This window comes from Rhizobium changzhiense (genome assembly GCF_013087625.1).
GTDB lineage: Bacteria > Pseudomonadota > Alphaproteobacteria > Rhizobiales > Rhizobiaceae > Rhizobium > Rhizobium sophorae.
Map to the genome: position 1 here is coordinate 1,728,675 of NZ_JABFCQ010000001.1, position 113,328 is coordinate 1,842,002.

Below are 113,328 nucleotides of genomic sequence, written 5' to 3' on the forward strand. Positions count from 1 at the left end.
CAGTTCCAGCACGCGCTCGCGCGCCGGCTGGCCGGTAAGGCCCTGGTGCAGAGCCAGGATCTCGGCGATCTGCTTCTCGATCGTATGAAGCGGATTGAGCGAGGTCATCGGCTCCTGGAAGATCATGGTGATGTCGTTGCCGCGCACTTCCCGCAGTGCCCGCTCCGACGCCTTCAGAAGGTCCTTGCCCTTGAACAGGATTTCGCCGGAGGGATGGCTTGCGGAGGGATAAGGCAAAAGCCGCAGGATCGAGTTGGCCGAGACCGACTTGCCGGAGCCGGATTCGCCGACGAGCGCCACGACCTCGCCTTTGGCGATATCGAATGAGATGTGATCGACGGCGAGCGAGGTTTCGCCGCCCTGATGAAAGGCAACCGAGAGATCGCGGACGGAAAGCAGCGGTTCTGTCATGTCACTCATTGAAACGTCTTCCTCGGATCGAAGGCATCGCGCACGGCTTCGCCGATGAAGATCAGCAGGGAGAGCATGATCGACATGGCGAAGAAGGCCGTCAGCCCGAGCCACGGCGCCTGCAGATTGGTCTTGCCCTGGGCAATCATCTCACCGAGCGAGGGGGAACCCGGCGGCATGCCGAAGCCGAGGAAATCGAGCGAGGTCAGCGTGGTGATCGAGCCGGACAGGATGAAAGGCAGGAAGGTCAGCGTCGCGACCATGGCGTTCGGCAGCATGTGCCGCCACATGATGGTGCGGTTGTTGACGCCGAGCGCGCGGGCGGCGCGGACATATTCGAAATTGCGGGCGCGCAGGAATTCGGCGCGCACGATGCCGACGAAACCGACCCAGGAAAAGAGCAGCATGATGCCGAGCAGCACGAAGAAGCCTGGCGGCAGGATGGCGGCGATGATCAGCAGGATGTAAAGCACCGGCATAGACGACCAGATTTCGATGAAACGCTGCAGCAAGAGGTCGGTCCAGCCGCCGAAATAGCCCTGCACCGCACCTGCCGTGACGCCGATGATCGCCGAGCAGATGGTGAGCGCCAGGCCGAAGAGCACCGATATGCGGAATCCATAGATGACGCGGGCGAGCACGTCTCGGGCCTGGTCGTCGGTGCCGAGCCAGTTGAGATTGCCGAGAGTGCAGGCGGGATCGTTCATTCCTTGCGGATAGCCGGAGCAACGCTCCTCTTTCGTCATCAGCCAGAACGGGGCGGTCGGCGCCGAATGCGGAATGTTCGAATTGACCGAGCGGTAGGAATAACGGATCGGCGGCCAGATCATCCAGCCATTGGCGTTGATCTCGTCGGCAATGACGGAGGAGCGGTAGTCGGTTTCTGCCAGGAAGCCGCCGAACTTCTCCTCGGGATAGTCGATCAGCACGGGAAAGAGGATTTCGCCCTTGTAGGAGGCGATGACCGGCCGGTCGTTGGCAAGGAATTCTGCAAACAGGCTGAGCCCGAACAGCAGCAGGAAAAGCCACAGCGACCAGTAGCCACGGCCGTTCGCCCGGAAATTCTTCCAGCGACGGATGTTCGTTGGCGATAGCAGCCCCTTGCGCGGCGGCTTGACGGGGGTTGCAGTGACAGGATTTGCGGCGGCGTCCATCAGACATCCCTCCGCTCGAAATCGATGCGCGGATCGATCCAGGTGTAGATCAAGTCGGAAATCAAGCTGACGAACAGACCGAGCAGCGAGAAGATGTAGAGCGTGGCGAAGACGATAGGATAATCCCGGTTGACTACCGAGAGATAACCGAGACGGCCGAGGCCATCGAGCGAGAAGATATTTTCGATCAGCAGCGATCCGGTGAAGAAGGCGGAAATGAAAGCGCCGGGGAAGCCGGCGATGATGATCAGCATGGCATTGCGGAAAACATGGCCGTAAAGGACCTGCCGCTCATTCAGACCCTTGGCGCGGGCGGTGACGACATACTGCTTCTTGATTTCCTCGATGAAGGAATTCTTGGTCAGCAGGGTCGTCGTCGCGAAGGCTGCAAGCGAAAGCGAGATCAGTGGCAGGGTGAGGTGCCAAAAATAATCGAGCGGCTTCTGCCACCAGGCGAGCTGATCGAAATTGTCGGAGACCAGGCCGCGCAACGGAAACCAGTCGTAGAAGGAGCCGCCGGCGAAAAGCACGATCAGCAGAATGCCGAAGAGGAAGCTCGGGACAGCGTAGCCGACGACGATGACGCCCGACGTCCAGACGTCGAAGGTCGATCCGTCCTTGACCGCCTTGCGGATGCCGAGCGGGATGGAAATGGCATAGGAGAAGATCAGGATCCAGATGCCGAGCGAGATCGATACCGGAAGCTTCTCCTTGATGAGTTCGAGCACGGAGGTGTTGCGGAAGAAACTCTCGCCGAAATCGAAGCGGATGTAATTCCACATCATCTCGCCGAAACGCGTCAGCGGCGGCTTGTCGAAGCCGAACTGTTTTTCGAGTTTGGCGATCAGTTCCGGATCGAGCCCTTGGGCGCCGCGGTATCTGGAGCCTTCGTCCCCTCCTCCGTCACCCATCAGGTCACCGCCACCGGACAGGCGCTGATCGGCGCCATCGGCCTGGCCGGTCAATTGGGCGATCACTTGCTCGACCGGGCCACCCGGTGCGAATTGAATGACGATGAAGGAAATCGCCATGATGCCGATGATGGTCGGTATCATCAGAAGCAGGCGGCGAATGACATAGGCGCCCATCAGCCTTCAGACTCCGGAAATCTTCTTCTTGTCTGCCTGCCGTCCAGTCCGATGCTGCTCAATCCGCCAGCCTTCCCTTGCCGGCCGTACCGGCTTGTCGTGATTCGCTTGCGCCATTTGGAGCCGAGGCCGCCTTCAATGCAAGCCCGCTCATTTCGCCGAGGTCGACCACCAGGCATCCGGGAAGCCCAGGCTATAGGCCGGGAATTCGGCGGGATGGGTGATCGTGTTCCAATAGACGATGTTCTGGGTACCGCGGTAGAACAGCGGGATGACGTAATGGTTTGCAAGCAGTACCCTGTCCATCGCCTTGATCGCCGCGACCTGTTCATCGCGGTTCGGCGCGAAGATGATCATGCGGATGAGTTCATCGACGGCCGGATTGGCGATGCCCGCGTAATTATGAGACCCCTGCTGATTGACCGAACCAGATCCCCAATAGTCGGCCTGTTCGTTGCCGGGGTTCATCGTCTGCGCCCAGACATTCCAGATCATGTCGAAGTCGAAACTGCGTTCGCGGTTGACGTTTTGCGAGGCATCGACCGTCCGCACGCGCGCATCTATGCCGATTTTCCTGAGATTGCTGGCATAGGGCACCGCCCAGCGCTCCAGTATGGGGCTCGACAACAGGATCTCGAAACTCATCTGCTGGCCAGTCTTGGTATTGACCATGCGATTGCCCTTGATCTCCCAGCCGGCTTCTTTCAGAAGCGCAATCGCCTTGCGTAGATTGTCGCGGCTCTTCTGCGGATCGCCTCCGACAGGATTGGCATAGGGCGTCGTGAAGACTTCAGGCGGAACCTTATCCTTCATGCCCTGCAGAATTTCCAGTTCTCTACCTTGTGGAAGGCCGGAGGAGGCGAGTTCGGTATTCCAGAAATAACTGTCGATGCGCTTGTAGCTGTTGAAGGCAACGGTGCGGTTCAGCTCCTCAAAATCCAGTCCATAGTTCAGCGCCTCGCGGACCCTGATGTCCTTGAAGAGGTCACGTCGCATGTTGGGCACGAGAGCCTGCATGATGCCGGTGGCGCGCAGCGGGTTTGCAACCTCCTCTTTCTTGACACGTCCTTCCTTCACCGCGGGGAAATCATATCCCGTCGCCCAGCGGGCCGCCGTGGTTTCCTGCCAGTAGTCGCTATTGCCGGCGCGAAAGGCTTCGAACTCGACGTCCCGATCACCAAAATAGGTGTAGATGACGTTGCGGAAATTGTTCTGGCCGACATTCACATTGAGGTCTTTGCCCCAATAGTCATCGCGCAATTCGTAGCGGATCGTCGCGCCGGGGGAGAAGGAAGCAATCTTGTAAGGTCCCGAACCCATCACGGGCTCGAGCGTCGTCTTTGAGATATCGCGTGGCTTGCCGTCCGGTCCCTGCCCCTCCCACCAATGTTTCGGCACGACCACCAACTGACCGAGAATATTCGGGAGCTCCCGGTTGTTCTTCTCGTCGAAGGTGAAGGTGACGTCGCGATCGCCGGTCTTTTCAGCTTTCATCACGTGGCGGTAATAGTTCGCCGTGAGGGGATTTAGTTCCTTGGCCTTATCAAGACTGAAGATGACATCCTCGGGCGTTACCGGCTGACCATCCGCCCATTTCGCTTCCTTGCGCAGGCGGAAGGTCGTGCTCGAGACGTCGGCGGGAAAAGACAGCCCTTCGGCAAGCAGACCGTAGGAGACGAGCAGCTCGTCGTCGGCGGGCTTCATCAGCGTGTCGTAAACGAGCGTCAAGCCCACTGCCGCCTGGCCTTTAGCGAGCAGCGGGTTGAAGGTGTCGAAGGCGCCGCTTGCGGAGAGGCGCAGATCTCCGCCTTTCGGAGCATCGGGATTGACGTAGTCGAAGTGCGCAAAGCCCGGCCTGTACTTCATCTCGCTGATGACCGAGCTTCCGATCAGAAACGGCTGGTCCTGAGCCGTTGCCGTCATTGGCGCCAGGGCCCCCGCAAGCGACAGAAACAAACCGATCTTCGACCACAGAGTCGTCATTCACGCTTCCCCTGAATATTGATGGATACGACAATACGAGAAATAGGGGCGAAAAACAGGAGAGAGTCTGGTTTTTGCCGGGCTCGCGAAATTTTGAGCCGCCAGCTCCTGTCAAAGGTCAGCTCCTGTCAATGCCTGAGGCGCTGCGGTCTTCCGTCACCGGCCCTTCCTGCGGCCGTCCGGCAAATCATCGATTCACCAAAATCGCTTTTCAGGATAGATTCGAGTGCAAATCACTTCGACATCGAATTAAGGGAACAGCATGGCTTTCGGCTTCGCCCAGGCTTTCAGGACATTAGGCACACTGGCGCTTGCCGGCGCGATCGGCGCAGGCCTTGCCGCTGGCGACGTCGGCGCTGAGCAGAAGACGCCAAGCCCAGGCAGCGCCAAGGCGCTGTTCGGCGGCGCCGGCCTGCCGACGCGGGGGCCAGCGCAGCCGATCGGCTTCTATGCTAAGGGCTGCATGACGGGTGCGGTGGCGCTGCCGACCGATGGCCCGACCTGGCAGGCGATGCGGCTTTCGCGCAACCGTCGCTGGGGCAATCCGGCGATGATCGCGCTCTTGGAGCGGTTTTCGCAGGATGCGGTCAAATATGCCGGCTGGCCCGGCATCCTTGTCGGCGATATCGCGCAACCACGCGGCGGGCCGATGCTCAACGGCCATTCCTCGCACCAGATCGGCCTCGATGCCGATATCTGGTTTAGCCCGATGCCGGCGCGCCGCATGACGGCCCAGGAACGCGAGGACCTGCCCTTCACCAGCATGCTGCAGAAGGACAAGTTCCTCACCGTCAACCCCAAAGTGTGGACGGAATCACGCGCGCGGCTTTTGATGCTGGCGGCGAGCTATCCCGAAGTGGAGCGCATTTTCGTCAATCCGGCGATCAAGAAGAAGATGTGCGACACCTGGGGCGGCGACCGCACCAACCTTGGTAAGCTCCGGCCAATATACGGCCATGACTCGCATTTCCACATCCGCATCAAATGCCCGCCGGGCGCTGCCGGATGCACGCCGCAAGCTCCAGTGCCCGCTGGCGACGGCTGCGACAAGTCGCTCGCCTATTGGTTCACGCCGGCGCCTTGGGCGCCGCCGAAACCGCCCAAGCCCGGTGCAAAGCCGCCGAAACCACCGCGTGAGATGATGGTCACCGATCTGCCCAACGCTTGCGCCGCCGTGCTCAACGCCGCTTCCGTTGCTTCGATGCAGGCCGCCACCTATGGTGGACCCTCCGCCGCAAGCGCGCTCGCCGCCGCTCCGCCAGCCGCGTCGGCTGATGACACTGATGAGGCGTTACCGGATGTCGGCCCGGTTCCGAACGACAAGCCGGCGATCCAATGAAGGGGCGGATGCACTGTCTTTCAAATCGCAAGCTGTTGGTATACAGCGGTCAAATCGATTGAATTGTTGGGGCGGAGATTCACTTCATGGCCGGCGGCAAATGCCTTGCGCTGATCGCGCATGACCAGAAGAAGGACGACATGGCAGCGTTCGCCCGCGCCAACCGGGACATTCTCTCGCGCTGGAAGATCGTCGCGACGGGCACGACCGGCGGGCGGGTGCTCGACGCCGCTCCCGATCTTAACGTCGTCAGGTTGAAAAGCGGCCCACTCGGCGGCGACCAGCAGATCGGCGCGCTGATTTCGACCGGCGAGGTCGACGCCCTGATCTTCTTCGTCGACCCCTTGACCCCCATGCCGCACGATGTCGACGTGAAGGCGCTGATGCGGCTGGCGATCGTCTACGATATTCCGATGGCGCTCAACCACGCGACCGCTATAAAACTTCTTCCCACACTCGAAGCCTGATCAGCACGGAACCGGCCATGCCAAAACCGAACAACAGCACCGCTCCGCTGCCTTTCCCGATCCTGATCGGCGATATCGGCGGCACCAATGCCCGCTTCTCCATCCTCACCGATGCCTATGCCGAGCCGAAGCAGTTTCCGAACGTGCGCACGGCGGATTTCGCCACGATCGACGAAGCAATCCAGCAAGGCGTGCTCGACAAGATCGCCGTGCAGCCGCGCTCGGCGATCCTCGCCGTCGCCGGCCCGATCAACGACGACGAAATCCCGCTGACCAATTGCGACTGGGTGGTGCGGCCAAAGACGATGATCGAGGGCCTCGGCATGGAGGATGTGCTCGTCGTCAACGATTTCGAGGCGCAGGCGCTGGCAATTGCCGCGCTTTCGGATGAAAACCGCGAACGCATCGGCGACGCCACCGGCGACATGATCGCCTCGCGCGTCGTGCTCGGACCGGGCACCGGCCTCGGCGTCGGCGGACTCGTGCATGCCCAGCATAGCTGGATCCCGGTTCCCGGCGAAGGCGGCCATGTCGATCTCGGGCCGCGCAGCAAGCGCGATTATGAAATCTTCCCGCATATCGAGACGATCGAAGGCCGCGTTTCGGCCGAACAGATTCTCTGCGGGCGCGGCCTCGTCAACCTCTATCATGCCATCTGCATGGTCGACGGCATCGAGCCGACGATGAAGGATCCGGCCGACATCACCTCGCACGCGCTTGCCGGCAGCGACGAGGCGGCGGTAGAGACCGTCTCGCTGTTTGCCACCTATCTCGGCCGCGTGGCGGGAGACATGGCGATGGTGTTCATGGCGCGCGGCGGCGTCTATCTCTCCGGCGGCATCTCGCAGAAGATCCTCCCGGCGCTGAAGAGACCGGAATTCCGCATCGCCTTCGAGGACAAGGCGCCGCATACGGCGCTACTTCGCACCATCCCGACCTATGTGGTGACGCACCCGCTGGCAGCGCTCGCCGGACTTTCCTCCTATGCGCGCATGCCGGCGAATTTCGGCCTCTCGACCGAGGGCCGCCGCTGGCGGCGCTGAGTCCGGCGCAGAACAATAGAGCGTCATTGGCACATCCTATGCGGAGGCGCGGCGCTCTAGCCAAACCAATCCCAACTCTTTATAGACCCCGGCAAAAGTGCGTGTCGCCCTCACGAGGCGCTTGGCCCGAGACAGGAAACCCTATTTGGAAGCGGCGGAAAGCAGAACGCAGAGCGTCAGCAGCGATACCGTAACCGGCATCCTGAAGCGCATCATCGCTGAAAACGGCCGCGATCATCTTTGGGGCTATGTCTTTGCGATTGCCTGCCTCATCGTGGTGGCGCTTTCGACGGCATTCACCGCCTGGATCATGCGGGCGATCATCGACGAGGCCTTCGCCAATCGCCGCGCCGACGTCGTCTGGATCATCTGTCTTTCGATCTTCATCGCCTTCGTGCTGCGCGGTTTTGCGAGCTATGGCCAGGCGGTGGCGCTTTCCAGGGTCGGCAACGATATCGTCGCCCGCTACCAGCGCCGGCTCTATGCGCATCTGATGACGCTTTCGGTCGGCTTCTTCAGCGAGGCGCGCTCGGCCCATATCGCCGCGCAGGTAAGCCAGAATGTCAGCGGCATCCGCGACGTGCTCAACCTGACGATCACCTCGACGGTGCGCGACCTTCTGACCTTCGTGTCACTGCTCGCCGTGATGATCATCCAGGATCCGCTGCTCAGCCTTGCCGTGTTCATCATGGCTCCGCCGCTGCTTTATGCACTGCGCTATGTTTCCAAGCGGCTGCGCTCGGCCACCCGCGAGGCCGTGCATCTGAACAGCCACGTTCTCGGCGCCATGCAGGAGACGATCCAGGGCATCGCCATCGTGAAAGCCTTCACGATGGAAGAAGAACTGGAGCGCAAGGTCAACAAACTGATCAAAGGCGCCGAAAGCCGGGCGAACCGGATTGCAAGGCTTTCCGAACGCACGTCTCCGCTGACGGAAAGCTTCGCAGGTTTTGCCGTCGCCAGCGTACTTGCCTATGCCGCCTACCGCTCGATCTACTACAATGTACCCCCGGGTGCCTTCTTCTCCTTCGTCACGGCGCTGCTGCTTGCCTATGACCCGGCCCGCCGACTTGCCCGCCTGCAGGTGCAGATGGAGCGCGCCGTCGTCAATGCGCGGATGATCTATGAACTGCTCGACATGGAACCGCGCCAGCGCGACCTGCCGGATGCCCGGCCGCTGACGGTGACGCAGGCGAGGATCGAATTCCGCAATGTGTCTTTCGCCTACGGCAATGAGAGCGTGCTCAGCGGCGTCAGTTTCATCGCCGAGGGCGGCGCGACCACAGCGCTGGTCGGCCCCTCCGGCGCCGGCAAATCCACCGTCATCAGCCTCATTCCGCGCTTCTACGATCCGCGCGAGGGCGAAATCCTGATCGACGGACAGGACATCGCCCACATCACCAAGAAGTCGCTGCGCCAGCAGCTCGCCTATGTTTCGCAGCAGCCCTATCTGTTCGAGGGCACGATCCGCGACAATATCCGCTATGGCCGGCCGGAAGCGACCGATGCCGAGGTGGAAGAGGCCGCCCGGCTTGCCTATGCGCATGACTTCATCTCGGCACAGCCGCAGGGTTACGAGACGCCGGTCGGCGAAAACGGCGTGACGCTTTCTGGCGGCCAACGCCAGCGACTATCGATCGCGCGCGCTTTGGTGCGCAATGCGCCGATCCTGCTTCTTGACGAGGCGACCTCGGCCCTCGACACCGAATCCGAAGCGGCCGTGCAGAAGGCGCTCGACGAGGCGATGAGCGGACGCACCGTCGTTGTCATCGCCCACCGGCTTTCGACCGTGGTGCGGGCCGACAAGATCATCGTGATGCAGCAGGGTCGCGTCGTCGAGGAAGGCAATCACGAGACGCTTGCGAAGGTCAGCGACGGTCTTTACGCTCGCCTCAACAACCTGCAGAGGCCTTCGGCCTCCGATTCAAACTGATCTGGCGAGACTGACATGAGCGATGCTGCGATGAAACTGGTGGTGGTTGGCGCAGCAGGACGCATGGGGCAGACGTTGGTCCGGCTCATCCATTCCATCGAGGGCGTCAAGCTGCATGCTGCGGTCGAGCGCGCCGGCTCGCCCTTCGTCGGCAAGGATGCCGGCGAAATCGCCGGTCTCGGCCCGACCGGCGTCGTCATCGGCGACGACCCGCTCCAGGCCTTCCTGCATGCCGAAGGCGTGCTCGACTTCACCTCGCCTGCCGCAACGGTGGAATTCTCAGGCCTCGCCGCGCAAGCCCGCATCGTCCATGTGATCGGCACGACCGGCTGTTCGGACGACGACAATGCCAGGATCGCCGCGGCGGCCCGGCATGCGCGCGTCGTCAAATCGGGCAATATGAGCCTCGGGGTCAACCTGCTTGGCGTGCTCGCAGAGCAGGCAGCGCGTGCGCTCGATTCTGTCGACTGGGACATCGAGATCCTGGAAATGCACCACAAGCACAAGGTGGATGCGCCCTCCGGCACTGCCCTTCTCCTCGGCGAGGCCGCGGCAAAAGGGCGCGGCATCGATCTTGCTTCGAAGTCGGTCCGGGTGCGCGACGGCCATACCGGGGCCCGCGAGGCGGGTACGATCGGCTTTGCGACGCTGCGCGGCGGCTCCGTCATCGGCGAGCATTCCGTGCTTTTTGCCGGCGAAGGTGAAATCGTCACCCTTTCGCACAGTGCGGCCGACCGCTCGATCTTTGCGCGCGGCGCCATCAAGGCGGCCCTCTGGGCGCGTGACAAGAAGCCGGGTCTCTATTCCATGCTCGACGTGCTCGGGCTCTCTTCCTCATAACGATACTACGGAGGCATATTCATGAGCGGTACCCTCGTCCTCGTTCGCCACGGTCAGAGTGACTGGAACCTGAAGAATCTCTTCACCGGCTGGAAAGATCCCGATCTGACTGAGCTCGGCATCCAGGAAGCCAATGCAGGCGGCGCGGCGCTCGCCGAATACGGTATCAAATTCGACGTCGCCTATACCTCGGTGCTGGTGCGTGCGCAGCACACGCTGAAGCTCATTCTCGACAAGGTCGGCCAGCCCGATCTCCTGACGATCCGCGACCAGGCGCTGAACGAGCGCGACTACGGCGATCTCTCCGGCCTCAACAAGGACGATGCACGCGCCAAATGGGGCGAGGAACAGGTGCATATCTGGCGCCGTTCCTATGACGTGCCGCCTCCCGGCGGTGAAAGTCTGCGCGACACCGGCGCCCGCGTCTGGCCCTACTACCTCACCGAAATCCTGCCGCGCGTGCTCAGAGGCGAGAAGGTGCTGGTCGCCGCACACGGCAATTCGCTGCGTTCACTTGTCATGGTGCTCGACAAGCTGAGCAAAGAAGGTGTGCTCGCCCTCAACCTCGCGACCGGCGTGCCGATGGTCTACACGCTGAAGGCGGATTCTACCGTCGCTTCCAAAGAAGTGCTCGGCGACATGTCGGGCGCACATTGATCTCAGCTGATCTTTCCCCGCTACGGCGGGGAAAGGCGCTCAGTTCTCGATCGTGAACTGCACCCGGTCGGCCGCAAAGCGGCTGATCGAATATTGCACCGGCACGCCGTCGAGATCGGTATTCATCGCCTTGGCGATCAGCAGGATCGCGCCGGGGGTGAGTTCGAGATCGGCCATATCGGCTGCATCGGCATGGGCGGCCGTCACCTCGGTGGTCGCCCTGATATAGTCCGCCAGACCGAGCTCCGCGAAGGCCTTGGTGATCGATTCCCGCTTGCGATAGGCCTCGCCGATACCGGCAAAGCGCTTGGCGGGAAACCAGCTCGTCGCCCTTGAAACCGGCCGCTTGTCTGCCTGGCGCAATGTTTCCAGGCGGATCACCTGTTCTCCCGGCTTCAGGCCCAGCCAGCGGGCAATCTCGGTACTCGCCTCCTCCTTCGCCTCATCGAGCAGAAGGCCGCGCATTTCACGCGCCTGATCGCCGATGCCGGCGGTAAAACGCGTGCGGCGGGTGATCGGGAAGTTCAGCCGCTCCTTGCGTTCGATCAGCGTGCCGCGACCTTGCACCGCACGCACGATCCCCTCCTGCGCCAATGCCGCCAAAGCGCTGCGCACGGTATGCCGGTTGACACCGAATTGCAGGGCCAGGACCGTTTCCGGCGGCACCATTCCCGTTTCGTCATAGGCTCCGGTGCTGATCGCCTCACGAATCCGATCGGCGATCTGACGCCAGAGCGCCACGCCGGTTTGCCTTTGCACCTGCTTCAATCCCGCCATTCCGCCCCTGCCCGTCCATTTAACTCTCGATGTCATACGCTTGTCACGACATCGATTTAGAGCTAAATGTATCTTGTATGGTTGTCTATATCAATAGACATTTTAAGGGAAGCGGCGATGATATCAGCGGACAGGACAGACGCTGCGTCACAGACGGCATCCGGGCGCAAACGCGCCGCCGATCTGCTGGCGCGCGCGGAGCGCAGCGAACTCCAGGCGGTCTGGGACGCATTGCCGCAAAAGCCCGCGGCGCATCCGGTGCGCGGGCCGGAGACCGGGCTGGTGATGGTGCGTGGGCGCATCGGCGGCGGCGGCGCGCCCTTCAATCTTGGCGAAGTGACGGTGACGCGGGCCACGGTCCGGCTCGACTCCGGCTCGGTCGGCCATGCACAGGCGCTCGGCACCGACCGTGAGAAGGCCCGGCTTGCGGCGATCTTCGATGCGCTCTGGCAGGAGGAGGCGACGCAGGGTTTCGTCGAACAGGCACTGCTTTTACCGGTTGCCGAGCGGATCGCCGATGCCGAACGCCGCAAGGCGGACGAGACGGCGGCAACCCGCGTCGATTTCTTCACCATGGTGCGGGGAGATAACTGATGGGCCTGAACACAGAAGCTCTGACCGGCGGCTTTGCCGAGCCGGTCTTCCATGCCCAGAGCGTCTTCAAGATGCTGATGGACGGCATGGCCCGCCCCGGCACGATCCAGACGGTTCAGCCCGACGTCGCTCCGCCGGCACCGCTCGGCATCGCCGCCGGCACCATCGCGCTGACGCTTTGCGACCACGACACGCCCGTCTGGCTTTCCCAGGGACTGGCGAAATCCGCCGTGCCGGAGTGGCTCGGCTTCCATACCGGCGCGCCGTTGACCGGCGAAAAAGCCGAAGCGCGTTTTGCCTTCACCGAGGCCGGCATCGCCCTTTCCTCCTTCGGCCTCTTTGCATCAGGTACGCAGGAATATCCCGATCGCTCGACCACCCTCATCATCGAACTCGCCGAACTCGAGGGCGGCCGCAGGCTGGCGCTGATGGGTCCGGGCATCCAGAGCGTGACGGAGATCGCGCCTACCGGCCTGCCGGAGACCTTCCTGCGGCTCTGGACCGAGAACCGTGCGCTCTTTCCGCGCGGCGTCGACATCGTGCTGACGGCGGGCAAGCGTTTCCTCTGCCTGCCGCGCACTACCAAGATCACAGCAACGGAGATCTGAGCTCATGTATGTTGCCGTCAAGGGTGGCGAGACCGCCATCGCCAATGCCCACCGCCTGCTGGCCGACCGCCGCCGCGGCGACCGTTCGCTGCCGGCGATCGGCATCGACCAGATCGTGGCGCAGCTCGCGCTCGCCGTCGACCGCGTCATGGCCGAGGCCTCGCTTTTCGACCGCACGCTCGCCGCACTTGCCGTCCGCCAATCGCGGGGCGACATGATCGAGGCGATCTTCCTGCTGCGCGCCTACCGCACGACACTGCCGCGTTTCGGCTATTCCAAGCCGCTCGACACAGCTGAGATGACGATCGAACGCCGCATTTCGGCGACCTACAAGGATCTGCCGGGCGGCCAGCTTCTTGGGCCCACCTTCGACTATACCCACCGCCTGCTCGATCCCTCGCTGCTTTCGGACGAGGCGGTCGAGACGCCCGCTCAGCGCGCCGCCGAGACCGGCCGTGTCATGCGTGTCTCCGAGATTCTCGGCGAAGAGGGCCTGATCGAGGCCGACGGCGACATGCCGGAAGATCACGAAATCGGCGACCTGACCCGCGAGCCGATGGAATTCCCGATGACCCGGGATCTGCGCCTGCAGGCGCTTGCCCGCGGCGACGAGGGTTTTCTACTGGCGCTCGGTTATTCCACCCAGCGCGGCTATGGCCGCAACCACCCCTTCACCGGCGAAATCCGCATCGGCGAGGTCGAGGTGGAATTCGATGTGCCGGAACTCGGTTTCGCCGTCTCGCTCGGCACGATCCAGATCACCGAATGCCAGATGGTCAACCAGTTCAAGGGTTCGGCCAAGGCGCCGCCGCAATTCACCCGCGGCTACGGCCTGGTCTTCGGCCAGAGCGAGCGCAAGGCGATGGCGATGTCGCTCGTCGACCGGGCTCTTCGAGCCGAAGAGCTCGGCGAGGATATCACCGCACCGGCACAGGACGAGGAATTCGTTATCTCGCACTCCGACAACGTCCAGGCGACGGGCTTCGTCGAGCATCTGAAACTTCCGCATTATGTGGACTTCCAGGCCGAACTCGATCTCGTCCGCCGCATGCGCCGCGAATTCGAAGCCGCCCGCAACGGTGGCGAAGACATGAAGGAAGCCGCCGAATGACCGATCTGGCCAGCTACAACTTCGCCTATCTCGACGAACAGACCAAGCGGATGATCCGCCGCGCCATCCTGAAGGCGATCGCCATACCCGGCTACCAGGTGCCGTTCGCCTCGCGCGAAATGCCGATGCCCTATGGCTGGGGCACCGGCGGTGTGCAGGTGACGGCCTCGATCATCGGACCGGGCGACGTGCTCAAAGTCATCGATCAGGGTGCCGACGATACGACCAACGCCGTTTCCATCCGCGCCTTCTTCCAGAAGGTCGCCAATGTCGCGGTGACGACGCATACCAAGGATGCAACGATCATCCAGACGCGCCACCGCATTCCCGAAGAAAAGCTCGGACCCGGCCAAGTGCTCGTCTACCAGGTGCCGATCCCCGAGCCGCTGCGTTTTCTCGAGCCGCGCGAGACCGAGACGCGCAAGATGCACGCGCTCGAAGAATACGGCCTGATGCATGTGAAGCTCTACGAGGACATCGCCCATAACGGCCGCATCTCGCGGACTTACGCCTATCCGGTGAAGGTCCATGGCCGATATGTCATGGACCCGTCGCCGACGCCGAAATTCGACAATCCGAAGATGCATATGTCGGACGCGCTGCAGCTCTTCGGCGCCGGACGCGAGAAGCGCATCTATGCGGTTCCACCCTATACCGACGTCGTCAGCCTGGATTTCGAGGATTATCCCTTCGATATCCAGCGCTTCGATAAACCCTGCGCCCTTTGCGGCGCCGAGGAGGTCTATCTCGACGAAGTGGTTCTCGACGATAAGGGCGGGCGCATGTTCGTCTGCTCCGACACCGATCATTGCGAAGACCGCCGCGCGCACGGCCATGCCGGCGAGATGCTGGCCCGGGAGGCTGCAGAATGAGCGATACTCCGCTTCTCAAAGTCCGCGACGTTTCGAAATTCTACGGCAACCGCATCGGCTGCCGCGACGTCTCCTTCGAGCTCTGGCCCGGCGAAGTGCTCGCCATCGTCGGCGAGTCCGGCTCCGGCAAGACGACGCTGCTCAACTGCCTCTCCACCCGGCTGCTGCCGAGCACCGGCAGCGTCGAATATCACATGCGCGACGGCAGCTACCGCGACCTCTATCGTATGAACGAGGCCGAGCGGCGTTTCCTGATGCGCACCGACTGGGGCTTCGTTCACCAGAACCCGGCCGACGGCCTGCGCATGACCGTCTCTGCCGGGGCCAATGTCGGCGAACGGCTGATGGCGATCGGCGACCGGCACTACGGCAAGATCCGCGCTTCGGCGATCGACTGGCTCGAACGTGTCGAGATCGACGCCGACCGCATCGACGACCAGCCGCGCGCCTTTTCCGGCGGCATGCGCCAGCGACTGCAGATCGCCCGCAACTTGGTCACCGGCCCACGCCTCGTCTTCATGGACGAGCCGACCGGCGGCCTCGACGTCTCGGTGCAGGCGCGCCTGCTCGATCTCGTGCGTGGCCTCGTCAACGATCTCGGTCTCTCGGCCATCATCGTCACCCATGATCTCGCCGTCGCCCGCCTGTTGTCACACCGGATGATGGTGATGAAGGACGGCTACGTCATCGAGCACGGGCTCACCGACCGCGTGCTCGACGACCCGCGCGAACCCTATACGCAGCTGCTCGTCTCCTCGATCCTGCAGGTCTGAGCAATTCGAAATGGCACAGCGTCCTTTGCGCGTCTCGCGCGGCGCTGTGGGTCCGAAACCAAGGAAGAAGAAATCATGGCAACGCCCCTCGTCGTTTCCGAAGTCTCGAAGAGCTTCACCATGCATCTGCGCGACGGCATCAAGCTACCCGTCGTTTCCGACGTCGCCTTCTCGGTTGCGTCAGGCGAATGCGTCGTGCTCGGTGGCCCATCGGGCATTGGAAAGAGTTCGCTGCTCAAGATGATCTACGGCAACTATGCCGTCGACACCGGCCAGATCCTCATTCGCCACGACGGACGCATCGTCGATCTCGCTTCCACTGATCCGCGCACCGTTCTCAACGTCCGCCGCAATACGCTCGGTTATGTCAGCCAGTTCCTGCGCACCGTGCCGCGCGTCGCGGCGATCGACGTGGTTGCCGAACCGCTGGTGGCACGCGGCGAGGACGCCGTCACGGCACGGGAAAAGGCGGGCGCCCTGCTTGCCAGGCTCAATCTGCCGGAAACGCTCTGGCAGCTTCCGCCCGCCACCTTCTCCGGCGGCGAGCAGCAACGCGTCAACATCGCGCGCGGCTTCATCACCGAGCACACGATCCTGCTTCTCGACGAGCCCACAGCCTCGCTCGATGCCAGGAACCGTGCCGTCGTCGTCGGCATGATCGCGGAAAAGAAGAAGGCGGGTGTGGCCCTTCTCGGCATCTTCCACGACGAAGAAGTGCGCGAAGCCGTCGCCGACCGTATCCTCGACGTCCAGCAATTCTCACCCAGAAAGATCGCTGCATGAGCCGCAAGCTGGGCATCGAGCCCTACTTTCATGAAACGGCCTCCGTCAGCGAATCCACTTTCGGGCGCTATACGGAGGTCTCTGAACGCTGCCGCATCAGCGAGGCCACCTTCGGCGACTACTCTTACATCATGCAGGACGGCTCGGTCTGGTGTGCGACGATCGGCAAGTTCGTCAATATCGCCGCCGCCGTGCGCATCAACGCCACCAACCATCCGACCTGGCGCGCAACACTGCACCATTTCACCTATCGCGCCGCCGACTACTGGCCGGACGGCGACATGGAAACGGACTTTTTCGCCTGGCGGCGCGCAAACCGCGTGACGATCGGCAACGACGTCTGGATCGGTCACGGCGCGACCATCCTGCCCGGCGTCAACGTCGGCAACGGCGCGGTGATCGGGGCCGGCGCCGTCGTCTCAAAGGACGTCGCGCCCTATGCGATCGTCGGCGGCGTACCGGCCAAACTCATCCGCGAGCGCTTTCCAAGAGAGGTCGGAGAACGGATGGACAGGCTTTCGTGGTGGGACTGGGAGCACGACCGGCTGCGCCAGGCGCTCGAGGATTTTCGCAACCTGGACGCGGAAGATTTCCTGTCCCGCTACGGCGGTTAAAACCCCCGATATAGGGGCGAAGAATTGTGACAGGACTTACACAAATATGACATGCGAGGTTCATCAAGCGGGACTAATGCGATGCTGATCAAGGCCTGGATCGCAAGGGAAGAGCATGATGTTCGAGCTGAAGAATGTCACACGTCGTTTCGGAAAAAAGCTCGCTGTCGATTCCGTTACGCTCGCCATTCCCCAGGGCCAGATGGTCGGCATCATCGGCCGCTCCGGCGCCGGCAAGTCGACGCTCTTACGCATGATCAACCGCCTTCAGGAGCCGAGCTCCGGCTCCGTTCATTTCGCCGGCGTCGAGGTCTCCGGGCTTCGCGGCCAGGCATTGCGCAACTGGCAGCGCGACTGCGCGATGATCTTCCAGCAGTTCAATCTGGTGCCGCGCCTCGACGTTCTCACCAATGTCATGCTCGGCCGCCTCAATCATCGCTCGACACTTCTGAGCCTGCTCAACATCTTCACCCGCGAGGAACGCGTCCATGCCATCGCGGCACTCGAACGCCTCGGCATCGAGCAGACGGCGCTGCAGGCAGCCGGCACGCTTTCCGGCGGCCAGCAGCAGCGCGTGGCGATCGCCCGCGCGCTGATGCAGAACCCGAAGATGCTTCTCGCCGACGAGCCGATCGCCTCTCTCGATCCGCTGAACGCCAAGATCGTCATGGATGCGCTGCGCGACATCAACGAGCGCGAAGGCATCACCGTCATCACCAACCTCCACACGCTCGATACCGCCCGCAACTATTGTGAGCGCATCGTCGGCATGGCCGGCGGCCGCGTCGTCTTCGACGGCCAGCCCTCGGAGCTGACGGCCGTAGCGGTGAAGGAAATCTACGGGACGGACAAGGACGGCGCCGGCATCGACGAAACGATGACCTCGACCAGCCTCGAATCCAAGCGCCGCGCCGAGGACGTCTCATCCGGCATGGTGGCCAAAGCCGCCGCCGTGCACTGACCCGTTTCCGGCCGACGGGACAACGGTCGGAAAACTAACTGACAAACAAACCACGTCACAAAAGGAGACTTCCATGTCTGCATTCCGCAAGATCCTGATGGCAACCATCGCCGTCGCCGCCCTCGCCAGCAATGCCGCTGCCCAGGACGTCAAGGTCCTCCGCATCGGTCTCGATGGCGGTGAAAACGAAGCCGACCAGGTTCGCCGCACCGAGTGCGTCAAGCCGGGCCTGATCGCCGCCACCGGCGTCTCCGAAGTCCAGCTCTTCCCGTCGCCGAACTACAACGGCGTCATTCAGGGTCTCCTCGGCGGCACGATCGACCTCGCCGTCATGGGCGCCGCCTCTTACGCCGCGGTCTATATCAAGGATCCGAACGCCGTCACTCCGGTTCTGACCACCAAGCAGGCCGACGGTTCGACCGGCTACTACTCGATTATGGTTGCCCGCAAGGATTCCGGCATCAAGACGCTCGCCGACGCCAAGGGCAAGAAGCTCGGCTTCGCCGATCCGGACTCTACCTCCGGCTACCTTGTTCCGAACGTTGCCCTTCCGAAGGACACCGGTGCTCCAGTCAAGCAGTACTTCTCTGAAACCGGCTTTGGCGGCGGCCACGAGAACCTCGTTCTCGGCGTTCTCGATAAGAAGTTCGACGTCGGTACCACCTTCGGTTCCGGCCAAGGCGACTGGGCGCAGGGCTACACCTCCGGAAATCTGCACCAGATGGTCACCAAGGGCCTGCTCGACATGGACGATATCGTCGAAGTCTGGAAGTCGCCGCTCATCCCGAACGGCCCGTTGATGGTTTCCCAGAAGCTGCCGGCCGACCTCCAGAAGAAGGTTACCACCTACTTCGCCGAACTGCCGAAGACGGACAAGAGCTGCTTCGAATCGTTCACGGGCGGCGGCTACGTTGACTGGGCGCCGGTCGACCAGAGCTTCTACCAGACGATCATCGACGCCCGTAAGGCCGTCATCGGCGGCTGATCCTCAGTCTGAACAATCTCGCGGCGGCATCATGATGATGCCGCCGTTTTTCAGGAAGGAAGCCACATATGGCGCACTCGGCCGGCGCGGACTCTCTGAGCGGATTGCAGGAGAGCTCCCGCACCATCCTCGATCATTATCAGAGCCAGGTTCGAACGCGGCGGATCTATACCGTCGTTTCAATCGTGGTCTTCCTGATCATCCTCGGCGCCTCGCTCGATTTCGCCAACAGCGCCAATTCGGGCAAGTTCTTCGAGCGCCTTCCCTATTTCTTCGACTTCATGAAGAGCTTCGTGCCGGACAGTCCGCTGGAGATCTTCCGCGCCATGTTCGACCTGCCGTCGCCCTTCTCCGACGGTTCGATCAAATACGACTATACAAGCGACCGCGTCTGGATCACCGATAGTTTCTACATCCCGAATTTCTTCTACCAGCTCGCGATCACGCTCAACATCGCCATCGTCTCCACCATTCTCGGTGCGAGCGGCGCGTTCTTGCTCTGCTTTTTCGCTTCCACCAATCTGGTCGGTGCAGGCGTGACGCGCTGGGTCGTGCGGCGCATCATGGAAATCATGCGCGCCTTCCCGGAAATCGTCATCGCCGGTCTTCTCGCCGCGATCCTGTCGATCGGTCCGATTTCGGCGATCATCGCGGTATGGGTCCATACTGTCGGCGCGCTTGGGAAGCTGTTCTTCGAAGTCGTCGAGAATGCCGACATGAAGCCGGATGAAGGCCTGCGCGCCGCCGGCGCCGGCTGGCTGGAGCGCGTGCGCTTCGCCATCCTGCCGCAGGTGTTGCCGAACTTCGTCTCCTACACGCTGCTGCGGACTGAGATCAACGTGCGCGCCTCGACCATTATCGGCGCCGTCGGCGGCGGCGGCATAGGCGAGGTCTTCAGCCTGTCGATCGGACGCGACCATGCTGCCAAGACCTATGCGATCATCATCCTGCTGCTGATCACCGTCATTTGCGTCGACCAGTTCTCGGCCTGGCTGCGCCGCCGGCTGATCGGCAAGCAGTCCTTCGAATTTGGCCGGGGAGCGGCGTGATGTCCTCTGTTCCGACCATCAACGCCGCGGAGCGCAACCGCCTGCTGTCGGCTTATCCGGACGTCTTCCATCGCAGCTTCATGCAGCGCTGGGGTCTGCTCCTCATTTCAGCTGCGGTCTTCGTTTACCTAGCCTTCTGCTTCGCCTTCTTCAACGTCATCCCCACCTTCGTGAACGGCAACTGGGACCGCGCGGCGATCTATGTCCAGGACTGGTATTCCTGGCGCGCCCAGCCGCGCCTGCGTTTCCAGAACGATCAGGTCGTCCCCCAATGGACGAGCCGCCGCCAGTATCCCGAGGGCGCCGATATCAACTGGCTGAAACCCAATGCCGACGGCAGCCGATACACCGTCACCTTCGGCAGCGACGGCGACCGCTTGGAAGTGACGCCGAGCCACGTCGACGTCTATATCGACGGCAAGCTCTATCCCGTGACCATTACCCGCGATCGAGCCTCCCTGCCGTCCGATGCGCCCGCCCAGATGGCGCAGGACGACAACAAGGTGAACGTCTATTACGGCTTCGCTGGACAGGCGGAGATCCGTACCAGCCAGGTCTATGTCCAGCGCCGCTTTCTCGGCTGGGCAAACTTCTTCTTCGATACGCGTTCGCCCTTCTGGGGCCGCAGCCTGCCTGAGGTCGTCGGCCTAATGTTCTCCGGTGAACGGCTCGATCCGAACCAGTCCAATGCCTCGCTGGCGTTGGACAACTTCCTGAACAACGCAAGCTGGCAGCATGGCGACATCCTGTCGAAGTTGATGCAGACGCTGGTCATGGCCTTTGTCGGTACGCTCTTCGGCACGCTGGTCGCTTTCCCGCTCGCCTTCGTCGCCGCACGCAACATCACGCGGAGCCGCGCTGCGAACTGGGCCACGAAGCGGCTCTTCGACTTCCTGCGCTCGATCGACATGCTGATCTGGGCGTTGTTCTTCACCCGTGCCTTCGGCCCAGGGCCGCTTCCGGGCATCGCGGCTATCTTCTTCACCGATACGGGCGCGCTCGGAAAGGTCTATGCCGAAGCGCTTGAGAACATCGACGATAAGCAGCGTGAGGGCGTGAAATCGGTCGGTGCGGCACCGGTGGCCGTTCAACGTTTCGGCGTTATTCCACAAGTCCTGCCAGTATTCATCTCGCAATCACTTTATTTCTGGGAATCGAATACCCGCTCGGCGACCGTAATCGGTGCCGTCGGTGCGGGCGGCATTGGCCTCAAGCTGCTCGAATCCATGAAGACCAATTCGGACTGGGACAAAGTCGCCTATATGGTGCTTCTAATACTCCTGGTAGTCTTCGCCTTCGACAATCTCTCGAATGCGCTGCGTTCGCGCGTGATGGGAAAAAAGGGCCACTGAGGAACTGACGCCATCATCATTCTGTCACGGAAATCTTTTAGCCGGGAGCCTGCTTGCGGTTCGCCGCCAAATCACTGCACTGTGCGCTCCCCGTTTGGACGATCCCCAGGATAAAAGCCTTGCGCTACGCTCTCTATTTCTCGCCGCCGAAGGATGATCCCCTGACCGGCGCGGCCTCGCTCTGGCTCGGCCGCAATGCTTTCACCGGCGAGACTTATCCTGCACCGGAACATCAGCAGCTGGGTGCTGCAGAACAGTTCGAGCTGACCGCCGACCCCCGCCGCTACGGCTTTCACGCCACGATCAAGGCGCCGTTTTCGCTCGCCGCTTCGGTCACTGAGAAGGATCTTCTGACCGTTGCCGAGGAGTTTGCCTCGCGCACGCCCGCCTTCGAGATCCCAGAGCTGGTGCTCGGCCAACTCGGCCGTTTTTTTGCCCTCATTCCCTCTTCTCTTCATCAACCTCTTCAGGATTTCGCCGCGAAGGTGGTAAGGTCCTTCGAACCGTTCCGTGCCGCGCTTTCCGAGGCCGATATGGCGCGGCGCAACCCGGAGAAGCTCAGCGACAGCGAGCGCGCCAATCTGCAGCGCTGGGGTTATCCTTACGTCATGGAGGATTTCGGCTTCCACATGACGCTGAGCGGACAAGTGCCCGAGGCGCGCGCCGCGGTGATGAAAGCGATCCTGACCGAGCGTTTTGCCGATTTCACCGGCCGGCCGCTTTCGATTTCCAGCCTTGCCGTCTTCATCGAGGAGACACGCGGCGCCCCGTTCAAAGTTCATTCCTGGCTGCCGCTTGCCGGCGCCAAAAGCTGAAAGACCTGACGCCATGAGCAAAGAGACCGTGTTTTCCAACGCCCGAATCGTGCTCGAGGATGACATCCTCTCGGGCTCGATCCTCATCCGCGACGGGAAGATCGCCGACATCTCCGAGGGTAACTCGGTAGCCGGCGAAGATTTTGAAGGCGACTACATCATTCCAGGCCTCGTCGAGCTGCACACCGATCATCTCGAAGGCCATTACCAGCCGCGCCCCGGCATTCGCTGGAACAAGACCGCCGCGGTTCAGGCGCATGACGCTCAGATCGTCACCTCAGGCATCACCACGGTGTTCGACTGCCTGCGCATGGGGGCGGACGAAGACGGCGGCTTCGAACATGGCGAGATGCGCGAGATGGCCGATGCCATCCAGTCGGCGGAGACGGAAGGCAGGCTGCGCGCCGAGCACCTCATCCACCTGCGCTGCGAGGTCTCGGCCGACAATGTGCTCGAACATTTCGCCGATTTCGAAAACGACCGGCATGTGCGGCTCGTCTCGCTGATGGATCATGCGCCCGGCCAGCGTCAGTTCCAGACGATGGATCAATATATTTTCTACTATCAGAAGAAGCGCGGCCTGAGCGACGAGGCCTTCGCCCGTTTCGTCGCCAAGCGCCAGGCAGAATCGGCGCGCAATTCGACGCCGCACCGCAATGCCATCGCCAAGGTCTGCGCCGAGCGCGGCATCACCGTGGCAAGCCATGACGATGCGACGCTCTCCCATGTCGACGAGGCGATCGACAACGGGGTGCGCCTGGCCGAGTTCCCAACCAGCTTCGACGCCGCCCGGGCCTCGCACGGACATGGCATGAGCGTGCTGATGGGCGCGCCGAACATCGTGCGCGGCAAATCCCATTCCGGCAATATCGCCGCCCGCGACCTTGCCGAGATGGGCGTGCTCGACGTGCTTTCCTCCGACTACGTGCCGCTCAGCCTCCTGCACGCCCCGTTCATCCTCGCCGATGAAGTCGAAAGCATTACACTGCCGAAGGCGATCGCCATGGTGACGTCGACGCCCGCCCGTACCGTCAGCCTCGATGACCGCGGCCGGATCGCGGCGGGGCTGCGCGCCGATCTTGTCCGCGTCCATCGTTCGCACGGCGTGCCGGTGACGCGCTCCGTCTGGCGCCAGGGACGCCGTGTCGCATGATGCCGCACGAACCCCACCCCGGAGCCGGAGCCGAGCGCGGCATCATGGTCGTCGTCGTCGGACCGAGCGGCGCTGGCAAGGACACGCTGATGAACCTCGCGGCCCGGCGTTTCAAGGGCCGCGACAATGTGCATTTCGTCCGCCGCGTCATCACCCGTCACCGTGACGCCGGCGGCGAAGACCATCTTTCCGTCTCCCTCGAAGGTTTTGCCTCCATGGAGCAGTCAGGCTCCTTCGCCGTCTGGTGGGAAGCGCACGGCCTGAAATACGGCATTCCGGCCGAGGTTTCGGTAGCGCTGTCGCGAGGCCATGTGGTCGTCGCCAACGGCTCGCGCTCGGCGCTCCACCGTTTTCAGGCCGCCTTCCCGCGGCTGAAGGTCATCAACGTCACCGCCCGCCCCGAGGTGCTTGCCGGCCGGCTGGAGGCGCGCGGACGCGAGACGCATGAGGATATCATGGCCCGGCTTGCCCGCGGACCGCTGACGGTGCGTGGTGAATATGACGTGGTGGAGCTCGACAATAGCGGCTCGCTCGAAGAGGCCGAGCAGAAGATGATCGAGATTTTGGACGGGTTGCTGGCCAAGGCGCCCTGAACAGATCGAAAGGAAGGGTATGCGCGCCATCAAGGTCGTCGACTATGATCCTTCCTGGCCGCGGCTGTTTACCGAGATCAGCACCGAAGTCTCTGCCTTGCTCGGTGACCGTCTGCTTTCCATCGATCATATCGGCAGCACGTCGGTGCCTGGCCTGCCGGCCAAGCCGAAGATCGACCTTGCTGCCGTGATGATATCAGACGCCTTCCTGCCAGCGGCGATCGAGATCGTGCGCGCTGCCGACTTCGTCTTCCACGGCGATACTGGAGAGCAACGATGGGCCTTCACCCGTGATGATGACGGTTATGGGTTCAGGCTCTATCTTTGCGGGCCCAATAATCGCGCGCATCGGAACCGCATTCTGTTTCGCGACTATCTCAGGGATCACCCCGAGAGGGCCAAGGCCTATGCCGATCTGAAACGCCGGCTGGCTGCGGAGGCAGACGGCGATTGGGATTTTTATACCGGCGGAAAGACCGAGTTTGTCAGCGAGACGGTTCGGCTGGCTGCCCTGAGGATGTAAACAGGAATCCGTCAGACGCCCTGCTCGCCAGAATTACTCGCCGTCGCCCCGTCCCGATACGATCTCGCGCTTGCCGACATGGTTGGCCGGGCCGACGAGGCCTTCTTTTTCCATGCGTTCCACCAATGAGGCGGCGCGGTTGTAGCCGATGCCGAGGCGGCGCTGGATATAGGAAGTCGAGCACTTCTTGTCGCGCATGACGACCTTGACCGCCTGCTCGTACAGCTCGTTGCCATCCTCGGAGGCCATGGCGCTCTTGTCGAAGACGGCGCCGCCTTCTTCCTCTTCCGTCTCTTCCTCCTCGTCGGCGGTGACGGTGTCGAGATATTCGGGGCGCCCTTGCGTCTTCAGATGGGCAACGACCTTTTCGACCTCGACATCGGAGACGAAGGGACCGTGGACACGGGAAATCCGCCCGCCCCCCTGCATGTGCAGCATATCTCCCTGACCGAGCAGTTGTTCGGCACCCTGTTCGCCGAGAATGGTGCGGCTGTCGATCTTCGAGGTCACCTGGAAGGAGATGCGGGTCGGGAAGTTTGCCTTGATCGTGCCGGTGATGACGTCGACGGACGGACGCTGTGTCGCCATGATCAGATGGATGCCGGCGGCGCGCGCCATCTGGGCGAGGCGTTGGATCGCACCTTCGATGTCCTTGCCGGCGACCATCATCAGGTCGGCCATCTCGTCGACGATGACGACGATATAAGGCATCGGCGTCAGGTCCAGCGCCTGGCTTTCCTCGATCGGAGTGCCGGTGCCCTTGTCGAAGCCGACCTGGACCATGACATGGATGGTCTCGCCCTTGTCGCGGGCCTGGGCCACGCGGTCGTTGTAACCGTCGATATTGCGCACGCCGAGGCGCGACATTTTGCGATAGCGCTCTTCCATTTCGCGCACGGCCCATTTCAGCGCCATGACCGCCTTCTTCGGATCGGTGACGACGGGCGTCAGCAGATGCGGAATGCCGTCATAGACGGACAGTTCGAGCATCTTCGGGTCGACCATGATCAGGCGGCACTGCTCCGGCGTCATGCGGTAGAGCAGCGACAGGATCATCGTGTTGATCGCGACCGACTTGCCGGAGCCGGTGGTGCCGGCGACGAGCAGATGCGGCATCTTGGCGAGTTCGGCAATGACAGGCTCGCCGCCGATGGTCTTGCCGAGGCCGAGCGCCAGCTTGTAGCCGCTCTTCTCGAAATCCTGGCTCTCGATCATCTCGCGGAAATAAACGGTTTCACGCGTGACATTCGGCAATTCGATGCCGATGACGTTGCGGCCGGGGACCACGGCAACGCGGGCCGAGAGCGCCGACATCGAGCGGGCGATATCGTCGGCAAGGCCGATGACGCGCGACGATTTCACGCCCGGCGCCGGCTCGAATTCATAGAGGGTGACGACGGGGCCTGGACGGACATGGATGATCTCGCCCTTGATGCCGAAATCTTCCAGCACGCTTTCCAGAAGCCCGGCATTCTGCTCCAGTGTCTCCTGCGACATGATCTCACCGAGGCGTTCCGGCGGTTCCTGCAGCAGGGCACGTGGCGGGAATTCATAGCCGGATGCGTCGATCCTTTCGGGCCTCACGGCCAGGCGCGGCGACGGCAGGACCGCGGCAACGGGCGGCGTACGCTGCGGCACCGGCGCGGCCTGAGGTGCTGATGCAATGTGAGGAGCTGCCGCGAGCTGAGAGATTGGCGCCGCCTGAGGTGCGGGCACGACAGGTACCTCGACAGGAATGCGCCTGGGCTTTTCGAGGGATATTGCCGCCGCAGGGCGCACGGCAATCTTCGCGGAGGCTGCGGCGGGCTGCGGGGCCGGGCGGGAGACGACGGGAGCGGCGGCCGGCCGGCCGGGGCGCCACTCCATGATCCGGAACAGCGACGTGATCGATTCGGGCGAGGTCTCGGTCTTCGGGTAGGATATCAACGGCGGCGCGCGAACCGGCTCAGCCTCTTCGAAGGCCATGACTTCCCAGAAGGCGAAATCCGAAATGGAAGAAAGCTCGGCGTTGGCGCGGAAAGCCGGCACGCCGGGCTCGTCAAGCAAAGGTGACTGCTGCAGTTCGACCCTGTGCGGTGCTACGGAAATCTCGTCCGGCCCTGGCAGATAGATATCGAACGGCACATCGACGGCAACCGGCTCTATCCGTATCGCCTGCTGTCCAATCTGCGAATCATCGCGAACCGGCTCATTCGGCGCGCGCCGCCTGCTGATCAGCGTTTCCGGCGTGCGGGTGAAACGGACATTCGGCGCGAGGGAAAAGTTGCTCTGCCAGATGGGTGCCGCCGGCTTCTCCCCTGGGTTTTCCTCCGGAAGGTCCGTTTCAATCTCGCTGGAAAAATCTCCGGCATCCGTCAAATTGGTTCTGGGAAAACGCATGCGTCCGCTACTCACTCATGCTTTGCAAATTACGACCCTACCGGGATAGAAAAGGAAGGTTAATAAGTTCCTTCCTGCCGTATCGTTCCGATACGACTCCGGGAGATAAATCGTTGCATTTTCAATGAGTTTTGGCGGCGAGAAAAATCTTTGCGATTTTTGGGGAAGTCGTTAGTGCGCCTCGTCCCAATTGGTGGCGGCGCGGGCATCGACCCTCAGCGGCACGCGCATTTCCAGCGCCGGCATGGTGGCGTTTTCCATGACCGAGACGATGACCGGCATCGCCTTTTCGACATCCTCGTCCTCGACCTCGAAGATGAGTTCGTCATGCACCTGCAGCAGCATGCGGACGCGATCGGCAAGGCCGACTTCAACAAGCGCCGGCTCTATCTTGATCATCGCCCGGCGGATGACGTCGGCAGCCGAACCCTGGATCGGCGCGTTGATCGCCGCACGCTCGTTAAAGGCGCGCACGGAGGGATTGGAAGAGCGGATTTCGGGATAGTTGATGCGGCGACCGAAGATCGTTTCGACATAACCCTTGTCGCGCGCCATGGCCTTTCGGCTTTCCATATAATCGCGGATGCCGGGGAAGCGCTCGAAATACTTCTTGATGTAGTCGCCGGCTTCCGAACGCTCGATCGAAAGTTGATTGGCGAGCCCGAAGGCCGAGATACCGTAGATGATGCCGAAATTGATTGCCTTGGCGCGGCGGCGCACCTCGCCCGGCATGCCTTCCACCGGCACGCCGAACATTTCCGACGCCGTCATGGCGTGGATGTCGACGCCATCTTCGAAAGCCTTGGTCAGCTGCGGGATCTCGGCCACATGGGCAAGCACGCGCAGTTCGATCTGGCTGTAGTCGGCGGAGATCAGCTTGTGCCCAGGCGTCGAGATGAAGGCGGTGCGGATCTTGCGGCCTTCGGCGGTGCGCACCGGAATGTTCTGCAGGTTCGGCTCGGACGAGGACAGGCGCCCCGTGGTCGTCGATGCCAGCGAATAGGAGGTGTGGACCCGCTTGGTCTCCGGATGGACATAGCCGGGAAGCGCGTCGGTATAGGTGGATTTCAGCTTGGTGACCTGGCGCCAGTCAACGATCTTGCGCGGCAATTCGAAACCGGCAGCGGCCAAATCCTCGAGCACCTGGGCAGAGGTCGACCATTGCCCCGTTTTCGTCTTGTTGCCGCCGGCAAGGCCCATCTTGCCGAACAGAATATCGCCCAGCTGCTTCGGCGAGCCGATGTTGAAACGTTCGCCGGCCAGCACGTAGATCTCGTCCTCCAGCCTTGCTGCACCCTGGGCCAGCTCGCCGGAGAGCCGCGACAGGATCTGCCGGTCGACGGTGATGCCGCGCGCTTCCATGCGCGCCAGCACCGGCAACAGCGGCCGCTCCAGCCGTTCGTAGACGCTGGTCAGCCCCGCCGCCGCCAGCCGCGGCTTCAGCACCAGCCAGAGGCGGAGCGTCACGTCGGCATCTTCGGCGGCATAGTGGGTGGCGCGGTCGATATCGACCAGATCGAAGGTGACGTTCGCCTTGCCGCTGCCCGCCACGTCCTTGTAGGGAATCGGGGTATGGCCGAGGAATTTTTCCGAGAGCGGGTCCATGCCGTGCGCGCCGGTGCCGGCGTCGAGCACGTAGGAGATCAGCATCGTGTCGTCAAAACTCCTCGTCTCGATGCCGTAGCGCTTCAACAGCAGGTAGTCGTATTTCAGGTTCTGGGCGACCTTGAGAACCGATTCGTCCTCCAGCAATGCCTTCAGCCGCGGCAGGGCATCGCCCATCGGAATCTGGTTGTCGGCAAGGCCGCCGCCGAGCAGATCGCCGACGCCGTTCTTGTGGACAAGCGGCACATAGGCGGCGCGGATCTTCGTGCCGGTGGGATCGGCCGTGTTGTCGGCGATCGCCAGCGAAAAGCCGACCAGTTCGGCCTGCATCGCATCCAACGACGTGGTCTCGGTATCGAAAGCAACGAGGCCGGTGGCGCGCGCATCGGCGATCCAGCGGTCGAGCGTCGCCAGATCGCGGATCGTGACATAGGCCGAATGATCGAAGGGCAGCGTCGCAAAGGCCTCGGCTCGCGCCTTGGCAAGATCGGCGGGCGAAAAGGCGCCTTCGACGACGGTCTTCGCCTTGGCACGCGGCGGCACCGGCACGGATTCGCCCGAGACCTCGGGGATGCCGCCGGCAACGGGCTCGGGCTCGGCCGCATCGAGATCCGGGCCGCGGGCCGTCTCACCCCATTCGATGCGGACGATCGCCGGTTCGATGGCGCCGGCATCGCAATCGCAGGCTTCGGCGACGCGGCGCGTCAGTGTGGTGAATTCCATCGTCTTCAGGAAGCCGATCAGCTTCGGACCGTTCTGCGGTTCCAGCACCAGTCCGTCGAGATCGAGATCAAGCGGCACATCTGTGCGCAGCCGCACGAGATCTCGCGAGAGCCTGGCCATGTCGATATTGGCGAGGATCGTCTCGCGGCGCTTGACCTGCTTGATCTCGGTGGCGCGTTCGAGCAGCGTATCGAGATCGCCATATTCCTCGAGAAGTTGGGCGGCGGTTTTCGGGCCGATGCCGGGAATGCCGGGAACATTGTCGACCGAATCGCCGGTCATCGCCTGCAGATCGATCATCTTTTCCGGGGGCACGCCCCATTTCTCGACGACATCGGGAATGCCGATCTGCTTGTCCTTCATGCTGTCATACATATGGACATTGGGGCTGACGAGCTGCATCAGATCCTTGTCGGAGGAGACGATGGTGACATCGGCGCCGGTCGCTTCGGCCTGGCGGGCATAGGTGGCGATGATGTCGTCGGCCTCGAAGCCTTCTGTCTCGATGCAGGGCAGATTGAAGGCGCGGGTCGCCTCTCTTATAAGGCCGAATTGCGGGATGAGCTCTTCCGGCGGCGCAGAGCGGTTCGCCTTATAGGCGTCGTAGAGATCCTTGCGAAACGTCTTGGCGGAATAATCGAAGATGACGGCAAGATGTGTCGGCGTCACGCCGACATCAGTATTGCGCGCATCCCTCAGCAGCTTCCACAGCATGTTGCAGAAACCGGACACGGCGCCGATCGGCAGGCCGTCGGTCTTGCGGGTCAGCGGCGGCAATGCATGAAACGCCCGGAAGATGAATCCGGAACCATCGACTAGGAAGAGGTGATCGCCTTTTTTCATGCGTGCATGGATAGCGCGGGCATGAGACGAGGTCCATACAAAGTTCGCGCACCCAGGGATTATGGCAATCGGCCGTTCGGGATTCCTGCTCACCAAACTGTTACCGATTTGTAACGTGGCGTGACCCTTGAAAAACCACATTTGCGGACACAAATCGATGTCACCGGCGCTTGATTGCGTCGCGGGTCTGATTACCGGCTTGTCCCCCGCCGCGTCAGGCTTGGACAAAGGCCTTATCCCCCTCTCCGGGCCTTTGTCCCCACTTTAAAGTCGCCATGGCCAACCTCCAGGCCATGGCGACTTTTGTTTTACCAGGCACTCGAAATTATCATCACGGCTTGCATGTTTAGGAGCATCGTATGCGATTTGCTGCATTGTCTCCGGCATGGTTTTGAGCCTAACTTGCAATCATGGGATTTAACCGCATGGATTCGGGAGCCTACCTTGCCAGCCAACTGGCGAAGGGCTTTGCCCGCTCGCTGCACCAGCGCGCGGCCGGTCTCGGTTTTTCTCCGGGCCAGTTCCCCATTCTGCTGGAACTCTGGGCCGAGGACGGACTGACCCAGAAACAGCTTCTCGAGCGGGTCGATATCGAACAGGCGACCATGGCCAATACGCTTTCGCGCATGGTCCGCGACGGGCTGATCGAACGCCGGCCGCATCCCTCCGACAAGCGAGCGCAACTGCTCTTCCTGACGCCGAAGGCCCGCGCCATGGAGGCCGAGGCGATCGAGACGGCGCGCGAGGCCGACCTTGCGCTGTTCAAAGGCTTCAGGGTCTTCGAGCGCGAGTTGACGCTCGAATATATCCGCCGGCTTCTGGAAAACGCCAAGGCGCTCTGACTACTGCATATTCCTTAAATCGGAATCGACGTCTGAAAAGACGCGCGGCGCTGTAAGATCACTCGCCAGCATGGAGTGCGTGTCGTAGTGAGGACATCCCGGTTTCGATCTGCGCGGTCAGGACGTTTTCATGGGCGGCAAGCTTGACGCTCGGCTCGACATCCGGCTTGCCGAGCAAAAGGCCCTGCACTTGCGCGCAGCCTTCCTCGACGACGATCCGGCGCTGCATCTCGGTTTCCACGCCTTCCGTCACGACAGGCATGCCGAGGCTGTGACCAAGGCCGATAATGGCGCGCACGATCGAGCGCGCCGCCGCATCGTGTTCCAGCACGCCGGTGAAACTGCGATCGACCTTGATCTTGTCGAAAGGGAATGACCGTAGGTTGGAAAGCGAGGAGAAACCGGTGCCGAAATCATCCATGACGATGTGCACGCCGAGCTTGTGCAGCCGCAGCAGCGTCATCATCACCCGGTCGCGATCGCGAATGAGGGCCGTCTCGGTGATCTCAAGCTCCAGCCGGCCGGGCGCAAGCCCGGTCTCAGTGAGGGTCGCCTCGATCCGCTCACAGAGGTTCGGCAGCATGAATTGCACCGGCGAAAGATTGACGGCGATCCTCAACGGCAGCGGCCAGCGCACGGCCTCCCTGCAGGCCTGCTGCAACACCCATTCGCCGAGCTGGACAATCGAACCGCTTTCCTCGGCGATCGGGATGAAGATATCGGGCTCGGTCAAGCCGTGACCTGGCCGGTTCCAGCGCATCAAGGCCTCGTAACCGCCGATCTCGCCGCTCAGCGCATCGAGTATTGGCTGATAGTCGACATGGATCTGGTTGCGGGTGATCGCATGGCGCAGTTCGCTTTCGATCTGGCGGCGGTTGCGTGCCGCCTTGTCCATTTCCGCATCGAAGAAACAGACCTTGCCGCGCCCGTCATGCTTGACCCGGTAGAGCGCGGTATCGGCATTGTTGCAGAGTTCTTCGGCGGTAGCCCCATCGGCGGGATAGAGTGCAATGCCGACGCTCACCCCGACGGCAGTCGGATCGCGCGCGGTGTCCATCTCGGCGGCGAACTCGTCGAGGATATCAGCCGCAAGTTTTCGCGCCGCCGCCGGCTGTTGCCCGGCGGGCTGGATGATGGCGAATTCATCGCCGCCGAGGCGGGCGATCGTATCGCTTTCATCGGCCACGCGGCGCAGGATCGAGGCGACCTTGCCGAGAATGCGGTCGCCTTCGGCATGACCAAAAATATCGTTGACGGCCTTGAAGCGATCGAGGTCGAGATAAAAGAGGGCAACCTCGCTGTTCTTTCGTTCGGCCATCTGCAGTGCCTGCCGGATGCGGGTATCGAACAGCGACCTGTTCGGCAGATCGGTGAGCACATCATGGTGGGCGAGATGTTCGATCATCTCCTCGGCCTGCCTGCGCTCGGTGAGATCACGCACCGCCAGCACCTCGCAATTGTGCCCGCGATAAACGATCCTGCTCGCCGTCACTTCGACGGCGATCTCCCTGCCGTTTCTGGTATTGAGCAGCGTCTCACCAGGCTTGCCCTGCCCTGTGCCCTGAACAGCGGTCAAAACAGCCGATGGCGCCTTGCCGGCAAGATCGGCAAGCTTCCAGCCGGAAAGCCCCTGGAAGCGTTCATTGGCATCGATAATCCGGCCTTCGCGCAGAATCAGCAGCCCTTCCTGCGAGGCATTCGCGAGCCCTCTCAGATCCGTCAGGTGGCTTTCGATAAAGACCACCGCGAGCGCAATCAGAATGAGCGCCGTCGCCGCCACCACGACGATCGCAGCAAGCAGGCTGGCGTCGAGCACCGTTGCCGGAACTTGCTTGCCGGGATCCGGCACGAGCGTGATGCTGGCCATCGAGATGAAATGGAGAGCGCAGATCGCGAGAACGAAGGTGATTGACGAGGCGAGGAGCCGCCGCAGTCCCTTCAATTGGAAAAAGGCGTGAAAGGCGGCGCTCGACAACAGCGCTCCCGCAAGAACCGCGCTCAGCGTCATGACGGGATCATAAAGGATTGCCGCCTGGGTTTCGATCGCCTGCATCCCGGTCAGGTGCATGGAGGCGATGCCGAGCGCCATCAGCACGCCGCCGCGGAGGTGTGAAAACCTGCCGCGGTTTTGCGAAGCGACGACAATCGCTGCCCACGAAACGACAACCGACAGGAGGAAGGAGAGCGCCGTCAGGCCCAGCTGGTAGCCGATCGGCATGCCGCCGTCATAGGCCAGCATCGCGATGAAGTGCGTTGCCCATACGCCGGTGCCGAAAGCGAAAGCCGAGGCGCCGATCCAGAGCTTGCGCCGCCCGGCATCGCATTCCTGAGCGCGGGACAGCGGCAGCATCGCCGCCATCGCGCCGACCAGGCAGACCGCGGCCGCCACAAGCACCAATCGCCAGTCGTGATCGTCCCTAATACATGCAATGACCGAAAACATCTGCCCCTCCCACAGCTGAATTCGATCAAGCTATTTAGGTTATGCTAAATAACTGTAAATTGAATTAGAATTCTCTTCTATATTATCCAGCAAATCTTCCCGATATTGATCTTTGCCTCGCCGGCCTCTGGCGCCGCCGATTTTTTGTTTTTCCGCCTCGCCTGCCTTTCTGGTTTGGTCTATCGTCCGGCCGAATTTCAAAAGGAGTCGAAAATGACCGATATCAATCAGGTGCTTGCGCGCGCGGACCAAAATCTTCCCTCGAGCCTCGACAAGCTGTTCGAACTTCTGCGCATCCAGTCGATTTCCACCGATCCCGCCTTTAAAGCCGAATGCCGAAAGGCCGCAGAATGGCTCGTCGCCTATCTTGAAGGGCTCGGCTTTACAGCCTCGGTCCGAGACACGCCCGGCCATCCGATGGTGGTCGCCCACCATGCCGGCGCTTCCGCCGATGCGCCGCATGTTCTCTTCTACGGCCATTACGACGTTCAGCCGGTCGATCCGATCGAGCTCTGGGAAAACGACCCGTTCGAACCATCGATCAAGGATGTCGGCGAGGGCCGCAAGATCCTGACCGGCCGCGGCACCTCCGACGACAAGGGCCAGTTGATGACCTTCGTCGAGGCTTGCCGCGCCTATAAGGAGATCAACGGCGCGCTTCCCTGCCGCATCACCATTCTCTTCGAGGGCGAGGAGGAATCCGGCTCGCCATCCCTGAAGCCCTTCCTCGAAGCCAATGCCGCCGAACTCAAGGCCGATTATGCGCTGGTCTGCGATACCGGCATGTGGGACCGCGACACGCCGGCGATCGCCGCAGCGCTGCGCGGCCTTGTCGGCGAGGAGGTGGTCGTTACCGCCGCCGACCGCGACCTGCATTCCGGTCTTTTCGGGGGTGCGGCAGCAAATCCGATTCATATTCTCGTCGAGGCTCTTGCCGGCCTGCATGACGAGACGGGCCGCATTACGCTCGACGGATTCTACGACGGCGTCGAGGAAACGCCCGACAACATCAAGACGTCCTGGGAAACGCTGGGGAAGACCGCGGAAAGATTCCTCGGCGAGGTCGGCCTTTCCATTCCGTCCGGCGAAAAGGGCCGTTCGGTGCTGGAGCTGACCTGGGCGCGGCCGACTGCAGAAATCAACGGCATCTGGGGCGGATATACCGGCGAAGGCTTCAAGACGGTGATCGCCGCCAAGGCTTCGGCGAAGGTTTCGTTCCGACTCGTCGGAACGCAGGATCCGGCCGCCATTCGCGAGGCCTTCCGCAGCTATATCAGTGCGAAGATTCCCGCTGATTGCTCGGTCGAGTTCCATCCGCATGGCGGCTCGCCGGCGATTCATCTTTCCTATGATTCGCCTGTTCTCACCAAGGCGAAGAACGCGCTTTCCGACGAGTGGCCGAAACCCGCCATCGTCATCGGCATGGGTGGGTCGATCCCGATCGTCGGAGATTTCCAGAAGATGCTCGGCATGGAATCGTTGCTCGTCGGCTTCGGCCTCAGCGACGATCGCATCCACTCGCCGAACGAGAAATACGAGCTCGTCTCCTACCACAAGGGCATCCGCTCCTGGGTGCGGATTCTTCAGGCGCTCGCTGCCTGAACGGACGTGGCTCGCCTTGCATGCCGGCGTGCCTATCGCATCGAAAGGACGCGCGGCGCTCTAGCAAAATCGCAAGAACAAAAAGGCCGGTTCGACCCGGCCTTTCGTCATCCGCTCACCTCAGTGCCAGTTCATCCGTGGTCAAGGAGCAAGCGGGTATTGCAACGAGATTGCCGCCGAAAGGTTAACGAACCGTTAACAGAACTGGAAACACCACTTGCGGCTCCAAGGGGCTGTCAGACATTTCGCCGTTCAAGCTGCGTTCATCGCGAGCGACATATAAGCCATTGAAAGATAAGACGAATGATAACGCCCTGACACAGCTGGGCGATCGCTCTACCTTTGTTTCAATGGCATATGCCAAGGAAACGCGGCCAAGCGCCGCCTGAAAAACGTGCCAACAAGGACTGAGAAGCGTGAAAAATCTCTTTGTTAAAATCGCGGCCGCCGGCATGCTTATGCTGGTTCCCGCCATAACGCAGGCTGCCGAGGGCTACTCGACGGCGAACGTCAATATGCGTGCCGGTCCGAGCACCCGATATCCTGCCGTCGCGGTCATCCCGGCCGGTTCTTCCGTCGAGATCCGCGGATGCCTTTCCGACGTCAATTGGTGCGACGTCGAATTCTACGGGGGCCGCGGCTGGGTTTCCGGCCAGTATGTCCAGGCCCTCTACCAGCAGCGCCGCGTCTATGTCGGCCCGCAATATTACCGTCCGCTCGGCATTCCGATGATTCGCTTCAGCGTCGACAATTATTGGGACCGCTATTACCGCAACCGTGATTTCTATCGCGACCGTGACCGCTGGAGCCGCGGCCCGGATTATTACTACCGCGACCGCGACAATCGGGATCGCGACCGCGATCGGGATAACCGGGATCGCGACCGTAACTGGCGCGAGCGGGATGGCGACCGAGATGGGCGCGACCGCGATCGTAACTGGCGCGACGACAATCAAAGGGACGATCGGCAAAGGGACGATCGGCAAAGAGGTGAACGGCAGAGGGACGACCGGAGAGGCGATGATCGCAGGCCGGACCGCAGGAATTTTGATTGCCGCCCCGGTGATCCCTCCTGCGACGAATGAAACGGAAAGGGGACGTAGCGCCGTCCTCTTCAGAGGCTTGAAGCCAAGGGAAAACACCCAAGAAAAAGCCCGGCGCTCCCTTGGGAGGGATGCACCGGGCCTGATGTCGATCGGCACGCGTTGAGGGGAGACGGCCGATCATTCGCGGGACGTGAGGGGCTGTCCCGCTTCTTCATAAACAATCGCGAAGCCTATTGGTTCCGCCTGCTGCATAATTCCTTGAAGCAGAATCGATTTGAGGAAAAACTATGCAGCGATTCAATGTGTTACGGCCTTAATTTGCGCCTCTCGAAAAGACGCGCGGCGCTGTAAAATGCGTCGTATCGCGCGTGATTCACGTGAGGCATTTCAGGTCTTCGTTCATGAGGCGTGCCGCTTAGCCGGCGAGAGCAGGACCGGAGCCGCAGGGGAAGCATCGATCCACGAATGCGGTCCCGACAATTTGATGTGAGGCGCCATCGCGAGGCTCTTGTCTTGCGGGATTGTTTATTGCAGTTTTGTGAAGTTGCGGATTGATCTTAATCCGTTCGAGGCTGGACCCTGATGACGCAAGACTACCTGGCTTTCCTCGGGCTTTTCGCCCCTCGGGCAGCCGCTATAGACGTTACCGTTTGGCATAAACACAATCCGATCCTCCCTGTACGCCTTACCGATGGGGCGAGCCTTAACCCTTCCGGCCAGATCTGGCGGCGCTTTCATCTGGGCGAGTGGGAGTATAAGCAGGACCCGGAAACGCTCGACGACTACGAGGCCCGGCAGTTCTGAAGGCCAGTGCTGTCGCCCGGCGCGATCTGCTTTGCTTTCCATTATTAACACCCCGTTAAATCGCCGCATTTACAGTTCAGTCGGATGATCACGGCGGCACTCAAAGTGCTCCAGCGTCCTTTGCGCGTCTGAAAGACGCGCGGCGCTGGAGAAGGGCACCGTTATGCGAAGTTGGCTTCGCGATCGAACATGGGGTGTGACCGGTCCGCGATGGCAGGTAGAGGCAGATCAGGCAACAGAATAGAACCGTCCTTCAGCGGCCGCCCGGCACGCGACGATGACGAATTCTCGCTCGATGCCGACGATCGCATCGCCGGAGGCCGATCTCCGCGCCGCGGTGGCTCGAAACCCCCGCAGCAGCGCGCCGCCCCCCGGCGGCGGCGCGAGCCGCGGGAGCGTGAAGGCGGCGGGTTTTTCGGCTTTATGCGCCGCATGGTCTACTGGTGCGTCGTGCTTTTCATCTGGGCCGGCATCGGCGTTGCCGGGCTTGTGGTCTATTATGGGTCGCGCATGCCGAGCGCCAGCACATGGGCGATCCCGGAGCGACCGCCGAACGTCAAGATCACCGCCGTCGACGGCAGCGTCATCGCCAATCGCGGCGCCACCGGCGGCGAGGCGCTGTCGCTCGAAAACATGTCGCCCTATATTCCGGAAGCCGTCATCGCCATCGAGGATCGGCGTTTCTATTCGCATTTCGGCGTCGATCCGCTCGGCCTCGGCCGGGCGATCGTGACCAATCTCACGGCTGGCCACATGGTCCAGGGTGGCTCGACGCTGACGCAGCAGCTTGCCAAGAACCTCTTCCTCTCCCCCGAGAGAACGCTGGAACGCAAGGTGCAGGAGGTGCTGCTGTCGCTCTGGCTGGAGCAGAAATACACCAAGGACCAGATCCTTGCCATGTATCTCAACCGGGTGTTCTTCGGATCGAACGCCTATGGCGTCGAGGCAGCCTCACGCCGCTACTTCAACAAATCGGCGCGTGACGTGAACCTCGGCGAGGCCGCGGTGCTGGCCGGCCTGCTCAAGGCGCCGTCGCGGCTTTCGCCGGCCCGCGATGCGGAAGCTGCGAATGCACGCGCCCAGCTCGTGCTCGCGGCGATGCGCGAACAGGGCTTCATCACCGATTCCGAGGTCAAGACGGCGATGTCGCAGACCCCGGCTTCGGCCAAGAGCTACTGGTCCGGCGCCGGGCACTATGTCGCCGACATGGTGATGGACGAGCTGCCGGGGCTGATCGGCGACGTCAAGGAAGACGTCATCGTCGATACAACGATCGACAAGTCGCTGGAAAAGAAGGCAGAGCAATCGCTGGTCGACGTGCTCGACAAGGAGGGCGGCAAGGTCGACGCCTCGCAGGCGGCCCTCGTCTCGATCGACGGCACCGGCGCGATCCGGGCGCTCGTCGGCGGCAGGGACTATGCGACGAGCCAGTTCAACCGCGCCGTCAAGGCCAAACGCCAGCCGGGTTCCTCGTTCAAGCCCTTCGTCTATGCGGCAGCACTCGAGAAGGGGCTGACGCCTTTTTCGGTGTTCAACGACGCGCCGATCCGGATCGGCGACTGGACGCCCGAAAATTACGAGAAAAAATACAATGGCGAAGTGACGCTGGCGACCGCGCTTGCCAAGTCGCTGAACACGGTGGCCGCCCAGCTGGTGATGTATGATGGGCCGGATCAGGTGATCAAGCTTGCCCACCGGCTCGGCATCGAAAGCGAGCTGCAGCCGAACGCCTCGATCGCGCTCGGCACGTCCGAGGTGTCGCTGATGGAGCTCACCGCCTCCTATGCCGCCTTCATGAACGGCGGCTACAAAGCGACGCCGCACGTCATCCGCCGGGTGACGACAGCCGAAGGCAAGGTTCTCTACGAAAATACCTATGACAGCCCGCCGCGCGTGCTCTCCGAGCAGATCGTCGCCCAGATGGATGCGATGATGATGGGCGTCATCGACAACGGCACCGGCAAGAGCGCCAAGATCCCCGGCTGGCAGGCGGCCGGAAAGACCGGCACCACGCAGAATTCGCGCGACGCACTGTTCGTCGGCTTCACCAGCAACCTGACCACCGGGGTCTGGTTCGGCAATGACGACGGCAAGCCTATGAAGAAGGTGACCGGCGGCGGCTTGCCCGCCAAGGCCTGGAAGGAATTCATGATCGCTGCCCACAAGGGTCTTTCGCCGGCACCGCTCTTCGGCAACGGCCAGTTGATCGCCGATCCGAACAATGGTCAGCCGATGGCTGAGGCAGCCCCTGGTGATGGACAAGCAGGCGATGGGCAGTTGGGCAGCGGGCAACCGATGACGGCCGAGGCGCCGCCTTCGACGATCGGCGGTATCATTTCCGGCGTCTTCGGCGGCGACGACAATGCAAACCGCTATCCGCAAGCGCCTGTCCGGCAGCAGGCGGCAAGCTCCGGCAACGGCCCGGTTCCGCCCGCAAACATTGCCGAAGGCGGCGGTTCGGGCTATGAGGGCGTGGTGCCACCCGGCGATGTCGGGGGTGCGCAGACAACCTCTTCCGTCCAGCCGCGGCGCACGACGCTGCTCGATCTGATCATGGGCCAGTGAGATCTTTGCAGCATGTCCAACACAAGCCCGATGCTCTAAAGCGCATCGCGATCTTTCAGAGTCGCACCTCGCGCTTCAGGTCTTCGTTTTACCCATGTCGTCGTCGCAAAACGGCTGCGCAGTTTTGTGCGACATGCCCCAAAAAACGGCCGCTTTCCGGACATGGGGCGAGCTCTTTCCCGGCGACTGTAAAAATTGAATGCAACACATTCGTTTTGCTGGATTCCGGGCCATTTCTCGCCTTGCAGTCCAGAAAACCGCTCCTTATATACGCCGCATCACCGCAATCACGATTGCGTAATCTTAAGTAGACCCATCCCGTAAGGGGCTGTCAGGGAAATGCCTTCTCGGGGTTCCGACAGCTTGCTTCAAGGAGAGAATGACATGGCAAAAGTAATTGGTATCGACCTTGGAACGACGAATTCCTGCGTCGCAGTCATGGACGGCAAGGACGCGAAGGTTATCGAGAATGCGGAAGGTGCGCGTACGACCCCTTCCATGGTGGCATTTTCCGATGATGGCGAACGCCTCGTCGGCCAGCCGGCCAAGCGCCAGGCAGTCACCAACCCGACGAATACGCTCTTTGCAGTCAAGCGCCTGATCGGCCGCCGCTACGAAGATCCGACCGTCGAGAAGGACAAGCACCTCGTTCCTTTCTCGATCGTCAAGGGCGACAATGGCGACGCCTGGGTCGAAGCCAATGGCAAGGGCTACTCGCCCGCACAGATTTCCGCGATGATCCTTCAGAAGATGAAGGAAACCGCCGAATCCTATCTCGGCGAAAAGGTCGAGAAGGCCGTCATCACCGTTCCCGCCTACTTCAACGACGCGCAGCGCCAGGCAACCAAGGATGCCGGCCGCATCGCCGGTCTTGAAGTCCTGCGCATCATCAACGAGCCGACTGCGGCAGCGCTGGCTTACGGTCTCGACAAGAAAGAAGGCAAGACGATTGCCGTCTACGACCTTGGCGGCGGCACCTTCGATATTTCGATCCTCGAGATCGGTGACGGCGTCTTCGAAGTGAAGTCCACCAACGGCGATACCTTCCTCGGCGGTGAAGACTTCGACATGCGTCTCGTCGAATATCTCGTCGGCGAGTTCAAGAGAGACAACGGCATCGACCTGAAGAACGACAAGCTTGCCCTGCAGCGCCTCAAGGAAGCTGCGGAAAAGGCAAAGATCGAGCTTTCGTCCTCGCAGCAGACCGAAATCAACCTGCCGTTCATCACGGCCGACGCCTCCGGCCCGAAGCATCTGACGCTGAAGCTGACCCGCGCCAAGCTCGAAAGCCTGGTCGACGATCTCGTCCAGCGCACGATCGCGCCATGCAAGGCAGCGCTCAAGGATGCCGGCGTCACCGCTGCCGAAATCGACGAAGTGGTTCTCGTCGGCGGCATGAGCCGCATGCCGAAGGTACAGGAAGTCGTCAAGCAGCTGTTCGGCAAGGAGCCGCATAAGGGCGTCAACCCGGATGAAGTGGTGGCCCTTGGCGCCGCCATCCAGGCCGGCGTTCTGCAGGGCGACGTCAAGGACGTCCTGCTCCTCGACGTGACGCCGCTGTCGCTCGGCATCGAGACACTCGGCGGTGTCTTCACCCGCCTGATCGAACGCAACACGACGATCCCGACGAAGAAGAGCCAGACGTTTTCGACCGCCGAAGACAACCAGCAGGCCGTGACCATCCGCGTTTCGCAGGGCGAGCGTGAAATGGCTGCCGACAACAAGCTGCTCGGCCAGTTCGACCTCGTCGGTCTGCCGCCATCGCCGCGCGGCATGCCGCAGATCGAAGTCACTTTCGACATCGACGCCAACGGCATCGTTCAGGTTTCGGCCAAGGACAAGGGCACCGGCAAGGAACAGCAGATCCGCATCCAGGCCTCCGGCGGTCTTTCCGACGCCGACATCGAGAAGATGGTGAAGGATGCCGAAGCCCATGCCACCGAGGACAAGAAGCGCCGCGAGGCCGTCGAAGCCCGGAACCAGGCCGAAAGCCTGATCCATTCCACGGAAAAGTCGCTGAAGGATTATGGCGACAAGGTTTCCGAGGCCGACCGCACCGCGATCTCGGATGCGATTGCCGCACTGAAGACGGCGTCGGAAGCATCCGAGCCCGATGCCGACGACATCAAGGCCAAGACCCAGACGCTGATGGAAGTGTCGATGAAGCTCGGCCAGGCGATCTATGAAGCACAGCAGGCCGAAGGCGGCGCTGCCGGTGATGCCTCCGCGGAAGGCGGCGACAATGTCGTCGATGCCGACTACGAGGAAATCAAGGACGACGACCGCAAGAAGTCCGCGTAATCCGCGACGGCGTGGTTATGCTTCAACATCTGATCCGGCTGCTCACCATGGCAGCCGGAAATCCATTTCCGGGGTTTAATCCTTAATGGCAAAAGCGGACTTTTACGAAACTCTGGGTGTAGCCAAGTCGGCGGACGAGAAAGAGCTGAAAAGCGCCTTTCGCAAACTGGCGATGAAATACCATCCGGACAAGAACCCGGATGACAAGGACGCCGAACGGAAGTTCAAGGAAATCAACGAAGCCTACGAGATGCTCAAGGACCCGCAGAAGCGGGCGGCCTATGATCGGTATGGTCATGCGGCCTTCGAGCATGGCGGCATGGGCGGCGGTGGCGGCGGATTTGCCGGCGGCGGTTTCTCCGACATTTTCGAGGATATCTTCGGTGAGATGATGGGTGGAGGGCGCGCGCGCCAGCGCTCGTCGGGTGGCCGCGAGCGCGGCGCCGATCTTCGCTACAACATGGAAATAACGCTGGAAGAGTCTTTCTCCGGCAAGACGGCGCAGATCCGCGTTCCGACGTCGATCACCTGCGACGTCTGTTCGGGTTCGGGCGCCAAGCCCGGTACGCAGCCGAAGAACTGCGGCACCTGCCAGGGAACGGGGCGCGTGCGCGCGGCCCAGGGCTTCTTCTCGATCGAGCGGACCTGCCCGACCTGCCATGGCCGCGGCCAGATCATTCCCGATCCCTGCCCGAAGTGCCATGGCCAGGGCCGGGTGACGGAAGAGCGTTCGCTCTCGGTCAATATTCCCGCCGGCATCGAGGACGGCACCCGCATCCGGCTGCAGGGCGAAGGCGAGGCCGGCGCCCGCGGCGGACCGGCAGGCGACCTCTATATCTTCCTGTCCGTCAAACCGCATGAATTCTACCAGCGCGACGGAGCCGATCTCTATTGCGCCGTTCCGATCTCGATGACGACGGCCGCGCTCGGCGGCACCTTCGACGTGGCGACGCTCGACGGCACCAAGTCGCGCGTTACCGTGCCCGAGGGTACCCAGGTCGGCAAACAGTTCCGCCTCAAGGGCAAGGGCATGCCGGTGCTGCGTTCGGTGCAGACGGGCGACCTCTACATTCAGATCCAGATCGAGACGCCGCAGAAGCTTACCAAGCGCCAGCGCGAACTGCTTCAGGAATTCGAGCAGCTTTCCTCCAAGGAGAACAATCCGGAATCGACGGGCTTCTTTGCCCGCATGAAGGAATTCTTCGAAGGCTGAGCTGCGATCGACATCGCCCACTACAAAACCGGGGACGGAAACGTCTCCGGTTTTTTTGTTTTAAGAATCCTGATTTGTGACATTCGCCGTCCATGCCGGCGAATCTGTCCCGGATCGATACGGCAGCGGACGGGACGACGACTTGCGTTAACGCAGCCAGATGATGCCGCTTGCAAGTTTTCCAAATGAATTCAGTCTCTGCCGTCAGTGCATGACCCCGAGAATCGGAATCGATTTTCGGGGTCATGCACCAAATCAAAGTGATAGAGCGTCCTTAGCGCTAGCGGGAACAAACAAACCAAGGGTATCAGCCATGGCGCCAGCCTTTTCATCTCAGTCCGAAGACGTCGACGTTCTCGCCGGCGCCATCTACACATGGTGCGCCGAGCGCAACATCAAGCTTCGCAGCCAGCAAGGCCTTTCCATCGCCAGCATCGCGATCGACCTCTATCATGCCGGCCACCAGACGCAGGACGATCTGCTGATGGCGCTGCACGAATGCGAGATTCACTGAGCGCGCGGCATCGAACCTGAATCAGGCGGTCTGCTTCCGATCTTTGTCCTGATGCACGTCATCTCCCAATACCCGCTGCACACCCGCATGTGTCCGGATATCATCCAGACCTTGAATAGGTCGTGCTTTTCCGTGGGAACCGTGATTGCTGCGGTGGAATCAGGCGGCGGTTTCGGCCGCTTCGCCCGTCATGAGGGTGACGATGGTCTTGACCGCTTCCTTGCCTGCCGGTGAGTTCAGCTTGTCGTAGCTCAGCGCAAGCGCATAGGCGTCGGGGCTGAGTTCGACACGGCTGCCGAAGGGCGACATGCCGGCACCCTCGAAGAGAGCAGAGATCTCGACGTCGAGAAAAACCGCGATCTGATGCAACTTGCTGGCGGAAACGCGGTTCGTCCCCTTTTCGTATTTCTGGATCTGCTGGAAAGTCAGTCCGAGTGCTTCGCCAAGTTCGAGCTGGGAAACACGGCGAAGGGCGCGAAACTGTCTTACGTTGCGACCGACGATAATATCAACCGGATCTGGCACTTCATCACTCTCTTATACATAAACGGTCCGTTTACCATATCGTCTGCATCGGATAACTCAACCCTGCAGTTGCAAAATTCAACCAACTTTTTTTGGGCTTTACGCTACGTCAGTAGCCTTAGAGGATGGCGGCAAACCCTGAATATCCGGAGCTGGAAGACATTGGCAATGACTGTCGACGGTATCGGTTTGGCGATGTCAGGCCATCTCCGATGGTTGTATTTTCAACCGAATTTCGAATGCATTATGGCTGCCGTTTCATTGGAGGATGTCGGACACAAGGACTTCGGGCACGGGATCATCTGGGGTATATGTCCTTGCGTGGCGCCAGCCGCCGCGTCCTGACGTCCGGCAGCAGCGGCGATACGCGATCCACGGCCAAAAAGCTGCCAGCCTTGCCATCGGCGCTGCTTCGGCTTAGCTGTCACGCTTTGCGATTCCGGACATTCGATGCCGCACAAGGTTTCTCTTTCCCGCCTGAAGCTGACAGACTTCCGCAACTATGTGGCGGCGGCCCTGGCCCTTGATGGTCGGCATGCCGTGCTGACGGGAGACAACGGCGCCGGCAAGACCAATCTCATGGAGGCAGTCTCGCTGCTTTCGCCTGGCCGCGGTCTGCGCCGCGCCGCTTATGGCGATATTACCCGCGTCGGCGCGGCTGGCGGCTTTTCGATCTTCGCCGCGCTCGACGGCATGGAGGGCGACGTCGAGATCGGCACCGGCATCGAAACGGGCGAGGAGACCACCGCCCGCAGGCTGCGCATCAATGGCACGACGGCAAAGACTGCCGACGAACTGACCGACCATCTGCGTCTTCTCTGGCTAACGCCGGCGATGGACGGCCTCTTTACCGGCGCCTCCTCCGATCGGCGCCGCTTTCTCGACCGGCTGGTGCTGTCGCTCGATCCCGCCCATGGCCGCCGCGCCAGCGATTTCGAGCGCGCCATGCGCAGCCGCAACAAATTGCTGGATGAAGGCCGCTTCGACCCCTCCTGGCTTGCCGGCATCGAGGAGCAGATGGCAAGCCTCGGCATCGCCATGGCGCTCGCCCGGCAGGAGATGCTCGGCCTGCTGACCCGGCTGATCGAGGAAACCCGCGAAACGTCGCCCTTCCCTTCGGCATCGCTGCAGCTCTCAGGCTTCATGGACGGTCAGTTCTCGCGCCCCTCGGTCGACCTTGAGGACGATTACGCGCAGATGCTGGCGGAGAGCCGCTACCGCGATGCCGGCGCAGGACGCACGCTTGAGGGGCCGCACCGGGCCGATCTCATCGTGCATCACCGCGAAAAGGCGATGGAGGCGGAGCGTTGCTCCACCGGCGAGCAGAAAGCACTGCTTGTCGGCCTGGTGCTTGCGCATGCGCGGCTCGTCGGCAATCTCACCGGCCATGCGCCGATCCTGCTGCTCGACGAGATCGCGGCCCATCTCGACGAGGGTCGCCGCGCCGCGTTATTCGACCTTATCGACGGGCTCGGCGGCCAGGCCTTCATGACCGGAACGGACCGCGCGATGTTTTCAGCACTCGGCGACAGGGCGCAGTTTTTCACGGTGGCCGACGGAAGGGTGTTCGAATGACCGAAGCGGCTTTTCCCGGCGTCGGGCGTCATGATAACATCGGCGCCATGGAACCGCTCAGCCCGGAAGAAATCGCGCGCTATCACCGCCACATCCTGCTGCCCGAGATTGGCGGCGCGGGCCAGCAAAAACTGAAAGCCGCCCGCGTGCTGGTGATCGGCGCCGGTGGTCTCGGTGCGCCGGTCCTGCAATATCTGGCCGCAGCCGGCGTCGGCACGCTCGGTATCGTCGACGACGACCGGGTGTCGCTGTCGAACCTGCAGCGCCAGGTGATCCATGATTCCGGCACGATCGGCGAGCTGAAGACCGAGAGTGCCGCCTTCGCCATCGCCAGGCTCAATCCGCATGTCCGACTGATCCGCTTCGAGGAACGCTTCTCCCCGGAGGCCGCCCGCCGTCAGCTCTCCGGCTTCGATCTGCTGATCGACGGCTCCGACAATTTCGACACCCGTTATGCCGCCGCCGATGCGGCGGAAGAAGCGCGCATCCCGCTCGTCAGCGGCGCCGTCGGGCGTTTCGATGGTTCGTTGACGGTTCTCAAGCCCTATGAGACGGCTGAGGACGGATCGCCCAACCCTCGATATCGTGACCTGTTTCCGGAAGCGCCGCCGGCCGGATTGATTCCCGCATGCGCCGAGGCTGGCATCATCGGCGCGCTGACCGGCGTCATCGGCACGATGATGGCGATGGAGGCGATCAAACTCGTCACCGGCACCGGCGAACCGCTGGTCGGGCGGTTGCTGCTCTACGACGCGCTCTCGGCCCGCTTCGACACCATCCGCTACAAACGGCGCCGTACGACACAGAGACAGGCGGGATGAGGATTGTTCCGCTTGATCAGACTTTCACGCGCTGGGATGAACTGCTGGCGCTGATCCTTTCCGCCTTCGCCTCCATGAATGGTAGGATCGACCCGCCATCTTCGGCGCTCAAGCTGACGACGGCATCACTGGCCGAAAAGGCCGGGACCGAGATCGGCCATGTCGCCATCGACGGCGAAAAGCTGGTCGGTTGCCTCTTCCTGCGGCCGGAAGCCGATTGTCTCTACGTCGGCAAGCTCGCCGTTCTGCCTGAGGTGCAGGGCAAGGGCCTCGGCAAACGGCTGCTGACGATTGCCGAGGATGCCGCTGTGGCGCTGGAACTTCCCGCCTTGCGGCTGGAAACGCGCATCGAACTCACCGACAACCACGCCGTCTTTGCCGCCTGGGGATTTTCCAGAACCGCCGAAAAGGCGCATCCCGGCTTTGCCAGGACGACATTTGTCGAGATGCGCAAGGTCCTTGCGGCTCCGATCCACGCCACCTGATTTACAGCGCTTCAACGCCCCGGCAGTACCCGATTCGGCGGCCTGTGACCGTCGATGAAGGTGCGGATATTGATGATGACCTTGTCGCCCATGTCGATGCGGCCTTCGATCGTCGCCGAACTCATATGCGGTAGCAGCACGACCTTGCCCTCATTGGCGAGCTTGATGAGCTTCGGGTTCACGGCGGGCTCGTTTTCGAAGACGTCGAGGCCGGCGCCGGCAATCCGGCCCTCCCTCAGGCATTTGATCAGCGCAGCTTCATCGACCACGTCGCCGCGAGCGGTGTTGACGAGATAGGCCGTCGGCTGCAGCAGTGCCAGACGGCGGGCCGAGATCAGGTGGAAAGTCGCCGGGGTCGACGGACAATTGACCGAAACGATGTCGACGCGGGCAAGCATCTGGTCGAGGCTTTCCCAATAGGTCGCCTCCAGCTCGTCCTCGACGGCCGGATTGACGCGCTTGCGGTTGTGGTAGTGGATCGACAGGCCGAAAGCCTTGGCGCGGCGGGCCACCGCCGTGCCGATGCGGCCCATGCCTACGATTCCGATGCGCTTGCCGTGAATGCGCCGGCCGAGCATCCAGGTGGGAGACCAGCCTGCCCATTCGCCCGGCTTGTCGGTCAGTACGCGCGCACCTTCGCCGAGCCTTCTCGGAACTGCGAGAATCAGCGCCATGGTCATATCGGCGGTGTCTTCGGTCAGGACGTTCGGCGTGTTGGTGACGGTGATGCCCTTGCGCGCAGCCGCCTCGACGTCGATGTGATCGGTGCCGTTGGAGAAGCTCGCAATCAGCTTCATCTGCGGTCCCGCCTGTTCGATCAACGCTGCGTCGATGCGATCGGTGACGGTCGGCACCAGCACATCGGCGGTCTTGACTGCGGCGATCAGCTCGGGAACGGAACGCGGCGCGTCGTCGATGTTCAGCTCGGCGTCGAAGAGTTCGCGCATCCGGGTTTCGACGGCATCCGGCAGCTTGCGGGTGATGTAGACCTTCGGTTTTTTCTTCGCTGTCATGGCTGCCTGTGGTGCCTTGTTCAGAGGTCTTTAACCAAGAGGGGTGATAATTTTCCCATTCCGGGCATTTTCTACCAGACCCGCACGCGAAGACAAACAAAACTCGTGGTGCAGCCGGGGAATGTCAGAGCCCGGACCGCGAGCAGGCCGGGCCTGCCCGCGAATTCGAGCAAACGGAAACTTCCATGCGCAGCAAAGTCCTAAAGTCCTGCCTCGCCCTTGCCATCGCTCTGGCTGCATCCATGGGAAGCGTCGAGTTCGCCCATGCGCAGGCGGCCAAGGGGCCAAGCGGACTGCCATTGCCGCGTTTCGTCACGCTGAAGTCCAAGCGCGTCAACCTGCGCATCGGTCCGGGAACGGATTACGCCGTGTCGTGGATGTACCTGAAATCCGGCCTGCCGGTGGAGATCATCCAGGAATACGACAATTGGCGCCGCATCCGCGATGCCGACGGCACCGAAGGCTGGGTCAACCAGTCGCTGCTGTCAGGCCAGCGCGCGGCGATCGCCGCCCCGTGGATGAAGACCAAAGGCAAGGGCATCTATGTCAACCTGCGCCGCGAAGCGCAGCCCTCCGCCTCGATCGTCGCCAAGCTCGAACCCGGCGTGATGCTGACGATCGGCGAATGCAACGGCGACTGGTGCCGCGCCGAATCCGACGGCGCCTCGGGCTGGGTGGCGCAGTCGGAGATCTGGGGCGCCTATCCCGGCGAAGCCTTCAAATAAGCCCTGCCCGTTTGGCGGCCTCGGAAAGCGAGGTCATCGGGCGCGGGCCGATCTGCTGAATGACGATGCCGGCAGCCAGGCAACCGAGCTTGCCGCAATCCTCCAGAGAACGTCCCTGCGTGTAGCCATAGAGGAAGCCGGAGGCGAACAGATCGCCGGCGCCCGTCGTGTCCACAACTTCCTTGATCCGGATCGCATCGACGTAAAAACGCTCACGGCCCTTCAGGATGACGGCACCATTCTCGCTCATCGTCACGGCGGCGATCTTGCAATCGGCGGCGATCCTGTTCAGCGCCTCCTCGAAATCGTCGGTCTCGTAGAGCGACAAGGCTTCCTGGCGATTGGCGAAGACGATATCGACCTTGCCGGAGCGCATCAGATCGAGGAACTCGCCGCGATAGCGGTCGACGCAGAAGCTGTCGGACAGCGTCATCGACATTTCGCGGCCGTTTTCATGGGCGATGCGGGCACAATCGAGGATCGCTTCCTTGGCGCGCGGCGGATCCCAGAGATAACCTTCGAAATAGGTAACCTTGGCGTCGGCCACGACGTCGGTCTCGACGTCTTCCGGGCCGAGCTCGACGCAAGCGCCGAGATAGGTGTTCATCGAACGCTCGCCGTCCTCGGTGACGAAGATCATCGAACGCGCCGTCGGCGGGAAGGTGCCCTTCGGCCGGGTCTGGTAGTGGACGCCCTGAGCGCGGATGTCGTGGGTGAAGATGTCACCGAGTTGATCCTGGGCGACATTGCCGAAATAGGCGGCCTTGCCCCCGAGGTTGGCAACGCCCGCCGCCGTGTTGCCGGCGCTGCCGCCGGAAGCTTCGAGCGCCGGTCCCATGCGCGAATACAAGAGTTCGGCGCGTTCGGCATCGATAAGGTTCATCGCCGCCTTGGTGATCTGGTTGTCAATGAGGAACTGGTCGTCGCAACGGGCAATGATATCCACGATTGCGTTGCCGACTGTCAGAACATCGAATCTTGTCATGAAATGGGGGGTCCCGGAGTTTGTGATAGCCGGGGTTTGGTCTTAGCGAAATTTCCGCGGTTTGGAAGGATAAATGGTGGATGGTCTCTCTATTTCTTCGCAAAAGTGCCGCCTATTCGTCATGTCCCTGTCATTTTCAATATCTAGAAATACTCGCAAGAAGACCGGCATGAGCAGCTTTCAGTTGCAGTCGGGCGCACGAGGGATGATCCCTTCGATCTTACCGGCGCGATGTTGACCACGGATGAACTGGCAGCTTCGTGATCCGGATATCCGGCAAGGCCGGAGCGGAAAAGCGGGCTGTGCCCGCTTTTTTTGCTTTCGGATGCCCGGGCTGCTGGATCGGGCGGCGATGGGCTTTTCAATCCAAGCCGTTTGCTGCTACTGCATAATTCCTTAATTCTAAGTACTACAGCGTCCCTTGCGCCTCGCGAAAAGACGCGGCGCTGTAGAGGTCGTATACTCCCCCGCAGAGCAGCCTCCCGCATGTCAGCCATCATTTTCGACGTCCTTCCCATCTTCATCCTGATTCTCATCGGCTGGGTGATCGTTCGCAGCGGATTGATGGCGTCGAATGTCGGCGAAGCGCTCAGCGAATTCGTCTTCAAGATCGCCGTGCCGCTTCTGCTCTTCCGCACCATCGCCGAGGCGGATTTTCATGGCGCCTCGCCCTTCCGGCTCTGGATCGTCTATTTTTCCGGGGTCGCCATCACCTGGACGGCCGGCCATATCGCCGCCACACGCCTCTTTAACCGCGACGAACGGATCGGCGTGCTGGCCGGCGTGTCCTCGGCCTTCGCCAACAATATCTTCATCGGCCTGCCGCTCGTCGAACGGACCGTCGGCGACGAAGGGCTGGTGGCGCTGTCGATCCTGCTTGCCGTGCATCTGCCCGTGATGATGGTCGCCGGCACGGTGCTGATGGAGCATGCCGAGCGCAAGATCGCCGGCAAAAGTGATCGCAGCATGCTGCTCGTGCTCCGCCAGATCGCAGTCAATCTCGTACGCAACCCGCTGGTGATCGGCCTTGCGGCCGGCATGGCCATGCACCTTTCCGGTCTCACCATGCCGACAACGCTGGCAACGGTCGTCGGGCAGATCGCCGGCATTGCCGGCCCGGCGGCGCTGATATCGCTCGGCATGGCGCTGGAGAGATACGGCGTCTCAGGCAATCTCGGCATCGCCAGCGTCACCTCGGCGTGCAAGCTGCTGTTGCTGCCCGGCTGCGTGTGGGCGGCGAGCCGTCTCCTCGGTCTCAGCCCCGAATGGACGGCAGCGATCGTGCTGACCTCCTCCGTCCCAACAGGCGTCAACGCCTGGCTGATCGCCAATCGCTTCGGCGTCGGTCACAGCCTCGCCGCCTCGACGATCACCGTGACGACGGCGCTCGGCGCCATCACGGTTTCGCTCTGGGCCTATTTCCTCGGCGCCTGAGGTCTTTGCTTTACGCATGTTGTTACCTCACAACGAAAAAGCCCGGCTTGCGGGCCGGGCTTCAACGTCCTGCGATGTCTGCCGTGCTACTGCGTCGCGGCGTTCGGATCCGGCAGCGGCACCGGCGAATCGGCGAGCGTGTGCAGGTAGAGGATAACGTTGGCGCGGTCCTGATCCTTCGCCAGACCGGCGAAACCCATTGCGGTGCCCGGAATGTCCTTCTTTGGCGCCAGCAGGAACTTGTTGAGGTTTTCGAAGGTCCACTTCTCGCTGCCGCCCTTGGAGAAATCCTTCATGGCAGCGGAATAGGCAAAGCCTTCATGCGAGGCGATCGGGCGATCAACGGCACCAAAGAGGTTGGGACCGACCTTGTTCGGCCCCCCTTTGGTGGCGTCATGACAGGCCTGACACTTCTTGAAGACCGTCTCGCCGGCCTTGGCATCTGCAGAAGCGAGCAATTGCGCAATCGGAACGGCAACGGCAGGCGCAGCCTCGCCGCCAGCAGCGGACGCCTCTTCGGCAACGATCGCGAAACCTTCCTTTTCCGGTGCTTCGGAATGGAAGATTCCTTCGGACGCGATAGAGACCGACATCAGAACGAAAATCGTTCCGAGCAGCGCCCCGACGGCCGTATTGACGTATGAATTCATCTGCAATGCTCCCCTTGCAGCCGGCAGATCATAAACCGGACCATCTTGAAATCGCGCGGAACCTATGTCTTTTGGCTGTTCGTTGCAACTGTCTAAATGGTCTTGCGCATGAGACTTTTTGACACTTTCCAGCCCGGAATAGAAGGCCTGAACAATGAGTGATTCAAATTTAGATGGCGTGCTGGTGCTGATCCCGGCGCGCATGGCCTCCACCCGCCTTCCGGGCAAGCCGCTGGCCGATATTTGCGGCCTGCCGATGATCGTGCAGGTGGCGATGCGCGCCAGGGAAGCAGCCATCGGCCGCGTCGTCGTCGCCGTCGACGACGCCCAAGTGTTCGATGCCGTGGCCGCTGCCGGCTTCGAGGTCGTCATGACCAGCACGGATCATCAATCGGGTTCCGATCGGATCTTTGAGGCGCTGACGAAAGTCGATCCGGACGGAAAGGCGAAAATCATCGTCAACGTCCAGGGCGATCTGCCGACGATCGATCCAGAAACAGTGCGCGCGGCCTTGCGCCCGCTCGAAAACGAGGCGGTCGATATCGGGACGCTGACGACCGAAATCGACAATGAGGAGGACAAGACCGCGCCGCACATCGTCAAGATCGTCGGCTCGCCGATTTCCGCCGCCCGGCTGCACGCGCTCTACTTCACGCGGGCAACCGCCCCTTACGGCCAGGGGCCGCTCTACCATCATATCGGCCTTTATGCCTATCGGCGCGCGGCGCTCGAACGGTTCGTCTCGCTCGGCCCCTCAACGCTCGAAAGGCGCGAATCGCTGGAGCAGCTGCGGGCGCTGGAAGCCGGCATGCGCATCGACGCCGAGATCGTTGACACGGTTCCGCTCGGTGTCGATACTCCCGCCGACCTCGAAAAAGCGCGGCGCATCCTCTCCGCAAAGTCGAACTGACGGAACCATCATGAACATCAAGACCAACAGGATCGCCTTTCAGGGCGAATTCGGCGCCAATTCCGACATGGCCAGCCGCGACATGTTTCCGACCATGGAGCCGCTGCCCTGCCAGACCTTCGAGGATGCGTTCACGGCGGTCGACAACGGCGATGCCGATATTGGGATGATCCCGATCGAGAACACGATCGCCGGGCGCGTCGCCGATATCCACCATCTGCTGCCGGAGTCGCGACTGCACATCATCGGCGAATATTTCATGCCGATCCGCTTCCAGCTGATGGTGCTGCCCGGTGTTACCAAGGACGAGATCCGCACGGTGCACAGCCATATCCACGCGCTCGGCCAGTGCCGCAAGATCGTTCGCGCCAATGGCTGGAAGCCGGTGATCGCCGGCGATACGGCAGGGGCGGCGAAACTCGTGCAGGAAACCGGCGACCGCTCGATGGCCGCCTTGGCGCCACGTCTTGCCGCCGATCTCTACGGGCTCGAGATCATCGCCGAAAATGTCGAGGATACGGAAAACAACGTCACCCGCTTCGTCGTCCTGTCCCGCGACGAGGAATGGGCGCAGCGGAATTCGGCGGAAGAAAAGGTCGTCACCACCTTCGTCTTCAACGTCCGCAACATTCCGGCCGCGCTCTACAAAGCGCTCGGCGGTTTTGCCACCAACAACATCAACATGACGAAGCTGGAAAGCTACCAGCTCGGCGGAAAATTCGTGGCGACGCAGTTTTACGCCGATATCGAAGGCCATCCGAACGATCCGAACGTGCGCCGGGCGTTGGAGGAATTGCGGTTCTTTTCCGAGAAAGTCCGCATCCTCGGCGTCTATAGAGGCCATCCTATGCGTGGGCTGCTTTAGGCAGCCGGTGGGATAAGGCGTGCCGCGGCCGCCCCCCTCTGCCCTGCCGGGCATCTCCCCCACAGGTGGGGAGATCACAAGTGGCTTTGAACTTCCTGCTTCTCTACCGTTTTGCCGTGCTGGACGCTCATTGTTTGGGGAAGCCGGTGCGCCCAGCCGATCTCCCCACCTGTGGGGGAGATGCCCGGCAGGGCAGAGGGGGGCTTACATGGCACGACACCATTGCAAGACACTCCTGCAATCAGAGTGCCGAAATTCATTTATCCGGCTCACAGACACGGAGCCGGTGCCCATCCGGATCGAGCACGACGAAGGTCGGGCCGAAATCCAGTTCGGTCAGTTCCTGGGCGATCGGCAGACCGCGCTGGCGCCAGTCCTCATAGTGCCTGGCGACGGCATTTTCTCCTTCGACCATGAACGCCACTTCGCCGCGATTGCCGATGGCGGAGGGCTGCGGCTCGACCTTGCTGCGCCGCCAGAGACCGAGCGTGAAACCGCCCTCAAGCGGAAAAGCGACGAAATTCGGCGCTTCCACGGCCGGTTCGCGGTTCAGCAGATTCCGGTAGAAGCTGGCGCTTTCACCCGGGTCCTTGACGTAAAGAATGATGAGATTGGGGCTGGTCATTTCGGTTCTCCCGTTGTTTAAGAATGGCGCCGCGAGAGATCGTCTGCTGACAAATCATGGCAGCAGACGATCGACGGCGTTGCGATCGCAACGCCCGTTCTCGTCGAGTAGAATGTTGATAAGGATGGGCGACCTAAAGCGGTCGCGCATCTCGTTGTCGCAAAACCGCTGCGCTTTTGCGCGATATGCTTTAGAGCGGGAAACGGTCCTCGCAGTGCGGGTCGCGTCCGTCGATGAAGCCGAGGTCGCGCTTCAGATAATCCGGTGTCGCTTCAAGGTCGAGGCTGGTGCGATCTCCCCTGCGAAAGCGGAAAACGCTCATGACCACTTGCAGCAGGCCGGAGCGCGCCGACTGGCGGACATCGGCAAAAGTCTCGGCCGAAATGACATCGGCAAAAGACTCGGCTGCAAAACGGTCGTAGGTGAAATGAATGGCTGGAGGCGTTACCATGATCAGTACTCCTTCCTGGTGAACTGTACTGATAATAACTCCATCTGCTGACAGTTTATGGCAGCAGCGTTCAGTTCTCCATCGGTACGTCCTGCGTCTCGCGCCATTCCTTGAGGAGCACCGTGCGGCGGCGCGGATAACGCACCTCGTGCAAAGCCATGTCGATGATACGGTCGGTGCGGAAATGGCGGAAATCCTGGCGCAGTTCGCACCAGGCCATGAGGACGCGCACATGCTCGTAATAGCCGAGCCCGAAAGGCCAGACGCGGCGGCGCGAGATACGGCCCTGCTCGTCGCCATAATGCAATTCGAGGATCCGCTCCAGGCGGATCGCCCTGCGGATGGCCGAAACGTCAGCCTTGTCCTCGTCCCTGCGTTTGGGACCGACGAAAAGCGCTGCCGAATCGATCATCTCGCGCATATCGGCCGGCAGCACGGCGGCAATCTTGGCCAAGGCGTCGGCACCGGCGCCGGCAAGGCGCGGCTCGGCGGCGCGAGCCACCCAGCGCGAGCCGAGGACCAATGCCTCCAGCTCTTCTTCGGAAAACATCATCGGCGGCAGCATGAAGCCGGGCTTCAGCACATAACCGATGCCGGCTTCGCCTTCGATCATCGCGCCCTGGGCCTGCAGGCTGGCAATATCGCGATAGAGCGTGCGCAGACTGACCCCGGTCTCTTGTGCCAGCACCGTGCCGGTCACCGGCCGCCGGTAACGCCGGAGCGTCTGGAGCAGCGTCAGCAGCCGTTCCGAGCGGGCGATCGGCATGGCGCTACCGCTTCCACTCCACCCAGTCGCGCATCAGGCGGTGGGCGATCGCCCCTTTCGGCGGCGAAGCCCTGCCTGTCGCGCTCGGGCGTTCCAGCATCTCGATCGTTTCCTCGCGGGTGAACCAGCGGCAATCTTCCAGCTCGGTCTCGTCGCGGCTGATTTCGGTGGATTTCGCCTCGGCGTAACAGCCGATCATCAGGGAATGCGGCATCGGCCAGGGCTGCGAGGCGTGGTATCGGATACGGCCGGTGCGGATGCCCGATTCCTCCAGCGTTTCGCGGCGCACGGCGTTCTCGATCGTCTCGCCGGGTTCGAGGAAGCCGGCAAGACAGGAATACATGCCGGGCGCGAAATGCGGGCTGCGGCCGAGCAGGCAGAGGTCGCGCTGCTCGTCAACCGTCAGCATGATGACGACGGGGTCGGTGCGGGGAAAGATCATGTGCTCGCAGGCGGTGCAAACACGTTTGTAGCCGCCGATATGGATTTCCATCGCCGAGCCGCAGCGGCCGCAGAAGCGGTTGTCGCCATTCCAGCGGATGAGGCTTGCGGCCTGGGCGAATTCGCCGAGCAAAACCTCGTCGATCAGCATTTCGCGAAACAGCGTGCGGCCGTCGGCAGGCTTGTAGTGGCTGGTGAGGTCGTCGACGTCGATGCTGACGGGAACGGCAAGGCGCGGCTCGCCGGTCTTGCGGTAGCCGAGCAGCACCGTCTCGTCCCAATCCGGCTGCAATTCCTGCAGCTCGTAGCGGGCAAAGAGCGGATCGAGCACCTGGCCGTCATGCTTCAGCACCAGCTTACCTCCCGCGAAGGCGAAGATATGGGTGCCTTCCTTGGCCAGCGCCTTTTCGACGGATTGTTCGTCGCGATGCTCGGAATCGCGGTTGAGGTCGTTGGCGGCAAAGGCCGTGAGATTGCTGGGTTCCGGATGCGGCACATCCGAATCGAAAAGCGAATGACTCATGATGAAAGGGCTTCCCGCAGCTTCGCTGTAAATTCGTCTCTCTTTCCGTCTTCGTAGGGCTGCGCGCGCCCGAAGCCCCAGACGGGACCCGGCCAGTTGGCATCGCCTTCGAAGCGGGCAATGACATGAACATGAAGCTGGCGGACGATGTTGCCAAGAGCCCCGACATTGATTTTTGTCGCGCCGGTGATCTTCTTCAGCGCCTTGGCGACCAGCTCCGTCTCGAAGGCAAGCAGCACCTGGTCGAGCGGCGTCAGTTCGAAGATTTCGGTTATATCAGCCCGGCGCGGCACAAGAATGAGCCAAGGCCAGCGGGCGTCCTTCGACAATCTCAGATCGCAGAGGCCGGTGACCATGATGCTGACGCTGTCATTTTCCAGCCTGGGGTCGAGCACGAAACCGTTCAAAGGGCATTCCTCCTGTCTTTTCCAATGACTAGCAGTTTTTTTGCATGTTGGCTTGCTTTTGATGACGATATTGCCGATATGTGCATTCGGGAGGTTGGTGGTGGACGAGCCACTCGCCAACCGGGTCAGGTCCGGAAGGAAGCAGCCCTAACGAGCCCGGCACGGGTCATCGTGCCAGCCTCCCACCTTCTCTCCACGAAGTGCCCGACAGTCCGGGCGACAAGCAGGGCGATGAGCGACACCGAGCGACAATCAAAAGATGCCGCCTCGACGGGCACCGGATACCGAGTGCTGGCTCGCAAATACCGCCCCAAGGATTTCACGGACCTGATGGTCGGCCAGGAGCCGATGGTCCGGACCCTCACCAACGCCTTCGAAACCGGCCGCATCGCGCAAGCCTACATGCTGACGGGTGTGCGCGGTGTGGGCAAGACGACGACGGCGCGCATCCTGGCGCGGGCGCTGAACTACAAGACATCGGAGATCGACAAGCCGACGATCGACCTTCGCACGCCGGGCGAACACTGCCAGGCGATCATGGAAGGCCGGCATGTCGACGTGATCGAGATGGATGCCGCTTCGCATACCGGGATCGACGATATCCGCGAGATCATCGAGCAGGTGCGCTACCGGCCGGTTGCGGCGCGCTACAAGGTCTATATCATCGACGAAGTGCACATGCTGTCGACGCAGGCCTTCAACGGCCTGTTGAAGACGCTGGAAGAGCCGCCGGAGCATGTGAAGTTCATCTTCGCTACCACCGAAATCCGCAAGGTGCCGATCACCGTGCTGTCGCGCTGCCAGCGCTTCGACCTGCGCCGCATCAGTGCGTCGGATCTCGTCGGGCTGTTTACGACGATCGCGGCCAAGGAGGGCATCGAGGCGGAAGCGGACGCGCTGGCGATGATCGCGCGTGCGGCCGAAGGCTCGGCGCGTGACGGCCTGTCGCTGCTCGACCAGGCGATCGCTCATGGCGCAGGCGTCGTGCAGGCGGAAGCCGTGCGCGGCATGCTCGGCCTTGCCGACCGCGCCCGGATCGTCGATCTCTTCCAGCATATCGTCAAAGGCGATGTGGCCTCAGCCCTCGGCGAGTTCCAGAACCAGTACGAAGCCGGCGCCAATCCTGTGGTGGTGCTGACCGACCTTGCCGATTTCACCCATCTGGTGACGCGCCTGAAATATGTGCCGGATGCGGCAAACGATCCTTCGCTCAGCGAGGTCGAACGCACCAAGGCGGCGGAATTTGCCAAGGGCGTTGCAGTGACGACGCTGTCGCGGATCTGGCAGATGCTGCTCAAAGGCATTCCGGAGACAGAAGGCTCGTCGCGGACGGCAGGGGCAGCCGAGATGGTGCTGATCCGGCTTGCGCATGCCGCGCATCTGCCGGCGCCCGAGGATGCGGCGCGGCGGCTTGCCGAATTTTCGGGCGACAATGCCGGCCCCCGGCCCGCGGTTCCGCCGTCCGGCAATGGCGGCGGCAACGGGACACGGGTTTCCTATCAGAACAGTGTCGCGGCGCGCGCCGCGGAAACCGCACCGAGCCAGCCGCCGCCTTCGGCGCCGGTGGCGATGTTGCGTGCCGTGCCGAGCAGCCAGCCAGAGACGATGGCTGTCGGGCGGATCGAACCAAAACCGGCGGAAGCCCTGAAGCCGCTCGTCCCGGTCAATTCGGTCAATGATATCGTCAACCTCGCCACCGAGAAACGCGATCCGAAGCTGAAGGCGATGGTGCGCACCTTCCTGCGCCCCGTCCGGATCGAAGCCGGCCGGCTCGACGTCAGCCTGGCTCCCGGTGCACCGACGACGCTGCTCAACGAGCTTGCCGTCAAGCTGAAGGAATGGACCGGCATCCATTGGATCGTCAGCCTCAGTCGCGACGAGGGCCAGCCGACGCAGGTGGAAGCGGAGGCCAGGACCCGGGAACAGCATGTGATCGACGCGCGCCAGGATCCTGACGTGGCGGCAATCCTTGCGCATTTCCCCGGTGCTAAGATCATCGACGTGCGCGTGCGGGCGCCCGAAGCGGAGGAGGAGGGCGAGGCGACGCCACCGGCCGCCGCCGAATCCGAGGAAGGTGACATCCTGCCGGGCGACGACATAGAATTCTAAAGTTTCAACAAGGAGCGAGACGATGCGCGACATCATGGGCATGATGGGCAAAGTCAAGGAAATGCAGGCCAAGATGGAGCAGATGCAAGCGGAGATCGCCGAGCTCACGGCCGAAGGCAAGGCGGGCGGCGGGCTCGTCGCCGTCGTCATATCGGGCAAGGGCGAGCTGAAGAGCCTGAAGATCGATCCGTCGCTGTTCAAGGAAGACGATGTCGAGATCCTCGAGGATCTGATCGTCGCCGCTCACAAGGACGCCAAGGACAAGGCCGAGGCGCTGGCCGCCGAGAAGACCAAGGCGCTGACGGCCGGCCTGCCGATCCCGCCCGGCTTCAAACTGCCGTTCTGAGGCGGCCCACATATCAAGGTGTAATGTGTGATCTAGAGCAATTCCAGGAAGAGTGCGAAGCGGTTTTCCGTCCGGAATTGCGTGAAAACAAAAGGTTAGAGCGGTTCTGCGTTTCCATGAAAAGCTGAACCGCTCTAGTATGCTTCGTCGGCTTGGGATTCCAGCATGGTCCGAAGCTTGTAGTGAATTGGGGCCGCGAGATATCGCGCCCGATCTGCGCCTTGAAGCCTTCGGCCGAAGGTCTCCATTAGCTCGGGCATCGCAATCTTGTCGCCCGAAAAAGGCGTGTATTCCATCGGCATCCCGGGCTCGACCACGCCGCCCCGGATGACGCGGCAATAGATGCCGGGACGGGCGGCGGCGGTGTAACGCTTGACGAATTTCGGATCGGCCATCCTGGCGGCGAAGGTGGCGCAGGGCATACGGCATGCTGTGACCTCGAGGATGAGATCGCCAGCGGCGAAGCGGTCGCCGACGGCGACGTCGCGATTGTCCAGATCTGATATCACCATGTTCTCGCCGAAAGTACCGGCCTCGTAGGGTCGGCCCAGCTCCTGCGCCCACCAGTCGAGCGTCAGCGATCCCTCGACATAGACCGCCTGATCGACGCCTCCATGGTGTTTACGGTTGCAGATCGCATCGCCGACAAGACCTTCGGCGTCGATCATCACAGCGCCGTTGACGGCGTGCTTGAAGATGCCGGTCTTGTAGCTCTTGCCCGGCAGTCTTTCCGAATTGCCGGTGCACAAGGCCAGGATTTTCATGGGATGACCGATCCTTCCGCGATTCCGTTTTCGTTCCATATCAGTTAAGAACGGCGCATGGCAAAACGAGTCACCGGACCCGAAATCGAAAAACTCATCCAGCTTCTGGCGAAGGTGCCGGGCCTCGGGCCGCGATCGGCGCGCCGGGCGGCACTGCATCTGATCAAGAAGAAGGACCAGCTGCTTGGCCCGCTGTCGAATGCAATGGGCGAGGCCTATGACAAGGTGAAGATCTGCTCGCGCTGCGGCAATGTCGATACGGTCGATCCCTGCATCGTCTGCACCGACACGCAACGCGATCAATCCGTCATCATCGTCGTCGAGGACGTATCGGATCTCTGGGCGCTGGAGCGGGCAGGCGCGATGAACGCCGCCTATCACGTGCTCGGCGGCACGCTGTCGCCGCTCGACGGGGTCGGTCCTGACGATCTCAACATTCGCGGCCTGATCGACCGGATCGGCGAAGGTGGCATCCGGGAACTGATCATCGCGGTCAATGCCACGGTCGAGGGACAGACGACGGCGCATTACATCACCGACCAGTTGCAGGGGCTCGACGTGAAGATCACGCGGCTGGCGCATGGCGTGCCGGTTGGCGGCGAGCTCGACTATCTCGACGAGGGCACGCTTGCGGCGGCCCTTCGGGCGCGGACGGTGATATGAGGGGATTATATATGCCGAAAGATGGTCCACGGCGGCTCCGGATATTCGCACTCGCTATAACCGCCGCTCTCCTCCCCCTGCCCTCATACGCAGCCCCATCGAAAGCCGATGTCGAAGCGCAGTTCGAGATCTGGGTGCAGAGCGACCTCTGGCCGGAAGCGAAGGCAAACGGCATTTCGGAGAAGGTCTTTCAAGCCGCTTTCTCCGGCATCACGCTGAACTGGAACTTGCCCGATCTCGCCCCGCCCGGTTTCCCGCCGCCGAAGGAGCAGAAGCAGACGCAGGCCGAATTTTCCTCGCCCGCTCCCTATTTCAACGAGGACCAGCTGAAGAAACTTGCCGCAACGGGACGCGGCTTTGCCGCCCAATATGGCTCGACGCTGAAGCGGATCGAAAAGACCTATGGTGTGCCAGGCTCGATCGTGCTGGCCATCTGGGGCCGGGAGACGGGCTTCGGTGCGGCGAAGATCCCGAATTCGGCGATCGAGGTGCTCGCGACCAAGGCCTTCATGTCGACGCGCAAGGAGATGTTCCGCACCGAGCTGGTGGCCGCACTCCATATTCTCGACGGCGGCGACGTCACACCTGCCAACTTCAAGGGTTCGTGGGCGGGCGCTCTCGGCCAACCGCAGTTCATGCCGACCAGCTATCTGAAATATGCCGTGGATTTCGATGGCGACGGTCACCGCAATATCTGGACCTCGGTGCCCGATACGCTCGCCTCGATCGCCAATTACCTGGTCAAGAAAGGCTGGCAGCGCAACCGCGACTGGGGCTTCGAGGTGTCGATACCGGAGGCCGTCTCCTGCGCGCAGGAGGGACCCGATCTGGCAAAGCCGCTGTCGCACTGGGCCTCGCTCGGCATCGACCGCATCTCCGGCAAGGGCTTTCCCTCCGGCGAGATGAAGGCTGAGGGCATGATCCTGGTTCCGGCTGGCCGCGACGGGCCGGAATTCATCGTCACCCCGAATTTCTACATCATCAAGGAATATAATAATTCCGACCTCTACGCGCTCTATATCGGCAATCTTGCCGACCGGATCGCCAATAATGGCGGCGCCTTCCAGGGCAGATGGGGCGATGTCGGCAAGATGCTGCGCTCGGATGTCGCCGCCATGCAGAAGGCGCTGGAACGGCAGGGCTATGATGTCGGCGGTTCCGACGGCCTGCCGGGCTACAAAACCCGGCGTTCGATCGGCCAGTGGCAGGCAAAGAACGGCATGAAGCCGACATGTTTTCCCGAGGCTGCGATGAAGGGCAAGCTGAAGTAATCGGCTTTAGAGAGTGCGTTTCAGCCCTTCATGGCTGGCAACGAAACCGAGCCTCTCATAGAAGCGGATCGCATCCCCTCGCGCCTTGTCCGATGTCAGCTGCACCAAGCCGCAGCCGCGCTCGGCGCACTGAGCAATCGCCCATTCGATGAATTGCGCGCCGAGGCCCGAGCCGCGAAGATCCCTTGCCACACGCACGCTTTCGATCTGGCCGCGCCACATGCCCGTCCTCGAGAGGCCGGGAAGAAAGCTCAGTTGCAGACAGCCGACGACCTGGTCGGCCGCGTCGGTCGCGACAGCCAATAGCTGGTTGGCATCTGCCTCGATCGCGGCGAAGGCCGAGAGATAACGTGCATCGACGGGATCGGAGACGATTTCTCTGGCGCCGCCGAGATCGTCATCGCCAAGAAGCCGGACGATGGCGGCAAGATCGGATAGCCGGGCGAGCCTGAAATTATGCATTGACTGTTCTCAATGATGCAGATCGATCGGCACTTTGTGGAAGACATCGTCGCCTGGCGCAATGGCCTGGCGCTCGATCATGCGGTGAACATGAGGCGGGCCTTCGCCTCGATGGAGCGCGCGCAGCCTGTCGATATTTTCGGCATCGGCCTGCGTGCGCCGCTGGTTGTGTCTTATATATTCGACCCAGGTCGGCGTATGATAGGTCTCCGTCCACAGCCCGGGATTTTCAAGATCGCGCATCAGCGCCCAATTGCGGGCGCCGTCGCGGATGCGAATGCGGCGGCGCTCGCCCATCAGCGCCATGAATTCCGCAAGGTCGTCGTCGGCAATCTCGTAATCGACTTGGATGACGATCGGGCCGCTGCGCGGCGTGATGTCGAGACTGAGGGCGGGTTCGATGAAGCGATTCAGCGGATCGAGGTTGAGCGAGGCGAAGGCCGGCATGGAAAACCGCAGGCCGATGGCGATGCCGAGCAGCATGACGACGGATGACATCAGCAGCGCATCGGCAACGCCGTAGCGATCGGCCGCGACGCCCCACAGCCAGCTGCCGCCGGCGATGCCGCCGAAGGTGACGGTCTGATAAAGCGATAGCGCCCGGCCTACCACCCAGCGCGGCGTCGAAAGCTGGACGATGGTGTTGAACAGCGATAGTGCAGAGACCCAGCAGGCGCCGGAAACGAGCAGCCCGGCGGAGGTCAAGACGGCGCTCGGGCTCACGGCTGCGATGACCGCGCTCAATGCGAAGCCGGCAAAGGAGAGGCGGATGATCATCTCGCTGGAAAGCACCTGGCGAAGCCTCGCATTCAGCACCGCACCGCCAATCGCGCCGATGCCGAAGGCGCCGAGCATGAAACCATAGGTCAGCGGGCCGCCGGCAACGAGATCGAGGGCGACGACCGGCAGCAGCGCCAGGATCGAACTGGCGCCGATGCCGAAGAGCAGCCCCCTGACGAGGACCTTTTCGAGATTGGGCGACATCGAGACATAGCGCAATCCGGCAAAGATGGCGCTGCCGAGCGCCTCCCGCGGCAGGGTCGAGACGGGGGCGGCTGGCCGCCAGCGCAGCAGGGCATAGATCAGGGCGACATAACTCAGCGTATTCACCGCGAAGGCCGCGGCCGCGCCGGCAGCGGCGACGATGACGCCGCCGATCGCCGGGCCGACGCTGCGGGTGATGTTGAAACCCATGCTGTTCAGCGTGACCGCTGCCGGCAGATCGGCACGTGGCACCATGTCGCCGACCGAGGCCTGCCAGGAGGGATTGTTGAGCGCGGTGCCGCAGCCGATCAGGAAGGTGAAGAAGAGCAGCAGCCAGGGTGTGATCCAGCCGAGAAGGGCCGAGGCCGTCAGCAGTGCCGAGACGGTGAGCATCATGCACTGCGCCGTCAGCATGACCCGGCGGCGGTCATAATTGTCGGCCAGCGCACCCGATATCAGCGAAAACAGCATGATCGGCAGCGCCGTCGAGGTCTGCACCAGCGCCACCATGTCCTCCGAGGCGGTGATCGTCGTCATCATCCAGGCAGCACCCACCGCCTGGATCAGGCCGCCGAAATTCGAAGAAAGGCTCGCGAACCAGATGGTGCGGTAGGTATCGTGCCGCAAAGGCGCCAATGTCGACGAAGTGTAGGCCACGATTTCTCCCGCTTTTGTTATTGCGCGCCAACGGCAATATATGCGCAAGACCGGCGCTGGCCATAGGCTGTTCACCTCGCCGGAAGCGAATTGGCCGAATCGGTCGCAGACCTTGCAATTTCGGAAAAACCCGACTATATGCCTCTCAAATTCTTGATCGCTTGATGAAGAGTGGGCCGCAAGGACCCGCTCTTTTTTATTAGCGCGATCGCCGAAAAAGCATGAAATTGCGAGGAGCGCACCGCTTGTCGGATCTGACAAACGCAGACAATGAACGTGAGCCGCGGCTGATTACCGAAACCGGACTCGACCAGCGTCTTGCCGATATCATCGAACCCGTTCTCGTCGACCTGGGCTTCCGGCTTATCCGCGTCCGCATGATGAACCAGAACGGCGCGACGATGCAGGTCATGGCCGAACGCAACGACGGCACGATGACGGTTCAGGATTGCGAAGAAGTCTCGATGGCGATTTCTCCCGTCCTCGATGTGGAAGATCCGGTCGATAAAGAGTATCATCTGGAAGTGTCTTCGCCCGGCATCGACCGTCCGATGGTGCGGAAATCCGATTTCGTCCGCTGGCAGGGCCACCTTGTGAAATGCGAGACGTCGATCTTGATCGACAATCGCAAGCGCTTCCGCGGCAAGATCGTCGAAGCAGGCACAGATGGTTTCACGCTTGAGCGTGACCAGATCGCCTATGGGGAAGAGCAGAAGGTCACCATTCCCTTCACGGCGCTTAGCGATGCGAAGCTCATTCTGACCGACGACCTGATCCGCGACGCGTTGCGCGCCGACAAGCTGGCGAAAGCCCAGGCCGCCAACCAGAACGAAGCGGACGACGAAGAATAACCGATCAACAGACCGCTCCAGGGACGGGAACCCGGCGAGTAAAGACGGAGAAACAAGACAATGGCAGTCAGTGCGAACCGGCTCGAACTTCTGCAGATCGCAGATGCAGTGGCGCGCGAAAAAGTCATCGACCGCGAGATCGTGCTGGCCGCAATGGCCGATGCCATCCAGAAGGCGGCACGCTCCCGTTACGGCACCGAGTCCAACATCCGTGCCGACATCAATCCGAAGACCGGCGAAATCCGCCTGCAGCGCCTGCTCGAAGTCGTCGAGAAGGCCGAGGATTATTCGACGCAGATCCCGCTGGAGCTGGCCCGCGACCGCAACCCGGACGCCGCACTCGGCGATTTCATCGCCGATCCGCTGCCGCCGATGGATTTCGGCCGCATCGCCGCACAGTCGGCCAAGCAGGTGATCGTCCAGAAAGTGCGTGAAGCCGAGCGCGACCGCCAGTTCGACGAATTCAAGGATCGCACCGGCGAAATCGTCAACGGCACCGTCAAGCGCGTCGAATACGGCAACGTCATCGTCGATCTCGGCCGTGGCGAAGGCATCATCCGCCGCGACGAAATGATCCCGCGCGAAAACGTCCGCTATGGCGATCGCGTCCGTGCCTACGTCTATGATGTCCGCCGCGAGCAGCGCGGCCCGCAGATCTTCCTGTCGCGCACGCATCCGCAGTTCATGGTGAAGCTCTTCACCATGGAAGTGCCGGAGATCTACGACGGCATCATCCAGGTGAAGTCGGTCGCCCGCGACCCGGGTTCGCGCGCCAAGATCGCGGTGATCTCGAACGACAGCTCGATCGATCCGGTCGGCGCCTGCGTCGGTATGCGCGGCTCACGCGTTCAGGCTGTCGTCGGCGAGCTCCAGGGCGAAAAGATCGACATCATCCCGTGGAGCCAAGACCCGGCGACCTTCGTCGTCAACGCCCTGCAGCCGGCTGAGGTCGCCAAGGTCGTTCTCGACGAGGATGCCGAGCGTATCGAAGTCGTCGTTCCCGACGAGCAGCTGTCGCTTGCGATTGGCCGCCGCGGCCAGAACGTCCGCCTCGCCTCGCAGCTGACCGGCTGGGATATCGACATCATGACGGAGGCCGAGGAATCGGAACGCCGCCAGAAGGAATTCAACGAGCGCACCAACCTGTTCATGGATTCGCTCGATGTCGACGAGATGGTCGGCCAGGTTCTGGCTTCGGAAGGTTTTGCCGCGGTTGAAGAACTGGCTTATGTCGATCTCGACGAAATTTCTTCGATCGACGGTTTCGACGAAGAGACGGCGCAGGAAATCCAGCAGCGCGCCCGCGAATTCCTCGAGCGTCTCGAAGCCGAGATGGACGAGAAGCGCAAGGCCCTCGGTGTTGAGGACGAACTGCGTGAAATCAACGGCATGACCGCCCAGATGATGGTGGCGCTCGGCGAAGACGGCATCAAGACGATCGAGGACTTTGCCGGCTGCGCTGCCGACGATCTCGTCGGTTGGACGGAGCGCAAGAACGGCGAAACGAAGAAGTTCGAGGGTCTGTTCTCGAAGTTCGACGTCTCGCGCGTCGAGGCCGAACAGATGATCGTCCAGGCCCGCCTTTCGGCTGGCTGGATCACCCAAGAGGACCTGGCGAAGGGGACCGAAGAAGAGGTCACCGAAGCCGAACAAGAAGCATGATGACCGCGCATGAACCGGACGCTCCTCTCGAGGACGACGATCTTGCAGGTTATGACGTGAACGGACGTATGTGCATCGTGACGCGCGAAAGCGGATCGCCGGAAGAGCTGATCCGCTTCGTCGCCGCTCCCGATGGAACAGTTGTCGCCGACCTGAAGCGCGAGCTTCCGGGACGCGGATGCTGGGTGAAGATCGACCGGTCGCTGGTCGACAGGGCGGTGGCGAAGAAGCTCTTCGCCCGCGCGTTGAAAATGGATGTGAAGGCGGCGGACGATCTCGGCGCGAGCGTCGATCGGCTGCTCGCGGCGCAATTGATGCAGATGATGAACATGGCGCGGAAAGCCGGCCAGTTCGTCAGCGGGTCCGCGAAAGTGGATGCCGCGGTCAGAAGCGGAGCAGCCCTTGCGGTGTTCCATGCGACTGGCGCAGCGGACGACGGCGTCCGGAAAATCGACCAGGCCCGCAAGGCCTGGCACCTCGGAATGGAGACCGAGGAGGAGATACCTTCCTTCCGTCTCTTCTCGGAGAGCGAAATGGAAGGCCTGATGGGCCAGAATGCTTTTATCCATGCCGCAGTGCTTGCAGGGCAGGCGGGTGAAGGTGTAGTGAAGCGCGCAAAGATGCTCGAACAGTACCGTATTGGCGGTCAGTCCCGGGCAGCGGGCGGCGCTGGCCGGCAAAAACAATGAGGCGGTCACCGGCATCGGCCGGTCCCATCCTCATTGATCGACAGTATTGAACGACAGGGTCTGATCTAGTCATCGCTCCCTGTCCGAAGGAACGGGAACGAATGACCGATAGTAACGACGACAAGACAATCAGCGTAGCGGGCAAAAAGACACTCACCCTGAAACCATCGGGGATGAGCCAGGGCACCGTTCGCCAGGATATGGGTCGAGGTCGCACCAAGGCGGTCGTCGTCGAGACCCGTAAGCGGCGCCCGATGCGCCCGGAAGATGAAAAGCCGATCACGCCCGTCGCTCCGACGGCCCCCGTCCGCGCAGCCGAACCGGCGCCCGCACCCGTGCAGGCGCGTCCGCAGCAGCCGACGCCGGCTCCGCGGGTCCAGCAGGGCAACAACAACCAGACGAACCAACGTCCGCCGCAGCAGTCTCACCAGCCGCCGCGCCAGAACGATCGTCCGCGCCCGGTGGTGCTGAACCATCTGTCGCCGGAAGAGATGGACGCCCGCCGCCGCGCGCTTGCCGACTCCCAGGCGCGTGACGCCCAGGATGCGATCCGCCGCGCCGAGGAAGAAAAGCGCCGTGCCGCCGAAGAGGTGATCCGCAAGGCCGCCGAAGCAGAAGAAGCTGCCCGCAGGGCCGCTGAAGAAGCTATCCGGCAGGCTGAAGCACCTGCTGTTGCCGAACCCGCAGTCGCAGAACAGGCTCCGGCCGAGGCACGCTCCGACGCGCCACGGCCGCCGCAGCCCGCATCGTCGGCACCGGCCGCACGCCGGCCCGATGCGGCTGGAGCACCTGCTGCCCGTCCGGCACCCGGCGCTGCCGTCCCCGGCGCCGTTCGCGGCCGCCGCGAGGAAAAGGAAGACGACGATCGTGGCGCAGCGCGCGGCGGTCCGGTCCGTGGCCGCGTTGTTCGCCCGGAACCCGCAAAGCCGGTCACGACTCGTCCGAAGACGGATGAAGAGCGCCGCCGCGGCAAGTTGACGATCACCACTGCCAACGTCGACGGCGAGGACAATGCCCGCGGTCGTTCGCTCTCGGCAATGCGTCGCCGTCAGGAGAAGTTCCGCCGCGGTCAGATGCAGGAAACCCGCGAGAAGATCTCCCGCGAGGTGGTTCTGCCCGAGACCATCACCATTCAGGAACTGTCGCAGCGCATGTCCGAACGCGCCGTCGACGTCATCAAGTACCTGATGAAGGAAGGCCAGATGATGAAGCCGGGCGACGTCATCGACGCCGACCTTGCCGAACTCATCGCCGGCGAATTCGGCCATACGGTCAGGCGCGTGTCGGAATCCGACGTCGAACTCGGCATCTTCAACGTGTCCGACGACGATGGCGAACTGGTTTCGCGCCCACCCGTCGTTACCATCATGGGCCATGTCGACCACGGCAAGACCTCGCTGCTCGACGCCATCCGCCATGCCAACGTGGTCTCCGGCGAAGCCGGTGGCATCACCCAGCATATCGGCGCCTATCAGGTGGAGCAGAACGGTCAGAAGATCACCTTCATCGATACGCCCGGCCACGCCGCCTTCACGGCAATGCGTGCCCGCGGTGCGCAGGCGACCGATATCGCGATCCTGGTCGTCGCAGCCGACGACAGCGTGATGCCGCAGACGATCGAATCGATCAACCACGCCAAGGCGGCCGGTGTTCCGATCATCGTGGCGATCAACAAGGTCGACAAGCACGAGGCTGATCCGCAGAAGGTCCGCAACCAGCTGCTGCAGCACGAAGTCTTCGTGGAATCCATGGGCGGCGAAGTGCTTGACGTCGAAGTTTCGGCCAAGACCGGCAAGAACCTCGACAAGCTGCTCGAGGCGATCCTGCTGCAGGCGGAAATTCTCGATCTCAAGGCCAATGCGAACCGGACCGCGGAAGGCACTGTCATCGAAGCCCAGCTCGATCGTGGCCGTGGCTCGGTCGCGACCGTGCTCGTCCAGAAGGGTACGCTGCGTCCGGGTCAGATCATCGTCGCCGGCGACGTCTGGGGCCGCGTGCGCGCTCTCGTCACCGACAAGGGCGACCATGTGAAGGAAGCTGGTCCGGCAACGCCGGTCGAGGTTCTCGGTCTGTCCGGCACGCCGCAGGCGGGCGACAAGTTCGCCGTCGTCGAAAGCGAAAGCCGCGCCCGCGAAATCTCGGAATATCGCCAGCGTCTGGCCCGCGACAAGGCGGCTGCCCGTCAGTCGGGACAGCGCGGTTCGCTGGAACAGATGATGATGCAGCGCCAGAGCGTCGGCATCAAGGAGTTCCCGCTGGTCATCAAGGGCGACGTGCAGGGCTCGATCGAAGCAATTGCCGGCGCGCTGGAGAAGCTCGGCACCGACGAAGTTCGTGCCCGCATCGTCCATTCGGGCGCCGGCGGCATCACCGAGTCGGATATCTCGCTCGCCGAAGCCTCGAACGCGGCCATCATCGGCTTCAACGTTCGTGCGAATACGCAAGCACGCCAGTTCGCCGAGCGCGAAGGCATCGAGATCCGCTACTACAACATCATCTACGACCTCGTGGATGACGTGAAGGCAGCGATGTCAGGCCTCTTGTCTCCGGAGCGGCGCGAAACCTTCATCGGCAATGCCGAGATCCTCGAGGTGTTCAACATCACCAAGGTCGGCAAGGTCGCAGGTTGCCGTGTCGTCGAAGGCAAGGTCGAACGTGGTGCAGGCGTCCGCCTCATCCGCAACGACGTCGTCGTTCACGAAGGCAAGCTCAAGACGCTCAAGCGCTTCAAGGACGAAGTGTCCGAAGTGCCGATGGGTCAGGAATGCGGCATGGCCTTCGAAAACTACGAGGACATGCGCGCCGGCGACGTCATCGAGTGCTTCCGCGTCGAACATATCACGCGCACGCTCTAAACTGCTGCGCCTGAACTTTTCCGAAAGCCATCCGCCAGCCGGCGGATGGCTTTCGGGCATCTGCCGACTTGACCTTTTCGACCAAAAGAGTCATGGACGCTCTCCTTTGACGGGTTCGATTCCCAGCCGCATCGGCAAATAGAGATAACAATGACCAGACCAACTTCTTCCGCGCCTTCGCAGCGCATGCTGCGCATTGGCGAACAGGTTCGCGCCGCTATCACCCAGGTGCTGCAGCGCGGCGAAGTGCGTGACGACGTCATCGAGGCGACCGTGATCTCGATCTCGGAAGTGCGCATGTCGCCGGACCTCAAGATCGCCACCGCCTATGTGACGCCGCTCGGCGTTTCCGACCACAGTATCGTCATCGAGGCGTTGAACCGCCATGCGAGGTTCATCCGCGGCCGGCTCGGGCCGCAGCTCCGGCAGATGAAATACATGCCGGAGGTGCGCTTCCGCGACGATACCAGCTTCGACAACTACAAGAAGATCGACGAGCTGCTGCGTTCGCCCGAGGTGAGCCGCGACCTCGACGGCGACAATGACGAACAATAAACAGAAGAGACGCATGTCCAAACCACGCAAATCCAAGGGCCGGCCGATTTCCGGCTGGCTGATCCTCGACAAACCGGTGGATTTCGGCTCGACGGAAGCCGTTTCCAAGATCAAGTGGCTCTACAAGGCTGAGAAGGCCGGTCATGCCGGCACGCTCGATCCGCTCGCCTCCGGCATGCTGCCGATCGCGCTCGGCGACGCGACGAAGACCGTTCCCTACGTAATGGACGGCCGCAAGATCTATGAATTCACGGTGAGTTGGGGCGAGGAGCGTGCGACCGACGACCTCGAAGGCGACGTGACCAAGAGTTCGGACAAACGCCCGAGCGAACAGCAGATCCGCGATATCCTGCCTGGATATATCGGTACCATCAGCCAGGTGCCGCCGCAGTTTTCCGCCATCAAGATATCCGGTGAACGCGCCTATGATCTGGCGCGCGAAGGCGAAACCGTCGAAATCCCCTCGCGTGAGGTCGATATCTTCCGGCTGACCTTGCTCGCCTGCCCGGACGCCGACAGCGCGCATTTCGAAGTGGAATGCGGAAAGGGTACTTATGTCAGGGCGCTGGCGCGCGATTTCGGCCGCGAGCTCGGCTGCTACGGCCATGTGTCCGGGCTGCGGCGCACCTTCGTCGCGCCTTTCGCGGAAGAGGCCATGGTGCCGCTCGCGGATCTCGTGGCACTGGAAGCGGTCGAGGATATGGACGAGCGCCTGGCGGCCCTCGACGCGCTGCTGATCGACACCTGCGAAGCGCTGTCATCCCTGCCCCATCTCGTCATCAACGACGACCAGGCGCACCGGCTGAAGATGGGCAACCCGATCCTGGTGCGTGGCCGCGATGCGCCGGTTGCCGAAAGCGAAGCCTATGCGACGGCCCGCGGCAAGCTGATCGCGATCGGTGAGATCGGTCAGGGCGAGTTTCGCCCGAAGCGGGTTTTCGCCTGAGCCTATCTTGCTTTCTGACAACGACAGCGATTGTCAGCCGGTAGCGATGCGATATCTTCCCTGTCGGGCCATAGCGGCCCGAGGGGCCATGGGGGCCAGACAGAGGGAATGATCATGCGCGGAACTGCTATCGGAATCCTGACGTTCTTTTCGATGTTTCTCGCCGTCGCCGGCGCTCGATCCGCCGAGCGCTGGGCCGAGCTCCCGGCCTTTCCTTCGATGCCGGCGGCAAAGACGAGCGGCATGGCCGAAGTGAACGACATCAGGATGTATTACGCCGAATACGGCGAAGGCGACCCCATCCTGTTCATTCACGGCGGACTTGGAAATGCCGAGGTCTGGGGTCATCAGGTCGCCGATTTTGCCAAGGACCACCTGGTCATCGTTGCCGACAGCCGCGGCCATGGACGTTCGACGCGCAGCCAGCAGCCCTTCGGCTATGACCTGATGACATCGGATTATGTGGCACTTCTCGACTATCTGAAGATCGACAAGGTGACGCTTGTCGGATGGTCGGACGGCGGCATCATCGGCATCGACATGGCGATGAAACACCCGGAAAAATTGACCCGCGTCATTGCCCAGGCAGCCAACGTCACGACAGACGGCGTCAAGGCTGACGTCATGGACAATAAGACCTTCAACGACTACATCAACGTCGCCGGCGAGCAGTACCGGAAGCTTTCGCCGACACCGAACGAATACGACGCCTTCGTCAAGCAGATCTCCGAAATGTGGGCAACCCAGCCGGCCTGGACGGCCGCCGATCTTGCCAAGATCTCGGTGCCGGTCACGCTTGCCATCGGCGATCATGATGAAGCCGTAAAGCTCGACCATACGGAAATGATGGCAAAGCAGATTCCAGGCGCCAAACTCGTCATCCTGAAAGATGTGAGCCATTTCGCCATGCTGCAGGATCCTGCAGCCTATGACGGGATGATCCGGGGCGCCATGGCGGGCCGTTGAAGCCGCCAAGGACGACCCCTCTTTCCATCGATCCATATTTGGTTTATAGGCAGCGCCAGCATCGGGTACGCCCGTTTGCATTCACGGCCAAAGCTGGACGACATCCCGGCTTTTGGCGACTTAATCTCCTCCTCTTAGAAAGGATCACCCGATGTCGATCACTGCTGAGCGCAAGTCTGCGCTGATCAAGGAATATGCGACCGTTGAAGGCGATACCGGTTCTCCGGAAGTCCAGGTCGCGATCTTGACCGAACGCATCAACAACCTGACCGAACACTTCAAGGACCACAAGAAGGATAACCATTCCCGCCGTGGCCTGCTGACGATGGTTTCGAGCCGCCGCTCGCTTCTTGATTATCTCAAGAAGAAGGATGAAGGCCGCTATTCCAAGCTGATCACCAGCCTGGGTATCCGCCGCTAAGATTGTCCGGCGGGCGCTTTCCGAGCGCCCGCCGGATCTGTTTCGGGACAAGGGTCCCGATGAAATGTTCCAGCCGCGCCCTATCTTTTAGCGATGGAACGACCGGCAGACCCGGATGGGCCGGATCTGCCAAACCAACCGTTGACCTGTCATGGGGCAGGATTGCCGGATGCTTTCGGCCAAGGCTTGTCAATGAGCTTTGGCCCGGTTTCTGAGGATCCCCTGAGGAAACCGAGGATGAAAAGCCTCCCGTTGTCTTGCCCGTGATACGTCACATTGATTGCGGTCGACTGTGCGCTGCGCCTTGATATCGGCGATGGCGCGTGCTCCCGCATTGAAGGACAAGACATGTTTGATACACACACAGTCGAAATCGAGTGGGCCGGCCGCCCGCTGAAGCTCGAAACCGGCAAGATCGCCCGTCAGGCCGACGGCGCGGTTCTCGCCACCTACGGCGAAACCGTCGTTCTCGCCACCGTCGTCTCGGCCAAGTCGCCGAAGCCCGGCCAGGACTTCTTTCCGCTCACCGTCAACTACCAGGAAAAGACCTACGCTGCCGGCAAGATCCCCGGCGGCTATTTCAAGCGTGAAGGCCGCCCGAGCGAGAACGAGACCCTCGTTTCCCGCCTGATCGACCGCCCGATCCGCCCGCTCTTCCCGGAAGGCTACAAGAACGACACGCAGGTCGTCGTTACCGTCATCCAGCACGACCTTGAAAACAATCCCGACGTGCTGTCGATGGTTGCCACCTCGGCAGCGCTGACGCTGTCCGGCGTTCCCTTCATGGGCCCGGTCGGCGGTGCGCGCGTCGGCTACATCAACGGCGAATACGTTCTCAACCCGCATCTCGACGAGATGGACGAATCGAGCCTCGACCTCGTCGTCGCCGGCACCTACGACGCCGTGCTGATGGTGGAATCCGAAGCCAAGGAACTCAACGAAGACGTCATGCTCGGCGCCGTCATGTTCGGGCACAAGGGCTTCCAGCCGGTTCTCGACGCGATCATCAAGCTCGCCGAAGTGGCCGCCAAGGAGCCGCGCGACTTCCAGCCGGAAGACTACTCCGCTCTCGAAACCGAGATGCTCGGCCTTGCCGAAGGTGAACTTCGCGAAGCCTACAAGATCACCCAGAAGGCTGACCGCTACGCCGCCGTCGACGCCGTCAAGGCGAAGGTGAAGGCACACTTCCTCCCCGAGGAAGGCGAAGCCCGGTACACGCCCGAGGAAGTCGGCGCGATCTTCAAGCATCTGCAGGCAAAGATTGTCCGCTGGAACATCCTCGACACCAAGAGCCGCATCGACGGCCGCGACCTCGAAACCGTTCGTCCGATCGTTTCGGAAGTCGGCCTTCTGCCGCGCACCCATGGTTCGGCGCTCTTCACCCGCGGTGAAACGCAGGCGATCGTGGTTGCCACCCTTGGCACCGGCGAAGACGAGCAGTATGTCGACAGCCTGACGGGCATGTACAAGGAGCGCTTCCTGCTCCATTACAACTTCCCTCCCTACTCGGTTGGCGAGACCGGCCGCATGGGCTCCCCGGGTCGCCGCGAAATCGGCCACGGCAAGCTCGCATGGCGCGCGATCCGTCCGATGCTGCCGACGCCCGAGCAATTCCCCTACACGCTGCGTGTCGTCTCCGAGATCACCGAGTCGAATGGCTCGTCCTCGATGGCGACCGTCTGCGGCACCTCGCTCGCTCTGATGGACGCCGGCGTTCCGCTGGCAAAGCCGGTTGCCGGTATCGCCATGGGTCTGATCCTGGAAGGCGATCGCTTCGCTGTCCTCTCCGACATTCTCGGTGACGAAGACCACCTCGGCGACATGGACTTCAAGGTCGCCGGTACCGCCGACGGCATCACCTCGCTGCAGATGGACATCAAGATCGCCGGTATCACCGAAGAGATCATGAAGGTTGCTCTTGGCCAGGCCCAGGGCGGTCGCGCCCACATCCTCGGCGAAATGTCCAAGGCCATCACCGAAAGCCGCGGCCAACTCGGCGAATTCGCTCCGCGCATCGAAGTCATGAACATCCCGGTCGACAAGATCCGTGAAGTCATCGGCTCCGGCGGCAAGGTCATTCGCGAAATCGTCGAAAAGACCGGCGCGAAGATCAACATCGAGGATGACGGCACCGTCAAGATCGCCTCCTCCTCCGGCAAGGAGATCGAAGCGGCCCGCAAGTGGATCCACTCGATCGTCGCCGAACCTGAGATCGGCCAAGTCTACGAAGGCACGGTCGTCAAGACCGCCGACTTCGGCGCCTTCGTCAACTTCTTCGGCGCCCGTGACGGTCTCGTCCACATCTCGCAGCTTGCTTCCGAGCGTGTTGCCAAGACGCAGGACGTCGTCAAGGAAGGCGACAAGGTCTGGGTCAAGCTGCTCGGCTTCGACGAACGCGGCAAGGTTCGCCTGTCGATGAAGGTCGTCGACCAGGCCACCGGCCAGGAAATTGCGAACGAGAAGAAGAAGGAAGAAGCGGCCGAATAAGCCGCCTTCCAAATTTAATATCGGGCGCGGGAATGCTTCCGCGCCCTTTTTTGTATGAGAAGACGAGACGAGACCATGAGCAGCGAGACGCTGAAGACCCTGTTCCATCCCTTTGCCAGCGGCACAGTCGCGGCGCCCGGCGAGGGCGAGCGCGTGCTCTTCCTCGGCGCCGAGGCAGGCTTTGCGCTGCCGGAAGGCTTTGCCGCCTCGCTCAGCGCCGTCCAAGGCTTCCGGCCGCTCTACCGGCAGCTGCTGGCCCAGCGGATCGAAGCGAAGCCGGAGATCGACGGCGAGGACTACGATGCGGCTCTGGTGCTCTGCACCAAACACAAGGGTGAGAACGAGGCCAATCTTGCTGCCGCTATCGCCCGAACGCGGCTCGGTGGCCTGATCGTCGTTGCCGGCGCCAAGGAAGACGGCATCCAGCCACTGCGCAAGCGGATGGAAGGTTTCAATCTCGCCGTCGACCATATGCCGAAATATCATGGCGTCGCCTTCTGGTTTGGTCGACCGGCGGACTCCGACGAGATTATCTCCAAGCTGGCAAAGGCGCCGGTCCGCGTCGACGGCCGTTTCAATGCAACCGCCGGCATGTTCTCGCATGACCGCATCGACGCCGGATCGGAGCTGCTCGCCTCGCGCCTGCCTGAGGACTTCACCGGCGACGTTGCGGATTTCGGGGCCGGATGGGGCTATCTCTCCGTCGAGATGGCGCGGAAGTCGCGTGGACTGACGCGCCTCGACCTCTACGAGGCCGATCACGCGGCTCTCGCGGCTGCCAGGGGTAATCTGGCGGAGAACTGCCCGAACGCGCCTGCGCGCTTCTTCTGGCACGATCTGGCGGGAGAGCCGGTCAAGGACAAATACGATCTCGTCATCATGAACCCGCCCTTCCATGAGGGGCACGCGGCCGAGCCGGCGCTCGGCCAGGCAATGATCAAGACTGCCGCATCCGCCCTTCGTGGCGGCGGCCGCCTGATGCTCGTCGCCAATCGCGGCCTGCCTTACGAGCCGGTTCTGGCGGCGAATTTCAGGGAAAGCGGCGAAACCTGCCGCAACGCCCGGTTCAAGGTTCTCTGGGCGAAGAAATAAGCTTTACGCGGCTTCGATTTCCTTGCGGGCGGCACTCGCAAGGAAAGCCGAGCGGGTTAGCCCGCGCTCTTTCGCGGCCTTGTCGATTGCATCCAACATGCCTTTGTCGAAGGTGACATTGGCTCGGACGGTGCGCGTCGTATCCTCGATAAAGGGAATACGCGTCAGAAAAGCACCAGCGGCCAGTTGCTCGCGGATATCCTGTCTGGAACTGATCTCGTCGTATGAGGAGGGCATCGGCAGGGCTTCGTCCTCCGCCCAGAGGCGCAACGCTTCGATGGCGTTTGCAGTCAGGTCCTCTTCCTCATCGGCAGCAGAGAATATCGAAGGCAGATCTGGAAAGCTGATCCCGAAAGCGCTGTCGCTATCCTTATGCACGAGGGCAATGAAATATTTCATGATTTGTCACTCGCATTCCATCCGGCCTGTTTTGCAATAGCAAGAGCCGTGCCGGTCGGCAGATCCTTCTTCGGGTGCGGAACGATGATGGTCTGACTACCTCTTCGAAGCTTGTGGTGCGAGCCTTTGATCGAAACGACTTCGAAGCCTTCGCGCTTCAGCCTGGCAATAATCTTCTGACTGTTTCGCTCCACGGATCGCCCCAAATCCTTTGGCAATATAACTCTTCCGGACAAAACAACAAGGCCACGCGCATTATAATACGCATGGCCGCCTAGCAGAGCTATCGGAACAAGACTGTTATTCGACGTCCGCCTTGCGCAGCGTTTCCAGCGTCGGCATGGAGGTGACGTTGAAGCCGGCGTCGACGAAGTGGATTTCGCCGGTGACGCCGGAGGAAAGGTCGGAGAGCAGGTAGAGAGCCGAGCTGCCGACCTGATCGATGGTGACGGTCTTGCGCAGCGGCGCATTGCGCTGGTTCCAGGAGAGGATCGCGCGCGCATCGGAGATGCCGGCGCCGGCAAGCGTGCGGATGGGGCCGGCGGAAATGGCGTTGACGCGGATGCCGCGTGGGCCGTAGTCGGCAGCGAGATAGCGCACCGAAGCCTCCAGTGCTGCCTTGGCAACGCCCATGACGTTGTAATTCGGGATGACGCGCGTCGAGCCATTATAGGTCAGCGTCAGCATCGCACCACCATCTTCCATCAACGGAGCGCAGCGCTTGGCGATCTCGGTGAAGGAGAAACAGGAAATGACCATAGTGCGGCTGAAATTCTCACGCGTCGTATCGGCGTAGAGACCCTTCAGCTCGTTCTTGTCGGAAAAGCCGATGGCATGGACGATGAAATCGAGCTTGCCCCAGCGCTCGCTTATCGCATCGACGACGGCATCGACCGAGGCGATGTCCTCGACGTCGCAGGGCAGGACGAAATCCGAGTTCACCTCGGCAGCAAGCGGCTTGACGCGCTTGCCGAGCGCATCGCCCTGATAGGTGAAGGCGAGTTCCGCACCCTGTGCGGCGAGAGCTTTTGAAATTCCCCAGGCGATCGAGTGGTTGTTGGCGACGCCCATGACGAGCCCGCGCTTACCCTGCATGATTCCCGTCATACTATTATTATCCGTTATAGCGCTGGAAGACGAGCGTGGCGTTGGTGCCGCCGAAGCCGAAGGAATTGGAGAGGGCGATGTCGATCTTCGCGTCGTCGATACGCTTGCGCACGATCGGCACGCCTTCGAATTCGGGATCGAGCTCGGTGATATGGGCGCTTTCGCCGATGAAGCCTTGCTGCATCATCAGCAGGGAATAGATCGATTCCTGCACGCCGGCAGCGCCAAGCGAATGGCCGGTCAGCGACTTGGTCGACTGGATATGCGGGATCTTCGAGCCGAATACTTCGCGGATGGCGCCGATTTCCTTACTGTCGCCCACCGGCGTCGAGGTGCCGTGGGTGTTGACGTAGTCGACATCGCCTTTGACGGTTGCGAGCGCCTGGCGCATGCAGCGGATAGCGCCTTCGCCCGAGGGGGCGACCATGTCGTATCCGTCCGAAGTTGCGCCGTAGCCGACGATTTCGGCATAGATCTTGGCACCGCGGGCCTTGGCGCGCTCCAGCTCCTCGAGCACCAGCACGCCGGCGCCGCCGGCAATGACGAAACCATCGCGGTTGACGTCATAGGCGCGCGAGGCGCTGTCCGGCGTGTCGTTATATTTGGAGGACATGGCGCCCATGGCGTCGAAGAGGTTGGACATCGTCCAATCGAGATCCTCGTGGCCGCCGGCGAACATCACGTCCTGCTTGCCCCACTGGATCATCTCGGCGGCGTTGCCGATGCAATGCGCCGACGTCGAGCAAGCCGACGAGATCGAATAATTGACGCCGTGGATCTTGAACCAGGTGGCGAGCGTGGCCGATGCGGTCGAGGACATCGCCTTCGGCACGGCGAAGGGGCCGATGCGCTTCGGGCTGTTGTTCTTGACGGTGATTTCGGCGGCCTCGATCAGGGTGCGGGTGGACGGACCGCCAGAGCCCATGATGATGCCGGTACGCTCGTTCTGAGCGTAGTCTTTCTCTTCCAGGCCGGAATCGGCAAGTGCCTGTTTCATGGCCACATGGTTCCAGGCGCCGCCCTGCGACAGGAAACGCATGGCGCGGCGGTCGACCAGTTCGGCAAGTTCCGCCGAACCGAGCTTCGGACTGCCCCAGACCTGGCACTTGAACCCATGTTCGGCGAAATCGCTCGAAAAGGAGATACCCGACTTTGCCTGCCGCAAGGATTCGGTGACTTCGGCCGCGTCGTTTCCGATCGAGGACACGACACCCAGACCTGTGACAACTACCCGTCTCATCTGATCAAACCTTTGTTGTTTTCGTCAGCCGCTGGAAAAGCGGTTTCAGGCCGTCTTGTCTTTCGATAGACCGACGCGAAGATCGGCCGCCTGATATATGGTCTCGCCGTCCGCCTTTAGCCAGCCGTCGGCGGTGCCGAGGACCAGACGGCCGCGCATGACACGCTTGAAGTCGATGCCATATTCGATCAGCTTCGTCTGTGGCCGGACCATGCCCTTGAATTTCACTTCGCCGGTCGAAAGCGCCATGCCGCGGCCTTCTTCGCCGAGCCAACCCAGAAAGAAACCGGTCAGCTGCCACATGCCGTCGAGACCGAGGCAGCCCGGCATGATCGGATTGCCTTCGAAATGGCAGGGAAAATACCAGTCGTCCGGGCGTACGTCGTATTCCGCCCTGAGGTAGCCCTTATCGAAGGTGCCGCCCGTTTCGGAAATGTCCGTGATGCGATGAACCATCAGCATGGGAGGCAGGGGCAACTGCGCATTGCCGGGGCCGAACAGCTCGCCATGTGCGCAAGCGATGAGTTCTTCATACGAGAAGCTGGACTGTCTGGTCGTCATAAAGTTTCTTTTTCCCCCCGCGTCAAGCCGATGGATGTGAACGTGTAGTCCAAGTTCTTCAGAAAATGAAGCACAAGCAAGGCAGCTTCATTCATCGCCCCGGACCAGGCTTGCGCCATTATTTGGTGGTCGCATACAGGAAGGCTAGGGCTGGGACCAGACCTATTTGCGTCAAAAGCCCGTTTTTGCCGCGTTTATCGGGCTCCCGTCCCCATTGAACTATTGAAAGGCTCCGATGCAAAAGTTATACCGCTTAAAGAAACATGATTGCTTTATGCCAGAATAACCGGAGTTGGTTTTGATGACGGGTGCATTCCCGATCGCAATAGAGGTAAGGCTGCGCGGTGCAGGCCTGCGCCCCACCCGCCAGCGCGTCGCGCTCGGCGATCTCCTGTTTGCCAAGGGCGACCGGCATTTGACCGTCGAGGAACTGCATGAAGAGGCGGTTGCCGCCGGCGTGCCGGTGTCCTTGGCAACCGTCTACAACACGCTGCACCAATTCACGGAAGCCGGTCTCATCCGCGTTCTCGCCGTCGAGAGCGCCAAGACCTATTTCGACACCAATGTTTCCGACCATCACCATTTCTTCGTCGAAGGCGAAAACGAGGTGCTCGACATTCCCGTCAGCAACCTGACGATCGCCAATCTGCCGGAACCGCCTGAGGGCATGGAGATCGCCCATGTCGACGTGGTGATCCGCCTGCGGGCGAAGCAGGGCTGACGACACCTCTAAATTAGGCCTCACATGACATCGTCGGGATGTCGGCCGGGCTTGTGCCTGTAGGTCGGGAAGGTCCAGCCGAACCACAGGGCTCCACCACGGACGGCAAAGGCCGCCGCGACGCCGCAGGCAGACGCCAGATAGAGCTGCATTCCGAGCGCATTGGCGGCCGTGAACACGCCGGCGCCGATAAGGGCTGCGGTCACGTAAATTTCCGGCCGCAACAGCACCGAAGGCTCGTTTGCCATCAGATCGCGCAGGATGCCGCCGAAGGTCGCCGTCAGCGTGCCGGTGACGATTGCAATCGTGGGCGAACCGGTGGCGGCGAGGCCCTTGGCGGCGCCGATCACGCAATAGGCGGCAAGGCCGATCGCATCCAGCCAGATCAGCAGGCGATAGCGCGATTCCAGCAGGTGGGCGGTGAAGAAAACAATGACTCCCACGATGCAGCAGACGAGGATATAGGCGGGGTTCAGCACCCAGAAGACCGGCACGCGGCCGAGCACGATATCGCGCACGGTGCCGCCGCCCGTTCCCGTCACCATGGCGAAAAACAAAAAACCGATCAGGTCCAGTTGCTTGCGCGAGGCGGCGAGCGCGCCTGTCGCTGCAAACAGCGCAATGCCGGCATAATCGAGATAGACGAGCAAGGACATGCGGCCCCCGGAACCGGCGAACAATCTCCGGAAAGAAACACGGCGGCAAGGGCGGCGCAAGGCGGCGTGGCCATAAAGGTGAAGTCTTTGTTTGCTGCATGTCGTTGCCCAAAAACCGCTGCCCACTTTGGGCGACATGTATTGGGAGCCTTTATCCGAAAGAGGAAAGCCGTGAAAACGCTGCTACTCGCCGTTCTGAATATCGTTCTGCTGCTGGTCATGCCGGCTGTCGCCTTCGGCCAGCAATCGCTGATTTCCGATCCCGAGATCTACGAGAAGAAACATTTCCAGGAGCAGTGCAAGACGGCCGAGTTTGCCGACGGATTCGTCACCCGGCAGGACATCAACAATGACGGCTTGATCGACGCGGTGGTCAACGAGGGCCAGCTGACCTGCGACGGGCAGAAGGGGCCGCAATGCAATGATGACGGCTGCACCTATAATTTCTACCTGCAGGTTGCCGAAGGCGGTTATTTCATGATCGCGACGGCGCAGATCTATGGCTACGATTTCGTCCAGCGCTTCGGCAACATGGTGCTGGCGATGAAGATGCATCCGCGCTTCTGCGACCGCACCGAAGGTGATCCCTGCATCGTGACGGCGCGTGTCCGCGGCACGAAATTCGTCACCATCTCGAAGAAATAGTTTTCAGCCTGGATAGAGTTCCGACGTGCGGCCGGCGAGATAATAGCCAACGAGGCCGTACCATTCGCGGATCGCGGTTGCCAAGTTCTGCGCATTGAGGTTCGGCTGGGAGAAATCAAACCCCAGCCTCACTTGGCCGTCGGTGCGATAATCGGTCGGCCAGGGCACGATATCGATGCCAAGCTTGCGGAAGATGCCGACGGATCGCGGCATATGGAAACCCGAGGTAATCAGCAGGCAATTGGAAAGCCCCTGGCTTGCCAGGAATTCCTTGGTGTTGACGGCGTTTTCGAAGGTCGTGCGCGATTGTCTCTCTTCGATCAGGCGATCCCTGCCAACGCCGAAGAGCGGGAAGAAACGCGCGGACGCCGCCGCATCACCTTCATAGATGCCGGAGAGGGAGCCGTCGCCGCCGGATACCAGAATGCGCGACTGCGGAAATTTCTGCGCGAGCCGCAGGGCTTCGACAAAGCGGTCGGCTCCGGCATTGAATTCTATGCCGTGGCGCGCCGTGTTCACCTCATTTTCGAAGCCGCCGCCGAGCACGATCATGCATTGCAGGTTATCGGGATCCGCGGGCGGCTTTGCGAAGCGCTGCTCGAGACCCTGCATCAGGAGGTTGCCGGCCGTGGTGTAGAGCGTGACGAAAAGGATGAGGGCTGAACCGGCTGCGGCGAGGATACTTAGGATACGCCAGCGCAGAAGGCCGGCAAGCAGAGCAAGGAAGACGAGGAAGAAAGCCAGCGACAGCGGCTGAGCGAAAATCCAGACAAGCTTCGAAATGACGAACAAGACCTACTCCTTGAGGATTGGCGGCGGTCCTTCCTATCCGATTCGACGGTAACAGGAATGCGACGGTTCTAAAGCGCGTCGCGATCTTTCAGATTCGCTTGCCACGCTTTAGATCTTTGGTTTCGCGCATGTCGTGTCGCAAAACCGCTGCACACTTTCGCGCGACATGCTTTATTTCATCCGCGCAACGGCGGATCGATGCGGCGCGATCTTCTAGTTAAAGCGCCGCTGAAGCGGCCGCGGGATAAGCATCGCGGCAAGCGCAAGCACCATGGCGAAGAGGGAGACCAGCCACAGCGCATGCGCGCCCGTCAGTCGTGTCAGGACGGCCCCGGCGATCGCGCCGAGCACCATGCCGCCCCAGGGCACGATCTGGATCGTCCATTCGATATGGCGATCGCCGATGATCCAGCGGCCGATGCCGCGGCCGAAACGCGACAGGGCGCCGGTCACATAGGTCAGCCCGATCGGCAGACCTTCGATATGCTCGACGGCGGCGTTCACCATCCCCATGGAAAAAACGATCATATAGAACCGCACGAACAGCATGTTCTGCACCGTCATCATCGAGGCGAACGCCAGAACCAGCCCGACGCAGCCGAGCACCACAAAGATGCGGCGTTGCGAGACATGGGAAATGACGATGCCTGCCGCATTGCCAAGCACGAAAACGACGATCGCACAGATCACGACCGCGGCGTGATAAAGATTGCCCTCGCTCAAGGCCAGTGCCGCCCGCGTGGTGTTTCCCGTCATGAAGGAAACGAAATCGCCGGTCAGCAGAAGACCGGTGGCATCGGTCATGCCGGCCAGAAACGAGATCGAGCCGACAAGGGCGAGCCCGGTCAGGGTTCGTCGGGTCCGGATGATGCGGCGGCGTCTTGCTCTGGTCATAGGCTGAGGTCCTGGAGCCGAATCGCTGAAATTACGGCGACAAGGATAATTTCCTTTCATTGAGAAAATGGCAAAGGCGATTGGAAGGGGATGGGGCGTTTTACGTCAATCAACGTGCGCAACGCGCAACCCGGTCGGCGTTGCAATTGTCTGATCGGAATCTTACGGAGATCAAAATGCCCAGGGGGCGGCGGCTAGAGTCTTTTCTTTGCGAAAGCTCTGCCCGAAGCCGACTTCAGATATTTCTCGAATGCAAAGGCCTGCGCTTCGTCGGAAAAAGCGACATAAGTCTTGAGAGACCAAGGGGCAAATTTCGAGGTATGAGAGACCTGTCCGGCGTTGTGTTTTGCCAGACGCGACTTCAGGTCACTCGTCACGCCAACGTAATAGCGACCAGGAAATTCCACGCTGTGGAGAATGTAAACATACTTCATGGAAGGATCATAGCCCGCCTACGTTGCTCCGCAACTTCGGCGCGGCAGCCTCCGCTTCCTTCTCGCCCTCGTCCCGTCAAGCCTTCCGGCTTGCCGAGCCGAAGCTCGAAGAGCGTAGGCTGGTGGAGCTAAGCGGGATCGAACCGCTGACCTCTTGCATGCCATGCAAGCGCTCTCCCAGCTGAGCTATAGCCCCATCAAGGTGGTCCGGCTCAGGGCCGGTCCTGGGATACTCCTCAAGGCGTGCCCTGCGGAGTGGCGGCTTATTACTTCCGGATTCCGGAGATAGCAAGCCTAAAAAAATGCGGCCCGGAGAATTTTTTCCTCACCGAGCCGAAATGCGGTCTCAGACTTCGTCTTCGTCGCCGGTCACGCCGATGATGTCGCTCATGTCGTCGTCGTCATCGTCTTCGTCGGGTGTAAGGAAGGTATCGTCGTCGTCATCGCCTTCGATTTCAACATCGTCGTCGCCGATATCGGGGATGTCGTCGCCAGAGGCGGCGTCATCGGCATCCTCGAGCGAAACCAGTTCGACTTCGGTGTTTTCCGTATCGACTTCCGCGACCTCGTCTTCCTCGGCAACTTCGGCGATCGCCGAGGTTTCTTCGAAGAAGGACAGAGGGTAGGACTTGCCGGTATAAGGAGAGACGATCGGATCCCGGTTCAGATCATAAAACTTCTTGCCGGTTTCCGGATCGGTACGCTTGGTTCCAAGTTCCGCTTTCGCCACTATAAGCCTCGTGTGAATGACCGAATGCAAGATTCGGCAAATGCCGACCAAGCCGGCGTTCCATCGGAATTTATAAGCCGGTCCCCTTAATCGCTGTGGCTTCCCGTGTCAAAGCCAAACTTTGCGATCGAAGCCCGGGGTTTTTGGCAAGCCGACGGATGACCGCCCGGCGCGTTTATGTTAACGAGCCGCAACAGCTGCAGAAGCGGACGGGAATTGCGACCGGCCAAGCCTGTCTTGCGGCAAAAATAGACTGCATTTGCAAAGGATTGCGCCATGCTGAAGGGCTCCGCGCCAAAGCCCGCCACCGCCCGCAAATCCGCCGGTCTTACGGGCAGCGTCCGTATTCCGGGCGACAAATCGATCTCGCATCGTTCCTTCATGTTCGGCGGGCTTGCTTCCGGGCAAACCCGGATCACCGGCTTGCTCGAAGGCGAGGACGTGATCAATACCGGCCGGGCGATGCAGGCAATGGGCGCCCGAATTCGCAAGGATGGCGCGCAGTGGGTGATCGACGGCACCGGCAACGGTGCGCTGCTTGCGCCCGACGCGCCGCTCGACTTCGGCAGTGCCGGCACCGGCGTACGGCTGACCATGGGCCTCGTCGGCACCTATGACTTTCGCTCCACCTTCATCGGCGACGCCTCGCTTTCGAAACGGCCGATGGGCCGCGTGCTCAATCCACTGCGCGAAATGGGCGTGCAGGTCAGTGCCTCCGAGGGCGACAGGCTGCCGGTGACGCTCAAAGGCCCAGGAACGCCGAGCCCGATCCGCTATCGCGTGCCGATGGCATCCGCCCAGGTGAAATCGGCCGTCCTGCTTGCCGGTCTCAATACGCCGGGTGTCACCACCGTCATCGAGCCGGTGATGACGCGCGACCATACTGAAAAGATGCTGCAGGGTTTTGGCGCCGCCCTTTCCGTCGAAACGGACAGCGAGGGTGTGCGCACAATCCGGCTCGAAGGACGCGGCAGGCTGACGGGCCAGGTGATCGACGTTCCGGGCGACCCCTCCTCCACCGCCTTCCCGCTGGTTGCGGCACTGCTTGTCCCCGGCTCCGACATCACCATCGTCAACGTGCTGATGAACCCGACCCGCACCGGGCTGATCCTGACGCTGCAGGAAATGGGGGCCGATATCGAGGTGCTGAATCCACGTCTTGCCGGCGGCGAGGACGTGGCGGATCTGCGCGTGCGCCATTCCGAGTTGAAGGGCGTGACCGTTCCCGAAGATCGCGCTCCGTCGATGATCGACGAATATCCCATTCTCGCCGTCGCTGCCTGTTTCGCCGAGGGCACGACCATCATGAAGGGGCTTGAGGAATTGCGGGTCAAGGAGTCCGACCGTCTTGCCGCTGTGGCCGACGGGCTGAAACTCAATGGTGCGTATTGCGACGAGGGCGAGGATTTTCTCATCGTGCGCGGCCGGCCAGACGGCACGGGCCTCGGCAACGCTGCCGATGGCAAGGTCAGCTCGCATCTCGACCATCGCATCGCCATGAGCTTCCTTGTCATGGGGCTTGCCTCGGAGCATCCTGTCACGATCGACGACGCGGCGATGATCGCGACCAGCTTTCCGGAATTCATGTCGTTGATGAAGCGTCTCGGGGCAAGGATCGAAGAGGTGCCGGAATAATGGTACCAGCCTCCGCATTTCCGCGAACACGATCGCCGCGATCGGGCGCTGTCGCAGGATTGATCACATGACGAACGAGACCTTCACCATCGCCATCGATGGCCCGGCTGCTGCGGGCAAGGGCACGCTCTCGCGCCGCATCGCCGAGCGCTACGGATATCACCATCTTGATACCGGCCTGACCTATCGCGCCACAGCCAAGGCGCTGCTTGATGCCGGCCTGCCGCTCGACGACGAGGCGGTGGCGGAAAAGATCGCAAGAGAGGTTGAACTCGCTGGATTGGATCGCGATATACTTTCCAAACATGAGATCGGCGAAGCCGCCTCGAAGATTGCCGTCATGCCGGCGGTGCGTCGGGCTCTGGTCGAGGCGCAGCGGCGGTTTTCGACGAAGACCCCGGGAACGGTGCTCGACGGACGCGATATCGGCACGGTCGTCTGCCCGGATGCGCCGGTGAAGCTCTATGTAACGGCTTCGCCGGAGGTCCGCGCAAGACGCCGTTATGACGAGATCCTCGGCAAGGGCGCTGCGGCGGATTTCGATGCGATTTTCGAGGACGTCAAGCGGCGCGACGAACGCGACATGGGACGGGCCGACAGCCCTTTGAAACCAGCTGATGATGCGCACTTGCTTGATACGTCGGAAATGAGTATAGAGGCCGCGTTTCAAGCTGCTCAATCGATCATCGATGCGGTCTTGAGCCGAAATGCCTAAATTCAAGCGATTTTGCGTGCTCTGAGCATGGATCGCTTCTAATACAGCAAGCCTGAAATTCCGTCCAAGCGCCGGATTGCCTTCGTAAGAGAGGGCGGACTGGGTTCAGGCCCATTCAACGCAAACCAACCGGCGCATACGTGTCCACTTCCGTTTCAGGACACGCAGGAGATTTTATGTCAGTAGCTACCCCCTCCCGCGAGGATTTCGCGGCTCTTCTCGAAGAGTCCTTTGCCAAGAACGACCTGGCCGAAGGCTATGTCACCAAGGGCATCGTCACGGGCATCGAGAAGGACGTCGCCGTTGTCGACGTCGGCCTCAAGGTTGAAGGCCGCATCGCGCTCAAGGAATTCGGCGCGCGCGCCAAGGACGGCCTGTTGAAGGTCGGCGACGAAGTCGAAGTTTATGTCGAGCGCATCGAAAACGCGCTTGGCGAAGCTGTTCTGTCGCGCGAGAAGGCTCGCCGCGAAGAAAGCTGGGTCAAGCTCGAAGCCAAGTTCGAAGCTGGCGAGCGCGTCGAAGGCGTGATCTTCAACCAGGTCAAGGGCGGCTTCACGGTCGACCTCGACGGTGCGATCGCCTTCCTGCCGCGTTCTCAGGTCGATATTCGCCCGATCCGCGACGTGACCCCGCTGATGCACAACCCGCAGCCCTTCGAGATCCTCAAGATGGACAAGCGCCGCGGCAACATCGTGGTTTCGCGCCGTACGGTTCTGGAAGAATCGCGTGCCGAGCAGCGTTCTGAAATCGTTCAGAACCTCGAAGAAGGCCAGGTTGTTGACGGCGTCGTCAAGAACATCACCGATTACGGTGCGTTCGTTGACCTCGGCGGCATCGACGGCCTGCTTCATGTCACCGACATGGCATGGCGCCGTGTGAACCATCCGTCGGAAATCCTGAACATCGGCCAGCAGGTCAAGGTTCAGATCATCCGCATCAACCAGGAAACCCACCGCATCTCGCTCGGCATGAAGCAGCTCGAGTCCGATCCGTGGGATGGCATCCAGGCCAAGTATCCGGAAGGCAAGAAGATTTCCGGTACCGTCACGAACATCACCGATTACGGTGCATTCGTCGAGCTGGAGCCGGGCATCGAAGGCCTGATCCACATCTCGGAAATGTCCTGGACCAAGAAGAACGTTCACCCCGGCAAGATCCTGTCCACGAGCCAGGAAGTCGAAGTCGTCGTTCTCGAAGTCGATCCGTCCAAGCGTCGTATTTCGCTCGGCCTCAAGCAGACGCTGGAAAACCCGTGGGCAGCATTCGCCCGCAGCCATCCGGCCGGCACTGAAGTCGAAGGCGAAGTCAAGAACAAGACCGAATTCGGCCTGTTCATCGGCCTCGACGGCGATGTCGACGGCATGGTGCACCTCTCCGACCTCGACTGGAACCGTCCGGGCGAACAGGTCATCGAGGAGTTCAACAAGGGTGATGTCGTCAAGGCCGTCGTTCTCGACGTCGATGTCGAGAAGGAACGCATCTCGCTCGGCATCAAGCAGCTCGGCAAGGATGCAGTCGGCGACGCCGCCGCTTCTGGCGACCTGCGCAAGAATGCAGTCGTTTCCTGCGAAGTCATCGCGGTCAACGACGGCGGCGTCGAAGTGAAGCTCGTCAACCACGAGGATATCACTTCCTTCATCCGTCGCGCCGACCTCGCCCGCGACCGCGACGAGCAGCGCCCAGAGCGCTTCTCGGTCGGCCAGGTGTTCGACGCCCGCGTCACCAACTTCTCCAAGAAGGACCGCAAGATCATGCTGTCCATCAAGGCTCTGGAGATTGCGGAAGAGAAGGAAGCCGTTGCCCAGTTCGGTTCGTCCGACAGCGGCGCTTCGCTCGGCGACATCCTGGGCGCAGCCCTGAAGAACCGCGGCGGCGAATAAGCCTCGCATCCGCCTTTGAATTGAAGAACCCGCCGGAGCGATCCGGCGGGTTCTTCATTTTCAGGCGATGAAATGTGTTATTCCCAACCGACCATGCGCTGATAAAGCGCATAGACCGGATCAGTGGCCACGCCTGCCTGATAGGCCGATGGTTCGGTATCGATCATCCTTGGCGTCCTCCGCTCGGGTGCGGCGTCGGTTTCTTCGGCGTCGGGCTCGGCATCCTCGCCGCCAGACTGCGCCTGCTGCTGATCCTCGGACGCGTCGTCGCGGTGGTGCTGATGCTGGTGATGCGTTTCGCCTGCCTTGTCGTTCGACGGCGTGTCCTTGGCGAACTGGTAAGGCAGCTGGGTATAGGCAAATCCCTCTGGCATCCTTGCCGCCAACGGCACATAGGAAGCCGCAGCCGTCTCGGGAACCGGCATCATCTGCGGTTGCGCGGAGATTTCTTTCGGCTGACGGGCGGCCACGGTCTCGATATCCATCTGCGACGGGCGGAGTGCTGCGGACTGGCGAGGATCGGGTGCGGTGAATTCGGCTGGCTGCCTGGTCAAGGTCTCGGTCGCATCGCTGATGACGGCGTCATCGAGGATCGCATCGATCTCCACGGCCGCCTCGACGGGAACATCCTCCAGCACGGTTTCGATGTCCTGCTCGCGGATGATGGTGACGATCATCTCGGAGACTTCTTCGGTCATGGAGGCAACAATTCCTGCCCAGTTCCTGGGAATGACAGGATCGACCTTTTCCGACATCGCACCGGTTTCGATGGCAGGCGGCTCCGGCGTTGCCTGCGCATCATCGGCTGCTGCGGCTTCCGTCGACGAGGGTTGCCGGGTTTCAATCTCCTGCGACGCAGATTTTTCCGGGGCGACCTCCCTTGTGGTCGCCGGGGCGGACTGAGCCTGGTTTTCAGACTTCGGCGCTTCCGGATCGGCAGCTTCTACGGCTTCGGCGATGACCGCTTCCTCGATGGTCGCCGGAACTGCGGCCTCGACCATTGAATCGGCTGACGCCGTGTCTGCCGGCTGACGCATGGCGGCAGGCAGCCTGTCCTCATGCAGTCTTATCTCGGGCAGCCGGATCTCGGGGCGAGCTTCGGCGCGCATCGGCGATGCATCGTTCTGGCCATAGGAGCGGACGACGGCGCGGGCAGCGAGATCGCGATCCTTGTAGCGGACGATTTCCAGATAGGCGACGATGCGGGCGGCTTCGGGGCCTGTCGGGTTCTTCAGGGCCTCGGCGATCGTCCGGAGCGGCACGCTGTGCCCCTGCTCGGTGAGCTGGCGCTCGACCTCATCGATCCTGGCTGCCGGCAGCCGCCGGATGGCATCGGCAAGCCGAGAGGCAAAAGCAAGATTGCTCTCGTCCTCGCCACGATCCAGCGAGATCGAGCGGCCCGCCGCGTCGATGACATCGAAAAGGGCTTCGACCATGCGCTCGCGCGCGGCAAGGAGCAGAATATTGAGCTTGCCGGCAATGGCGGAATTAAGGTCGGCTGCTTCGACGGCATTGACAGGTGCTGGGGCAATCACCGAGTGGCCGAGACCACCGGCGACGATCGCCGCTGTCTGACCCTGGGACGAAAAGCTTGCATTGGACGCTGCACGAACGGGAGTCAACATGGCATGCTCCTTTCGCAAAGTGACGATGAAAGCAGGCTCTAGAAAAGGACCGCGCTCATCCGGTCCCCTTGCATCCCAGCAGATCCTCCTGTCCGCATGACGCAGTTCCGGCGTCATCGAAATGCATAAAAATTAACGGGAATATTAATGAACAGGCGTTAACGAATCGCTAACGGCCGCCGGCAAGCCTGCGGCACGGCTATTGGCAAACGCAGAATGAAGGCAATTCGCTCAGCTATGGGCGAAGATATCGGCCTCTTCCCAGCCGAGCAGGTCGAGCTTGGCGCGGGTCGGCAGGAATTCGAAGCAGGCCGTCGCATGATCGTAGCGGCCGTCGCGGATCAGGCGTTCCGTCAGCTTATTGCGCAACGCGTGCAGATAAAGCACGTCGGAGGCGGCATATTCGAGCTGGGCCGGGGACAGCGTCTCGGCCGCCCAATCGGAAGATTGTTGCGCCTTGGAGATATCGACGTCGAGCATCTCCTTGAGATTGTCCTTGAGGCCGTGGCGATCCGTATAGGTCCGGATCAGGCGCGAGGCGATCTTGGTGCAGAACACCGGTGTCGTGGTGACGCCGAAGGTATGGAAGAGCACCGCAATATCGAAGCGGCCGTAATGAAAGATCTTCTGATGGGTGGGGTCTTCAAGCAGGGCGACGAGATTGGGCGCCTCCTTCTGACCGGCGGCGATGCGGATGATATCGGCGGTGCCGTCACCCGGCGAAAGCTGGACGACGCAGAGCCGGTCGCGGCGCGGCACCAGGCCCAGCGTTTCGGTGTCGATCGCAATCGCGCCGGTGTAGCGGGCGGCATCGGCCGCGGAAATATCGCCTTCGTGATAACGTATGGTGGCCGCCATGAGACAATCTTTCGTTCGAATGTATCCCCTACAGCGCCGCGCTTCTTTTCGAGAGCCGCAAAGGACGCTGTAGCACTTTGAATGGCTGCATAATTTTATCCTCAAATCGATTCCGATTTAAGGAATTAAGCAGCAGCGCTATAGCGCAAAGGCGCAGAGTGCGAAACCGCTTTCCTGCTGCTGGAGCGCCTTGCATCCTCAGCGGTTCAGAATGTCGGCGGCGTATTGATCCAGAGAAGCACGGTTTCGCCATCGTGACGGTTGCGCCAGGAATGGTCACGGCGGCTTTCGAAATAGAGTGAATCGCCGGGGCCGAGATCGAAGAACTGATCGCCGTCGAGCACCAGTTCGAGCCGGCCGGACAGAACATGCATGAATTCCTCGCCCTCGTGGCGATAGGCGCCCTCGCTGGCAGCACCCGGCGCCAGCACGAAACGATGGCAATCCATCATCCGGCGGCCTTCGGCGAGGAGCTGAACCGCGACACCCGGCGTCGTTTCCGGCCAAGCGCGCCATTCACCGGCGCGCACCAGCGCGGGCACGTCCCCGCTTTTCTCACCTGAGAGGCGCGAGACGGTGGTGCCGTAATACTCTGCCAGATCGTGCAGCGTCTTGAAGCTGACGCCCTGCGAGGTGCGCTCCAGCGTCGAGAGCGTCGAGGAGGTGATGCCGATGTCGCCGGCCACCTGATCGAGTGTCTTGCCGCTCGCATGGCGCAAGCTGCGCAGCTTACGGCCTAGGCCGGTATCCTGGCTTGTCTCGGCGCCATCGGCGGAAGGTTCCTCACTCTCCAACGCCTCGCGGATTGCCGCGGGATTGAGGCCGCGCTCGACACGATACCAGGAAATGCGCTTCAGCCGCGCCACATCGTCGGCGCTGTATTGCCGATGGCCGGTTTCCGAACGACCGGGAACCACCAGACCCTGGCTTTCCCAGAGGCGCAGCGTCGAGGCCGAAACACCCGCCAGCCGCGCGGCTTCCGCCACCTTGTAGCGTACAGGCCCAATATCATTCATCCGAAACTATCCCCGATTCCAATTGCCCAGAGCCTCCATCAAAAAGCGTGATGTTTGGAGCAAAAAATGCCTCTTGTTTTCTTGCAGGAAAAATGTAGGAGTTTTATATGCATCTGCAGAAATTATACAAGATAACTTTCAAACCCTTTCCGCGCAGGAGCCACCAATGAACGCGACAAGCCTTACCGACCGGAAGAACGCCGCTATTTCACGCGGCGTCGGCATGACCACTCAGGTCTATGCCGATCGTGCAGAGAATGCGGAGATCTGGGACAAGGAAGGCCGCCGTTACATCGATTTCGCCGCCGGCATCGCCGTTCTCAACACCGGCCACCGCCATCCTCGGGTCATCGCAGCGGTCAAGGATCAGCTCGACCGCTTCACCCATACCTGCCATCAGGTGGTGCCCTACGAAAGCTACGTCCACCTTGCCGAACGGCTGAACGCGCTGCTGCCTGGTGATTTCGAGAAGAAGACGATCTTCGTCACGACGGGCGCCGAAGCTGTCGAGAACGCCGTCAAGATCGCGCGCGCCGCAACCGGCCGCTCGGCCGTCATCGCCTTTGGCGGCGGCTTCCATGGCCGCACCTTCATGGGCATGGCGCTGACCGGCAAGGTCGTGCCTTACAAGGTCGGTTTCGGCGCGATGCCCGGCGATGTCTTCCATATTCCCTTCCCAGTCGAGCTGCATGGCGTCACCGCCGACCAGTCGCTGGCGGCGCTGAAGAAGCTCTTCGCCGCCGATGTCGATCCGCAGCGCGTCGCGGCCATCATCATCGAGCCGGTACAAGGCGAAGGCGGATTCTACTCCGCACCCGCCGCCTTCATGAAGGCGCTGCGCGAGCTCTGCGACCAGCACGGCATCCTGCTGATCGCCGACGAGGTGCAGACCGGTTTTGCCCGCACCGGCAGGATGTTCGCAATGGATCACCACGAGGTAGCGCCCGACCTGACGACGATGGCAAAGAGCCTTGCCGGCGGCTTTCCGCTCGCCGCCGTCACCGGCCGCGCCGCAATCATGGATGCGCCGGGACCGGGCGGGCTCGGCGGCACCTATGGCGGCAATCCGCTCGGGATCGCCGCTGCCCACGCCGTGCTCGACGTCATTGCCGACGAAGATCTCTGCAACCGCGCTAACCAGCTTGGCGGACGGCTGAAGCAGCGGCTGGAATCGTTGCGCGAGACGGTGCCGGAGATTGTCGATATCCGCGGACCGGGCTTCATGAACGCCGTCGAATTCAACGACCGAACGACGGGACTGCCGAGCGCGGAATTCGCCAACCGGGTGCGGCTGATCGCGCTCGACAAGGGCCTGATCCTGCTCACCTGCGGCGTCCACGGAAACGTCATCCGCTTCCTCGCGCCGATCACCATCCAGGACGAGATCCTCGGCGAAGCGCTCGATATTCTCGAAGCCTCGATGCTGGAAGCAAGCGCGGGCCGTTAAGCGCACCCGAACCGGATTTCAATGGCCGCCGGCAAGCGGCAGCCGCACTCCCAAGGAGGATATGACATGGCTTTCACCACTGCACTGACCAGACACGTTCCCTTCTCCTCGCCCTTGCTGCGCGATGCCGGCTATATCGACGGCGTCTGGACATCAGGCGATGCCACGAGGACTTTCGACGTGCTGAACCCGGCAACCGGCGAATTGCTCGCCTCGCTGCCCGATATGGGTGCGGCAGAGACGCGGGCGGCGATCGACGCAGCCCATGCCGCCCAGCCGGGCTGGGCTGCCCGCCCGGCCAAGGAGCGCAGCGCGATCCTGCGCAAATGGTTCGACCTGATGGTTGCCAATGCTGACGAACTCGCGGCAATCCTGACCGCCGAAATGGGCAAGCCGTTCCCGGAAGCGCGCGGCGAGATCCTTTACGCCGCGGCCTATATCGAATGGTATGCGGAGGAAGCAAAGCGCATCTACGGCGAGACGATCCCCGCGCCTTCCGACGATAAACGGATGATCGTCATCAAGCAGCCGGTCGGCGTCGTCGGCACGATTACGCCGTGGAATTTCCCGGCGGCGATGATCACCCGCAAGATCGCCCCAGCGCTTGCCGTCGGCTGCACCGTGGTCTCGAAGCCCGCCGAACAGACGCCGCTGACGGCGATCGCGCTTGCCGTGCTCGCCGAGCAGGCCGGCATTCCGGCCGGCGTCTTCAACGTCATCGTCGGGGTCGACGGTCCGGCAATCGGCCGCGAGCTCTGCGGCAACGAAAAGGTGCGCAAGATCAGCTTCACCGGTTCGACGGAGGTCGGCCGCATCCTGATGCGGCAGTGCGCCGACCAGATCAAGAAGGTGAGCCTGGAGCTCGGCGGCAACGCGCCCTTCATCGTCTTCGACGATGCCGATCTCGACGCTGCCGTCGAGGGCGCGATCGCTTCGAAATACCGCAATGCCGGTCAGACCTGCGTCTGCGCCAACCGCCTCTATGTCCAGTCGAACGTCTATGACGCCTTCGCGGCCAAGCTTGCCGCCAAGGTCGCCGAGATGTCGGTCGGCGACGGCTTCAAGCCGGGTGTCGTGATCGGGCCGCTGATCGACGAGCGAGGCCTTGCCAAGGTGGAAGATCATGTCAGCGACGCGCTTGCCAAGGGCGCCAAGGTGCTGACCGGCGGCAAGCGCATCGACGGCGCCGGCACCTTCTTCACGCCGACGGTGCTGACAGGCGTTGCACGCGGCATGAAGGTGGCGCGCGAGGAGACCTTCGGGCCGGTGGCGCCGCTCTTTCGCTTCGACACGGTCGAGGATGTCATTCAACAGGCCAACGACACGGAGTTCGGCCTCGCCGCCTATTTCCACGCCGGCGATCTGAAGAAGGTCTGGCGGGTGGCGGAAGCGCTGGAATACGGCATGATCGGCATCAATACCGGCCTGATGTCATCCGAGACGGCACCCTTCGGCGGCATCAAGCAATCCGGTCTCGGCCGCGAAGGCTCGCGGCACGGCGCCGACGACTATCTGGAAATGAAATATCTCTGCATCGGCGGCGTTTGATTCACCATCCTAATGAGAAGGGCACGCGGCATTCAGCCGCGTGTCGTCAATAATGCGGCGGGCGGGTGATCGCTGGCGCGTCCAGCGACTGCTCCTCCAGCGACAGGAAACGTTCGGTGAGCCGGTCGAGCTTGGTGCGCATCTGCTCGACCGTTTTCCATTGCTCGGCGAGCTGATCGGAAAGCTCTTCGATCGTCTTTGCCTGGTAGGCCAGCATTTCTTCCAGCCGGGTGATGCGGTTCGTCTCGTCGGACATTAGAGCCTTTCCGGGTTAGATTGCAGCATTCTGCCGGAGCAGGTTTACGTCAGGGCAAAGGCGATTGGCGAAGGGCATACCCCTTGGTACGTCAGAGCCCATCGCCTTTGCCCTGGCGAAAAGATGCCCGGCCCTTCGGGTTGGCTGAAACGGGCCGCCTGCTCGACCGGCCGGCTTGGCCGTAGAGCCGGGCTACGACGCGCGCCGGCCGGTCGACCATCCGACTCCGTTTGAGCCAACAGAATGCTTCAATCTAACCCGGAAAGGCTCTACATCCTCCTTTGCCGAAACCGGCAGAACAGATGGTTCTGCAAAGCGGAAATAGGGCGCCTCGTCAATGCTTTCCATGCCCGGCGCGGCCATGCGCAAAACTGTACCGTTTGGTTACTAAAAGACCTTGCCGTGCCTGATGTTGTGGGGTAGGCCGTTATCCATCTGGGAGGAATACTGATGGATGCAGGAAACGGCTTTCTTCATCCGGACCGGCTTTTTCCGGCTGATCCGGCAACACGGACCATCGCGCGAGACCTCTACGAGACGGTGCGCAATCTTCCGATCGTCAGCCCGCACGGGCATACCGAACCCTCCTGGTTCGCCGACGACAAGCCCTTCGAAGACGCGGCCTCGCTGCTGGTCATTCCTGATCACTATCTCTTCCGCATGCTGCATAGCGTCGGTGTCACCTTGGACGAGCTCGGCGTGCCACGGCTCGACGGTAAGCCGGTGGCTGAGGGGCGGGCGATCTGGCGGACTTTTGCCGCGCACTACCACCTTTTCCGCGGAACGCCTTCGAGCCTCTGGGTCGACCACGCGATGTCGGCCGTGCTCGGCTGCACCGAGCCGCTGACATCAGACAATGCCGATGCGCTCTACGATCATATCAATGCCCAGCTTGCCCTTCCGGAATTCCGCCCGCGGGCGCTGCATCAGCGATTCGGCATCGAAACGATCGCGACGACGGATGGAGCGCTCGATCCTCTGGCGCATCACCAGAAGATGGCGGCCGACGGCTGGATCGGCAAGGTGCGCACCACCTACAGGCCGGACAGCGTCACCGATCCCGATGCCGTCGGCTTCCGCGACAATCTCATCAAGTTCGGAGAGATCACCGGCACTGAGGTAACACGCTGGGACGGTCTTATCGAGGCGCATCGGCGCCGGCGCGCCTATTTCCGCCAGTTCGGCGCCACCGCGACCGATCACGGCGTGCCTACCGCCTTTACATCAGATCTGCCGCTTGCGGAAAAACAAGCGCTGCTCGACAAGGCGCTGAAGGGTCCGCTTTCGGCCGAGGATGCCGAGCTCTTCCGCGGCCAGATGATGACCGAGATGGCCGGACTTTCGGCCGAGGACGGCATGGTAATGCAGATCCATGCCGGCTCGCGACGCAATACCGACAGCGGGCTGTTTGCGACCCGCGGCCCGAATATGGGCGCCGATATCCCCACACCCACGGACTGGGTCGGCGGCTTGAATGCGCTGCTATCAAAATATGGTCACGCACCGGGTTTGCGTGTGCTGCTCTTCACGCTCGACGAGACGACCTATGCACGCGAGCTGGCGCCGATGGCTGGCCATTGGCCCTGCCTGATGATCGGCCCGCCATGGTGGTTCCACGACAGCCCGCTCGGCATCCGCCGTTACCTCGACCAGGTTGTGGAGACGGCGGGTTTTGCCAATATGGCGGGATTCAACGACGATACGCGGGCGCTGCTATCGATCCCGGCGCGTCATGACGTCTGGCGCCGCGAAGTCTGCCGCTTCCTCGCCCAGCTCGCCGCCGAGCACCGGATTTCCAAGAAGGACGCCGAGATCGTCGCGCGCGAACTCTCCTATGACAATGCGAAAAAGGCCTACAAGCTGTGAGCGATAGACTACAAAACCTGACCGGCCTCGCGCCGACGGCGAAACTTCCCGCCTATGACAGGAATGCGCTGAAGGCCGGCATCCTGCATCTCGGCCCGGGCGCTTTCTTCCGCGCCCATTTCGCACCCTTCACGGACGGCGCGCTCGCAGCCGCAGGCGGCGACTGGGGCATCGAGGTGGCAAGCCTGCGCACGCCCGATGTCGCCGACAATCTGAGCGCCCAGAACGGGCTCTATACGACGCTGATCCGCGATACCTCAGGCACGACGGCTGAGGTGGTCGGCTCGATCCTGAAGGCACATGTGGCGCCGCGCGATCCGGCCGGCCTGCTGGCGCGGTTCGAAGACCCCGATATCCGCATCGTCAGCATGACGGTGACGGAAAAGGCCTATGGTTTCGATCCCGCAACCGGCGGCCTCGACCTGAAACACCCCGATATCGTCGCCGACCTTGCCAACCGGCATGCGCCGCGCGGCGTCATCGGCTATCTCGTCGAAGGCCTCGCGCGCCGCCGGCAGAAGGGCATCGCGCCCTTCACGCCGCTGAGCTGCGACAACCTGCCGAGCAACGGCGCGGTGCTGAAGCGCCTGGTGCTGGAATTCACCTCCCGCATAGATCCCGACCTGCATCGCTGGATCGAGGCGAATGTGCCCTTCCCGTCGACCATGGTCGACCGCATCACGCCGGCCAGCACCGAGGCGACCTATGCCGATGCCGAACGGCTGACGGGCCGCACGGATATGGCGGCGATCGAGACCGAACCCTTTACGCAATGGGTCATCGAAGACCATTTCGCCAATGGCCGGCCGGCCTGGGAAAAGGTGCGCGGCGCACTGATGGTCGAGGAGGTCTCCTCCTACGAGAAAATGAAGCTGCGGATGCTGAACGGCGCGCATTCGCTGCTTGCCTATCTCGGTTATATCGGCGGCTATGAATTCATCCGCGACGTGATGGACGATACCGGCCTGGCAGCACTGGCCTACCGGCATATGCATGCGGCCGCCAGAACGCTCGACGCTGTGCCCGGCATCGATCTCGATGCCTACGCCAATGAATTGATAGCGCGCTTTGCAAACAAGGCGATCGCACACCGCACCTATCAGATCGCCATGGACGGCACGCAGAAACTGCCGCAGCGGCTGCTGGAGCCGGCATGCGAGGCGCTGGCCCGTGGCGACCGGGCGGAGACCTATGCGATCGCCGTTGCGGCATGGATGCGTTATGCGATCGGCGAGCACGGCAACGGCGAGCGCTATGAACTGCGCGATCCCCGCGCCGCCGAAATCGCCGCCCTCATCGCCGATGTCCCGCGCACCGGCCTGGCGATCTCGGCGGCTCTCTTTACCCTTCCCGGACTTTTCCCGGCGGCTTTGACAGGCCACCGGGCGTGGACGCAGGATGTGGCTGACAAGCTGGAGATCCTGATCCAGGACGACCGGTTGCCGCTGTTTTGAGGCTTGGAGCTTGCTGGCGAAAGAGAGGGTGTGCCATGCGGTACCCCCCTCTGCCCTGCCGGGCATCTCCCCCACAAGGGGGGAGATCGGATGGGCGAGATGGCTTCCCCAAACAATGAAGGTAGGACGATTCCCAATACAGTAGAGAGGAAACGATGATCCAACCTCCTGCTGATCTCCCCACCTGTGGGGGAGATCAGCAGGGCAGAGGGGGTACCACACTGTACACCCTCTCCCGGGTCACCTGTGTTGTCAGGCCTTCACCCGCGCCATATCGGGATCGTAGAGCGGCGACAGCGATACCTTGCAGGGGATGCGTTCCCGCGCGACATCAAGCTCATAGGTGCCGGAGAGGACGAAATCTTCCGTCACCCCCTCGGGGTTGCGGACATAGCCGTAGCCAATCGGCTTGCCCAGCGTATAACCGAAGCCGCCACTCGACAGCCAGCCGACGCGCTTGCCGTCGCGATAGATCGTTTCGCGGCCGAGCAGCACGGCATCCGCATCCTCGGGAATGAAGCAGGCAAGGCGCTTCCTGACGCCTCCCGAAAGCTGCCGCTCGATCGCCTCACGGCCGCGGAAGGGAATATTCTTCCGCGTCTTCACCGCCCAGCCGAGACCGGCTTCAACAGGCGTATGGTCGGGACCGATATCCGACCCCCAGGCGCGATAACCCTTTTCCAGGCGGCAGCTCTCGATGGCACGGTAGCCGGCATTGACGAGGCCGAGCTCACCGCCTGATGCCATCAGCACATCGTAGACCGTGGTCGCATATTCAATGGGAATATGCAGTTCGTAGCCGAGCTCACCGACATAGGTGATGCGCAGCGCCCGCACCGGGCAGCCTGCAATGCCGATGGTCCTGACCTTGCCGAAGGGGAAGGCCGCATTCGAGACGTCGCTGCCCGTCACTTTTTCCAGCACGGCGCGGGAATTCGGTCCCATCAGCGACAGCACGGAATAGGCGGATGTGACGTCGACCAGCTCGGCATGCATCGCCGCCGGGATATTGCGTGCGATCCAGTCGAAGTCATGGGTGGCGAAACCGGTACCGGTGACGACGTAATATTCGTTCTCGGCGATGCGGGCGACCGTCACATCACATTCGATGCCGCCCTTGTCGTTGAGCATCTGTGTGTAAACGAGCGATCCCACAGGCCTTGCGACATCGTTGGAGGCGATCCAGGACAAGGCTGCCTCGGCATCCCTGCCCTTCAGCACGAATTTGGCAAAGGACGTCTGGTCGAAGATGACGGCCGCTTCGCGCACCGCCTTGTGTTCGCGGCCAACGGCGTCGAACCAATTCTGGCGGCCGTAGCTGTAGATATCCTTCGGCTCCTCGTTGGCGAAGAGATCGGCAAACCAGTTCGGCCGTTCCCAGCCGAGCTTTTCGCCGAAACAGGCGCCCTGCGCCTTCAGCCGGTCATAGAGCGGCGATTTGCGGCAGGGGCGGCCGCTCGAATGTTCCTCGAACGGCCAAGCCATGGTGTAATGTTTGCCATAGGCTTCGAGCGTGCGTGTCCGCACCCAGTCGGTATCGAAATGCGGCCGGCCGAAACGGCGGATATCGACCGGCCATAGATCATAAGGCGGTTCGCCCTTCGTCACCCATTCGGCCAGCGCCATGCCGGCGCCGCCGGCCGAGGCGATTCCGAAGGCGTTGAAACCAGCGCCGACGAAGAAATTCTTCAGCTCCGGGGCCTCGCCGAGAATGAAGTTACCATCCGGCGTAAAGCTTTCCGGGCCGTTCAGCAGCTGCTTGACGCCGACATTTTCCAGCGCCGGAACGCGGCCGAGCGCCTGTTCCATGATCTGCTCGAAATGGTCGAAATTACTGTCCAGCAGCGTGTAGTGGAAACCGTCGGGGATACCGTTTTTCGCCCAGGGGATGGGATTCGGCTCGTAGCCGCCCATGACGATGCCGCCGACCTCTTCCTTATAATAGGTCAGCCGATCGGGATCGCGTAGCGTCGGCAGGTTGGAGGGCACGCCGAAGGATTCGGTGATGATGTATTGGTGCTCGACGGAAACCAGGGGCACGTTGACGCCGAAGCGGGCGGCGAAGGCGCGCGTCCATTGGCCGGCACAGACGACGACACGCTCGCATTCGATGCGCCCTTGCGCCGTAACGACGGCACGAATCTCCCCCTTGTCGATTTCAAGGTCGAGGACTTCGGTATCCTCGAAGATCGAAACGCCTGACATGCGGGCGCCCTTGGCCAGCGCCTGGGTGATGTCGGAGGGATTGGCCTGGCCGTCGGTCGGAAGGAAGGCAGCGCCGACGAGATCGTCGACCGTCATCAGCGGCCAGAGATCGAAGGCTTCCTGCGGGGTCAGCAATTGCATTTCGAGGCCGAAGGACTGGGCGGTGGTCGCCTGGCGGCGGACCTCGGTCCAGCGTTCCTCGTTGCAGGCAAGGCGCAGGCCGCCATTCATCTTCCAGCCGGTGCCGAGACCCGTTTCCGCCTCCAGCCGCTTGTAGAGATCGACGGAATAGCCGAGAAGCTGGGTGATGTTGGCGTTGGTGCGCAGCTGGCCGACGAGGCCGGCGGCATGGAAGGTGGTGCCCGAGGTAAGCTTCTTGCGCTCCAGCAGCACGGTATCGGTCCAGCCGAGCTTGCCAAGATGATAGGCTGTCGAGCAGCCGATGATGCCGCCGCCGATGACCACGGCTTTCGCCGTCTTCGGTAATTCCTTCGTCATTTATGATCCCGTTCAAAGGCTTGACAGGCGCGTTCGAAGCGCGCGAGATTTTCGGCCGTATAGCCGGCGTAATCGAAATCGATGCTGGAATGAATTTCCGAAATCATGCTCCAGAGCGTCTCGCGCAGCAGCGAGGCACATTTCATCGCGGCATAGCGCGTGGCGAGATCATCGGTCAGCGGCCGGTCGAAATAGGTCTCCAGCATCGTGCGCTCGGCCGCTTGCGAGAGTTCATTGTTGGAGGCCAATCCGCCAAGATCGAAAAGCGGCGTGTTGAAACCGGCATAGTCCCAGTCGATCAGCCAGAGCCGCTTGCCGTCATCGAGAAAGTTGGCTGCCAGCAGGTCGTTGTGGCCGAAGGCGATCTCGAAAGGTCCTGCCGCCTCTTCCAGCGTCTCTGCCCGGCCGACGAGCCCCGGCAGCAGAGGAAGATAGGCGCTCTCCGACGCCTTCAGATTGGCGGCGTAATCGCGGATGACGTGGAAGACCCAGAAGATCATCGCCTGACCGCGGAAATGCCGGGCGATGTCGCGATGGCAGGCACGGACCAGTGGCAAGACCCGGGCCAGCATTTGTGGCGCCCTGATATCCTCCGGCGAAAGCGCGCTCGCCTCGATGTATTCGAGCACCAGCACGCCCGGCGAATGGTGGATGACCGCTGGCGAAATGCCGGCCGCATGCGCCGCAAGGCTTGCGGCAAGCTCGTTCTGCCTGTTGATGTGATGGATCGGGATATCGGTGCCGAGTCTCACCACGCAACGCGCGACGGCATCGCTGACCAGATAGTTCCGATTGGTGATGCCGCCTGCTATCGGCGAAATGTCGATCGGGCCCTGCCAGATGCCGAGCGCATGAATCCTATCTTCAGGCGTCATGCTATCCCCCTTGCCCTCTGGAAATGATGGGGCAGAGGGGGATCGGCTGTCAAGCAGCGGGATTAGATCGTCTTGCCGGCGGCATCGAAGACGTGGCAGCGGGCCGGATCGAAGGAAGCCTTCACATTGGCGCCGCGTTCCACCTTCTGCTGTCCGTCGAGTGCGACGGTCAAGAGCTGGTTATCCGGCGTCGTGGTGTAAAGCATGGTGGCGCCGCCGAGATTTTCGACGAGATCGACGTTGACGGTCGAGAGCGTGATTGCGCCTTCGGCCAGCGAAAGATGCTCGGGACGGATGCCGAAGGTGACCTCCTCTCCCGCCTCGCCTCTCAGCCGGCGCGGCAGGCGGACAGAATTGCCGCAGACATGGATGCTAGTTTCGGTCTCGCCGACCTGCTCGATGCGCGCCTTCAGGAAATTCATCTTCGGGCTGCCGATGAAGCCGGCGACGAAGCGGTTGGCCGGGTTGTTGTAGAGATCGAGAGGCGCGCCGACCTGCTCGATACGGCCGGAATTCAACACCACGATCTTGTCCGCCATCGTCATGGCTTCGACCTGGTCATGGGTGACATAGATCATCGTATTGCCGAGGCTGCGGTGCAGGCGGGAGATCTCGACGCGCATCTGCACACGCAGTTCGGCATCGAGGTTCGACAAGGGCTCGTCGAACAGGAAGATGCGCGGCTCACGCACGATGGCCCGGCCGATGGCGACACGCTGGCGCTGGCCGCCGGAGAGCGCCTTCGGCTTGCGCTCCAACAGCTTCTCGATCTGCAGGATTTCGGCGGCGCGCTTCACCTTCGGCTGGATCTCGGCCTTCTTGTAACCTGCCGTCTCCAGGCCGAAGGCGAGGTTCTTGTAGACCGACATATGGGGATAGAGCGCGTAGGACTGGAAAACCATGGCGATGCCGCGCTTGGCCGGCGCCACCTCGTTCATGCGCTCGCTGTCGAGCAGCAGCGCGCCGCCCGAAATCTCCTCGAGGCCGGCAATCATGCGCAGAAGGGTCGATTTTCCGCAGCCGGAGGGGCCGACGAAAACGACGAATTCGCCGGGATCGATCGTCAGGTCGATGCCATGGATCACATCCATCGCGCCGTAGCGCTTCTCGACCTTCTGAAGAACGACACTGGTTGCCATCTTCTCAAAACCCTCTCTTTTTATTTTGTCGGTTACTTCGTTCTTGCGCGCCAATCGGCGTATTTCGGACTATCGGGACCGACCGGCAGCGGCACGTCGGCGCCGCTGTCGGAAGACTGGTAGATGGCGGTGACGAGTTCCAGCGCGCGGCGGGCGTCCTTTGTCGTCACCGGCAGCGGCGCATGGCCGCTAAGGAAAGCGTGGAACTGGCCCATCTGCGTGGTGAAACGCGGCGCGACCGGCTGCCAGTCGCCAACCACCTTGTCGATCTGCTCCCGGACGTCGTCATTTGCGGCGATGATCTTCCAGGGGTCCTTGCCGGGCGTATAGGGCTCGTGGCTGCTTTCGAAAGTGACATTCTCGAAGTGCAGCCTGAGCCGGCTAATCTGTTCCTGCGACCCAAGCGTGCAGGAAAGCGAGACAAAGGCGCCGTTTTCCATCAGCAGGCTGGCGGAGGCACAGTCCTCGACCTCGATATCGTTGACGCGGGTGGCGACGCGGCCAAAGACCCTTGCCGCCGGACCCATCAGATGCATCAGCATGTCGTGCAGGTGCAGCGCATGGGTGACGAGAACGCCGCCGAGTTCCGTCGCCCATTTGCCGCGCCAAGGCACGGCGTAATATTCCGGCTTGCGCAGCCAGAAGGTTTCGACCGAAGCGGTATAGGGCTTGCCGGCAATACCGGCGTCGATGATCCGCTTGGCCTTCTGAATGCCGTCGCCGTAACGGTACTGGAAGATCGGCATCAGCACGCCTTTAGCGATCTTTTCCGCTGCCATGATGGTATCGACGGCGGCAAGCGAGCCCGTCAGCGGCTTTTCGCAGACGACATGTTTACCGGCGGCAAGTGCTGCGACCACCTGTTCCAGATGGATGCCGGGAGGGGTGCAGATATCGATGATGTCGATCGTGTCGTCGGCCAGCAGTTCCGCAAAAGAGGTGGTGCGCCGTTCGATGCCGAACTCGTCGCCGACCGCTGCCATGCGCTGCTCGTTCAGGTCGCAGATCGCCACGACCTTGAACTTGTCGGCATGCGGCAGGTAACCCTCGACGATATGGGAGCGGCCGATACCGCAGCCAACGATCGCGACCGTCCTGATGCTCATGTCGCTCTTTCCCGTCATCGCCATCAACGCTTCATGCCCGTCGTGGCGATGCCCTCGATCAGCAGGCGCTGGAAGAACAGGAAGAAGAAGAACACCGGCACGAGCGTCAGGGTCGACATGGCGAACAAACCGCCCCAATCCGACGCGCTGGTCGAGTCGACGAAGGTGCGCAGGCCGAGCTGGATCGTATAGGTGTTCATGTCGTTCAGGTAGATCAGCGGGCCGAAGAAATCGTCCCAGGTCCAGATGAAGGAGAAGATCGCAGCCGTTGCCAGCACCGGCAGCGACAGCGGCAGCATGATCTTCCAGTAGATGCGCCACGCGCTGCAGCCATCCATCATCGCCGCCTCGTCCAACTCGCGCGGGATGCCGCGGAAGAACTGCACCATCAGGAAGATGAAGAAGGCATCGCTTGCCAGGAACTTCGGCACGACAAGCGGCAGGATGGTGTTGACCCAGCCGAGATCGAGAAAGAGCACATATTGCGGGATCAGCGTCACGTGATAGGGGATCATCAACGTGCCGAGCATGATCGCGAACCAGAAATTCCGGCCGGCAAAACGCAGCCGCGCAAAGGCGAAAGCCGTCAGCGAACAGGCGATGACATTGCCCGTTACGACCAGCACCGAGATGACCAGCGAATTCCAGAAGAACCGGCCGAAGCTGACATCGAGGCCGACCCAACCGCGCGCATAGGACGAGAAATCGATCGACGACGGGATGAGCGAGGTCGACGAGAAGATCTCCGTTTCCGGCCTGACCGATGCCGAAACCATCCATAACAGCGGATAGAGCATGAGGAGCGAAGCGGCGATCAGCAGGGCGTGGATGATGAGCGACGCCGGCAGGCTGCGTTTGGTGATGTCGGATGGCGGCCTGGCCGCAGTGACGGAAGCGGTCATCTCAGTCATCGTAGTGCACCCAATAACGCGAGGTCAGGAAGGAGAAGGCGGTGAAGATCGCGATGATCACCACCAGGATCCAGGCAAGCGCCGAGGCATAGCCCATGCGGAAATTGCCGAAGGCTTCCTGATAGAGGTAGAGCGTGTAGAACAGCGTCGAGTTGATCGGACCGCCGGTGCCGCCGGAAATGATAAAAGCCGGCGTGAAGGCCTTGAAGGCATCAATCGTCTGGACGACGGCATTGAAAAAGATCACCGGCGTCAGAAGCGGCAGCGTGATCTTGTAGAATTGCCGGAACTTGGAGGCGCCGTCGAGGCTCGCGGCCTCATACATATCCTGCGGGATCTGGCGCAGGCCGGCCAGGAAAATAATCATCGGCGAGCCGAACTGCCAGACGGACAGCGCCACCAGCGTATAAATCGAATAGTTCGGATGCGAGATCCAGCTCGGACCTTCGATACCGAAATACGAAAGCGCGGCATTGACGAGGCCATCGCTGGCGAAAAGCTGACGCCAGAGCACGGCGATCGCCACGCTGCCGCCCAGCAGTGACGGCAGATAGAAGATGGCACGATAGACCGACAGCCCGCGCAGGCCGCGGTTCAGCGCCATGGCGACCAGCAATGCGAAGGTCAGCTTGAACGGCACCGAGAAGACGACATAGGTCAGGGTGACATGCATGGCGGCCGAGAATTTCGGATCCGCCGTGGCGATGCGCACGTAATTCGCCATTCCCACCCACCGCGGCGACTGAAGCATGTCGAAGTCGGTGAAGGAAAGGTAGAGCGAAATCAGGGCCGGCCCGAGCGTCAGCCCGAAAAAGCCGATGAGCCATGGAAGAAGGAAGAGATAGCCGGGAGCATTGGCATTCCAGAGACGCTTGAAGCGTCCTTCGGCCACGGCCCCCTGATATCTTTCCACATTGATGGCCCCTGCGGGCGTGCGCATCGCATTGCTCATACGGGATCAGCCTCGTGCGAGAATCTGCGTGATTTCAGCGACAAGCTGTTTGCCGCCGTCGGAGGGGGACAGCTGTCCGAAGCCGACCTGTTCGGCGATGTTGCGTAACATCAGCTCACCTTCACCGGCGCCGGCCGGCGGCGGCGGCGGCAATTTGCCGGCGAGTTCGCCAAGGCCGCTGACATAGGCCAATGCCACCTTGCCGTTCTCATCAAGCTTTGCCGCGACGACCTCGCGCATGGCGCTCGATTCCGGAATGCCGCGTTCGACATCCAGAAGCAGCGCTGCTTCGGGGTTCTTGACGAAGAAATTGACGTAGTCCACGGCCATATCCACGGCTTTCGACTGGGCGGAAACTGAGAAGAACATCGAAGGCTTGCGATAGTGGCCGCCCTTCGATTCCGGCTTGATGCGCATGTAGTTGGTCAGAGCCAGCTTGTCCTTGTTCATTGCCTGATAGGCGACGAACTGGTTGGAATGGGCAAAACCGGCGGCCGACTTGCCGAGCGAGACCGTGTTGGTTTCGATATCGTTCTTGTCGAGAGCCTGGATATCGGCAGGAACACAGGCCCCGGCCTCACGGAACTTGGCCCACATGTCGTACCATTCGGAGGCATCGTCCACGTCGAAGGCGATCTTGCCGTCGGCGGTATAAAGCGCCTTGCCACGCTGACGCAGCCAGTTTTCGAACAACGGTTCGCCGCCGCTGCCGTCGGCGAGGCCGAACATGCCCTTGCGTTTGCCTGCCTTGGTGATCTCCGCACCCATGCGGGCGAACTCTTCCCAGGTGGTCGCCTGGGTCGGCAGATCGACGCCGGCCTCCTTGAAGGCGGTGGTGTTCAGGACCGTAGCCGCCGAATTCGCGCCCAGGCTGACGCCATAGAGATGACCGTCGACGCTGCCGCCTTCGATCTGCGCCTTGTCGAAATCGTCGAGGTTGAGCTTGGCCGGCATATAGGATTCGAGCGGGGCGAGCGCGCCGCGCCGTGCATATTGGACGATATAGCGATAGTCCATCTGGATGACATCGGGCGCGTTGCGGCCGGCGACCTGGGTCGCAAGGCGCGGCCAGTAATCGCCCCAGCCGAGGAATTCGCCGGTGATCGAGGTGCCCGAATTCTTCGACTGATAGAGCTGCGATACCTTGTTGGTGCGGTCAGCGCGCGGCTGCGACCCCCACCACAGGAGACGCAAGCGCTTTTCCTGTGCCAAAGCGCTGGTGCCCAGCGCCGAGAGCGAGAGAAGCGTGGCGCCTCCCGCGACGAAATTACGTCTGCTTACACGGAATGTCATTTCTTTTCCTCCTCCAAAGGGAAGCGCCTCCACACGCTTCCGAACCTAGTTACCCTTGCATAAATAACTAATTGGTTACAAGCTACGGGCAAAGCAGCGAGCGTGTCAAGCGGTGTCGCTCGCGGGGCTTTGAAATTCGGTTTTTACAATTTCGCACCGAAGGCTTATGAGCGCAACATGTGAGACGGAGGTGGAGAGATGAACGACAGCGGGGGGAATGGGGAAAAGAAAAGGTCTCGGCGCCCATCTACCGAACGGACGGCCCAACGCGATCCGGAGCGGACACGCGCTGCTATCCTTGACGCGGCAACCCGGGAATTTGCCGAAAACGGCATGGGCGGAGCTCGTGTCGACGCCATCGCCGAGCGCGCCGGCACCAACAAGCGCATGCTCTATCACTATTTCGGCGACAAGGAGCAGCTCTACCTCAGAGTGCTCGAAGAGGCCTATGTCGGCATCCGCACCGCCGAGCGCGCGCTGCATATCGGCGACCGCAGCCCCGAGGAAGGCATCAGCGAACTGGCGCTCTTCACCTGGCGTTATTTCCTCCAGCATCCGGAATTCCTCAGCCTGCTCGGCACGGAAAATCTGCATCGGGCCCGCTGGCTACGCCAGTCCGTCCGGCTCAAGGAACTGCATTCGCATCTGATCGGCGAGCTTTCGGACGTGCTCGAGCAGGGAAAAAAGCAGGGGGTCTTCATCGAGTCCGCCGATCCCCTGCATGTCTACCTGACGATCGCCTCGCTCGGTTATTTCTACCTGTCCAACCAGTACACGCTTTCGACGATCTTCGGCCGCGACTTGATCGAGCCGACCCATCTCAATGCCTGGGAAAGGCATATCGTCCACGTCACACTGACCTCGATCAAGCGCTGAATCTCGAAATTCGGATTTGACTATTGACAGCCGCGTTGCTCTTCTGCCATCAAGTAACTGTTTAGTTACCGGCTCGGGAGGACCGGACGAGGATGCCCGCTCCCGCCGCAAAAATCTGCTGGGAGGAAAAAATGGCACGCTTGGGGATCATCTTGCACGGCGTCACCGGCCGCATGGGTTACAATCAGCACCTGGTGCGCTCGATTCTCGCCTTCCGCGATCAGGGCGGCATCACACTGAAATCGGGTGAGAAACTCGAGATCGACCCGATTATCGTCGGCCGCAACGGCGCCAAGATGGAGGAGCTGGCGAAGAAGCATAACATCAAGCGCTGGTCGACCGATCTCGATGCCGCGCTCGCCAATCCCGACGACACGATCTTCTTCGACGCCGGCACGACGCTGATGCGTGCCGAGCTTCTGTCCAAGGCGCTCGATGCCGGCAAGCATGTCTATTGCGAAAAGCCGATCTCCGACGATCTGCAGGTGGCACTCGACCTTGCCCGCAAGGCGCGCGGCTCCGGCCTCAAGCATGGCGTCGTGCAGGACAAACTCTTCCTGCCCGGCCTGCGCAAGCTAGCGCTGCTCAGGGATTCCGGCTTCTTCGGCAAGATCCTCTCGGTGCGCGGCGAATTCGGCTACTGGGTTTTCGAAGGCGATTGGGGCGTGCCGGCCCAGCGCCCCTCCTGGAACTACCGCAAGGGCGATGGCGGCGGCATCATCCTCGACATGCTTTGCCACTGGCGCTACGTGCTCGATAATCTGTTCGGCGAAGTCAAAGCCGTCTCCTGCCTCGGTGCTACGCATATTCCGCGCCGCATCGACGAGCAGGGCAAGCCCTATGATTGCGACACCGACGATGCGGCCTATGCGACCTTCGAGCTCGAAGGCGGCGCGATCGCGCAGGTCAATTCCTCCTGGGCCGTTCGCGTCCGCCGCGACGACCTCGTCACCTTCCAGGTCGACGGCACGCATGGTTCGGCCGTCGCCGGTCTGACGAAATGCTGGAGCCAGCACCGCGTCAACACGCCGAAGCCGGTCTGGAACCCAGATCAGCCGCAGACGATCGACTTCTACAAGACCTGGGACGAGGTTCCGGATACCCAGGCCTTCGACAACGGCTTCAAGGCGCAGTGGGAAATGTTCATCCGCCATGTCGTCGAAGACGCGCCGTGGCCCTATGGCCTGGAAGCCGGCGCCAAGGGTGTGCAGCTTGCCGAACTCGGCCTGAAATCCTGGGCCGAACGCCGCTGGCTCGATGTTCCCGCACTGGAGTTCTGAGCCGTGACGACGATCAATCTCCCTCTCGACGGCAAGATCGTTCCCTACACGCTGACCGGCACGCCGATCGCGCTCGCCAAGCGCGACGCCAAGGCCTTTCCGCGCATCGCCTATGCCGCCGCCCATGTCGTCGCCGATCCGCTCGCCGACAACGATCCGTGGCTGACGCCGGCGATCGATTGGGAGCGGACGCTCGCCTTCCGCCACCGGCTCTGGGATCTCGGCCTCGGCGTTGCCGAAGCGATGGATACGGCGCAGCGCGGCATGGGCCTCGGCTGGCCGGAAGCGCGTGACCTGATCCGCCGGGCGCTTGCCGAGGCGGCCGGCCGCAAGGACGCGCTGATCGCCTGCGGCGCCGGCACCGACCATCTGACGCCGGGACCCGACGTCACCGTCGACACGATCCTCAGGGCCTATGAGGAGCAGATCGAAACGGTGGAGGCGGCCGGTGGCCGCATAATACTGATGGCGAGCCGGGCGCTTGCCGCCGCCGCCAAAGGGCCGGACGACTATATCCGCGTCTATGACCGGATCCTTCGCCAGGTCAAGGAACCCGTCATCATCCATTGGCTCGGCGAAATGTTCGATCCGGCGCTTGAAGGTTATTGGGGCAACAGTGATCATATTCAAGCCATGTCCACCTGCCTCGAGGTGATCGAGGCCCATGCCGACAAGGTCGACGGCATCAAAATCTCGCTGCTCTCCAAGGAGAAGGAAGTGGCGATGCGCCGCCGGCTGCCGAAAGGCGTGCGGATGTATACCGGCGACGATTTCAACTATGCCGAACTGATCGCCGGCGACGAAGCGGGCCATTCCGACGCACTGCTCGGCATTTTCGATGCGATCGCTCCGGCTGCCTCGGCAGCCCTCGAAGCGCTCGGCCGCAAGAGCAATCATGAATTCTTCGATCTGCTGGAGCCGACCGTGCCGCTATCGCGCCACATCTTCAAGGCGCCGACCCGCTTCTATAAAACCGGCGTCGTCTTCCTCGCCTATCTCAACGGCCTCCAGGATCATTTCGTGATGGTCGGCGGCCAGCAGAGCACCCGCTCGCTGACGCATCTGGCCGAACAATTCCGCCTGGCCGACAAGGCCCGGGTTCTCGCCGATCCGGAACTCGCAACGACACGCATGAAACAGGTGCTTGCCGTCCACGGCGTCAACTGAAGCACGGGCTGCTGCATAATTTTGTCCTTAAGTCGGAACCGATTTGAGGACAAAATTATGCAGCAATTCAAAGTGCTACAGCGCCCTTTGCGCATCTGAAGAGACGCACGGCGCTGTAGTGATGGGAGGAAGATGACATGCAGGTCGAAGGACTTTCGATCAACCTGGCGACGATCCGCGAGCAATGCGGTTTTGCGCAGGCCGTCGACATCTGCCTGAAACACGGCATCACCGCGATCGCCCCCTGGCGCGACCAGGTCGCCAAGGTCGGTCTCGACGAGGCGGTGCATATCGTCAAATCGAACGGCATCAAGCTGACCGGGCTTTGCCGCGGCGGCTTCTTCCCGGCGGCGAACGATGGCGACTGGCAGAAAAACCTCGATGACAACAGGCGGGCCATCGATGAGGCGGCAGCGTTTTCCGCCGATTGCCTCGTGCTCGTCGTCGGCGGCCTGCCCGGCAGCTCGAAGGATATCGTCGCCGCGCGCCGAATGGTGTTCGACGGCATAGCCGCCGTTTTGCCGCATGCGCAGGCTGCCGGCGTGAAGCTCGCCATCGAACCGCTGCATCCGATGTATGCCGCCGACCGCGCCTGCGTGAACACGCTCGGTCAGGCGCTCGATATGTGCGAACAACTCGGGGAGGAGGTCGGCGTTGCGGTCGATGTCTACCATGTTTGGTGGGATCCCGATCTTGCCAACCAGATCGCCCGCGCCGGGCGCATGAGACGCATCTTTGCCCATCACATCTGCGACTGGCTGGTGCCGACAAAGGACATGCTGCTCGACCGCGGCATGATGGGCGATGGTGCGATCGACCTCAAAGGCATAAGACGGATGGTGGAGGCCGCCGGTTTCTTCGGCGCTCAGGAGGTGGAGATCTTTTCGGCCGAAAACTGGTGGAAACGCCCGGCCGAAGAAGTGATCGCCACCTGCGTCGAGCGCTTTAGGAGCTGCTGCCAGGCCTGATTTCAGTATTTGTTTCATCACGCATGAAAGGAGGATCATCCGATGGAGAAACGTCGTTTTGCCCTGATCGGCACGGGAAACCGCGGCACTACCATGTGGGGCAAGGATCTGCTTGCCGGCTGGCGCGAACATGTCGACCTGACCGCGATCGTCGAGAAGAATTCGCTGCGCGGCGAGCGCGCCCGCAACATGATCGGCAGCAATGCGCCGCTCTATGAAGACATCGATTCGATGCTTGCCGAGCAGAAGCCGGATCTCGTCATCGTCTGTACGCCCGACCATACGCATGACGATATCGTCGTGCGGGCGCTGGAGTCCGGCATCGACGTCATTACCGAAAAGCCAATGACGACCTCGGTCGAAAAGATTCGCCGGATTCTGGATGCCGAAAAGCGCACTGGTCGCCGGGTCGACGTGTCCTTCAACTATCGCTATGCGCCGACGGCTGCGAAGATCAAGGAATTGCTGAATGCCGGCGAGATCGGCCGGGTCACCTCAGTCGATTTTCATTGGTATCTGAACACCAAGCACGGCGCCGACTACTTCCGCCGCTGGCATGCCTATACGGAAAATTCCGGCAGCCTGTTCGTCCACAAGGCGACGCATCATTTCGATCTGCTGAACTGGTATCTCGACAGCGATCCCGAAGCCGTCACCTCTTTCGCCGACCTGCAGAATTACGGCCGCAAGGGCCCGTTCCGCGGCCCGCGCTGCAAGCTCTGTCCGCACGCGCAAGAATGCGACTACTATCTCGATCTCGAGGCCGATCCCTTCCTCGATTCACTCTACGAGGATCCCTCGAAGATCGACGGCTACTTCCGAGACGGCTGCGTCTTCCGCGAGGACATCGACATTCCCGATACGATGGTGGTGTCGCTCCGTTATCGCAACAATGTCCACGTCTCCTATTCACTGAACACCTTCCAGCCGATCGAAGGCCATCACCTTGCCTTCAACGGCACCAAAGGCCGGATCGAGCTTCGTCAATATGAGGCCCAGCCCTGGGAAGAGCCGAAGGAGGACACGATCCTCCTCATCCGCAATTTCCCGAACGGCAAGGAGGCTGTGGAGCGCATCGTCGTTCCGCATTTCACCGGCGGCCATTACGGCGGCGACGACCGGATGCGCAACATGATCTTCAAGCCCGAAATGGAAGACAAGCTTGCCCAGCGGGCCGGCACGCGGGCCGGCGCCATGTCGGTGCTCTGCGGCATTGCCGCGCTGACGAGCTCGCGCACCG

The 113,328-nt window shown here is 61.7% G+C and carries 105 protein-coding genes, 1 tRNA gene and 1 other RNA gene (2 of these 107 running past the window's edge); 65 read left to right on the plus strand and 42 right to left on the minus strand.

Going from position 1 to position 113,328, the window contains the following annotated elements; translation table 11 throughout:
- The 4 genes from G9X68_RS08720 to G9X68_RS08735 form a co-directional block, all read right to left on the minus strand.
- Window positions 1-420, minus strand: the 5' portion of a protein-coding gene (locus G9X68_RS08720) for an ABC transporter ATP-binding protein (RefSeq protein WP_171602029.1). The gene continues 1,218 nt to the left of window position 1, outside the view; 420 of the gene's 1,638 nt are visible here — the first part of the coding sequence; its start codon is at window positions 418-420; its stop codon lies beyond the left edge, outside the window.
- Entirely contained in the window at window positions 417-1,565 is a 1,149-nt protein-coding gene (locus G9X68_RS08725; protein WP_171602030.1) for an ABC transporter permease, read from the minus strand. Before G9X68_RS08725 ends, G9X68_RS08720 begins: the two co-directional genes overlap by 4 nt.
- Window positions 1,565-2,653, minus strand: a complete 1,089-nt coding sequence (locus tag G9X68_RS08730) for a microcin C ABC transporter permease YejB (RefSeq protein WP_171602031.1) — start codon at window positions 2,651-2,653, stop codon at window positions 1,565-1,567. Before G9X68_RS08730 ends, G9X68_RS08725 begins: the two co-directional genes overlap by 1 nt.
- A 150-nt stretch (window positions 2,654-2,803) precedes the next feature.
- Entirely contained in the window at window positions 2,804-4,636 is a 1,833-nt protein-coding gene (locus G9X68_RS08735) for an extracellular solute-binding protein (RefSeq protein WP_171602032.1), read from the minus strand.
- Between the two features lie 262 nt (window positions 4,637-4,898).
- Here G9X68_RS08735 and mepA point away from each other — a divergent pair, with 262 nt between their 5' ends.
- The 6 genes from mepA (at window position 4,899) to G9X68_RS08765 (ending at window position 10,915) form a co-directional block, all read left to right on the plus strand.
- Complete coding sequence (gene mepA, locus G9X68_RS08740; protein WP_171602033.1) at window positions 4,899-5,975, plus strand: penicillin-insensitive murein endopeptidase; 1,077 nt, start codon at window positions 4,899-4,901, stop codon at window positions 5,973-5,975.
- A gap of 86 nt (window positions 5,976-6,061) precedes the next feature.
- Window positions 6,062-6,442, plus strand: a complete 381-nt coding sequence (locus tag G9X68_RS08745) for a methylglyoxal synthase (RefSeq protein ID WP_171602034.1) — start codon at window positions 6,062-6,064, stop codon at window positions 6,440-6,442.
- A gap of 17 nt (window positions 6,443-6,459) precedes the next feature.
- The gene (locus tag G9X68_RS08750; RefSeq protein ID WP_171602035.1) at window positions 6,460-7,485 is read left to right on the plus strand and encodes a glucokinase; all 1,026 of its coding nucleotides are present in this window, start codon (window positions 6,460-6,462) and stop codon (window positions 7,483-7,485) included.
- Between the two features lie 145 nt (window positions 7,486-7,630).
- Window positions 7,631-9,418, plus strand: coding sequence for an ABC transporter ATP-binding protein (locus G9X68_RS08755; protein WP_168317248.1), 1,788 nt, complete (start codon window positions 7,631-7,633; stop codon window positions 9,416-9,418).
- Window positions 9,419-9,433: 15 nt separating this feature from the next.
- Window positions 9,434-10,258, plus strand: a complete 825-nt coding sequence (gene dapB / locus G9X68_RS08760; RefSeq protein ID WP_171602036.1) for a 4-hydroxy-tetrahydrodipicolinate reductase — start codon at window positions 9,434-9,436, stop codon at window positions 10,256-10,258.
- Window positions 10,259-10,279: 21 nt separating this feature from the next.
- Complete coding sequence (locus tag G9X68_RS08765) at window positions 10,280-10,915, plus strand: 2,3-bisphosphoglycerate-dependent phosphoglycerate mutase (RefSeq protein WP_072640036.1); 636 nt, start codon at window positions 10,280-10,282, stop codon at window positions 10,913-10,915.
- 39 nt (window positions 10,916-10,954) lie between these two features.
- Here G9X68_RS08765 and phnF read toward each other — a convergent pair whose 3' ends face one another.
- Window positions 10,955-11,692, minus strand: coding sequence for a phosphonate metabolism transcriptional regulator PhnF (phnF, locus tag G9X68_RS08770; protein WP_171602037.1), 738 nt, complete (start codon window positions 11,690-11,692; stop codon window positions 10,955-10,957).
- Between the two features lie 117 nt (window positions 11,693-11,809).
- On the opposite strand from phnF, the gene phnG reads away from it, so the two are divergent.
- From phnG to G9X68_RS08845, 15 genes are all read left to right on the plus strand, one after another.
- Window positions 11,810-12,286, plus strand: a complete 477-nt coding sequence (gene phnG, locus G9X68_RS08775) for a phosphonate C-P lyase system protein PhnG (RefSeq protein ID WP_171602038.1) — start codon at window positions 11,810-11,812, stop codon at window positions 12,284-12,286.
- Window positions 12,286-12,894, plus strand: a complete 609-nt coding sequence (phnH, locus tag G9X68_RS08780) for a phosphonate C-P lyase system protein PhnH (protein ID WP_171602039.1) — start codon at window positions 12,286-12,288, stop codon at window positions 12,892-12,894. The genes phnG and phnH overlap by 1 nt, the downstream gene beginning before the upstream one ends.
- A gap of 4 nt (window positions 12,895-12,898) precedes the next feature.
- A complete protein-coding gene (locus G9X68_RS08785) occupies window positions 12,899-14,005 on the plus strand; it encodes a carbon-phosphorus lyase complex subunit (protein ID WP_168312758.1) in 1,107 nt (368 codons plus the stop codon).
- Window positions 14,002-14,877 carry an alpha-D-ribose 1-methylphosphonate 5-phosphate C-P-lyase PhnJ gene (locus G9X68_RS08790; protein ID WP_171602040.1) on the plus strand — a complete coding sequence of 292 codons (876 nt, stop codon included), beginning with the start codon at window positions 14,002-14,004 and terminating at the stop codon, window positions 14,875-14,877. Before G9X68_RS08785 ends, G9X68_RS08790 begins: the two co-directional genes overlap by 4 nt.
- Complete coding sequence (gene phnK, locus G9X68_RS08795; RefSeq protein ID WP_131629991.1) at window positions 14,874-15,650, plus strand: phosphonate C-P lyase system protein PhnK; 777 nt, start codon at window positions 14,874-14,876, stop codon at window positions 15,648-15,650. The genes G9X68_RS08790 and phnK overlap by 4 nt, the downstream gene beginning before the upstream one ends.
- Before the next feature lie 75 nt (window positions 15,651-15,725).
- Entirely contained in the window at window positions 15,726-16,433 is a 708-nt protein-coding gene (gene phnL, locus G9X68_RS08800; protein ID WP_003544411.1) for a phosphonate C-P lyase system protein PhnL, read from the plus strand.
- Window positions 16,430-17,047 carry a DapH/DapD/GlmU-related protein gene (locus tag G9X68_RS08805; RefSeq protein WP_171602041.1) on the plus strand — a complete coding sequence of 206 codons (618 nt, stop codon included), beginning with the start codon at window positions 16,430-16,432 and terminating at the stop codon, window positions 17,045-17,047. The genes phnL and G9X68_RS08805 overlap by 4 nt, the downstream gene beginning before the upstream one ends.
- Before the next feature lie 118 nt (window positions 17,048-17,165).
- Window positions 17,166-18,008 carry a phosphonate ABC transporter ATP-binding protein gene (gene phnC / locus G9X68_RS08810; RefSeq protein ID WP_171602042.1) on the plus strand — a complete coding sequence of 281 codons (843 nt, stop codon included), beginning with the start codon at window positions 17,166-17,168 and terminating at the stop codon, window positions 18,006-18,008.
- A 73-nt stretch (window positions 18,009-18,081) separates the two neighbouring features.
- A complete protein-coding gene (gene phnD, locus G9X68_RS08815) occupies window positions 18,082-18,993 on the plus strand; it encodes a phosphonate ABC transporter substrate-binding protein (protein WP_171602043.1) in 912 nt (303 codons plus the stop codon).
- 68 nt (window positions 18,994-19,061) lie between these two features.
- Window positions 19,062-20,042, plus strand: coding sequence for a phosphonate ABC transporter, permease protein PhnE (phnE, locus tag G9X68_RS08820; RefSeq protein WP_168317256.1), 981 nt, complete (start codon window positions 19,062-19,064; stop codon window positions 20,040-20,042).
- Window positions 20,042-21,394 carry a phosphonate ABC transporter, permease protein PhnE gene (phnE, locus tag G9X68_RS08825; protein ID WP_171602044.1) on the plus strand — a complete coding sequence of 451 codons (1,353 nt, stop codon included), beginning with the start codon at window positions 20,042-20,044 and terminating at the stop codon, window positions 21,392-21,394. Before phnE (G9X68_RS08820) ends, phnE (G9X68_RS08825) begins: the two co-directional genes overlap by 1 nt.
- A gap of 119 nt (window positions 21,395-21,513) precedes the next feature.
- A complete protein-coding gene (locus tag G9X68_RS08830) occupies window positions 21,514-22,209 on the plus strand; it encodes a DUF1045 domain-containing protein (protein ID WP_171602045.1) in 696 nt (231 codons plus the stop codon).
- Between the two features lie 13 nt (window positions 22,210-22,222).
- On the plus strand, window positions 22,223-23,362 hold the full coding sequence (locus tag G9X68_RS08835; RefSeq protein WP_171602046.1) for an alpha-D-ribose 1-methylphosphonate 5-triphosphate diphosphatase: 1,140 nt from the start codon (window positions 22,223-22,225) through the stop codon (window positions 23,360-23,362).
- Complete coding sequence (phnN, locus tag G9X68_RS08840; protein ID WP_171602047.1) at window positions 23,359-23,955, plus strand: phosphonate metabolism protein/1,5-bisphosphokinase (PRPP-forming) PhnN; 597 nt, start codon at window positions 23,359-23,361, stop codon at window positions 23,953-23,955. Before G9X68_RS08835 ends, phnN begins: the two co-directional genes overlap by 4 nt.
- A 19-nt stretch (window positions 23,956-23,974) precedes the next feature.
- Window positions 23,975-24,478 (plus strand): GrpB family protein, encoded by a 504-nt coding sequence (locus G9X68_RS08845; RefSeq protein WP_171602048.1) that lies wholly within the window; start codon window positions 23,975-23,977, stop codon window positions 24,476-24,478.
- A gap of 33 nt (window positions 24,479-24,511) precedes the next feature.
- Here the strand turns inward: G9X68_RS08845 and G9X68_RS08850 are convergent, their stop codons facing one another.
- Window positions 24,512-26,857: a DNA translocase FtsK gene (locus G9X68_RS08850; protein WP_171602049.1), complete on the minus strand. Its 2,346-nt coding sequence runs from the start codon at window positions 26,855-26,857 to the stop codon at window positions 24,512-24,514.
- A gap of 171 nt (window positions 26,858-27,028) precedes the next feature.
- Window positions 27,029-30,028 carry a DNA polymerase I gene (gene polA, locus G9X68_RS08855; protein WP_171602050.1) on the minus strand — a complete coding sequence of 1,000 codons (3,000 nt, stop codon included), beginning with the start codon at window positions 30,026-30,028 and terminating at the stop codon, window positions 27,029-27,031.
- A gap of 425 nt (window positions 30,029-30,453) precedes the next feature.
- On the opposite strand from polA, the gene G9X68_RS08860 reads away from it, so the two are divergent.
- Window positions 30,454-30,870: a MarR family winged helix-turn-helix transcriptional regulator gene (locus G9X68_RS08860; RefSeq protein WP_097617215.1), complete on the plus strand. Its 417-nt coding sequence runs from the start codon at window positions 30,454-30,456 to the stop codon at window positions 30,868-30,870.
- Between the two features lie 58 nt (window positions 30,871-30,928).
- Here the strand turns inward: G9X68_RS08860 and G9X68_RS08865 are convergent, their stop codons facing one another.
- On the minus strand, window positions 30,929-33,313 hold the full coding sequence (locus G9X68_RS08865) for a bifunctional diguanylate cyclase/phosphodiesterase (protein WP_171602051.1): 2,385 nt from the start codon (window positions 33,311-33,313) through the stop codon (window positions 30,929-30,931).
- Between the two features lie 213 nt (window positions 33,314-33,526).
- Here G9X68_RS08865 and G9X68_RS08870 point away from each other — a divergent pair, with 213 nt between their 5' ends.
- The 7 genes from G9X68_RS08870 (at window position 33,527) to G9X68_RS08900 (ending at window position 43,358) form a co-directional block, all read left to right on the plus strand.
- Complete coding sequence (locus G9X68_RS08870; RefSeq protein ID WP_171602052.1) at window positions 33,527-34,915, plus strand: dipeptidase; 1,389 nt, start codon at window positions 33,527-33,529, stop codon at window positions 34,913-34,915.
- A 416-nt stretch (window positions 34,916-35,331) separates the two neighbouring features.
- Window positions 35,332-36,000 (plus strand): SH3 domain-containing protein, encoded by a 669-nt coding sequence (locus tag G9X68_RS08875; RefSeq protein ID WP_171602053.1) that lies wholly within the window; start codon window positions 35,332-35,334, stop codon window positions 35,998-36,000.
- A gap of 543 nt (window positions 36,001-36,543) precedes the next feature.
- Window positions 36,544-36,765, plus strand: coding sequence for a hypothetical protein (locus tag G9X68_RS08880; RefSeq protein WP_171602054.1), 222 nt, complete (start codon window positions 36,544-36,546; stop codon window positions 36,763-36,765).
- A gap of 210 nt (window positions 36,766-36,975) precedes the next feature.
- Complete coding sequence (locus G9X68_RS08885) at window positions 36,976-39,330, plus strand: transglycosylase domain-containing protein (RefSeq protein ID WP_171602055.1); 2,355 nt, start codon at window positions 36,976-36,978, stop codon at window positions 39,328-39,330.
- 384 nt (window positions 39,331-39,714) lie between these two features.
- Window positions 39,715-41,631: a molecular chaperone DnaK gene (gene dnaK, locus G9X68_RS08890; RefSeq protein ID WP_171602056.1), complete on the plus strand. Its 1,917-nt coding sequence runs from the start codon at window positions 39,715-39,717 to the stop codon at window positions 41,629-41,631.
- A gap of 85 nt (window positions 41,632-41,716) precedes the next feature.
- Window positions 41,717-42,844: a molecular chaperone DnaJ gene (gene dnaJ, locus G9X68_RS08895; protein WP_011649969.1), complete on the plus strand. Its 1,128-nt coding sequence runs from the start codon at window positions 41,717-41,719 to the stop codon at window positions 42,842-42,844.
- Window positions 42,845-43,157: 313 nt separating this feature from the next.
- Window positions 43,158-43,358 (plus strand): hypothetical protein, encoded by a 201-nt coding sequence (locus G9X68_RS08900; RefSeq protein ID WP_003544370.1) that lies wholly within the window; start codon window positions 43,158-43,160, stop codon window positions 43,356-43,358.
- A 159-nt stretch (window positions 43,359-43,517) separates the two neighbouring features.
- Here the strand turns inward: G9X68_RS08900 and G9X68_RS08905 are convergent, their stop codons facing one another.
- Window positions 43,518-43,883, minus strand: a complete 366-nt coding sequence (locus tag G9X68_RS08905; protein WP_129422289.1) for a helix-turn-helix domain-containing protein — start codon at window positions 43,881-43,883, stop codon at window positions 43,518-43,520.
- Between the two features lie 450 nt (window positions 43,884-44,333).
- On the opposite strand from G9X68_RS08905, the gene recF reads away from it, so the two are divergent.
- Genes recF through G9X68_RS08920 form a run of 3 tightly spaced genes read left to right on the plus strand, consistent with a single transcriptional unit; the run spans window position 44,334 to window position 46,764 of the window.
- Window positions 44,334-45,458: a DNA replication/repair protein RecF gene (gene recF, locus G9X68_RS08910; RefSeq protein ID WP_171602057.1), complete on the plus strand. Its 1,125-nt coding sequence runs from the start codon at window positions 44,334-44,336 to the stop codon at window positions 45,456-45,458.
- Entirely contained in the window at window positions 45,455-46,279 is an 825-nt protein-coding gene (locus G9X68_RS08915; RefSeq protein WP_171602058.1) for a molybdopterin-synthase adenylyltransferase MoeB, read from the plus strand. The genes recF and G9X68_RS08915 overlap by 4 nt, the downstream gene beginning before the upstream one ends.
- Window positions 46,276-46,764 carry a GNAT family N-acetyltransferase gene (locus tag G9X68_RS08920; protein WP_171602059.1) on the plus strand — a complete coding sequence of 163 codons (489 nt, stop codon included), beginning with the start codon at window positions 46,276-46,278 and terminating at the stop codon, window positions 46,762-46,764. Before G9X68_RS08915 ends, G9X68_RS08920 begins: the two co-directional genes overlap by 4 nt.
- Before the next feature lie 11 nt (window positions 46,765-46,775).
- On the opposite strand, the gene G9X68_RS08925 is transcribed toward G9X68_RS08920, so the two are convergent.
- Window positions 46,776-47,777 carry a 2-hydroxyacid dehydrogenase gene (locus tag G9X68_RS08925; protein ID WP_064653534.1) on the minus strand — a complete coding sequence of 334 codons (1,002 nt, stop codon included), beginning with the start codon at window positions 47,775-47,777 and terminating at the stop codon, window positions 46,776-46,778.
- 185 nt (window positions 47,778-47,962) lie between these two features.
- Here G9X68_RS08925 and G9X68_RS08930 point away from each other — a divergent pair, with 185 nt between their 5' ends.
- On the plus strand, window positions 47,963-48,502 hold the full coding sequence (locus G9X68_RS08930; RefSeq protein WP_011649962.1) for an SH3 domain-containing protein: 540 nt from the start codon (window positions 47,963-47,965) through the stop codon (window positions 48,500-48,502).
- Here the strand turns inward: G9X68_RS08930 and G9X68_RS08935 are convergent.
- Window positions 48,495-49,487 carry an adenosine kinase gene (locus tag G9X68_RS08935; protein WP_171602060.1) on the minus strand — a complete coding sequence of 331 codons (993 nt, stop codon included), beginning with the start codon at window positions 49,485-49,487 and terminating at the stop codon, window positions 48,495-48,497. The genes G9X68_RS08930 and G9X68_RS08935 overlap by 8 nt on opposite strands.
- A gap of 486 nt (window positions 49,488-49,973) precedes the next feature.
- On the opposite strand from G9X68_RS08935, the gene G9X68_RS08940 reads away from it, so the two are divergent.
- Window positions 49,974-50,921 carry an AEC family transporter gene (locus G9X68_RS08940; RefSeq protein ID WP_171602061.1) on the plus strand — a complete coding sequence of 316 codons (948 nt, stop codon included), beginning with the start codon at window positions 49,974-49,976 and terminating at the stop codon, window positions 50,919-50,921.
- A gap of 86 nt (window positions 50,922-51,007) precedes the next feature.
- Here the strand turns inward: G9X68_RS08940 and G9X68_RS08945 are convergent, their stop codons facing one another.
- Window positions 51,008-51,571 (minus strand): c-type cytochrome, encoded by a 564-nt coding sequence (locus G9X68_RS08945; RefSeq protein WP_171602186.1) that lies wholly within the window; start codon window positions 51,569-51,571, stop codon window positions 51,008-51,010.
- Window positions 51,572-51,725: 154 nt separating this feature from the next.
- Between G9X68_RS08945 and G9X68_RS08950 the strand changes: the two genes are divergently transcribed.
- Window positions 51,726-52,481, plus strand: coding sequence for a 3-deoxy-manno-octulosonate cytidylyltransferase (locus G9X68_RS08950; RefSeq protein ID WP_171602062.1), 756 nt, complete (start codon window positions 51,726-51,728; stop codon window positions 52,479-52,481).
- Window positions 52,482-52,491: 10 nt separating this feature from the next.
- A complete protein-coding gene (locus tag G9X68_RS08955; protein ID WP_171602063.1) occupies window positions 52,492-53,346 on the plus strand; it encodes a prephenate dehydratase in 855 nt (284 codons plus the stop codon).
- A gap of 256 nt (window positions 53,347-53,602) precedes the next feature.
- On the opposite strand, the gene G9X68_RS08960 is transcribed toward G9X68_RS08955, so the two are convergent.
- The 5 genes from G9X68_RS08960 to G9X68_RS08980 all read right to left on the minus strand — a co-directional run bounded on the left by G9X68_RS08960 (window position 53,603) and on the right by G9X68_RS08980 (window position 56,559).
- Window positions 53,603-53,971 carry a VOC family protein gene (locus tag G9X68_RS08960; protein WP_003555800.1) on the minus strand — a complete coding sequence of 123 codons (369 nt, stop codon included), beginning with the start codon at window positions 53,969-53,971 and terminating at the stop codon, window positions 53,603-53,605.
- Between the two features lie 190 nt (window positions 53,972-54,161).
- On the minus strand, window positions 54,162-54,422 hold the full coding sequence (locus G9X68_RS08965) for a hypothetical protein (protein ID WP_171602064.1): 261 nt from the start codon (window positions 54,420-54,422) through the stop codon (window positions 54,162-54,164).
- Window positions 54,423-54,492: 70 nt separating this feature from the next.
- Window positions 54,493-55,188, minus strand: coding sequence for a helix-turn-helix transcriptional regulator (locus G9X68_RS08970; RefSeq protein WP_168268189.1), 696 nt, complete (start codon window positions 55,186-55,188; stop codon window positions 54,493-54,495).
- A 4-nt stretch (window positions 55,189-55,192) separates the two neighbouring features.
- Complete coding sequence (gene nudC, locus G9X68_RS08975) at window positions 55,193-56,152, minus strand: NAD(+) diphosphatase (protein WP_171602065.1); 960 nt, start codon at window positions 56,150-56,152, stop codon at window positions 55,193-55,195.
- Window positions 56,149-56,559 (minus strand): HIT domain-containing protein, encoded by a 411-nt coding sequence (locus G9X68_RS08980; protein ID WP_168312083.1) that lies wholly within the window; start codon window positions 56,557-56,559, stop codon window positions 56,149-56,151. Before G9X68_RS08980 ends, nudC begins: the two co-directional genes overlap by 4 nt.
- Window positions 56,560-56,648: 89 nt before the next feature.
- On the opposite strand from G9X68_RS08980, the gene ffs reads away from it, so the two are divergent.
- From ffs to G9X68_RS08995, 3 genes are all read left to right on the plus strand, one after another.
- An RNA gene (ffs, locus tag G9X68_RS08985) (signal recognition particle sRNA small type) lies at window positions 56,649-56,745 on the plus strand.
- Between the two features lie 45 nt (window positions 56,746-56,790).
- Complete coding sequence (locus G9X68_RS08990; protein WP_168317274.1) at window positions 56,791-58,668, plus strand: DNA polymerase III subunit gamma/tau; 1,878 nt, start codon at window positions 56,791-56,793, stop codon at window positions 58,666-58,668.
- Window positions 58,669-58,690: 22 nt separating this feature from the next.
- On the plus strand, window positions 58,691-59,014 hold the full coding sequence (locus G9X68_RS08995; RefSeq protein WP_003555794.1) for a YbaB/EbfC family nucleoid-associated protein: 324 nt from the start codon (window positions 58,691-58,693) through the stop codon (window positions 59,012-59,014).
- A gap of 134 nt (window positions 59,015-59,148) precedes the next feature.
- Here G9X68_RS08995 and G9X68_RS09000 read toward each other — a convergent pair whose 3' ends face one another.
- Window positions 59,149-59,778 carry an MOSC domain-containing protein gene (locus G9X68_RS09000; RefSeq protein ID WP_171602066.1) on the minus strand — a complete coding sequence of 210 codons (630 nt, stop codon included), beginning with the start codon at window positions 59,776-59,778 and terminating at the stop codon, window positions 59,149-59,151.
- Window positions 59,779-59,835: 57 nt separating this feature from the next.
- Between G9X68_RS09000 and recR the strand changes: the two genes are divergently transcribed.
- Both recR and G9X68_RS09010 read left to right on the plus strand, forming a co-directional pair.
- Complete coding sequence (gene recR / locus G9X68_RS09005; protein ID WP_171602067.1) at window positions 59,836-60,441, plus strand: recombination mediator RecR; 606 nt, start codon at window positions 59,836-59,838, stop codon at window positions 60,439-60,441.
- Between the two features lie 11 nt (window positions 60,442-60,452).
- Window positions 60,453-61,712 (plus strand): lytic murein transglycosylase, encoded by a 1,260-nt coding sequence (locus G9X68_RS09010; protein WP_171602068.1) that lies wholly within the window; start codon window positions 60,453-60,455, stop codon window positions 61,710-61,712.
- A 6-nt stretch (window positions 61,713-61,718) separates the two neighbouring features.
- Here G9X68_RS09010 and G9X68_RS09015 read toward each other — a convergent pair whose 3' ends face one another.
- Both G9X68_RS09015 and G9X68_RS09020 read right to left on the minus strand, forming a co-directional pair.
- Entirely contained in the window at window positions 61,719-62,174 is a 456-nt protein-coding gene (locus tag G9X68_RS09015) for a GNAT family N-acetyltransferase (RefSeq protein ID WP_171602069.1), read from the minus strand.
- Window positions 62,175-62,183: 9 nt separating this feature from the next.
- The gene (locus G9X68_RS09020) at window positions 62,184-63,863 is read right to left on the minus strand and encodes an MFS transporter (protein ID WP_171602070.1); all 1,680 of its coding nucleotides are present in this window, start codon (window positions 63,861-63,863) and stop codon (window positions 62,184-62,186) included.
- 197 nt (window positions 63,864-64,060) lie between these two features.
- Here G9X68_RS09020 and rimP point away from each other — a divergent pair, with 197 nt between their 5' ends.
- The 10 genes from rimP (at window position 64,061) to G9X68_RS09070 (ending at window position 76,339) form a co-directional block, all read left to right on the plus strand.
- Entirely contained in the window at window positions 64,061-64,666 is a 606-nt protein-coding gene (rimP, locus tag G9X68_RS09025) for a ribosome maturation factor RimP (protein WP_003544329.1), read from the plus strand.
- 60 nt (window positions 64,667-64,726) lie between these two features.
- A complete protein-coding gene (nusA, locus tag G9X68_RS09030; RefSeq protein WP_171602071.1) occupies window positions 64,727-66,328 on the plus strand; it encodes a transcription termination factor NusA in 1,602 nt (533 codons plus the stop codon).
- Window positions 66,325-67,017 carry an RNA-binding protein gene (locus tag G9X68_RS09035; protein ID WP_171376589.1) on the plus strand — a complete coding sequence of 231 codons (693 nt, stop codon included), beginning with the start codon at window positions 66,325-66,327 and terminating at the stop codon, window positions 67,015-67,017. Before nusA ends, G9X68_RS09035 begins: the two co-directional genes overlap by 4 nt.
- Window positions 67,018-67,118: 101 nt before the next feature.
- Complete coding sequence (gene infB, locus G9X68_RS09040) at window positions 67,119-69,872, plus strand: translation initiation factor IF-2 (RefSeq protein WP_171602072.1); 2,754 nt, start codon at window positions 67,119-67,121, stop codon at window positions 69,870-69,872.
- A 150-nt stretch (window positions 69,873-70,022) separates the two neighbouring features.
- Window positions 70,023-70,427, plus strand: a complete 405-nt coding sequence (rbfA, locus tag G9X68_RS09045; RefSeq protein WP_027669097.1) for a 30S ribosome-binding factor RbfA — start codon at window positions 70,023-70,025, stop codon at window positions 70,425-70,427.
- Window positions 70,428-70,440: 13 nt separating this feature from the next.
- The gene (truB, locus tag G9X68_RS09050; RefSeq protein WP_171602073.1) at window positions 70,441-71,373 is read left to right on the plus strand and encodes a tRNA pseudouridine(55) synthase TruB; all 933 of its coding nucleotides are present in this window, start codon (window positions 70,441-70,443) and stop codon (window positions 71,371-71,373) included.
- A 114-nt stretch (window positions 71,374-71,487) separates the two neighbouring features.
- Entirely contained in the window at window positions 71,488-72,339 is an 852-nt protein-coding gene (locus G9X68_RS09055; RefSeq protein ID WP_171602074.1) for an alpha/beta fold hydrolase, read from the plus strand.
- Window positions 72,340-72,490: 151 nt separating this feature from the next.
- Window positions 72,491-72,760 carry a 30S ribosomal protein S15 gene (gene rpsO, locus G9X68_RS09060; RefSeq protein ID WP_003544317.1) on the plus strand — a complete coding sequence of 90 codons (270 nt, stop codon included), beginning with the start codon at window positions 72,491-72,493 and terminating at the stop codon, window positions 72,758-72,760.
- Window positions 72,761-73,108: 348 nt separating this feature from the next.
- Window positions 73,109-75,247, plus strand: coding sequence for a polyribonucleotide nucleotidyltransferase (gene pnp, locus G9X68_RS09065; protein ID WP_171602075.1), 2,139 nt, complete (start codon window positions 73,109-73,111; stop codon window positions 75,245-75,247).
- A 75-nt stretch (window positions 75,248-75,322) separates the two neighbouring features.
- On the plus strand, window positions 75,323-76,339 hold the full coding sequence (locus G9X68_RS09070; protein WP_171602076.1) for a class I SAM-dependent methyltransferase: 1,017 nt from the start codon (window positions 75,323-75,325) through the stop codon (window positions 76,337-76,339).
- Between the two features lie 3 nt (window positions 76,340-76,342).
- On the opposite strand, the gene G9X68_RS09075 is transcribed toward G9X68_RS09070, so the two are convergent.
- The 5 genes from G9X68_RS09075 to fabA form a co-directional block, all read right to left on the minus strand.
- Window positions 76,343-76,738, minus strand: coding sequence for a type II toxin-antitoxin system HicB family antitoxin (locus G9X68_RS09075; RefSeq protein WP_171602077.1), 396 nt, complete (start codon window positions 76,736-76,738; stop codon window positions 76,343-76,345).
- Window positions 76,735-76,932: a type II toxin-antitoxin system HicA family toxin gene (locus tag G9X68_RS09080; protein ID WP_171602187.1), complete on the minus strand. Its 198-nt coding sequence runs from the start codon at window positions 76,930-76,932 to the stop codon at window positions 76,735-76,737. The genes G9X68_RS09075 and G9X68_RS09080 overlap by 4 nt, the downstream gene beginning before the upstream one ends.
- Window positions 76,933-77,038: 106 nt before the next feature.
- Window positions 77,039-77,845, minus strand: coding sequence for an enoyl-ACP reductase FabI (fabI, locus tag G9X68_RS09085; protein ID WP_171602078.1), 807 nt, complete (start codon window positions 77,843-77,845; stop codon window positions 77,039-77,041).
- 7 nt (window positions 77,846-77,852) lie between these two features.
- Entirely contained in the window at window positions 77,853-79,085 is a 1,233-nt protein-coding gene (gene fabB, locus G9X68_RS09090; protein WP_017962727.1) for a beta-ketoacyl-ACP synthase I, read from the minus strand.
- A gap of 45 nt (window positions 79,086-79,130) precedes the next feature.
- Window positions 79,131-79,646 carry a 3-hydroxyacyl-[acyl-carrier-protein] dehydratase FabA gene (fabA, locus tag G9X68_RS09095; RefSeq protein WP_017962726.1) on the minus strand — a complete coding sequence of 172 codons (516 nt, stop codon included), beginning with the start codon at window positions 79,644-79,646 and terminating at the stop codon, window positions 79,131-79,133.
- Between the two features lie 301 nt (window positions 79,647-79,947).
- Between fabA and irrA the strand changes: the two genes are divergently transcribed.
- The gene (gene irrA / locus G9X68_RS09100) at window positions 79,948-80,367 is read left to right on the plus strand and encodes an iron response transcriptional regulator IrrA (protein WP_003544303.1); all 420 of its coding nucleotides are present in this window, start codon (window positions 79,948-79,950) and stop codon (window positions 80,365-80,367) included.
- A gap of 20 nt (window positions 80,368-80,387) precedes the next feature.
- On the opposite strand, the gene G9X68_RS09105 is transcribed toward irrA, so the two are convergent.
- Entirely contained in the window at window positions 80,388-81,023 is a 636-nt protein-coding gene (locus G9X68_RS09105; RefSeq protein ID WP_168312068.1) for a trimeric intracellular cation channel family protein, read from the minus strand.
- A gap of 171 nt (window positions 81,024-81,194) precedes the next feature.
- Here G9X68_RS09105 and G9X68_RS09110 point away from each other — a divergent pair, with 171 nt between their 5' ends.
- Window positions 81,195-81,668 (plus strand): hypothetical protein, encoded by a 474-nt coding sequence (locus tag G9X68_RS09110; protein ID WP_171602079.1) that lies wholly within the window; start codon window positions 81,195-81,197, stop codon window positions 81,666-81,668.
- Between the two features lie 3 nt (window positions 81,669-81,671).
- On the opposite strand, the gene G9X68_RS09115 is transcribed toward G9X68_RS09110, so the two are convergent.
- The 5 genes from G9X68_RS09115 to G9X68_RS09135 all read right to left on the minus strand — a co-directional run bounded on the left by G9X68_RS09115 (window position 81,672) and on the right by G9X68_RS09135 (window position 84,518).
- Window positions 81,672-82,460 (minus strand): YdcF family protein, encoded by a 789-nt coding sequence (locus G9X68_RS09115; RefSeq protein WP_171602080.1) that lies wholly within the window; start codon window positions 82,458-82,460, stop codon window positions 81,672-81,674.
- Window positions 82,461-82,673: 213 nt separating this feature from the next.
- Entirely contained in the window at window positions 82,674-83,354 is a 681-nt protein-coding gene (locus G9X68_RS09120; protein ID WP_171602081.1) for a YoaK family protein, read from the minus strand.
- Window positions 83,355-83,548: 194 nt separating this feature from the next.
- A complete protein-coding gene (locus G9X68_RS09125; RefSeq protein WP_171602082.1) occupies window positions 83,549-83,788 on the minus strand; it encodes a GIY-YIG nuclease family protein in 240 nt (79 codons plus the stop codon).
- A 120-nt stretch (window positions 83,789-83,908) separates the two neighbouring features.
- Window positions 83,909-83,984, minus strand: a tRNA-Ala gene (locus tag G9X68_RS09130).
- 150 nt (window positions 83,985-84,134) lie between these two features.
- Complete coding sequence (locus G9X68_RS09135; protein WP_011649932.1) at window positions 84,135-84,518, minus strand: TIGR02300 family protein; 384 nt, start codon at window positions 84,516-84,518, stop codon at window positions 84,135-84,137.
- A gap of 276 nt (window positions 84,519-84,794) precedes the next feature.
- On the opposite strand from G9X68_RS09135, the gene aroA reads away from it, so the two are divergent.
- From aroA to rpsA, 3 genes are all read left to right on the plus strand, one after another.
- Complete coding sequence (aroA, locus tag G9X68_RS09140) at window positions 84,795-86,153, plus strand: 3-phosphoshikimate 1-carboxyvinyltransferase (RefSeq protein ID WP_171602083.1); 1,359 nt, start codon at window positions 84,795-84,797, stop codon at window positions 86,151-86,153.
- 67 nt (window positions 86,154-86,220) lie between these two features.
- Window positions 86,221-86,868 carry a (d)CMP kinase gene (cmk, locus tag G9X68_RS09145; RefSeq protein ID WP_171602084.1) on the plus strand — a complete coding sequence of 216 codons (648 nt, stop codon included), beginning with the start codon at window positions 86,221-86,223 and terminating at the stop codon, window positions 86,866-86,868.
- 176 nt (window positions 86,869-87,044) lie between these two features.
- Window positions 87,045-88,748 (plus strand): 30S ribosomal protein S1, encoded by a 1,704-nt coding sequence (gene rpsA, locus G9X68_RS09150; RefSeq protein WP_003544285.1) that lies wholly within the window; start codon window positions 87,045-87,047, stop codon window positions 88,746-88,748.
- A 77-nt stretch (window positions 88,749-88,825) separates the two neighbouring features.
- Here rpsA and G9X68_RS09155 read toward each other — a convergent pair whose 3' ends face one another.
- The 3 genes from G9X68_RS09155 to G9X68_RS09165 all read right to left on the minus strand — a co-directional run bounded on the left by G9X68_RS09155 (window position 88,826) and on the right by G9X68_RS09165 (window position 92,247).
- Window positions 88,826-90,373, minus strand: coding sequence for a hypothetical protein (locus G9X68_RS09155; RefSeq protein ID WP_171602085.1), 1,548 nt, complete (start codon window positions 90,371-90,373; stop codon window positions 88,826-88,828).
- A 231-nt stretch (window positions 90,374-90,604) separates the two neighbouring features.
- The gene (locus G9X68_RS09160; protein ID WP_171602086.1) at window positions 90,605-91,231 is read right to left on the minus strand and encodes a ribonuclease D; all 627 of its coding nucleotides are present in this window, start codon (window positions 91,229-91,231) and stop codon (window positions 90,605-90,607) included.
- Window positions 91,232-91,437: 206 nt separating this feature from the next.
- Window positions 91,438-92,247 (minus strand): MerR family transcriptional regulator, encoded by an 810-nt coding sequence (locus G9X68_RS09165; protein ID WP_171602087.1) that lies wholly within the window; start codon window positions 92,245-92,247, stop codon window positions 91,438-91,440.
- Window positions 92,248-92,413: 166 nt separating this feature from the next.
- Between G9X68_RS09165 and G9X68_RS09170 the strand changes: the two genes are divergently transcribed.
- Window positions 92,414-93,694, plus strand: a complete 1,281-nt coding sequence (locus tag G9X68_RS09170; RefSeq protein WP_171602088.1) for a 4-aminobutyrate--2-oxoglutarate transaminase — start codon at window positions 92,414-92,416, stop codon at window positions 93,692-93,694.
- Window positions 93,695-93,760: 66 nt separating this feature from the next.
- Window positions 93,761-95,242, plus strand: coding sequence for an NAD-dependent succinate-semialdehyde dehydrogenase (locus tag G9X68_RS09175; RefSeq protein ID WP_171602089.1), 1,482 nt, complete (start codon window positions 93,761-93,763; stop codon window positions 95,240-95,242).
- A 46-nt stretch (window positions 95,243-95,288) separates the two neighbouring features.
- Here G9X68_RS09175 and G9X68_RS09180 read toward each other — a convergent pair whose 3' ends face one another.
- A complete protein-coding gene (locus G9X68_RS09180) occupies window positions 95,289-95,498 on the minus strand; it encodes a SlyX family protein (RefSeq protein WP_168312057.1) in 210 nt (69 codons plus the stop codon).
- A gap of 450 nt (window positions 95,499-95,948) precedes the next feature.
- On the opposite strand from G9X68_RS09180, the gene uxaC reads away from it, so the two are divergent.
- Entirely contained in the window at window positions 95,949-97,364 is a 1,416-nt protein-coding gene (gene uxaC, locus G9X68_RS09185; protein WP_171602090.1) for a glucuronate isomerase, read from the plus strand.
- Window positions 97,361-98,818 (plus strand): mannitol dehydrogenase family protein, encoded by a 1,458-nt coding sequence (locus G9X68_RS09190; RefSeq protein ID WP_171602091.1) that lies wholly within the window; start codon window positions 97,361-97,363, stop codon window positions 98,816-98,818. Before uxaC ends, G9X68_RS09190 begins: the two co-directional genes overlap by 4 nt.
- Before the next feature lie 252 nt (window positions 98,819-99,070).
- Here the strand turns inward: G9X68_RS09190 and G9X68_RS09195 are convergent, their stop codons facing one another.
- The 7 genes from G9X68_RS09195 to G9X68_RS09225 form a co-directional block, all read right to left on the minus strand.
- Window positions 99,071-101,521: a GcvT family protein gene (locus G9X68_RS09195; RefSeq protein WP_171602092.1), complete on the minus strand. Its 2,451-nt coding sequence runs from the start codon at window positions 101,519-101,521 to the stop codon at window positions 99,071-99,073.
- Window positions 101,518-102,396 carry a choline/ethanolamine kinase family protein gene (locus G9X68_RS09200; protein ID WP_171602093.1) on the minus strand — a complete coding sequence of 293 codons (879 nt, stop codon included), beginning with the start codon at window positions 102,394-102,396 and terminating at the stop codon, window positions 101,518-101,520. Before G9X68_RS09200 ends, G9X68_RS09195 begins: the two co-directional genes overlap by 4 nt.
- Before the next feature lie 62 nt (window positions 102,397-102,458).
- A complete protein-coding gene (locus G9X68_RS09205; protein WP_171602094.1) occupies window positions 102,459-103,535 on the minus strand; it encodes an ABC transporter ATP-binding protein in 1,077 nt (358 codons plus the stop codon).
- A 32-nt stretch (window positions 103,536-103,567) separates the two neighbouring features.
- Entirely contained in the window at window positions 103,568-104,665 is a 1,098-nt protein-coding gene (locus tag G9X68_RS09210; protein WP_171602095.1) for a Gfo/Idh/MocA family protein, read from the minus strand.
- Complete coding sequence (locus tag G9X68_RS09215) at window positions 104,665-105,552, minus strand: carbohydrate ABC transporter permease (RefSeq protein WP_138332056.1); 888 nt, start codon at window positions 105,550-105,552, stop codon at window positions 104,665-104,667. Before G9X68_RS09215 ends, G9X68_RS09210 begins: the two co-directional genes overlap by 1 nt.
- Window positions 105,545-106,504, minus strand: a complete 960-nt coding sequence (locus tag G9X68_RS09220) for a carbohydrate ABC transporter permease (protein WP_171602096.1) — start codon at window positions 106,502-106,504, stop codon at window positions 105,545-105,547. Before G9X68_RS09220 ends, G9X68_RS09215 begins: the two co-directional genes overlap by 8 nt.
- 6 nt (window positions 106,505-106,510) lie before the next feature.
- On the minus strand, window positions 106,511-107,797 hold the full coding sequence (locus tag G9X68_RS09225) for an ABC transporter substrate-binding protein (RefSeq protein ID WP_171602097.1): 1,287 nt from the start codon (window positions 107,795-107,797) through the stop codon (window positions 106,511-106,513).
- A gap of 198 nt (window positions 107,798-107,995) precedes the next feature.
- Here G9X68_RS09225 and G9X68_RS09230 point away from each other — a divergent pair, with 198 nt between their 5' ends.
- The 5 genes from G9X68_RS09230 to G9X68_RS09250 form a co-directional block, all read left to right on the plus strand.
- Window positions 107,996-108,673, plus strand: a complete 678-nt coding sequence (locus G9X68_RS09230; protein ID WP_138332054.1) for a TetR/AcrR family transcriptional regulator — start codon at window positions 107,996-107,998, stop codon at window positions 108,671-108,673.
- A gap of 131 nt (window positions 108,674-108,804) precedes the next feature.
- Window positions 108,805-109,953 carry a Gfo/Idh/MocA family protein gene (locus G9X68_RS09235; RefSeq protein ID WP_020052297.1) on the plus strand — a complete coding sequence of 383 codons (1,149 nt, stop codon included), beginning with the start codon at window positions 108,805-108,807 and terminating at the stop codon, window positions 109,951-109,953.
- Between the two features lie 3 nt (window positions 109,954-109,956).
- A complete protein-coding gene (locus G9X68_RS09240) occupies window positions 109,957-111,120 on the plus strand; it encodes a DUF993 family protein (RefSeq protein ID WP_171602098.1) in 1,164 nt (387 codons plus the stop codon).
- Between the two features lie 137 nt (window positions 111,121-111,257).
- Window positions 111,258-112,088, plus strand: a complete 831-nt coding sequence (locus G9X68_RS09245; protein WP_171602099.1) for a sugar phosphate isomerase/epimerase family protein — start codon at window positions 111,258-111,260, stop codon at window positions 112,086-112,088.
- A gap of 42 nt (window positions 112,089-112,130) precedes the next feature.
- Window positions 112,131-113,328 carry the 5' portion of a Gfo/Idh/MocA family protein gene (locus tag G9X68_RS09250; RefSeq protein ID WP_171602100.1) on the plus strand. The gene runs 80 nt beyond the window's last position, so 1,198 of the gene's 1,278 nt are visible here — the first part of the coding sequence; it begins with the start codon at window positions 112,131-112,133; the stop codon falls past the right edge of the window.

What these genes read in the sequence shown, in the direction of transcription:
- G9X68_RS08725 (WP_171602030.1), bottom strand. Translation starts at nt 1,565, where the DNA reads ATGGACGCCGCCGCAAATCCTGTCACTGCAACCCCCGTCAAGCCGCCG.
- G9X68_RS08730 (WP_171602031.1), bottom strand. Translation starts at nt 2,653, where the DNA reads ATGGGCGCCTATGTCATTCGCCGCCTGCTTCTGATGATACCGACCATC.
- G9X68_RS08735 (WP_171602032.1), bottom strand. Translation starts at nt 4,636, where the DNA reads ATGACGACTCTGTGGTCGAAGATCGGTTTGTTTCTGTCGCTTGCGGGG.
- mepA (WP_171602033.1), top strand. Translation starts at nt 4,899, where the DNA reads ATGGCTTTCGGCTTCGCCCAGGCTTTCAGGACATTAGGCACACTGGCG.
- G9X68_RS08745 (WP_171602034.1), top strand. Translation starts at nt 6,062, where the DNA reads ATGGCCGGCGGCAAATGCCTTGCGCTGATCGCGCATGACCAGAAGAAG.
- G9X68_RS08750 (WP_171602035.1), top strand. Translation starts at nt 6,460, where the DNA reads ATGCCAAAACCGAACAACAGCACCGCTCCGCTGCCTTTCCCGATCCTG.
- dapB (WP_171602036.1), top strand. Translation starts at nt 9,434, where the DNA reads ATGAGCGATGCTGCGATGAAACTGGTGGTGGTTGGCGCAGCAGGACGC.
- G9X68_RS08765 (WP_072640036.1), top strand. Translation starts at nt 10,280, where the DNA reads ATGAGCGGTACCCTCGTCCTCGTTCGCCACGGTCAGAGTGACTGGAAC.
- phnF (WP_171602037.1), bottom strand. Translation starts at nt 11,692, where the DNA reads ATGGCGGGATTGAAGCAGGTGCAAAGGCAAACCGGCGTGGCGCTCTGG.
- phnG (WP_171602038.1), top strand. Translation starts at nt 11,810, where the DNA reads ATGATATCAGCGGACAGGACAGACGCTGCGTCACAGACGGCATCCGGG.
- phnH (WP_171602039.1), top strand. Translation starts at nt 12,286, where the DNA reads ATGGGCCTGAACACAGAAGCTCTGACCGGCGGCTTTGCCGAGCCGGTC.
- G9X68_RS08785 (WP_168312758.1), top strand. Translation starts at nt 12,899, where the DNA reads ATGTATGTTGCCGTCAAGGGTGGCGAGACCGCCATCGCCAATGCCCAC.
- G9X68_RS08790 (WP_171602040.1), top strand. Translation starts at nt 14,002, where the DNA reads ATGACCGATCTGGCCAGCTACAACTTCGCCTATCTCGACGAACAGACC.
- phnK (WP_131629991.1), top strand. Translation starts at nt 14,874, where the DNA reads ATGAGCGATACTCCGCTTCTCAAAGTCCGCGACGTTTCGAAATTCTAC.
- phnL (WP_003544411.1), top strand. Translation starts at nt 15,726, where the DNA reads ATGGCAACGCCCCTCGTCGTTTCCGAAGTCTCGAAGAGCTTCACCATG.
- G9X68_RS08805 (WP_171602041.1), top strand. Translation starts at nt 16,430, where the DNA reads ATGAGCCGCAAGCTGGGCATCGAGCCCTACTTTCATGAAACGGCCTCC.
- phnC (WP_171602042.1), top strand. Translation starts at nt 17,166, where the DNA reads ATGTTCGAGCTGAAGAATGTCACACGTCGTTTCGGAAAAAAGCTCGCT.
- phnD (WP_171602043.1), top strand. Translation starts at nt 18,082, where the DNA reads ATGTCTGCATTCCGCAAGATCCTGATGGCAACCATCGCCGTCGCCGCC.
- phnE (WP_168317256.1), top strand. Translation starts at nt 19,062, where the DNA reads ATGGCGCACTCGGCCGGCGCGGACTCTCTGAGCGGATTGCAGGAGAGC.
- phnE (WP_171602044.1), top strand. Translation starts at nt 20,042, where the DNA reads ATGTCCTCTGTTCCGACCATCAACGCCGCGGAGCGCAACCGCCTGCTG.
- G9X68_RS08835 (WP_171602046.1), top strand. Translation starts at nt 22,223, where the DNA reads ATGAGCAAAGAGACCGTGTTTTCCAACGCCCGAATCGTGCTCGAGGAT.
- phnN (WP_171602047.1), top strand. Translation starts at nt 23,359, where the DNA reads ATGATGCCGCACGAACCCCACCCCGGAGCCGGAGCCGAGCGCGGCATC.
- G9X68_RS08845 (WP_171602048.1), top strand. Translation starts at nt 23,975, where the DNA reads ATGCGCGCCATCAAGGTCGTCGACTATGATCCTTCCTGGCCGCGGCTG.
- G9X68_RS08850 (WP_171602049.1), bottom strand. Translation starts at nt 26,857, where the DNA reads ATGCGTTTTCCCAGAACCAATTTGACGGATGCCGGAGATTTTTCCAGC.
- polA (WP_171602050.1), bottom strand. Translation starts at nt 30,028, where the DNA reads ATGAAAAAAGGCGATCACCTCTTCCTAGTCGATGGTTCCGGATTCATC.
- G9X68_RS08860 (WP_097617215.1), top strand. Translation starts at nt 30,454, where the DNA reads ATGGATTCGGGAGCCTACCTTGCCAGCCAACTGGCGAAGGGCTTTGCC.
- G9X68_RS08865 (WP_171602051.1), bottom strand. Translation starts at nt 33,313, where the DNA reads ATGTTTTCGGTCATTGCATGTATTAGGGACGATCACGACTGGCGATTG.
- G9X68_RS08870 (WP_171602052.1), top strand. Translation starts at nt 33,527, where the DNA reads ATGACCGATATCAATCAGGTGCTTGCGCGCGCGGACCAAAATCTTCCC.
- G9X68_RS08880 (WP_171602054.1), top strand. Translation starts at nt 36,544, where the DNA reads ATGACGCAAGACTACCTGGCTTTCCTCGGGCTTTTCGCCCCTCGGGCA.
- G9X68_RS08885 (WP_171602055.1), top strand. Translation starts at nt 36,976, where the DNA reads ATGGCAGGTAGAGGCAGATCAGGCAACAGAATAGAACCGTCCTTCAGC.
- dnaK (WP_171602056.1), top strand. Translation starts at nt 39,715, where the DNA reads ATGGCAAAAGTAATTGGTATCGACCTTGGAACGACGAATTCCTGCGTC.
- dnaJ (WP_011649969.1), top strand. Translation starts at nt 41,717, where the DNA reads ATGGCAAAAGCGGACTTTTACGAAACTCTGGGTGTAGCCAAGTCGGCG.
- G9X68_RS08900 (WP_003544370.1), top strand. Translation starts at nt 43,158, where the DNA reads ATGGCGCCAGCCTTTTCATCTCAGTCCGAAGACGTCGACGTTCTCGCC.
- recF (WP_171602057.1), top strand. Translation starts at nt 44,334, where the DNA reads ATGCCGCACAAGGTTTCTCTTTCCCGCCTGAAGCTGACAGACTTCCGC.
- G9X68_RS08915 (WP_171602058.1), top strand. Translation starts at nt 45,455, where the DNA reads ATGACCGAAGCGGCTTTTCCCGGCGTCGGGCGTCATGATAACATCGGC.
- G9X68_RS08920 (WP_171602059.1), top strand. Translation starts at nt 46,276, where the DNA reads ATGAGGATTGTTCCGCTTGATCAGACTTTCACGCGCTGGGATGAACTG.
- G9X68_RS08925 (WP_064653534.1), bottom strand. Translation starts at nt 47,777, where the DNA reads ATGACAGCGAAGAAAAAACCGAAGGTCTACATCACCCGCAAGCTGCCG.
- G9X68_RS08930 (WP_011649962.1), top strand. Translation starts at nt 47,963, where the DNA reads ATGCGCAGCAAAGTCCTAAAGTCCTGCCTCGCCCTTGCCATCGCTCTG.
- G9X68_RS08935 (WP_171602060.1), bottom strand. Translation starts at nt 49,487, where the DNA reads ATGACAAGATTCGATGTTCTGACAGTCGGCAACGCAATCGTGGATATC.
- G9X68_RS08940 (WP_171602061.1), top strand. Translation starts at nt 49,974, where the DNA reads ATGTCAGCCATCATTTTCGACGTCCTTCCCATCTTCATCCTGATTCTC.
- G9X68_RS08945 (WP_171602186.1), bottom strand. Translation starts at nt 51,571, where the DNA reads ATGAATTCATACGTCAATACGGCCGTCGGGGCGCTGCTCGGAACGATT.
- G9X68_RS08950 (WP_171602062.1), top strand. Translation starts at nt 51,726, where the DNA reads ATGAGTGATTCAAATTTAGATGGCGTGCTGGTGCTGATCCCGGCGCGC.
- G9X68_RS08955 (WP_171602063.1), top strand. Translation starts at nt 52,492, where the DNA reads ATGAACATCAAGACCAACAGGATCGCCTTTCAGGGCGAATTCGGCGCC.
- G9X68_RS08960 (WP_003555800.1), bottom strand. Translation starts at nt 53,971, where the DNA reads ATGACCAGCCCCAATCTCATCATTCTTTACGTCAAGGACCCGGGTGAA.
- G9X68_RS08965 (WP_171602064.1), bottom strand. Translation starts at nt 54,422, where the DNA reads ATGGTAACGCCTCCAGCCATTCATTTCACCTACGACCGTTTTGCAGCC.
- G9X68_RS08970 (WP_168268189.1), bottom strand. Translation starts at nt 55,188, where the DNA reads ATGCCGATCGCCCGCTCGGAACGGCTGCTGACGCTGCTCCAGACGCTC.
- nudC (WP_171602065.1), bottom strand. Translation starts at nt 56,152, where the DNA reads ATGAGTCATTCGCTTTTCGATTCGGATGTGCCGCATCCGGAACCCAGC.
- G9X68_RS08990 (WP_168317274.1), top strand. Translation starts at nt 56,791, where the DNA reads ATGAGCGACACCGAGCGACAATCAAAAGATGCCGCCTCGACGGGCACC.
- G9X68_RS08995 (WP_003555794.1), top strand. Translation starts at nt 58,691, where the DNA reads ATGCGCGACATCATGGGCATGATGGGCAAAGTCAAGGAAATGCAGGCC.
- G9X68_RS09000 (WP_171602066.1), bottom strand. Translation starts at nt 59,778, where the DNA reads ATGAAAATCCTGGCCTTGTGCACCGGCAATTCGGAAAGACTGCCGGGC.
- recR (WP_171602067.1), top strand. Translation starts at nt 59,836, where the DNA reads ATGGCAAAACGAGTCACCGGACCCGAAATCGAAAAACTCATCCAGCTT.
- G9X68_RS09010 (WP_171602068.1), top strand. Translation starts at nt 60,453, where the DNA reads ATGCCGAAAGATGGTCCACGGCGGCTCCGGATATTCGCACTCGCTATA.
- G9X68_RS09015 (WP_171602069.1), bottom strand. Translation starts at nt 62,174, where the DNA reads ATGCATAATTTCAGGCTCGCCCGGCTATCCGATCTTGCCGCCATCGTC.
- nusA (WP_171602071.1), top strand. Translation starts at nt 64,727, where the DNA reads ATGGCAGTCAGTGCGAACCGGCTCGAACTTCTGCAGATCGCAGATGCA.
- G9X68_RS09035 (WP_171376589.1), top strand. Translation starts at nt 66,325, where the DNA reads ATGATGACCGCGCATGAACCGGACGCTCCTCTCGAGGACGACGATCTT.
- infB (WP_171602072.1), top strand. Translation starts at nt 67,119, where the DNA reads ATGACCGATAGTAACGACGACAAGACAATCAGCGTAGCGGGCAAAAAG.
- rbfA (WP_027669097.1), top strand. Translation starts at nt 70,023, where the DNA reads ATGACCAGACCAACTTCTTCCGCGCCTTCGCAGCGCATGCTGCGCATT.
- truB (WP_171602073.1), top strand. Translation starts at nt 70,441, where the DNA reads ATGTCCAAACCACGCAAATCCAAGGGCCGGCCGATTTCCGGCTGGCTG.
- G9X68_RS09055 (WP_171602074.1), top strand. Translation starts at nt 71,488, where the DNA reads ATGCGCGGAACTGCTATCGGAATCCTGACGTTCTTTTCGATGTTTCTC.
- rpsO (WP_003544317.1), top strand. Translation starts at nt 72,491, where the DNA reads ATGTCGATCACTGCTGAGCGCAAGTCTGCGCTGATCAAGGAATATGCG.
- pnp (WP_171602075.1), top strand. Translation starts at nt 73,109, where the DNA reads ATGTTTGATACACACACAGTCGAAATCGAGTGGGCCGGCCGCCCGCTG.
- G9X68_RS09070 (WP_171602076.1), top strand. Translation starts at nt 75,323, where the DNA reads ATGAGCAGCGAGACGCTGAAGACCCTGTTCCATCCCTTTGCCAGCGGC.
- G9X68_RS09075 (WP_171602077.1), bottom strand. Translation starts at nt 76,738, where the DNA reads ATGAAATATTTCATTGCCCTCGTGCATAAGGATAGCGACAGCGCTTTC.
- fabI (WP_171602078.1), bottom strand. Translation starts at nt 77,845, where the DNA reads ATGACGGGAATCATGCAGGGTAAGCGCGGGCTCGTCATGGGCGTCGCC.
- fabB (WP_017962727.1), bottom strand. Translation starts at nt 79,085, where the DNA reads ATGAGACGGGTAGTTGTCACAGGTCTGGGTGTCGTGTCCTCGATCGGA.
- fabA (WP_017962726.1), bottom strand. Translation starts at nt 79,646, where the DNA reads ATGACGACCAGACAGTCCAGCTTCTCGTATGAAGAACTCATCGCTTGC.
- irrA (WP_003544303.1), top strand. Translation starts at nt 79,948, where the DNA reads ATGACGGGTGCATTCCCGATCGCAATAGAGGTAAGGCTGCGCGGTGCA.
- G9X68_RS09105 (WP_168312068.1), bottom strand. Translation starts at nt 81,023, where the DNA reads ATGTCCTTGCTCGTCTATCTCGATTATGCCGGCATTGCGCTGTTTGCA.
- G9X68_RS09120 (WP_171602081.1), bottom strand. Translation starts at nt 83,354, where the DNA reads ATGACCAGAGCAAGACGCCGCCGCATCATCCGGACCCGACGAACCCTG.
- G9X68_RS09125 (WP_171602082.1), bottom strand. Translation starts at nt 83,788, where the DNA reads ATGAAGTATGTTTACATTCTCCACAGCGTGGAATTTCCTGGTCGCTAT.
- aroA (WP_171602083.1), top strand. Translation starts at nt 84,795, where the DNA reads ATGCTGAAGGGCTCCGCGCCAAAGCCCGCCACCGCCCGCAAATCCGCC.
- cmk (WP_171602084.1), top strand. Translation starts at nt 86,221, where the DNA reads ATGACGAACGAGACCTTCACCATCGCCATCGATGGCCCGGCTGCTGCG.
- rpsA (WP_003544285.1), top strand. Translation starts at nt 87,045, where the DNA reads ATGTCAGTAGCTACCCCCTCCCGCGAGGATTTCGCGGCTCTTCTCGAA.
- G9X68_RS09155 (WP_171602085.1), bottom strand. Translation starts at nt 90,373, where the DNA reads ATGTTGACTCCCGTTCGTGCAGCGTCCAATGCAAGCTTTTCGTCCCAG.
- G9X68_RS09160 (WP_171602086.1), bottom strand. Translation starts at nt 91,231, where the DNA reads ATGGCGGCCACCATACGTTATCACGAAGGCGATATTTCCGCGGCCGAT.
- G9X68_RS09165 (WP_171602087.1), bottom strand. Translation starts at nt 92,247, where the DNA reads ATGAATGATATTGGGCCTGTACGCTACAAGGTGGCGGAAGCCGCGCGG.
- G9X68_RS09170 (WP_171602088.1), top strand. Translation starts at nt 92,414, where the DNA reads ATGAACGCGACAAGCCTTACCGACCGGAAGAACGCCGCTATTTCACGC.
- G9X68_RS09175 (WP_171602089.1), top strand. Translation starts at nt 93,761, where the DNA reads ATGGCTTTCACCACTGCACTGACCAGACACGTTCCCTTCTCCTCGCCC.
- G9X68_RS09180 (WP_168312057.1), bottom strand. Translation starts at nt 95,498, where the DNA reads ATGTCCGACGAGACGAACCGCATCACCCGGCTGGAAGAAATGCTGGCC.
- uxaC (WP_171602090.1), top strand. Translation starts at nt 95,949, where the DNA reads ATGGATGCAGGAAACGGCTTTCTTCATCCGGACCGGCTTTTTCCGGCT.
- G9X68_RS09195 (WP_171602092.1), bottom strand. Translation starts at nt 101,521, where the DNA reads ATGACGAAGGAATTACCGAAGACGGCGAAAGCCGTGGTCATCGGCGGC.
- G9X68_RS09200 (WP_171602093.1), bottom strand. Translation starts at nt 102,396, where the DNA reads ATGACGCCTGAAGATAGGATTCATGCGCTCGGCATCTGGCAGGGCCCG.
- G9X68_RS09205 (WP_171602094.1), bottom strand. Translation starts at nt 103,535, where the DNA reads ATGGCAACCAGTGTCGTTCTTCAGAAGGTCGAGAAGCGCTACGGCGCG.
- G9X68_RS09210 (WP_171602095.1), bottom strand. Translation starts at nt 104,665, where the DNA reads ATGGCGATGACGGGAAAGAGCGACATGAGCATCAGGACGGTCGCGATC.
- G9X68_RS09215 (WP_138332056.1), bottom strand. Translation starts at nt 105,552, where the DNA reads ATGACTGAGATGACCGCTTCCGTCACTGCGGCCAGGCCGCCATCCGAC.
- G9X68_RS09220 (WP_171602096.1), bottom strand. Translation starts at nt 106,504, where the DNA reads ATGAGCAATGCGATGCGCACGCCCGCAGGGGCCATCAATGTGGAAAGA.
- G9X68_RS09225 (WP_171602097.1), bottom strand. Translation starts at nt 107,797, where the DNA reads ATGACATTCCGTGTAAGCAGACGTAATTTCGTCGCGGGAGGCGCCACG.
- G9X68_RS09230 (WP_138332054.1), top strand. Translation starts at nt 107,996, where the DNA reads ATGAACGACAGCGGGGGGAATGGGGAAAAGAAAAGGTCTCGGCGCCCA.
- G9X68_RS09235 (WP_020052297.1), top strand. Translation starts at nt 108,805, where the DNA reads ATGGCACGCTTGGGGATCATCTTGCACGGCGTCACCGGCCGCATGGGT.
- G9X68_RS09245 (WP_171602099.1), top strand. Translation starts at nt 111,258, where the DNA reads ATGCAGGTCGAAGGACTTTCGATCAACCTGGCGACGATCCGCGAGCAA.